This window comes from Streptomyces sp. NPDC059866, from assembly GCF_042731325.1.
Lineage (GTDB): Bacteria > Actinomycetota > Actinomycetes > Streptomycetales > Streptomycetaceae > Streptomyces > Streptomyces flavusporus.
Genome location: NZ_JBHWJT010000001.1, coordinates 263500 through 378842 on the forward strand (window position 1 = coordinate 263500; position 115343 = coordinate 378842).

The 115343-nt window shown below is 70.4% G+C and carries 102 protein-coding genes and 1 tRNA gene (2 of these 103 only partly in view); 37 read left to right on the forward strand and 66 right to left on the reverse strand.

The features are described 5' to 3' along the window. The 3 genes from ACFV7R_RS01245 to ACFV7R_RS01255 form a co-directional block, all read right to left on the reverse strand. Window positions 1–3: the start of a DUF3068 domain-containing protein gene (locus ACFV7R_RS01245; RefSeq protein ID WP_385258462.1), read on the reverse strand. The gene continues 990 nt to the left of window position 1, outside the view; the window shows 3 of its 993 coding nt (coding positions 1–3); its start codon is at window positions 1–3; the stop codon falls past the left edge of the window. A gap of 21 nt (window positions 4–24) precedes the next feature. Continuing rightward, window positions 25–159 (reverse strand): SPW_0924 family protein, encoded by a 135-nt coding sequence (locus ACFV7R_RS01250; protein WP_129797531.1) that lies wholly within the window; start codon window positions 157–159, stop codon window positions 25–27. Between the two features lie 149 nt (window positions 160–308). Continuing rightward, window positions 309–2036: a lytic transglycosylase domain-containing protein gene (locus tag ACFV7R_RS01255; protein WP_385258466.1), complete on the reverse strand. Its 1728-nt coding sequence runs from the start codon at window positions 2034–2036 to the stop codon at window positions 309–311. A gap of 277 nt (window positions 2037–2313) precedes the next feature. On the opposite strand from ACFV7R_RS01255, the gene ACFV7R_RS01260 reads away from it, so the two are divergent. After that, a complete protein-coding gene (locus ACFV7R_RS01260; protein WP_385258467.1) occupies window positions 2314–3174 on the forward strand; it encodes a DUF4184 family protein in 861 nt (286 codons plus the stop codon). Here ACFV7R_RS01260 and ACFV7R_RS01265 read toward each other — a convergent pair. Continuing rightward, complete coding sequence (locus ACFV7R_RS01265; RefSeq protein WP_385258470.1) at window positions 3119–3490, reverse strand: hypothetical protein; 372 nt, start codon at window positions 3488–3490, stop codon at window positions 3119–3121. The two genes, ACFV7R_RS01260 and ACFV7R_RS01265, sit on opposite strands and share 56 nt — an antisense overlap. Before the next feature lie 314 nt (window positions 3491–3804). Continuing rightward, a complete protein-coding gene (polA, locus tag ACFV7R_RS01270; protein WP_385258472.1) occupies window positions 3805–6531 on the reverse strand; it encodes a DNA polymerase I in 2727 nt (908 codons plus the stop codon). Window positions 6532–6698: 167 nt separating this feature from the next. Here polA and ACFV7R_RS01275 point away from each other — a divergent pair, with 167 nt between their 5' ends. The 7 genes from ACFV7R_RS01275 (at window position 6699) to ACFV7R_RS01305 (ending at window position 15763) form a co-directional block, all read left to right on the forward strand. Then, window positions 6699–8978, forward strand: coding sequence for an FdhF/YdeP family oxidoreductase (locus ACFV7R_RS01275; RefSeq protein WP_385258475.1), 2280 nt, complete (start codon window positions 6699–6701; stop codon window positions 8976–8978). Window positions 8979–9046: 68 nt separating this feature from the next. Next, the gene (locus ACFV7R_RS01280) at window positions 9047–9535 is read left to right on the forward strand and encodes a hotdog fold thioesterase (RefSeq protein WP_224738105.1); all 489 of its coding nucleotides are present in this window, start codon (window positions 9047–9049) and stop codon (window positions 9533–9535) included. 556 nt (window positions 9536–10091) lie between these two features. After that, on the forward strand, window positions 10092–11318 hold the full coding sequence (locus tag ACFV7R_RS01285; protein WP_385258889.1) for a branched-chain amino acid ABC transporter substrate-binding protein: 1227 nt from the start codon (window positions 10092–10094) through the stop codon (window positions 11316–11318). Window positions 11319–11450: 132 nt separating this feature from the next. Next, window positions 11451–12380, forward strand: a complete 930-nt coding sequence (locus ACFV7R_RS01290; RefSeq protein WP_129797339.1) for a branched-chain amino acid ABC transporter permease — start codon at window positions 11451–11453, stop codon at window positions 12378–12380. Between the two features lie 4 nt (window positions 12381–12384). Then, the gene (locus ACFV7R_RS01295; protein WP_385258480.1) at window positions 12385–14193 is read left to right on the forward strand and encodes a branched-chain amino acid ABC transporter permease; all 1809 of its coding nucleotides are present in this window, start codon (window positions 12385–12387) and stop codon (window positions 14191–14193) included. 5 nt (window positions 14194–14198) lie between these two features. Beyond that, a complete protein-coding gene (locus tag ACFV7R_RS01300) occupies window positions 14199–15050 on the forward strand; it encodes an ABC transporter ATP-binding protein (protein ID WP_385258482.1) in 852 nt (283 codons plus the stop codon). Beyond that, window positions 15047–15763, forward strand: a complete 717-nt coding sequence (locus tag ACFV7R_RS01305; protein WP_385258485.1) for an ABC transporter ATP-binding protein — start codon at window positions 15047–15049, stop codon at window positions 15761–15763. The genes ACFV7R_RS01300 and ACFV7R_RS01305 overlap by 4 nt, the downstream gene beginning before the upstream one ends. Window positions 15764–15841: 78 nt before the next feature. On the opposite strand, the gene ACFV7R_RS01310 is transcribed toward ACFV7R_RS01305, so the two are convergent. Then, a complete protein-coding gene (locus ACFV7R_RS01310; RefSeq protein WP_385258488.1) occupies window positions 15842–16510 on the reverse strand; it encodes an ANTAR domain-containing response regulator in 669 nt (222 codons plus the stop codon). A gap of 104 nt (window positions 16511–16614) precedes the next feature. Here ACFV7R_RS01310 and ACFV7R_RS01315 point away from each other — a divergent pair. Both ACFV7R_RS01315 and ACFV7R_RS01320 read left to right on the forward strand, forming a co-directional pair. Further along, a tRNA-Leu gene (locus tag ACFV7R_RS01315) sits at window positions 16615–16698 on the forward strand. Between the two features lie 88 nt (window positions 16699–16786). Further along, a complete protein-coding gene (locus tag ACFV7R_RS01320; RefSeq protein WP_385258491.1) occupies window positions 16787–17575 on the forward strand; it encodes a helix-turn-helix domain-containing protein in 789 nt (262 codons plus the stop codon). Window positions 17576–17586: 11 nt separating this feature from the next. Here the strand turns inward: ACFV7R_RS01320 and pyk are convergent, their stop codons facing one another. Together pyk and ACFV7R_RS01330 are read right to left on the reverse strand one after the other, a co-directional pair. Continuing rightward, window positions 17587–19017, reverse strand: coding sequence for a pyruvate kinase (gene pyk, locus ACFV7R_RS01325; RefSeq protein ID WP_385258493.1), 1431 nt, complete (start codon window positions 19015–19017; stop codon window positions 17587–17589). Window positions 19018–19198: 181 nt separating this feature from the next. Beyond that, window positions 19199–19915: an SIMPL domain-containing protein gene (locus tag ACFV7R_RS01330; protein ID WP_385258495.1), complete on the reverse strand. Its 717-nt coding sequence runs from the start codon at window positions 19913–19915 to the stop codon at window positions 19199–19201. Between the two features lie 163 nt (window positions 19916–20078). Between ACFV7R_RS01330 and ACFV7R_RS01335 the strand changes: the two genes are divergently transcribed. After that, on the forward strand, window positions 20079–21884 hold the full coding sequence (locus ACFV7R_RS01335; protein ID WP_385258892.1) for a bifunctional metallophosphatase/5'-nucleotidase: 1806 nt from the start codon (window positions 20079–20081) through the stop codon (window positions 21882–21884). Window positions 21885–21903: 19 nt separating this feature from the next. Here the strand turns inward: ACFV7R_RS01335 and ACFV7R_RS01340 are convergent, their stop codons facing one another. From ACFV7R_RS01340 to ACFV7R_RS01360, 5 genes are all read right to left on the reverse strand, one after another. Next, on the reverse strand, window positions 21904–23331 hold the full coding sequence (locus tag ACFV7R_RS01340) for a lysine N(6)-hydroxylase/L-ornithine N(5)-oxygenase family protein (RefSeq protein WP_385258498.1): 1428 nt from the start codon (window positions 23329–23331) through the stop codon (window positions 21904–21906). Further along, complete coding sequence (locus ACFV7R_RS01345; protein ID WP_385258501.1) at window positions 23328–24686, reverse strand: pyridoxal phosphate-dependent decarboxylase family protein; 1359 nt, start codon at window positions 24684–24686, stop codon at window positions 23328–23330. Before ACFV7R_RS01345 ends, ACFV7R_RS01340 begins: the two co-directional genes overlap by 4 nt. 242 nt (window positions 24687–24928) lie before the next feature. Next, window positions 24929–27415 carry an aminopeptidase N gene (pepN, locus tag ACFV7R_RS01350; protein WP_385258504.1) on the reverse strand — a complete coding sequence of 829 codons (2487 nt, stop codon included), beginning with the start codon at window positions 27413–27415 and terminating at the stop codon, window positions 24929–24931. 218 nt (window positions 27416–27633) lie between these two features. After that, window positions 27634–27984, reverse strand: a complete 351-nt coding sequence (locus ACFV7R_RS01355) for a chorismate mutase (protein WP_385258507.1) — start codon at window positions 27982–27984, stop codon at window positions 27634–27636. A 175-nt stretch (window positions 27985–28159) separates the two neighbouring features. Next, complete coding sequence (locus tag ACFV7R_RS01360) at window positions 28160–28945, reverse strand: S1 family peptidase (RefSeq protein ID WP_385258895.1); 786 nt, start codon at window positions 28943–28945, stop codon at window positions 28160–28162. Between the two features lie 173 nt (window positions 28946–29118). Here ACFV7R_RS01360 and ACFV7R_RS01365 point away from each other — a divergent pair, with 173 nt between their 5' ends. Further along, window positions 29119–30015 (forward strand): hypothetical protein, encoded by an 897-nt coding sequence (locus tag ACFV7R_RS01365; protein ID WP_129797347.1) that lies wholly within the window; start codon window positions 29119–29121, stop codon window positions 30013–30015. Window positions 30016–30046: 31 nt separating this feature from the next. On the opposite strand, the gene ACFV7R_RS01370 is transcribed toward ACFV7R_RS01365, so the two are convergent. Further along, window positions 30047–30961, reverse strand: coding sequence for an SDR family oxidoreductase (locus ACFV7R_RS01370; protein ID WP_385258510.1), 915 nt, complete (start codon window positions 30959–30961; stop codon window positions 30047–30049). A gap of 1 nt (window position 30962) precedes the next feature. After that, window positions 30963–31721: an SDR family oxidoreductase gene (locus ACFV7R_RS01375; protein ID WP_385258513.1), complete on the reverse strand. Its 759-nt coding sequence runs from the start codon at window positions 31719–31721 to the stop codon at window positions 30963–30965. Between the two features lie 103 nt (window positions 31722–31824). On the opposite strand from ACFV7R_RS01375, the gene ACFV7R_RS01380 reads away from it, so the two are divergent. The 4 genes from ACFV7R_RS01380 to ACFV7R_RS01395 are packed head-to-tail and all read left to right on the forward strand — an operon-like array spanning window position 31825 to window position 35229. Further along, window positions 31825–32586 carry an enoyl-CoA hydratase family protein gene (locus tag ACFV7R_RS01380; protein ID WP_385258516.1) on the forward strand — a complete coding sequence of 254 codons (762 nt, stop codon included), beginning with the start codon at window positions 31825–31827 and terminating at the stop codon, window positions 32584–32586. Continuing rightward, window positions 32583–33431 carry a CoA transferase subunit A gene (locus tag ACFV7R_RS01385; RefSeq protein ID WP_385258518.1) on the forward strand — a complete coding sequence of 283 codons (849 nt, stop codon included), beginning with the start codon at window positions 32583–32585 and terminating at the stop codon, window positions 33429–33431. Before ACFV7R_RS01380 ends, ACFV7R_RS01385 begins: the two co-directional genes overlap by 4 nt. Next, the gene (locus ACFV7R_RS01390; protein WP_385258520.1) at window positions 33428–34171 is read left to right on the forward strand and encodes a CoA-transferase subunit beta; all 744 of its coding nucleotides are present in this window, start codon (window positions 33428–33430) and stop codon (window positions 34169–34171) included. Before ACFV7R_RS01385 ends, ACFV7R_RS01390 begins: the two co-directional genes overlap by 4 nt. Continuing rightward, complete coding sequence (locus tag ACFV7R_RS01395; RefSeq protein WP_385258523.1) at window positions 34171–35229, forward strand: NAD(P)H-dependent flavin oxidoreductase; 1059 nt, start codon at window positions 34171–34173, stop codon at window positions 35227–35229. The genes ACFV7R_RS01390 and ACFV7R_RS01395 overlap by 1 nt, the downstream gene beginning before the upstream one ends. Here the strand turns inward: ACFV7R_RS01395 and ACFV7R_RS01400 are convergent. Genes ACFV7R_RS01400 through ACFV7R_RS01410 form a run of 3 tightly spaced genes read right to left on the reverse strand, consistent with a single transcriptional unit; the run spans window position 35213 to window position 37820 of the window. After that, window positions 35213–36370 carry an acetyl-CoA C-acetyltransferase gene (locus ACFV7R_RS01400; protein ID WP_385258526.1) on the reverse strand — a complete coding sequence of 386 codons (1158 nt, stop codon included), beginning with the start codon at window positions 36368–36370 and terminating at the stop codon, window positions 35213–35215. The two genes, ACFV7R_RS01395 and ACFV7R_RS01400, sit on opposite strands and share 17 nt — an antisense overlap. Before the next feature lie 22 nt (window positions 36371–36392). Continuing rightward, a complete protein-coding gene (locus tag ACFV7R_RS01405) occupies window positions 36393–37007 on the reverse strand; it encodes a TetR/AcrR family transcriptional regulator (RefSeq protein WP_224740052.1) in 615 nt (204 codons plus the stop codon). Between the two features lie 27 nt (window positions 37008–37034). Then, the gene (locus tag ACFV7R_RS01410) at window positions 37035–37820 is read right to left on the reverse strand and encodes an SDR family oxidoreductase (protein ID WP_385258529.1); all 786 of its coding nucleotides are present in this window, start codon (window positions 37818–37820) and stop codon (window positions 37035–37037) included. Between the two features lie 50 nt (window positions 37821–37870). Between ACFV7R_RS01410 and ACFV7R_RS01415 the strand changes: the two genes are divergently transcribed. Continuing rightward, the gene (locus tag ACFV7R_RS01415; protein WP_385258531.1) at window positions 37871–39010 is read left to right on the forward strand and encodes an acyl-CoA dehydrogenase family protein; all 1140 of its coding nucleotides are present in this window, start codon (window positions 37871–37873) and stop codon (window positions 39008–39010) included. Next, the gene (locus ACFV7R_RS01420; RefSeq protein WP_385258534.1) at window positions 39010–39975 is read left to right on the forward strand and encodes an acyl-CoA dehydrogenase family protein; all 966 of its coding nucleotides are present in this window, start codon (window positions 39010–39012) and stop codon (window positions 39973–39975) included. The genes ACFV7R_RS01415 and ACFV7R_RS01420 overlap by 1 nt, the downstream gene beginning before the upstream one ends. Here ACFV7R_RS01420 and ACFV7R_RS01425 read toward each other — a convergent pair. Both ACFV7R_RS01425 and ACFV7R_RS01430 read right to left on the reverse strand, forming a co-directional pair. Next, window positions 39947–41578, reverse strand: coding sequence for a cytochrome bc complex cytochrome b subunit (locus tag ACFV7R_RS01425; protein ID WP_385258537.1), 1632 nt, complete (start codon window positions 41576–41578; stop codon window positions 39947–39949). The two genes, ACFV7R_RS01420 and ACFV7R_RS01425, sit on opposite strands and share 29 nt — an antisense overlap. Before the next feature lie 77 nt (window positions 41579–41655). Beyond that, window positions 41656–42378 carry a vWA domain-containing protein gene (locus tag ACFV7R_RS01430; protein ID WP_385258539.1) on the reverse strand — a complete coding sequence of 241 codons (723 nt, stop codon included), beginning with the start codon at window positions 42376–42378 and terminating at the stop codon, window positions 41656–41658. A gap of 144 nt (window positions 42379–42522) precedes the next feature. Between ACFV7R_RS01430 and ACFV7R_RS01435 the strand changes: the two genes are divergently transcribed. Then, window positions 42523–43428 carry a rhomboid family intramembrane serine protease gene (locus ACFV7R_RS01435; protein WP_385258542.1) on the forward strand — a complete coding sequence of 302 codons (906 nt, stop codon included), beginning with the start codon at window positions 42523–42525 and terminating at the stop codon, window positions 43426–43428. A gap of 115 nt (window positions 43429–43543) precedes the next feature. On the opposite strand, the gene ACFV7R_RS01440 is transcribed toward ACFV7R_RS01435, so the two are convergent. The 3 genes from ACFV7R_RS01440 to ACFV7R_RS01450 form a co-directional block, all read right to left on the reverse strand. Further along, window positions 43544–45007, reverse strand: coding sequence for a glutamate synthase subunit beta (locus ACFV7R_RS01440; RefSeq protein ID WP_385258544.1), 1464 nt, complete (start codon window positions 45005–45007; stop codon window positions 43544–43546). Continuing rightward, on the reverse strand, window positions 45000–49595 hold the full coding sequence (gene gltB, locus ACFV7R_RS01445; protein WP_385258897.1) for a glutamate synthase large subunit: 4596 nt from the start codon (window positions 49593–49595) through the stop codon (window positions 45000–45002). Before gltB ends, ACFV7R_RS01440 begins: the two co-directional genes overlap by 8 nt. Before the next feature lie 405 nt (window positions 49596–50000). Continuing rightward, window positions 50001–50732, reverse strand: coding sequence for a VIT1/CCC1 transporter family protein (locus ACFV7R_RS01450; protein WP_385258547.1), 732 nt, complete (start codon window positions 50730–50732; stop codon window positions 50001–50003). 232 nt (window positions 50733–50964) lie between these two features. Here ACFV7R_RS01450 and ACFV7R_RS01455 point away from each other — a divergent pair, with 232 nt between their 5' ends. From ACFV7R_RS01455 to ACFV7R_RS01480, 6 genes are read left to right on the forward strand one after another with little or no spacing between them, the layout of a single operon-like run. Next, window positions 50965–52119 carry an ADP-ribosylglycohydrolase family protein gene (locus tag ACFV7R_RS01455; protein ID WP_385258549.1) on the forward strand — a complete coding sequence of 385 codons (1155 nt, stop codon included), beginning with the start codon at window positions 50965–50967 and terminating at the stop codon, window positions 52117–52119. A gap of 17 nt (window positions 52120–52136) precedes the next feature. Then, window positions 52137–53231, forward strand: coding sequence for an ADP-ribosylglycohydrolase family protein (locus ACFV7R_RS01460; RefSeq protein ID WP_385258899.1), 1095 nt, complete (start codon window positions 52137–52139; stop codon window positions 53229–53231). 8 nt (window positions 53232–53239) lie between these two features. Continuing rightward, on the forward strand, window positions 53240–54424 hold the full coding sequence (locus ACFV7R_RS01465; protein ID WP_385258552.1) for an ADP-ribosylglycohydrolase family protein: 1185 nt from the start codon (window positions 53240–53242) through the stop codon (window positions 54422–54424). Further along, window positions 54412–55872 (forward strand): ADP-ribosylglycohydrolase family protein, encoded by a 1461-nt coding sequence (locus ACFV7R_RS01470; protein WP_385258554.1) that lies wholly within the window; start codon window positions 54412–54414, stop codon window positions 55870–55872. The genes ACFV7R_RS01465 and ACFV7R_RS01470 overlap by 13 nt, the downstream gene beginning before the upstream one ends. A 5-nt stretch (window positions 55873–55877) precedes the next feature. Continuing rightward, window positions 55878–57068 (forward strand): CaiB/BaiF CoA transferase family protein, encoded by a 1191-nt coding sequence (locus ACFV7R_RS01475; protein ID WP_385258556.1) that lies wholly within the window; start codon window positions 55878–55880, stop codon window positions 57066–57068. Further along, on the forward strand, window positions 57065–57883 hold the full coding sequence (locus ACFV7R_RS01480) for an HpcH/HpaI aldolase/citrate lyase family protein (protein WP_385258559.1): 819 nt from the start codon (window positions 57065–57067) through the stop codon (window positions 57881–57883). Before ACFV7R_RS01475 ends, ACFV7R_RS01480 begins: the two co-directional genes overlap by 4 nt. Window positions 57884–57962: 79 nt before the next feature. Here the strand turns inward: ACFV7R_RS01480 and lgt are convergent, their stop codons facing one another. The 11 genes from lgt to hisI all read right to left on the reverse strand — a co-directional run bounded on the left by lgt (window position 57963) and on the right by hisI (window position 66860). Further along, complete coding sequence (lgt, locus tag ACFV7R_RS01485; RefSeq protein ID WP_385258561.1) at window positions 57963–58916, reverse strand: prolipoprotein diacylglyceryl transferase; 954 nt, start codon at window positions 58914–58916, stop codon at window positions 57963–57965. 82 nt (window positions 58917–58998) lie between these two features. Beyond that, window positions 58999–59775 (reverse strand): thioredoxin domain-containing protein, encoded by a 777-nt coding sequence (locus ACFV7R_RS01490; protein ID WP_385258563.1) that lies wholly within the window; start codon window positions 59773–59775, stop codon window positions 58999–59001. Between the two features lie 86 nt (window positions 59776–59861). After that, on the reverse strand, window positions 59862–60689 hold the full coding sequence (gene trpA / locus ACFV7R_RS01495; protein WP_385258565.1) for a tryptophan synthase subunit alpha: 828 nt from the start codon (window positions 60687–60689) through the stop codon (window positions 59862–59864). Next, on the reverse strand, window positions 60686–61972 hold the full coding sequence (gene trpB, locus ACFV7R_RS01500; RefSeq protein WP_385258567.1) for a tryptophan synthase subunit beta: 1287 nt from the start codon (window positions 61970–61972) through the stop codon (window positions 60686–60688). Before trpB ends, trpA begins: the two co-directional genes overlap by 4 nt. Window positions 61973–62079: 107 nt before the next feature. Further along, on the reverse strand, window positions 62080–62253 hold the full coding sequence (gene trpM, locus ACFV7R_RS01505; protein ID WP_385258570.1) for a tryptophan biosynthesis modulator TrpM: 174 nt from the start codon (window positions 62251–62253) through the stop codon (window positions 62080–62082). A gap of 22 nt (window positions 62254–62275) precedes the next feature. Continuing rightward, the gene (gene trpC / locus ACFV7R_RS01510; RefSeq protein ID WP_224739499.1) at window positions 62276–63085 is read right to left on the reverse strand and encodes an indole-3-glycerol phosphate synthase TrpC; all 810 of its coding nucleotides are present in this window, start codon (window positions 63083–63085) and stop codon (window positions 62276–62278) included. A gap of 187 nt (window positions 63086–63272) precedes the next feature. Then, window positions 63273–63716, reverse strand: coding sequence for a DUF2752 domain-containing protein (locus ACFV7R_RS01515; RefSeq protein WP_385258574.1), 444 nt, complete (start codon window positions 63714–63716; stop codon window positions 63273–63275). A gap of 95 nt (window positions 63717–63811) precedes the next feature. Beyond that, window positions 63812–64096, reverse strand: a complete 285-nt coding sequence (locus tag ACFV7R_RS01520) for an HGxxPAAW family protein (RefSeq protein WP_385258578.1) — start codon at window positions 64094–64096, stop codon at window positions 63812–63814. A gap of 143 nt (window positions 64097–64239) precedes the next feature. Continuing rightward, a complete protein-coding gene (locus ACFV7R_RS01525; RefSeq protein ID WP_385258580.1) occupies window positions 64240–64881 on the reverse strand; it encodes a TIGR02234 family membrane protein in 642 nt (213 codons plus the stop codon). A 45-nt stretch (window positions 64882–64926) separates the two neighbouring features. After that, entirely contained in the window at window positions 64927–66444 is a 1518-nt protein-coding gene (locus ACFV7R_RS01530) for an anthranilate synthase component I (RefSeq protein ID WP_385258583.1), read from the reverse strand. 11 nt (window positions 66445–66455) lie between these two features. Continuing rightward, on the reverse strand, window positions 66456–66860 hold the full coding sequence (gene hisI, locus ACFV7R_RS01535; protein ID WP_385258586.1) for a phosphoribosyl-AMP cyclohydrolase: 405 nt from the start codon (window positions 66858–66860) through the stop codon (window positions 66456–66458). Window positions 66861–66941: 81 nt separating this feature from the next. On the opposite strand from hisI, the gene ACFV7R_RS01540 reads away from it, so the two are divergent. Continuing rightward, window positions 66942–67577 (forward strand): TIGR03085 family metal-binding protein, encoded by a 636-nt coding sequence (locus tag ACFV7R_RS01540; protein ID WP_385258588.1) that lies wholly within the window; start codon window positions 66942–66944, stop codon window positions 67575–67577. 10 nt (window positions 67578–67587) lie between these two features. Here ACFV7R_RS01540 and ACFV7R_RS01545 read toward each other — a convergent pair whose 3' ends face one another. The 10 genes from ACFV7R_RS01545 to hisD form a co-directional block, all read right to left on the reverse strand. Further along, a complete protein-coding gene (locus ACFV7R_RS01545) occupies window positions 67588–68862 on the reverse strand; it encodes an MFS transporter (RefSeq protein ID WP_385258591.1) in 1275 nt (424 codons plus the stop codon). Between the two features lie 14 nt (window positions 68863–68876). Continuing rightward, window positions 68877–69464 carry an ArsR/SmtB family transcription factor gene (locus ACFV7R_RS01550; RefSeq protein WP_385258594.1) on the reverse strand — a complete coding sequence of 196 codons (588 nt, stop codon included), beginning with the start codon at window positions 69462–69464 and terminating at the stop codon, window positions 68877–68879. 108 nt (window positions 69465–69572) lie between these two features. Further along, the gene (hisF, locus tag ACFV7R_RS01555; RefSeq protein WP_385258596.1) at window positions 69573–70328 is read right to left on the reverse strand and encodes an imidazole glycerol phosphate synthase subunit HisF; all 756 of its coding nucleotides are present in this window, start codon (window positions 70326–70328) and stop codon (window positions 69573–69575) included. After that, a complete protein-coding gene (locus ACFV7R_RS01560; RefSeq protein ID WP_385258599.1) occupies window positions 70325–70729 on the reverse strand; it encodes a RidA family protein in 405 nt (134 codons plus the stop codon). The genes hisF and ACFV7R_RS01560 overlap by 4 nt, the downstream gene beginning before the upstream one ends. After that, window positions 70726–71451, reverse strand: a complete 726-nt coding sequence (gene priA / locus ACFV7R_RS01565; protein ID WP_385258602.1) for a bifunctional 1-(5-phosphoribosyl)-5-((5-phosphoribosylamino)methylideneamino)imidazole-4-carboxamide isomerase/phosphoribosylanthranilate isomerase PriA — start codon at window positions 71449–71451, stop codon at window positions 70726–70728. The genes ACFV7R_RS01560 and priA overlap by 4 nt, the downstream gene beginning before the upstream one ends. A 4-nt stretch (window positions 71452–71455) precedes the next feature. Continuing rightward, window positions 71456–72109, reverse strand: coding sequence for an imidazole glycerol phosphate synthase subunit HisH (gene hisH, locus ACFV7R_RS01570; RefSeq protein ID WP_129797383.1), 654 nt, complete (start codon window positions 72107–72109; stop codon window positions 71456–71458). Next, window positions 72100–72264 (reverse strand): hypothetical protein, encoded by a 165-nt coding sequence (locus tag ACFV7R_RS01575; protein WP_165396167.1) that lies wholly within the window; start codon window positions 72262–72264, stop codon window positions 72100–72102. Before ACFV7R_RS01575 ends, hisH begins: the two co-directional genes overlap by 10 nt. Continuing rightward, complete coding sequence (hisB, locus tag ACFV7R_RS01580) at window positions 72261–72854, reverse strand: imidazoleglycerol-phosphate dehydratase HisB (RefSeq protein ID WP_030932889.1); 594 nt, start codon at window positions 72852–72854, stop codon at window positions 72261–72263. Before hisB ends, ACFV7R_RS01575 begins: the two co-directional genes overlap by 4 nt. Next, window positions 72851–73987: a histidinol-phosphate transaminase gene (locus ACFV7R_RS01585; protein ID WP_385258605.1), complete on the reverse strand. Its 1137-nt coding sequence runs from the start codon at window positions 73985–73987 to the stop codon at window positions 72851–72853. The genes hisB and ACFV7R_RS01585 overlap by 4 nt, the downstream gene beginning before the upstream one ends. Next, the gene (hisD, locus tag ACFV7R_RS01590) at window positions 73984–75309 is read right to left on the reverse strand and encodes a histidinol dehydrogenase (protein WP_385258607.1); all 1326 of its coding nucleotides are present in this window, start codon (window positions 75307–75309) and stop codon (window positions 73984–73986) included. Before hisD ends, ACFV7R_RS01585 begins: the two co-directional genes overlap by 4 nt. A 169-nt stretch (window positions 75310–75478) precedes the next feature. On the opposite strand from hisD, the gene ACFV7R_RS01595 reads away from it, so the two are divergent. From ACFV7R_RS01595 to ybaK, 3 genes are all read left to right on the forward strand, one after another. Then, complete coding sequence (locus tag ACFV7R_RS01595; RefSeq protein ID WP_129797386.1) at window positions 75479–77059, forward strand: oxidoreductase; 1581 nt, start codon at window positions 75479–75481, stop codon at window positions 77057–77059. Window positions 77060–77129: 70 nt separating this feature from the next. Beyond that, a complete protein-coding gene (locus ACFV7R_RS01600) occupies window positions 77130–77870 on the forward strand; it encodes an LON peptidase substrate-binding domain-containing protein (RefSeq protein ID WP_385258610.1) in 741 nt (246 codons plus the stop codon). Between the two features lie 17 nt (window positions 77871–77887). Next, window positions 77888–78394, forward strand: coding sequence for a Cys-tRNA(Pro) deacylase (gene ybaK / locus ACFV7R_RS01605; protein WP_385258612.1), 507 nt, complete (start codon window positions 77888–77890; stop codon window positions 78392–78394). A 273-nt stretch (window positions 78395–78667) separates the two neighbouring features. Here ybaK and ACFV7R_RS01610 read toward each other — a convergent pair whose 3' ends face one another. From ACFV7R_RS01610 to ACFV7R_RS01625, 4 genes are all read right to left on the reverse strand, one after another. Then, complete coding sequence (locus tag ACFV7R_RS01610; RefSeq protein WP_385258614.1) at window positions 78668–79348, reverse strand: AAA family ATPase; 681 nt, start codon at window positions 79346–79348, stop codon at window positions 78668–78670. 34 nt (window positions 79349–79382) lie between these two features. Further along, a complete protein-coding gene (locus ACFV7R_RS01615; protein ID WP_385258616.1) occupies window positions 79383–80204 on the reverse strand; it encodes an ABC transporter permease in 822 nt (273 codons plus the stop codon). 103 nt (window positions 80205–80307) lie between these two features. Beyond that, window positions 80308–81282, reverse strand: a complete 975-nt coding sequence (locus ACFV7R_RS01620; protein ID WP_129797540.1) for an ABC transporter ATP-binding protein — start codon at window positions 81280–81282, stop codon at window positions 80308–80310. A 176-nt stretch (window positions 81283–81458) separates the two neighbouring features. After that, the gene (locus ACFV7R_RS01625) at window positions 81459–82676 is read right to left on the reverse strand and encodes an NYN domain-containing protein (protein ID WP_385258619.1); all 1218 of its coding nucleotides are present in this window, start codon (window positions 82674–82676) and stop codon (window positions 81459–81461) included. Window positions 82677–82898: 222 nt separating this feature from the next. On the opposite strand from ACFV7R_RS01625, the gene ACFV7R_RS01630 reads away from it, so the two are divergent. Beyond that, window positions 82899–83063 carry a hypothetical protein gene (locus tag ACFV7R_RS01630; RefSeq protein WP_385258620.1) on the forward strand — a complete coding sequence of 55 codons (165 nt, stop codon included), beginning with the start codon at window positions 82899–82901 and terminating at the stop codon, window positions 83061–83063. Between the two features lie 100 nt (window positions 83064–83163). Here ACFV7R_RS01630 and dnaE read toward each other — a convergent pair whose 3' ends face one another. Beyond that, the gene (gene dnaE, locus ACFV7R_RS01635; RefSeq protein WP_129797391.1) at window positions 83164–86703 is read right to left on the reverse strand and encodes a DNA polymerase III subunit alpha; all 3540 of its coding nucleotides are present in this window, start codon (window positions 86701–86703) and stop codon (window positions 83164–83166) included. Window positions 86704–86918: 215 nt separating this feature from the next. Here dnaE and ACFV7R_RS01640 point away from each other — a divergent pair, with 215 nt between their 5' ends. The 5 genes from ACFV7R_RS01640 (at window position 86919) to ACFV7R_RS01660 (ending at window position 92288) form a co-directional block, all read left to right on the forward strand. Further along, window positions 86919–88247: a DUF2252 domain-containing protein gene (locus ACFV7R_RS01640; protein ID WP_385258622.1), complete on the forward strand. Its 1329-nt coding sequence runs from the start codon at window positions 86919–86921 to the stop codon at window positions 88245–88247. Window positions 88248–88326: 79 nt separating this feature from the next. Next, the gene (locus tag ACFV7R_RS01645) at window positions 88327–89016 is read left to right on the forward strand and encodes a hypothetical protein (protein WP_385258625.1); all 690 of its coding nucleotides are present in this window, start codon (window positions 88327–88329) and stop codon (window positions 89014–89016) included. A 129-nt stretch (window positions 89017–89145) separates the two neighbouring features. Next, window positions 89146–89994, forward strand: a complete 849-nt coding sequence (locus ACFV7R_RS01650; RefSeq protein WP_385258628.1) for a thioredoxin domain-containing protein — start codon at window positions 89146–89148, stop codon at window positions 89992–89994. A 140-nt stretch (window positions 89995–90134) separates the two neighbouring features. Next, window positions 90135–90527, forward strand: coding sequence for a hypothetical protein (locus ACFV7R_RS01655; protein ID WP_385258630.1), 393 nt, complete (start codon window positions 90135–90137; stop codon window positions 90525–90527). A gap of 99 nt (window positions 90528–90626) precedes the next feature. Then, complete coding sequence (locus tag ACFV7R_RS01660; RefSeq protein WP_385258633.1) at window positions 90627–92288, forward strand: alkaline phosphatase D family protein; 1662 nt, start codon at window positions 90627–90629, stop codon at window positions 92286–92288. A gap of 7 nt (window positions 92289–92295) precedes the next feature. Here ACFV7R_RS01660 and ACFV7R_RS01665 read toward each other — a convergent pair whose 3' ends face one another. Beyond that, a complete protein-coding gene (locus ACFV7R_RS01665) occupies window positions 92296–92865 on the reverse strand; it encodes a dienelactone hydrolase family protein (RefSeq protein ID WP_385258635.1) in 570 nt (189 codons plus the stop codon). A gap of 106 nt (window positions 92866–92971) precedes the next feature. On the opposite strand from ACFV7R_RS01665, the gene ACFV7R_RS01670 reads away from it, so the two are divergent. Continuing rightward, a complete protein-coding gene (locus tag ACFV7R_RS01670; RefSeq protein ID WP_385258637.1) occupies window positions 92972–94093 on the forward strand; it encodes a mechanosensitive ion channel family protein in 1122 nt (373 codons plus the stop codon). Window positions 94094–94147: 54 nt separating this feature from the next. Here the strand turns inward: ACFV7R_RS01670 and ACFV7R_RS01675 are convergent, their stop codons facing one another. The 3 genes from ACFV7R_RS01675 to ACFV7R_RS01685 all read right to left on the reverse strand — a co-directional run bounded on the left by ACFV7R_RS01675 (window position 94148) and on the right by ACFV7R_RS01685 (window position 98013). Next, window positions 94148–95092: an RluA family pseudouridine synthase gene (locus ACFV7R_RS01675; RefSeq protein ID WP_385258638.1), complete on the reverse strand. Its 945-nt coding sequence runs from the start codon at window positions 95090–95092 to the stop codon at window positions 94148–94150. Window positions 95093–95156: 64 nt separating this feature from the next. Further along, window positions 95157–95819 (reverse strand): signal peptidase II, encoded by a 663-nt coding sequence (lspA, locus tag ACFV7R_RS01680; RefSeq protein WP_385258641.1) that lies wholly within the window; start codon window positions 95817–95819, stop codon window positions 95157–95159. Between the two features lie 100 nt (window positions 95820–95919). Beyond that, complete coding sequence (locus ACFV7R_RS01685; protein ID WP_385258643.1) at window positions 95920–98013, reverse strand: histone H1-like repetitive region-containing protein; 2094 nt, start codon at window positions 98011–98013, stop codon at window positions 95920–95922. Between the two features lie 604 nt (window positions 98014–98617). Here ACFV7R_RS01685 and ileS point away from each other — a divergent pair. Next, window positions 98618–101767: an isoleucine--tRNA ligase gene (gene ileS / locus ACFV7R_RS01690; protein WP_385258646.1), complete on the forward strand. Its 3150-nt coding sequence runs from the start codon at window positions 98618–98620 to the stop codon at window positions 101765–101767. 254 nt (window positions 101768–102021) lie between these two features. Here ileS and ACFV7R_RS01695 read toward each other — a convergent pair whose 3' ends face one another. From ACFV7R_RS01695 to ACFV7R_RS01755, 13 genes are all read right to left on the reverse strand, one after another. Continuing rightward, the gene (locus tag ACFV7R_RS01695) at window positions 102022–103185 is read right to left on the reverse strand and encodes a DivIVA domain-containing protein (protein WP_385258648.1); all 1164 of its coding nucleotides are present in this window, start codon (window positions 103183–103185) and stop codon (window positions 102022–102024) included. 55 nt (window positions 103186–103240) lie between these two features. Further along, entirely contained in the window at window positions 103241–103528 is a 288-nt protein-coding gene (locus tag ACFV7R_RS01700) for a YggT family protein (protein ID WP_385258651.1), read from the reverse strand. 51 nt (window positions 103529–103579) lie between these two features. Continuing rightward, complete coding sequence (locus tag ACFV7R_RS01705; RefSeq protein WP_129797403.1) at window positions 103580–104221, reverse strand: cell division protein SepF; 642 nt, start codon at window positions 104219–104221, stop codon at window positions 103580–103582. A 128-nt stretch (window positions 104222–104349) separates the two neighbouring features. Beyond that, window positions 104350–105069 carry a YggS family pyridoxal phosphate-dependent enzyme gene (locus ACFV7R_RS01710; protein ID WP_385258654.1) on the reverse strand — a complete coding sequence of 240 codons (720 nt, stop codon included), beginning with the start codon at window positions 105067–105069 and terminating at the stop codon, window positions 104350–104352. Window positions 105070–105075: 6 nt separating this feature from the next. After that, window positions 105076–105807 (reverse strand): peptidoglycan editing factor PgeF, encoded by a 732-nt coding sequence (pgeF, locus tag ACFV7R_RS01715; RefSeq protein ID WP_385258656.1) that lies wholly within the window; start codon window positions 105805–105807, stop codon window positions 105076–105078. Beyond that, window positions 105804–106994 carry a cell division protein FtsZ gene (gene ftsZ / locus ACFV7R_RS01720; protein ID WP_129797406.1) on the reverse strand — a complete coding sequence of 397 codons (1191 nt, stop codon included), beginning with the start codon at window positions 106992–106994 and terminating at the stop codon, window positions 105804–105806. Before ftsZ ends, pgeF begins: the two co-directional genes overlap by 4 nt. A 279-nt stretch (window positions 106995–107273) precedes the next feature. Beyond that, entirely contained in the window at window positions 107274–108068 is a 795-nt protein-coding gene (locus ACFV7R_RS01725) for a cell division protein FtsQ/DivIB (RefSeq protein WP_385258659.1), read from the reverse strand. A 26-nt stretch (window positions 108069–108094) separates the two neighbouring features. Then, window positions 108095–109192, reverse strand: coding sequence for an undecaprenyldiphospho-muramoylpentapeptide beta-N-acetylglucosaminyltransferase (murG, locus tag ACFV7R_RS01730; RefSeq protein ID WP_129797408.1), 1098 nt, complete (start codon window positions 109190–109192; stop codon window positions 108095–108097). A 6-nt stretch (window positions 109193–109198) separates the two neighbouring features. Then, window positions 109199–110551 carry a putative lipid II flippase FtsW gene (ftsW, locus tag ACFV7R_RS01735; protein ID WP_385258662.1) on the reverse strand — a complete coding sequence of 451 codons (1353 nt, stop codon included), beginning with the start codon at window positions 110549–110551 and terminating at the stop codon, window positions 109199–109201. A gap of 104 nt (window positions 110552–110655) precedes the next feature. Beyond that, on the reverse strand, window positions 110656–112080 hold the full coding sequence (gene murD / locus ACFV7R_RS01740; protein WP_385258665.1) for a UDP-N-acetylmuramoyl-L-alanine--D-glutamate ligase: 1425 nt from the start codon (window positions 112078–112080) through the stop codon (window positions 110656–110658). Beyond that, complete coding sequence (mraY, locus tag ACFV7R_RS01745; RefSeq protein WP_129797541.1) at window positions 112062–113153, reverse strand: phospho-N-acetylmuramoyl-pentapeptide-transferase; 1092 nt, start codon at window positions 113151–113153, stop codon at window positions 112062–112064. The genes murD and mraY overlap by 19 nt, the downstream gene beginning before the upstream one ends. Further along, complete coding sequence (murF, locus tag ACFV7R_RS01750; RefSeq protein WP_385258667.1) at window positions 113153–114559, reverse strand: UDP-N-acetylmuramoyl-tripeptide--D-alanyl-D-alanine ligase; 1407 nt, start codon at window positions 114557–114559, stop codon at window positions 113153–113155. Before murF ends, mraY begins: the two co-directional genes overlap by 1 nt. Before the next feature lie 4 nt (window positions 114560–114563). Then, on the reverse strand, window positions 114564–115343 hold the 3' portion of the coding sequence (locus ACFV7R_RS01755) for a UDP-N-acetylmuramoyl-L-alanyl-D-glutamate--2,6-diaminopimelate ligase (protein WP_385258669.1). 744 nt of this gene lie beyond the right edge of the window; the window shows 780 of its 1524 coding nt (coding positions 745–1524); its start codon lies off the right edge, out of view — the gene reads right to left on this strand; the stop codon is at window positions 114564–114566.

A 115343-nucleotide genomic window follows, 5' to 3' on the forward strand; every position in this document is an offset into this window, starting at 1 on the left:
CATCTCGGCCTCCCTCCCGGGCGGTTACGGGTGCGACGGCACCGTCGTCAGCAGCGGCTTGGGTGATGTCTTGCCCGTCGGGGAGCCGAGCGCCGTGATCGTGAGGACCAGGGCGAACGCGAGGGCGAGACCGGCCGCGGCGGCGATCAGGGCGCGCATACGGGCCTCCCGGGGCGTCGGTACGGACGGGGCCTGATACTTCGTCAGGTCCGGCACCGTAGCAACGCACGCGCGAGATGAGAACACGTTGCACACATGACGAGGGCGCCCCGCCGCCGAAGCCGAGGGGCGCCCTGGTTGCCGTGTGCCTACGCCGAGGGCGAGGGCGAGGCGTCGGCGGATGTGCTTGCCGTCGGGCTCGGGGAGGGCGCCGCCGTCACGGTCAGCTCGACCGTCAGCACCGCGCCGCCCGTGGTGGTGATACGCAGCAGATACGTGCCTGCGGTGTCGTCCGCGTACAGCTTGGGCAGCGTCAGCAGGCCGTCCGCGTCCGTCTCGAGACCTGTCAGGGTCCGTACGGCGGTGCCGTCGGCGTCCTTGAAGTAGGGGCCCTTGTCGTTCGTGGTCGGGTCGTCCGCCGACTTGATCAGTGTCGCGGTGGCCGCGACACCGTCCGCGGCGGCGCCCTTGTACGTCGCCTTCACCTGGACCTGGTTCGCGAACTCGCCGCCCGCCACGCAGGTCAGCGCCTCGTCGCCGGTGCGGGCCAGGCTGTCGGCGGCGCGGGCGGTGACGGTGGCGGTGTAGCCGACGCCGGGAATCGAGCGGCCCACGACGGAGGCCCGGACGGTGAAGTCGCCGGTCTTCTCGCCCGCCTGCAGTGCCGGAGCGAGGGCCACACCGGACGTGCCGGTGACCATCGTGGCCACCTTCTCACCGCCGGTGAAGGTGGTGTCGGTGTCGCCGACGATCGAGAACCGGATCCGCACCTTGGCGACGCCCTTGCCGGCCTCGGTCTCGGCGCGGGCGCTGATCCGCTCGCCGAAGGTGTCGCCCGCCATGGCGGTCAGCTGCGCCGTGCCCGCGTCCTCGAGGTGGTCCACCGTGTCGGTGGGGGTCGGCGGGGTGCTGGGTGGGGTGCTCGGCGGGGTCGAAGGGGGAGGCGTCGGGCTGGTGGAACCGCCGCCGGAGGGCGGCTCCGGCGTCGGCGACTGGGTCCCCGGCTTCTTGGTCGGCGGCTTCGGCGAGGGGCTCGACCCGGCGGGCTCGTCGCTGCGGTCGGAGGGGAGCTGGCCGGTGCCGTCCGGGACCTCATGGGTGCCCTTGCGGTAGTACTCCAGCCACGACAGGACGGTGTTGAGGTAGTCCGTCGAGTTGTTGTAGCTGAGGATCGCGCTGTTGAGGTCGGAGTCGGTCGACAGGTCCCAGCCGAAGCGGCACAGGTAGTGGCCGGCCGCGAGGGCGGCGTCGTAGATGTTGTTGGGGTCCTTCAGGCCGTCGTCGTTGCCGTCGCGGCCGGCCCACGCCCAGGTCGACGGGATGAACTGCATGGGGCCCACGGCCCGGTCGTACGCCGAGTCGCCGTCGTAGCGGCCGTTGTCGGTGTCGCTGATGTTCGCGAAGCCGTTGCCGTTCAGCTGGGGGCCGAGGATGGCGGTGATCGTGGTGCCGTTCGCGTCGACGTTGCCGCCGCGCGCCTGGCCCGACTCGACCTTGCCGATGGCGGCGAGGAGCTCCCAGGGCAGGTTGCAGCCGGGCTTCGACGCGCGCAGCTCGTCCGCGGCCTTCTTGTAGGCGTCCAGGACGGTCGCCGGTATGCCGGCGGCCGCGTCGCCCGTGATCGGATCCGCCGTGGCGCTGGGTGAGGGGGTGGGGCTGTCCAGCGGCGGCAGGTCCGTGTAGTACGGCGAGTTGCCGGTCGCGCTGTCCCCGGCAGGCGCGTCGGGTGAGGGCTGGGTGCCGGTGGCGGACTGTCTGCCGGAGTCGTCGGTCACCAGTCCCGGGCCCTGGGACGCGGCCAGCGCCGCGACCGCCACCGCGGCCACGGTGGTGTTCATCGCCCCCTTGCGCAGCCTCCTGCCGAATTGCGCCGCCATGAAGTGAACCCCTCCCATGGGCGTCCGGGCGCCCGCCGCTGTCTGCCCTGTCGCGATGTCCTGTTCGCGACGTTCCGTATCAGGTGTCCTGTGGCATTGTTCTGTTGGCGGTACGACGTGCTCCCCGGCACGTCAACCCAGGCGACCCTACGACAACTTCCTGCGCACGGGCACCCGTTCGTGCCCGATTTTCACCGCTTGGCCATACGCTGTTGGGCCGTCGGCCGCGCCTGGGGTCCCGCATACTGGACGTCAGCGTCCGTCATGGGGAGCACTGTTGCCGTTCACTCTGAGTCATGCGGCAGCCGTACTGCCCGCGGTACGCACCGATGGCACCGGCCGTGGCCCGCTGGTGCCGTCCGTCCTTGTGGCAGGCTCCTTTGCGCCCGACATGACCTATTACGCGGCGAGTGTGCTGTCCGGTGCCATGGAGTTCGGCGAGGTGACGCACTCCTTCCCGGGCGTGTTGACGGTCGATGTGCTGGTCGCCTGGGTGCTGGTGGGGCTGTGGCTGCTGGTCCGCGAACCGCTGGTGGCTCTGCTGCCGCGGGGGTGGCAGCCACGGGTGGCCACGCTCCTGCGTTGCGGGGCGCCACGCGCGCGCGTGCGGCCGGTTTCGGTGATGTGGTGGTACGTGTCCGCGGCGCTCGGAGCGCTCACGCATGTCGTGTGGGACGCGTTCACCCATCTCGACCGGTGGGGGATGCGGCTGTTTCCCGTCCTGGGGCAGGAGGTGGGGGGGTCACCGCTGTACTGGTACCTGCAGTACGGGGGTTCGGCTGTGGCCGCGGCCGTCATCGCCGTGTTCGTGGCCGGCGCGCTGCGGCGCGTGTCCGCGGCCGAGCCGGTGGGCGTGCCCTCGCTGTCGGTACGGGACCGCTGGTGGGCCGGTGCCGTGATCGGCGGCTGCGCGCTGGTCGCGGCAGTGCACCGGGCGGCACGGTGGTGGCAGTACTGGGGATCCGTCGCCAAGCCGTGGGAACTGATTCCGACGCTGTGCTTCGGAGCCGGGGCGGGACTCGTCCTGGGGGTGCTGCTGTACGCCGTGGGGGTGCGGCTCCGGCGGCCGGCTCGGGTCGCCCCTAGTGATTCCAGAGGGGCCGGCAGGGAGCGGGACCGGAGCCGTCAGGAGGCTTGATGGCTGGGACGGTGGGGAGGGCCGCGGTGAACACGGTGAGTGTGTGCGCCGGGCGCGGCGACCGGGGCAGCCGGGCGAGGAGCAGGGCCAGGTAGCCGCGGGCCAGGTCGGCCCACAGGCGCCAGACGGCGGTGTCCCGGACGCGCACGACGGCGGGTTTCCGGAATTCCCGGTGAGCGAGGCGGCGGCGTAGCTCCGCGGCGGCGTGTCTCAGAGCCGTCACCGGGTCGGTGGGGATGCGGGCGGTGCTTGCGCCGACCGCGTGGGGCGGAGCCGGCGGGATCGCCGTCCGGCGGTTGAGCATGCGTATACCCATGGCCGCATCTTGACGGGCGGGGGCGGCCGGGGGCTTTTCCGCGGGGGCCACGCGGGTGACGGGTCCCTCCGGGGGTGGGGCCGGGGGCCTCGCGTTTGCCTGGTTGCGGTGGGTCTTGGGGCTGCGGGTGGTCCGTGGCTGGTCGCTCCCCCACTCTCGGCTTCGCTCGCGGGGGCCCCATCGCGGCGGAGCCGCATATCGACGCAGCCCCGCGCCCCTGAGGGCGCTGCAGTCCCGCCCCGCAAAGCGCCACGGGATGCCGGGCCGGGTTGGGAACCTGACCCGGCATCGAGACGTGGCCCGCCCTGCGGCGGCTAGTGCGCTGCCGACTCCCAGTCGGGGCCCACGCCCACCGAGACGTCCAGGGGGGCCCTGAGGTGGACGGCGTCGGCCATTTCGCGGCGGACGATCTCCTCGGCCGCCGTTCGCTCGCCGGGGGCGATCTCCAGGACGATTTCGTCGTGGACCTGGAGGAGCATGCGGGACTTGAGGTCCGCCTCCCGCAGGGCCCGGTCCACGTTCAGCATGGCGATCTTGACGATGTCCGCCGCCGTGCCCTGGATGGGTGCGTTGAGGGCCATGCGCTCGGCCGCCTCGCGGCGCTGGCGGTTGTCGCTGTTGAGGTCGGGGAGGTAGCGGCGGCGCCCGAAGAGCGTCGCCGTGTAGCCCGTCGCCCGTGCCTCGTCGACCGCCCGGCGCAGATAGTCCCGTACGCCGCCGAAGCGCTCGAAGTACGCGTCCATCAGGGTGCGGGCCTCGGCCGCCTCGATGTTCAGCTGCTGGGACAGGCCGAACGCCGACAGCCCGTACGCCAGGCCGTACGACATCGCCTTGATCTTGCGGCGCATCTCGGCGTCCACCGCGGAGGGGGCGACGGCGAACACCTGCGCGGCAGCCGTGGTGTGCAGGTCCTCGCCGGACGTGAACGCCTCGATCAGACCCGCGTCTTCGGAGAGGTGGGCCATGACGCGCAGCTCGATCTGGCTGTAGTCCGCCGTCATCAGCGACTCGAAGCCCTCGCCGACCACGAAGCCACGGCGGATCGCCCGGCCCTCGTCGGTGCGGACCGGGATGTTCTGCAGGTTCGGGTCCGTGGAGGACAGGCGGCCGGTGGCGGCGACGGTCTGGTTGAAGGTGGTGTGGATACGGCCGTCCGTCGCGACGGTCTTGATCAGGCCCTCGACGGTGACCCGCAGCTTCGCCTGCTCGCGGTGGCGGAGCATGATCACGGGCAGTTCGTTGTCGGTCTGGGTGGCCAGCCACGCCAGGGCGTCGGCGTCGGTGGTGTAGCCGGTCTTGGTCTTCTTGGTCTTCGGCAGGGCCAGCTCGCCGAAGAGGACTTCCTGCAGCTGCTTGGGCGAGCCCAGGTTGAACTCGTGCCCGGCGGCCGCATGGGCCTCCTTCACGGCCTGCTGCACGGCACCGGCGAACATCTGCTCCATGGCTTCCAGGTGGGCGCGGTCCGCCGCGATGCCGTGCCGCTCCATCCGGGCCAGCAGCGCCGACGTGGGCAGCTCCACATCCCGCAGCAGATCTGCTGCGCCCACCTCCTGCAGCCGGCCCTCGAAGGCCTGGCCCAGGTCGAGGACGGCGCGGGCCTGGACCATCAGTGCCTCGGCCTCGGCGCCGTCGTCCGCGCCGAAGGCCAGCTGTCCGTCGGCCGCGGCGGCGGGCGCAAGCTCCCGGTGCAGGTACTCCAGGGACAGCGCGTCCAGGTCGAAGGAACGGCGGCCGGGCTTGACCAGATAGGCGGCGAGCGCGGTGTCCATGGTGACGCCGGCGACGGTCCAGCCGTGCTCGGCGAAGACCCGCATCGCGCCCTTGGCGTTGTGGAAGACCTTGGGCCGGGCGGCGTCGGCCAGCCAGGCCGCGAACGCCTTCTCGTCGGCCTCGTCCAGCTGGGACGGGTCGAACCAGGCGGCCGGTTCCGACAGTGTGGCGAGCGCGACCTCGGCGACCGAGCCCGTGCCGAGCGCCCACGTGTCCACCGTGGCGACGCCCAGGGGGCCTGCGCCGTGCTCGGCGAGCCAGGGCGCCAGCTCGCCCGTGCCCAGCACCGTGCCGTCCAGTTCCACGCCGTCGGCCACGACGGGGGTGACCTCGGCCTCCTCGGCGCCCGGGTCGACGCCGAAGAGCCGTTCGCGCAGCGAGGGGTTCCTGATCTCCAGGGTGTCCAGCACCATGGAGACAGCCTTGCGGTCGTACGGCGCGCGGGCCAGGTCGGCGACCGTCCTGGGCAGTTCCACCTGGCGCTCCAGCTCGGTGAGTCGGCGGTTCAGCTTCACCGCCTCCAGGTGGTCGCGAAGGTTCTGCCCGGCCTTGCCCTTGACCTCGTCGACGCGCTCCACCAGGTCGGCGAACGAGCCGAACTGGTTGATCCACTTCGCGGCCGTCTTCTCGCCGACCCCCGGGATGCCCGGCAGGTTGTCCGACGGGTCGCCGCGCAGGGCAGCGAAGTCGGGGTACTGCGCGGGCGTCAGTCCGTACTTCTCGAAGACCTTCTCCGGCGTGAACCGGGTCAGCTCCGAGACGCCCTTCGTGGGGTAGAGCACCGTGGTGTGCTCGGAGACCAGCTGGAAGGAGTCACGGTCGCCGGTGACGATCAGCACCTCGAAGCCCTCGGCCTCGGCCTGCGTGGCGAGCGTGGCGATCACGTCGTCCGCCTCGTACCCCTCGACCGCGAAACGCTGGGCGTGCATCGCGTCGAGCAGCTCGCCGATCAGCTCCACCTGGCCCTTGAACTCGTCCGGCGTCTTGGAGCGGTTCGCCTTGTACTCCGTGAACTCCTGGGAGCGCCAGGTCTTGCGGGAGACGTCGAAGGCCACCGCGAAGTGCGTGGGCGCCTCGTCGCGGAGCGTGTTGGCCAGCATCGACGCGAAGCCGTAGATCGCGTTCGTCGGCTGGCCCGTCGCGGTCGTGAAGTTCTCCGCGGGCAGCGCGAAGAACGCGCGGTAGGCCAGCGAGTGCCCGTCCATGAGCATCAGGCGCGGACGGGTACCGCCGGGGCTGTTGTCGGTCTTCTTCGATGCTGTCTCTGCCACGCCCCTGATCCTGCCACGACCCACTGACAGTCAGCCCCGGGCGCCGTCCACGCTCCTCGGCGCAGGCATTGCTCACGCCCTCCGCACGACCGCACCGTCAACGTTGTCACCAGCGCGTGCGAGGATCGGAGACGTATCTCACACACGCACTCGAAGGAGAGCGGTCGATGGCAACGAAGCCGCCCAACGCCGACCCGGTTCAGGACGCGCCCGACGTCGCCGAGCCGCAGCACGCGGCGGCCGGGCTGCCGGCCATCGGGCACACCCTGCGCGTCGCCCAGAAGCAGATGGGCGTGAAGCGCACCGCGCTGACGCTGCTGCGGGTGAACCAGAAGGACGGCTTCGACTGCCCCGGCTGCGCCTGGCCGGAGCCCGATCACCGGCACAAGGCGGAGTTCTGTGAGAACGGCGCGAAGGCGGTCGCAGAGGAGGCCACCCTGCGCCGGGTCACCCCGGAGTTCTTCGCCGCGCACCCGGTCGCCGACCTCGCCAGCCGCAGCGGCTACTGGCTCGGCCAGCAGGGGCGGCTCACGCACCCCATGTATCTGCCCGAGGGCGGCGAGCGCTACGAGCCGGTCACCTGGGAGCGCGCCTTCGATCTCATCGCCGAGGAGATCACCGCGCTCGGCTCCCCCGACGAGGCCGTCTTCTACACCTCGGGGCGTACGAGCAACGAGGCAGCGTTCCTCTACCAGCTCTTCGCGCGCGAGCTCGGCACGAACAACCTGCCCGACTGCTCGAACATGTGCCACGAGTCGTCCGGCTCCGCGCTGTCCGAGACGATCGGCATCGGCAAGGGCAGTGTCCTGCTGGAGGACCTCCACAAGGCCGACCTGATCATCGTCGCCGGCCAGAACCCCGGCACGAACCACCCGCGGATGCTGTCCGCGCTGGAGAAGGCCAAGGCGGGCGGCGCGAAGATCATCAGCGTCAATCCGCTGCCCGAGGCCGGCCTGGAGCGCTTCAAGAACCCGCAGACCCCGAAGGGGCTGACCGCCGGGGCCTCGCTCACCGATCTGTTCCTGCAGATCCGCATCGGCGGCGACCAGTCCCTCTTCCGTCTCCTCAACAAGCTCGTCCTCGAGACCGAGGGCGCCGTCGACGAGGACTTCGTGCGCGAGCACACGCACGGCTACGAGGAGTTCGCGGCGGCCGCCCGCGCGGCCGACTGGGACGAGACGCTCACCGCGACGGGCCTCACGCGCGCGGAGATCGAACAGGCCCTGCGGATGGTCCTCGCCTCCGAGCGCACCATCGTCTGCTGGGCGATGGGCCTCACCCAGCACAAGCACTCCGTGCCGACCATCCGCGAGGTGGTCAACTTCCTCCTCCTGCGCGGCAACATCGGCCGGCCCGGCGCGGGCGTGTGCCCGGTGCGCGGCCACTCGAACGTGCAGGGCGACCGCACCATGGGCATCTTCGAACGGCCGGCAACCGCCTTCCTGGACGCCCTGGAGAAGGAGTTCGGCTTCGCGCCCCCGCGGGAGCACGGCTACGACGTCGTACGCGCCATCCGCGCCCTGCGGGACGGCGAGGCGAAGGTCTTCTTCGCGATGGGCGGCAACTTCGTCTCCGCGTCTCCCGACACGGAGGTCACCGAGGCGGCGATGCGACGCGCCCGGCTCACCGTGCACGTGTCGACGAAGCTCAACCGCAGCCACGTCATCACCGGCGCACGAGCACTCATCCTGCCCACCCTGGGCCGCACCGAGCGCGATCTTCAGGGCAGCGGCGAGCAGTTCGTGACCGTCGAGGATTCCATGGGCATGGTGCACGCCTCCCGCGGCCGGCTGCAGCCCGCGAGCCCGCACCTGCTGTCCGAGCCGGCGATCGTCTGCCGTATGGCACGCCGCGTGCTCGGCGAGAACAGCACGGTGCCGTGGGAGGAGTTCGAGAAGGACTACGCCACCGTCCGTGACCGCATCGCGCGTGTGATCCCCGGCTTCGAGGACTTCAACGCGCGCGTGGCCCGGCCCGGCGGCTTCACGCTCCCCCACGCCCCGCGCGACGAGCGCCGCTTCCCCACGGCCACCGGCAAGGCCAACTTCACCGCGGCGCCCGTGGAGTACCCGAGGCTGCCCCAGGGCCGGCTGCTGCTGCAGACGCTGCGTTCGCACGACCAGTACAACACCACGATCTACGGCCTCGACGACCGCTACCGGGGCATCAGGAACGGCCGCCGGATCGTCCTCGTCAACCCCGAGGACGCGCGGGAGCTCAAGGTCGCGGACGGGTCGTACGTCGACCTGGTCAGCGAGTGGACGGACGGCGTCGAGCGGCGCGCGCCCGGCTTCCGGGTCGTGCACTACCCCACGGCACGGGGCTGTGCGGCCGCCTACTACCCGGAGACCAACGTCCTCGTCCCGCTGGACGCCACCGCCGACGTCAGCAACACCCCGGCCAGCAAGTCCGTCGTCGTCCGTCTGGAACAATCTGCGACCGACTGAGCGTTTGCTCAGCCGGATGCGTTCCCAGACGCGTTCGACGAGAAGACGACGAAACGGAGCCCGGCCCCATGGGTGAGCAGCAGACCGTGAAGTTCCCGCAACAGGTCATCGACGAGTACGCGGCGCTCGGCGTCGACCTGCCCGCCCTGTTCTCCGCCGGACACCTCGGCACCCGCATGGGCGTGCAGATCGTGGAGGCCTCCGCGGACCGCGTCGTCGGCACGATGCCGGTCGAGGGCAACACCCAGCCGTACGGGCTGCTGCACGGCGGCGCGTCCGCGGTGCTCGCCGAGACCCTCGGCTCGGTCGGCTCCATGCTGCACGGCGGCACCTCCAAGATCGCCGTGGGCGTCGACCTGAACTGCACCCACCACCGCGGGGTGCGCTCCGGCCTGGTCACCGGCGTGGCCACGCCCGTGCACCGCGGCCGGTCCACGGCGACGTACGAGATCGTGATCAGCGACGAGCAGGACCGACGCGTGTGCACCGCCCGCCTGACCTGCCTGCTGCGGGACGTGAACCCGGGCGACGGGGAGCACGTGCGCGCGGCGGGGTGATCCGGACACCGGGCCGGGCTCGCAGGGTGGTTGACCCGCATCAGTCGCACCGCACCTCAGCCAGGACGGCGGGGCCCCGCGGTCCGGCCCCGCACGTCGCTTTTGCGGAAAAGTGCCGCGGAACGACGCGTTCTTTTTCCCATCTGTAACTCTACGTAATACGCGCGCAATTGAGGGCTGCACTTTCAGCCGGGATCCAGCGCAGGGGCGACGCCCCACAAGCAACACCAGGTAGCCTGCAGCAACCACTCCCCGCCATTACCAAAACCAAAAACACTGCTGATCACAGCAGGCGAATCCTGCGAGTCTCAACATGCGGACAGGGCGAATCGGTTGGAATTCCGCGCTTCCACCCGCCTAGTACCGCTCTGCATTACGTCGTGTCATAACAAGAGCGTCACAGCCTTGGCCAGACACTCCTCCATGGTTCCCGCACACGCTTAGAGTCACGGCCAGTCACCGCTCCAACGGGAGTTCGGTACCAGCGCAGCACCCGCTATCCCCCCGCAGGGGGTGGCCGAGCCTGCCGAAAGGACTGATTGTGCGACAGCGTTCTTTGGTGATCCTTACCTCCGTCCTCACGACCGGAGCTCTGACGCTCACCGCCTGCGGCTCCCGAGACGACAACGGCGGCGGCGACAGCGGCGGCGGGGACACCACCACCCTGACCATCGGCGTGGACGCCCCGCTGTCCGGCGAGAACTCCCAGACCGGCCTCGGTATCCAGTACGGCGCCCAGATCGCCGTCGACGACGCCAACGAGAAGAACCTGGTCCCCGGCGTCAAGTTCAAGATCAAGGCCCTGGACGACAAGGCGCAGCCCGCCACCGGCCAGTCCAACGCCACCGACCTGACCGGTGACCAGAGCGTCGTCGGCGCCGTCGGCCCGCTGAACTCCGGTGTCGCCCAGTCGATGCTGCAGGTGTTCTCCGCGGCCAACATGGTCCAGATCTCCCCGGCCAACACCAACCCGGAGCTGACCCAGGGCAAGAACTGGCAGACGGACAAGAAGCGGCCGTACAAGACCTACTTCCGCACCTCCACCACCGACGAACTGCAGGGCAGCTTCGCCGCCGACTACGCCTTCAACGGCCTCAAGAAGAAGGACGCCTTCGTCGTCGACGACAAGCAGACGTACGGCGCCGGCCTGGCGAAGATCTTCAACGAGCAGTACGAGAATCTCGGCGGCAAGGTGGTCGGCACCGACCACGTCAACACCGGTGACAAGGACTTCGGTTCGCTCGTCACCAAGATCAAGAACTCCAAGGCCGACCTGCTCTACTACGGCGGCCAGTACGACGAGGCCCAGCTGATCACCAAGCAGCTCAAGGACGCCGGGGTCAAGATCCCGCTGTTCGCCGGTGACGGCACGTTCTCCACCACCTACATCGAGACCGCCGGCGCGGCCGCCGAGGGCGACCTCGTCACCGCCATCGGCGTCCCCGCGGACACCCTGCCCGCCGCCAAGGACTTCATCGCCGAGTACAAGGCAAAGGGCTACAAGGGCGACTACGGCGCCTACGGCACCTACGCCTACGACGCCACCACCGCCATCATCAACGCCGTCAAGGCCGCCGTGGACGCCAACGACGGCAAGCTGCCCGAGATGAACGAGCTGCGTCCGAAGGTCGTCGACGAGGTCCAGAAGTCCGACTTCGAAGGCCTCACTGGCAAGGTCTCCTTCGACGAGTACGGCGACACCACCAACAAGCAGCTGACGGTCTACCAGGTCGAAAAGGGCGAGTGGAAGGCCGTCAAGACCGGCACCGCCGACCTCGGCTGACCCAGGCCCCCCAAGCACGCCACACGGGCCGCGCGGAAGGAGGACCCCGACCGCGCGGCCCGTTTCCACACCCAGACCACCCCCCGGCACGCAACCAGTGCACACGACCACCAGCGACATGGAGGCCACGCGGTGAACACCCTGCCGCAGCAGCTGGCCAACGGGCTGCTCCTAGGCTCGATGTACGGGCTGATCGCCATCGGCTACACGATGGTGTACGGCATCGTCCAGCTCATCAACTTCGCGCACGGCGAGATCTTCATGACCGGGGCCTTCGGCGCCCTCACGGTCTACTTCTACATCCTGCCCGACGGCACCTCGATGGCGATCGCCGTCCCCCTGATGCTGCTCGGCGGCGCCATCGTCGCCATCCTCATCGCGGTCGGAGCGGAACGATTCGCCTACCGACCACTGCGCGGAGCACCACGCCTGGCACCGCTCATCACCGCCATCGGCCTCTCCCTGGCCCTCCAGGAAGTCGTCCGCAACTTCTACCCCGAGGCCGACGGCGCCCGCCCCTTCCCCGGCCTCGACACCACCCACGACATCGGCTCCATCACCATCAAGGACGCCGACATCTTCCTGATCGTCGCCGCGATCCTCTGCATGTCCGCCCTCGCCTGGTTCGTCCGCAAGTCCCGCACCGGCCGCGCCATGCAGGCCACCGCCCAGGACCCCGACACCGCGCAGCTCATGGGCATCGACACCAACCGCATCATCGTCATCGCCTTCGCCATCGGCGGCTTCTTCGCCGCCGTCGCCGCCGTCGCCTACGGCCTCAAGTACGGCAACGTCGACTACCGCATGGGCTTCCTCATGGGCCTGAAGGCCTTCACCGCAGCCGTCCTCGGCGGCATCGGCAACATCTACGGCGCCATGCTCGGCGGCATCGTCCTCGGCATCGCCGAAACGCTCGCCTCCGCCTACATCGACGAAATCCCCGGCATGCAGCAGCTCGGCGGCCAGAGCTGGGCCAACGTCTGGGCCTTCTGCCTCCTCATCCTCGTACTCCTCGTCCGGCCACAAGGCCTGCTCGGCGAGCGTGTAGCGGACAGGGCGTGATCACATGACCGACATCGACAAGACCACGCCAGCCACCCCGGCCACCACCGCCCCCGCGGCACACGGCCTGCTGCCGCTGCCCGTCCCGGCCGCCCGCGCCCTCCTCCTCGCCGGCGGCACAGCCACCGCCGCCTCCGCCTTCCTCGCCTGGACCTGGACCGCCGAATTCCCCGGCGACCTCACCATCACCGGCTACCCCGGCGGCCTGCAGTGGCTGACCTTCACCGCCGGCATCATCACCACGCTGTTCGCCCTCGCCTCGTACGGCATCCGCGGCCTCGGCTGGCTGCTGCCCGCCGGCAACAACGCACCCCTCGTGCTGAGCGCCCTCAGCGGCTTCGCCACCACCTGGTTCACCATCATCGCGATCAGCGTCGAACTCGGCGGACTCGCCAACCTCGAACCCGGAGGCTGGATCGCGGCCGTCGCCGCCCTCCTCCCCCTCCTCGGCGCCCTCGCCCTCCCCGAGAAGAACACCGGCGACGCCAGGGACACCCTCAAGGCCTACGTCACAAAGGCCGACAAAATCCCCGCACCGACCCCCGTCGCACCCTGGGTCGAGCGGCTCCTCCTCACCGTCATCACGATGATCGGCCTCGGTGTCTTCACCTACGGCATCGACACCGAGTACGGCGAACTCTTCGTCGGCTACCTCATCGTGGTCGCCTTCACCGCCTGGGCCCTGCACACCGCCGGCCTCCTCGACCGGCTCTCCCGGCTCGTCGCCCACAACCGCAGCTTCACGCTCGCCATGGGCTTCATCGCCGCCATCGCATTCCCCTTCACCCAGACCAACGACCACTACGCCAACATCGGCGTCAACATCCTCATCTTCGGAACCGTCGCCCTCGGCCTCAACATCGTCGTCGGCCTCGCCGGACTCCTCGACCTCGGATACGTCGCCTTCCTCGGCGTCGGCGCCTACACCGCCGCCCTGGTCTCCGGCTCCGAGTTCTCCCGGTTCTCCGGCGTCCAGTTCCCCTTCTGGGCCTCCGCCCTGACCGGTGCCGCCGCATCGCTCGTCTTCGGCGTCCTCATCGGCGCCCCCACCCTGCGCCTGCGCGGCGACTACCTCGCCATCGTCACCCTGGGCTTCGGTGAAATCTTCCGCATCGCCATCAACAACATGGACGGCGACTCCGGACCCGACATCACCAACGGCCCCAACGGCATCGCAGCCATCCCCGACCTGAAGATCTTCGGGTTCAACCTCGGCGAGTCCCACGACATCGCCGGATTCACCCTCGGCCGCTTCGCCAACTACTACCTGCTGATGGTCCTCATCATGGCCATCGTCGTCCTCGTCTACACCCGCGCCGCCGACTCCCGCATCGGCCGCTCCTGGATCGCCATCCGCGAGGACGAGACCGCCGCCACCGCCATGGGCATCAACGGCTTCCGCGTCAAACTCATCGCCTTCGCCCTCGGCGCCGCCCTCGCCGGCCTCGCCGGCACCGTCAGCGCACACGTCACCTACAGCGTCGTACCGACGCCGTACCAGTTCGCCGGATCCACCGCACCCAACTCGGCCTTCCTGCTGGCCGCCGTCGTCCTCGGCGGCATGGGCACGGTCGCCGGCCCACTCCTCGGCGCGGCACTGCTCTACCTCATCCCGGAGAAACTCGTCTTCCTCCAGGAGAAGCAGCTCCTCGCCTTCGGCATCGCGCTCGTGCTGCTGATGCGCTTCCGCCCCGAAGGCATCATCGCCAACCGCCGCCGCCAGCTCGAGTTCCACGAGACCGGCCAGACCGACGTACCAGAACAAGCAACGCTGACCGACGAACCGGCGGCCGTCACCAAGGCGGGTGCGTGACCACCATGACGACACCAGTACTCGAAGCCCGCGACGTCACCATGCGCTTCGGCGGCCTCACCGCCGTCCGCTCGGTGGACTTCACCGTCAACGAAGGCGAGATCGTCGGCCTCATCGGCCCCAACGGCGCCGGCAAGACGACCTTCTTCAACTGCCTGACGGGCCTGTACATCCCCACCGAGGGCACAGTCTCGTACAAGGGCACCGTCCTGCCACCCAAGCCACACCTGGTGACCAAGGCAGGTATCGCCCGCACATTCCAGAACATCCGGCTCTTCGCCAACATGACGGTCCTCGAGAACGTCCTCGTCGGCCGCCACACCCGCACCAAGGAAGGCCTCTGGTCAGCCCTCCTGCGCGGCCCCGGCTTCAAGAAGGCCGAAAAGGCAAGCGAAGAACGAGCCATGGAACTCCTGGAGTTCATCGGCCTCGCCCACAAACGCGACCACCTCGCCCGCAACCTGCCCTACGGCGAACAGCGCAAGCTCGAGATCGCACGGGCACTGGCAAGCGAACCGGGTCTCCTCCTCCTGGACGAGCCCACAGCCGGTATGAACCCCCAGGAGACGCGAGCCACCGAAGAGTTGGTCTTCGCCATCCGCGACAAGGGCATCGCCGTGCTCGTCATCGAGCACGACATGCGCTTCATCTTCAACCTGTGCGACCGCGTCGCCGTCCTGGTCCAGGGCGAGAAGCTCGTCGAAGGCACCTCCGAGGTCGTCCAGGCCGACGAACGCGTCATCGCGGCCTACCTCGGCGAACCCTTCGAGGGCGACCCCGGCCAGGCCGAGGTCGCGGAGGTGGAGGCAGCCGAGGCCGCACAGAGCACCACCAGCACCAAGGGAGACGCCCAGTGACCGCACTGCTCGAGGTCGAGGACCTCCGAGTCGCCTACGGCAAGATCGAAGCCGTCAAAGGCATCTCCTTCAGCGTCGAAGCCGGCCAGGTCGTCACCCTCATCGGCACCAACGGCGCCGGCAAGACGACCACCCTGCGCACCCTCTCAGGCCTCCTGAAGCCGACCTCCGGGAAAATCGTCTTCGACGGCAAGCCGCTCACCGGCGTCGCCGCCCACAAGATCGTCGCCCTGGGCCTGGCCCACTCCCCCGAAGGCCGGCACATCTTCCCGCGCCTGAGCATCTTCGAGAACCTCCAACTCGGCGCCTTCCTCAGGAACGACAAGGCAGGCATCGAGAAGGACATCCAGCGAGCCTACGACCTGTTCCCCATCCTCGGAGAGCGCCGCAACCAGGCCGCAGGCACCCTCTCCGGCGGAGAGCAGCAGATGCTCGCCATGGGCCGGGCGCTGATGTCCCAGCCCAAACTGCTGATGCTGGACGAACCCTCCATGGGCCTGTCCCCCATCATGATGCAGAAGATCATGGCGACCATCGCCGAACTGAAATCCCAGGGCACCACGATCCTGCTCGTCGAGCAGAACGCCCAGGCGGCACTCTCACTCGCCGACCACGGCCACGTCATGGAGGTCGGCAACATCGTCCTCTCCGGCACCGGCCAGGACCTGCTCCACGACGAGTCCGTCCGCAAGGCCTACCTCGGCGAGGACTGAGCACCTTCCCAACCACGACGAGGCCCGCGCCCCCTGCTCACCAGGGGACGCGGGCCTCGTGTGCTGCTGTCCGAGGGCTCAGCCCTTGTCCGCGGCCCTGCCCGCCTTCTTCTCAGCGGCATCCTCAATGACAGCCTCGGCCACCTGCTGCATCGACAGCCGCCGATCCATCGACGTCTTCTGAATCCACCGGAACGCGGCCGGCTCCGTCAGCCCGTACTCCGTCTGCAGGATGGACTTCGCCCGGTCGACGAGCTTCCGAGTCTCAAGACGCTGGCTGAGGTCCGCGACCTCCTTCTCCAACTCCTTGAGCTGCGTGTACCGCGAGACGGCCATCTCGATCGCCGGGACGACGTCACTCTTGCTGAACGGCTTGACCAGGTAGGCCATCGCACCGGCGTCCCGCGCCCGCTCGACAAGGTCGCGCTGCGAGAACGCGGTCAGCATCAGCACCGGCGCGATCGACTCCTCGGTGATCTTCTCCGCCGCGGAGATGCCGTCCAGCTTGGGCATCTTCACATCGAGGATCACTAGGTCGGGCTTGTGCTCACGGGCCAGCTCGACGGCCTGCTCACCGTCACCGGCCTCGCCGACGACCGTGTACCCCTCTTCCTCCAGCATCTCCTTGAGGTCGAGCCGGATCAGTGCCTCGTCCTCGGCGATGACGACACGGGTCGTCAGCGGAGGCACGTGCGACTTGTCGTCGTCGGGCGCGTCTACGGGCTGGGGCGACTCGGGGGAGGTCACGGGGGCTCCTTGGTACGGGCCGGGCAGGTGCTGCTGCCTATGCAGCCTACCTAGAGGCGGGGAGCTGCGGTGAGCCGGTATGCTTCTCAGCGGTCCCCTGGCCTGCCCGGTTGGAGGAACTGGTCAGACTCGCGGCACTCAAAATGCCGTGCCCTTTGGGCATGTGGGTTCGAATCCCACACCGGGCACTTCGAGACAGGAAGCGGAGGATCACGTTCGCGTGGTTCTCCGCTTTTTGCTGCACTGAGCGAGTGAACCGTAACGCAAAGTGTTCGCATGAATTTTCACAGCACTCAAGTGCGACAGACCGCCCTCACCCTGCTACGCAGCGGCGTGAAGAACGCCGATGTCGCCCGGAAGCTCGACGTCCCGCTCGGAACGGTTGGCTACTGGAAGCACATGGACCGAGCGAAACGCGGCGAATGTCCCGGCCCGCATGAAGCGCCGTGCCCCCGATGCGACGGGCGGGAACTCGACAGTTCCGCGTACAGCTACTTACTTGGCCTCTATCTCGGCGACGGCCACATCAGCCACTACTCCGGACATCGCGTACCCAACCTCATGATCGCCTGTACCGAGTCATGGCCCGGCCTCATGGATGACTGCGAGAAAGCCATGAGTACCGTCTTCCCTCACAACTCCGTCTGCCGCGTTCGCAAGACCGGCTGCCGGAACGTGAAGGTCTATTCGAAGCACCTGCCCTGTCTGTTCCCCCAGCACGGCCCTGGCAAGAAGCACGAGCGCCGCATCCTCCTCGAACCCTGGCAACAGGAAATCGTCGACGCCCACCCCTGGGATTTCATCCGCGGCCTCATCCACTCCGACGGCTGCCGCATCACCAACTGGACGACCCGCATGGTCGGCGGTGAGCGCAAGCGCTATGAGTACCCCCGGTACTTCTTCTCCAACAAGTCGGACGACATCAGGCGGCTCTTCACAGACGCCCTCGACAAGGTCGGCGTCGAGTGGACCACGCTGGCCCGCGGAAGCGACCCGTTCAACATCTCCATCGCCCGCAAAGCCTCCGTCGCCCTCATGGACGCCCACGTAGGCCCCAAACACTGAAAAACCGCTTCCTACCTGGTGCTCTCCCCAATGTGGTGCACCCGCACCAGGTTCGTCGTCCCCGGCACCCCAGGCGGCGAACCGGCGGTGATGATCACCGTGTCGCCCTTCTCGCAGCGGCCGTACCTCGTGAGGAGTTCGTCGACCTGGCCGACCATGGCGTCGGTGGACTCCACGTGCGGCCCCAGGAACGTCTCCACGCCCCACGTCGCGCTGAGCTGGGAGCGTGTCGCCGGCTCCGGGGTGAAGGCCAGCAGGGGGATCGGCGAGCGGTAGCGGGAGAGGCGGCGGGCCGTGTCGCCGGACTGGGTGAAGGCGACCAGGAACTTGGCGCCGAGGAAGTCGCCCATCTCTGCGGCCGCGCGGGCGACGGCGCCGCCCTGGGTGCGGGGCTTGTTGCGTTCGGTCAGGGGCGGGAGACCCTTGGCCAGAATGTCCTCCTCCGCCGCTTCGACGATCTTCGCCATCGTTCTGACCGTCTCGACGGGGTACTTGCCGACGCTGGTCTCGCCGGAGAGCATCACCGCGTCGGTGCCGTCGATGACGGCGTTGGCGACGTCGCTGGCCTCGGCACGGGTCGGGCGGGAGTTCTCGATCATCGAGTCCAGCATCTGCGTCGCCACGATCACCGGCTTGGCGTTGCGCTTCGCGAGCTTGATCGCGCGCTTCTGGACGATGGGGACCTGTTCCAGCGGCATTTCGACGCCCAGGTCTCCGCGGGCCACCATGATGCCGTCGAATGCCGCCACGATGTCGTCGATGGCGTCGACGGCCTGTGGTTTCTCGATCTTGGCGATGACCGGGAGGCGGCGGCCTTCCTCGTCCATGATGCGGTGGACGTCCTTGATGTCGCGTCCGCTGCGGACGAAGGAGAGGGCGATGATGTCGAAGCCGGTGCGCAGGGCCCAGCGGAGGTCGGCTTCGTCCTTGTCGGAGAGGGCGGGGACGGAGACGGCGACGCCGGGGAGGTTGAGGCCTTTGTTGTCGGAGATGACGCCGCCTTCGATGACGGTCGTGTGGACGCGGGGGCCGTCGACCTTGGTGACTTCGAGGCATACCTTGCCGTCGTCGACGAGGATGCGTTCGCCGGTGGTGACGTCGGCTGCGAGTCCGGCGTAGGTGGTGCCGCAGGTTTCGCGGTCGCCGGGGGTGCCTTCTTCGACGGTGATGGTGAAGGTGTCGCCGCGTTCAAGGAGTACGGGGCCTTCGGTGAAGCGGCCGAGTCGGATCTTCGGGCCTTGAAGGTCGGCGAGGAGTCCGACGCTGCGGCCGGTTTCGTCGGAGGCCTTGCGTACGCGTTGGTAGCGCTCCTCGTGCTCGGCGTAGCCGCCGTGGCTGAGGTTGAATCGGGCGACGTCCATTCCGGCGTCGACCAGTGCCTTGATCTGGTCGTATGAGTCGGTGGCGGGGCCCAGTGTGCAGACGATCTTTGCTCGGCGCATGGTTTGAGCCTAGGCCTTACCGGCCGGTAGAGAATTGGTCGGGCGTGACTACTCAACAACCGTTGGGTGAAGCGGTGTTGACAACTGTTGAATTGTGCGGATGGCTGCTCTGATGAGCAATAGGACTCCTGTCACGCATTTGGAGTCGTGCATTCGCGCTGTCGGGTTTTTGAATGTGTGGTCAAAGGCGGGGTGGTGCCATGGTGAATCGGGCGTCGACCTGGGCGTGGACGTGTTGCCGCTGGGGTTCGAGGTCGAGGGGTGCGGCGGTGGTTTCCTCGGCGGAGGCTGCGTAGGCGGCTGAGCGCATGCGGCCTCCGGGTGCTTGGGGGTAGGGCGGGGGGTTCTCGGCACCGATGTCGGCGAGTTCGACGAGGGCGGCGAGGGTGGTGCCGAGGGCGTCGGCGTATTCGCGGGCGCGTTGGACGGCTTCGTGGACGGCTTGTTGGCGGGCTTGGCGGTGGGCGGGTGAGTCGGGGCGTAGGGCCCACCAGGGGCCGTCGACGCGGGTGAGGTCGAGGTCGGCCAGTCGGGTGGTGAGTTCGCCGAGGGCGGTGAAGTCGGTGAGTTCGGCGGTGATGTGGACGCGGCCGTGGTAGGTGCGGATGCGTTCGGCGCGGCCGTGTTTGGTGAGTTCGGGGGTGATGGAGAAGGCGCCGGTTTCGAGGCGTTCGACGGCGTCGCCGTAGGTTTTGATGAGGTCGAGGGCGGTGGTGTTGCGGCGGGTGAGGTCGTCGAGGGCGGTGCGGCGGTCGCGGCCGCGGGCGGTGACGGTGATGCCGATGCGGGCGATTTCGGGGTCGACTTCGAGGTGGGCTTGGCCGCGGACGGCGATACGGGGGGCGTCGGGGGTGCCGTAGGGGAGGGCGGGTGGCTGGGGTTCGTGGGCGGTGGTCATATGGCCCACTGTGTCAGCTCGGTGTGCTGTCACTGGTTTGGTTGGGGGGTTGGGTCATCGGATCGATACCTGGTGGGTCTGTTGCGGCCGGTCATGTCCGGGTCAGAATCTACGCGCGTTATCTACGCGCGTCGTCGAAGTCCGTGTGGCTGGAGGAGAGCACATGCCGTTGAACCGCCGGAAGTTTCTGAAGAAGTCCGCCGTGACCGGGGCGGGGGTGGCGCTGGCCGGTGCGGCGGCGGCTCCGGCGGCTCAGGCCGCGGAGGTGAGGAAGGGCCCGAAGCCGGCGAAGCGGTACTCGCTGACGGTGATGGGCACGACGGACCTGCACGGGCACATCTTCAACTGGGACTATTTCAAGAACGCGGAGTACACGGACGCCAAGGGCAACGCGCAGGGTCTGGCCCGTATCTCGACGCTGGTCGAGCAGGTCCGTGCGGAGAAGGGCCGCCGCAACACGCTGCTGCTGGATGCGGGCGACACGATTCAGGGCACCCCGTTGACGTACTACTACGCGAAGGTCGACCCGATCACGGCCGAGGGCGGGCCGGTGCACCCGATGGCGCAGGCGATGAACGAGATCGGGTACGACGCGGTGGCGCTGGGCAACCACGAGTTCAACTACGGCATCGAGACGCTGCGGAAGTTCGAGGAGCAGTGCGACTTCCCGCTGCTGGGTGCGAACGCGCTGGACGCGAAGACGCTGAAGCCCGCGTTCCCGCCGTACTTCTTCAAGAAGTTCCATGTGAAGGGTGCCCCGCCGGTCAAGGTTGCGGTTCTGGGGCTGACGAATCCCGGCATCGCGATCTGGGACAAGGCGTATGTGCAGGGGAAGATGACGTTCCCGGGTCTGGAGGAGCAGGCGGCGAAGTGGGTGCCCAGGCTGCGTTCGATGGGTGCGGACGTGGTGGTGGTGTCGGCGCACTCCGGGTCGTCCGGCACTTCCTCGTACGGTGACCAGCTGCCGTATGTCGAGAACTCGGCGGCGCTGGTGGCGCAGCAGGTGCCGGGGATCGACGCGATTCTGGTGGGTCATGCGCACACGGAGATCGCCGAGTTGAAGGTGACGAACGAGAAGACCGGTAGGACGGTGGTGCTGTCGGAGCCGTTGGCCTATGCGGAGCGGCTGTCGCTGTTCGACTTCGAGTTGGTTTTCGCGAAGGGCCGGTGGACGGTGGAGTCGGTCGCGGCGACGGTGCGCGACTCGAAGACGGTCGCCGACGATCCGAAGATCACCAAGCTGCTGCAGGACGAGCACGACGTCGTCGTGGCGTATGTCAACCAGGTCGTCGGCACTGCGACGGAGACCCTGACGACCGTCGAGGCGCGTTACAAGGACGCTCCGATCATCGACCTGATCACCACGGTGCAGGAGGATGTGGTCAGGGCGGCGCTGGTGGGCACGGAGTACGCGTCGTTGCCGGTGATCTCGCAGGCCTCGCCGTTCTCGCGGACCTCGGAGATCCCGGCGGGCGATGTGACCATCCGGGATCTGTCGAGTCTGTACGTGTACGACAACACGCTGGTCGCGAAGCTGATGACGGGCGCGCAGGTCAAGGCGTACCTGGAGTATTCGGCGGAGTATTTCGTGCAGACGGCGGCGGGTGCGGCGGTCGATGTGGAGAAGTTGACCAATGCGGGTGGTCGCCCGGATTACAACTACGACTATGTGTCGGGGTTGTCGTACGAGATCGACATTGCGCAGGCGGCGGGTTCGCGGATCAGGAACCTGACCTACAACGGGGCCGCGTTGGATGATGCGCAGCAGTTCGTGTTCGCGGTGAACAACTACCGGGCGAACGGTGGTGGCGCGTTTCCGCATGTGGCGTCGGCGCAGGAGTTGTGGTCGGAGTCGACTGAGATCCGGACCCGGATCGCGGAGTGGGTGACGGCGAAGGGTGTGCTGGATCCGAAGGATTTCGCGTCGGTGGGCTGGAAGCTGACGCGGGAGGGCACGCCCGTCTTCTGACCGTCTGGTCCGGGGGTCTTCAGTTCCCGTCCGTGAGGGGTGTGAGTGTCTTCGGGTGGCGCGCGGGCGGGAGCTGGGACTGGTGGGGTTGCAGGCCGAAGGTGGTGAATGCGGTGCGGTGGGGCAGGGGGTAGGGCTCCTTGCCGGTCAGGGAGTTGAGGATGGTGGCGCTGCGCCAGGCGGCGAGGCCGAGGTCGGGGGTGCCGACGCCGTGGGCGTGGGGTGCGGCGTTCTGGATGTGGATCGCTCCGGTGATGGCGGGGTCGAGGAGGAGGCGGTATTCGTCGTCGATGCGGGGGCGGTTCTGGCTGTCGCGGCGTAGGTGGGGGTCGAGGCCGGCGAGGAGGCGGGTGAGGGGGCGTTCGCGGTAGCCGGTGGCGAGGACGACGGCGTCGGTGGTGAGCCGGGTTCGGGTGTTCTGTTGGGTGTGTTCGAGGTGGAGTTCGATTCTGCTGGTGGCGATACGGCCGGCGGTGCGGACGTGGACGCCGGGGGTGAGGACGGCGTCGGGCCAGCCGCCGTGCAGGGTGCGGCGGTAGAGCTCGTCGTGGATGGCGGCGATGGTGTGGGTGTCGATGCCTTTGTGGAGTTGCCACTGTGCGGCGATGAGGTTGTCGCGGACGGGTTCGGGCAGGGCGTGGAAGTAGCGGGTGTAGTCGGGGGTGAAGTGTTCCAGGCCGAGCTTGGAGTACTCCATGGGGGCGAAGGCTTCGGTGCGGCCGATCCAGTGCAGTTTTTCGCGGCCGGCGGGGCGGTGGCGCAGTAGGTCGAGGAAGACTTCGGCGCCGGACTGTCCGGAGCCGACGACGGTGATGTGGTCGGCGGCGATGAGGGTGTCGCGGTGGTCGAGGTAGTCGGCGGCGTGGATGACGGGTACGCCGGGTGTGTCGACGAGGGGGCGGAGCGGGTCGGGGATGTGGGGTTCGGTGCCGATGCCGAGGACGATGTTCCTGGTGTAGGTGCGGCCGAGGGATTGGGCTTGTGAGTCGGTGTCGAGCTGGGTGAAGTCGACTTCGAAGAGGTCGTGTTCGGGGTTCCAGCGGACGGCGTCGACCTGGTGGCGGAAGTGGAGTCCGGGGAGGTTGTCGGCGACCCAGCGGCAGTAGGCGTCGTATTCGGCGCGTTGGATGTGGAAGTGCTCGGCGAAGTAGAAGGGGAAGAGCCGGTCGCGGGTTTTGAGGTAGTTGAGGAAGGTCCAGGGACTGGTGGGGTCGGCGAGGGTGACCAGGTCGGCGAGGAACGGTACTTGGATGGTGGCGCCGTCGATGAGCAGGCCGGGGTGCCAGTCGAAGGTGGGGCGTTGTTCGTAGAAGACGGCGTCGAATTCGGCGAGGGGGTGGGCGAGGGCGGCGAGGGAGAGGTTGAAGGGGCCGATGCCGATGCCGACCAGGTCGCGGGGGGCTTGGGCTGTATGGGGCGGGGTGTGGGGGTTGGTGGGGCGGGTCATCGGGGGGTGTTTCCTTCCACCAGTGTGAGGAGGGCGGCCAGGTCCTGGGGGGTGGTGTGGGGGTTGAGGAGGGTGGCTTTGAGCCAGAGGCGGTCGTTCATCCGGGCTCGGCCGAGGACGGCGCGGCCGTCGGTGAGGAGTTGTCTGCGTACGGCGGCCACGGTGTCGTCGGTGGCGTGGGTGGGCCGGAACAGGACGGTGCTGATGGTGGGCCGGTCGTGGAGTTCGAGGGCGGGGTGGGTGTCGATGAGGTCGGCGAGGTCGTGGGCGTGGGCGCATACCTGGTCGATGAGTGCGCCGAGCCCGCTGCGGCCGAGGGTTCTGAGGGTGACGGCGATCTTGAGGATGTCGGGTCTGCGGGTGGTGCGCAGGGAGCGGCCGAGGAGGTCGGGGAGGCCGGCTTCGGTGTCGTCGTCGGCGTTGAGGTAGTCGGCGCGCTGGTGGAGGGCGGCGAGGTCGCGGGGGTCGGTGACGGTGAGGAGGCCGGCGGCGATGGGCTGCCAGCCGAGTTTGTGCAGGTCGAGGGTGATGGTGTCGGCGGCTTCGAGGCCGGCGAGTTTGGTGCGGTGGCGTTCGCTGAACAGGAGTGCGCCGCCGTATGCGGCGTCGATGTGCAGGCGGGCGCCGTGGGCGCGGCAGTGGGCGGCGATGTCGGGCAGCGGGTCGATGAGTCCGGCGTCGGTGGTGCCGGCGGTGGCTGCGACGAGGAGGGGGCCGCGCAGGTCGGTGAGGGCTTTGTCGAGGGTGGCGGGGTCGAGGGTGCCGGTGGGGGCGGGCAGGACGACGGGGTCGGGCAGGCCCAGCAGCCAGGCGGCGCGGCCGAGGGAGTGGTGGGCGTTCGTGGCGTGGACGAGCTGGAGGCGGGGGCCGTGGGTCTCGCGGGCGAGCAGCAGGGCGAGGTGGTTGGATTCGGTGCCGCCGGTGGTGACGAGGGCGTCGGCGGCGCCGACTTCGTGGGCGAGCGCCTGTGTCACGAGGGTTTCGAGGGTGGAGGCGGCCGGGGCCTGGTCCCAGGAGTCGAGGGATGGGTTGAGGGCGCTGGCGGCGAGGTCGGCGGCGGTGGCGACGGCGAGGGGTGGGCAGTGCAGGTGGGCGGCGCACAGGGGGTGCGCCGGGTCGGCGGAGCCTGCGGCGAGGGTGTGTACGAGGACGTGCAGGGCGTCCGGGTGGCCTTCGTCGGGCAGTACGTCGCCCACTGCGGCCCGGACCTGCGCGGCGACGGCGTCCGGGCCGCCGGCGGGCAGTGGCCCGCCGCGCGCTCGGGTGCCGTCCTGGAGGGCGTGGAGCACGGTGTCGAGCAACGGCCGTAGCGCGCCCGGGCCTTGGGGGCCTGAGGCTAGGGGCGGCGTGGGCATGCTTCCAGCTTGTACGCGGATGGGGCTACACGCCTGAAACGCCCGGGGATCGGTACCCGAAAGGGGTACGGGTTGGCGGGCGCGGGCCCGTCAACCCGGTGCCGCGTTGCGGGCCCGTCAACCCGGTGCCGCGTTGCGGGCCCGCCACCCTATGCCGCGTTGCGGGAGCGTGCCGGGCCCCGCGTCTGCGGCGTGATCCGCCGGACGGGCTCTACACCTTCCGCGTGATCCGCCGGACGGCTCTACGCCTGCCGTACTCGCAAGGCGCGGGCCAGATCGTCCAGTTGGTCGGCCAGCTTGCGGCGCAGGGCCGGGATGGGGTCGGCGTCGCGCAGGCACTCCTCGCCGAGGCGCAGGGTGTCGGTGTCGACGGCGTGGGTGGGGAAGGCCCAGCGGCCGGCGGCATCGGCGATGGCGGGGCCGCGGCGGGCGGCTACGGCGACGGCGTCCTCGTAGTAGCGCGGCACGTACTCCCGTACGAGGTCGGCCTGTTCGGGCTGCCAGAAGCCCTGGGCGGTGGCGGTGAACAGGTAGTTGGACAGGTCGTCCGTGGCGAACATGGCCTCCCAGGCGGTGTGCTTGGCCGCCGGGTCGGGCAGGGCGGCGCGGCAGCGGGCGGCGCCCTCCTGGCCGGTGGCGCTGGGGTCGCGGTTCAGCTCGGCCGCTATGGCCGTCTCGTCGGTGGCGCCGAGGACGGCGAGGCGGGCGAGGACGCGCCAGCGCAGCTCGGGGTCGAGTTCCGGTCCGCCGGGGACGGTGCCCTCGGTCAGCCAGGCGGCGATGGTGTCGGGCTGGGCGGCGACGTCGATGAAGTGGCGTACGGCGAGCAGGCGCAGGCCGGGGTTGTCGCCGTCCTCGGTGCGGCGCAGCAGGTCGCGGCAGAGGGAGGAGATGGTGGTCAGGGCGGCGGGGCGGTCCTCGGGGGCGAGGTAGCGGTCGGTGATCTGGGTGGTGGCGAAGCCGAGGACGCCTTGGACGAGGGCGAGGTCGGTCTCGCGCGGGAGGTGGGCGCGGGCGGTGTCCAGGTAGGTGGTGGGCGGGAGTTCGCCGTCGCGGACGGCGTCCCTGAGGGCGTTCCACACCACCGCGCGGGTGAGGGGTTCGGGCAGGCCGGACAGTCCGTCGCGCACGGCCCGGAAGGACTCCGGGTCGAAGCGGACCTTCGCGTAGGTGAGGTCGCTGTCGTTGAGCAGCAGCAGCGCGGGGCGCTTGCCGATGGGCCGGCCGTGGGTCTGCGGGATGTCGAGGTCGAGGCGTTCGCGCAGGGTGAGGCGGCCTTCGTCGGTGAGGTCGGGGTCGTAGAGGCCGACGGCGATGCGGTGCGGGCGGCTGCCGGTGCGTTCGACGGTGAGGGTGTAGGTGCCGTTGTCGCCGGTGACGCGTGGGGTGAGGGTGTCGACGCCGGTGGTGCGCAGCCAGGCGTCGGCCCAGGCGTGGACGTCGCGTTCGGTGGCGGCGGCGAGGGAGTCGATGAAGTCGGCGAGGGTGGCGTTGCCGAACCGGTGCCGGGTGAAGTGGGTGTTGATGCCGGCGAGGAAGTCCTTCTCGCCGAGCCAGGCCACCAACTGGCGGAGCGCGGAGGCGCCCTTGGCGTAGGAGATGCCGTCGAAGTTCAAGAGGGCGGAGGCGGTGTCGTTGACGGCTTCGGGGGCGACGGGGTGGGTGGAGGGGCGCTGGTCGGCGTCGTAGCCCCAGCCCTTGCGGACGACGCCGAAGTCGGTCCAGGTGTCGGTGAAGCGGGTGGCCTCGGTGAGGGTCTGGTAGCCCATGTACTCGGCGAAGGACTCGTTGAGCCAGATGTCGTCCCACCACTTGAGGGTGACGAGGTCGCCGAACCACATGTGGGCCATCTCGTGGGCGATGACCATGGCGCGGGTCTGCCGCTCGGTGTCGGTGACGGCGGAGCGGTAGACGAACTCGTCGCGGAAGGTGACCAGTCCGGGGTTCTCCATGGCGCCGGCGTTGAACTCGGGGACGAACGCCTGGTCGTAGGAGTCGAAGGGGTACGGTTCCTCGAACTTCTCGTGGTAGCGGTCGTAGCACGCGCGCGTGACGTCGAGGATTTCGTCGGCGTCGGCGTCCAGGTAGGGCGCGAGGGAGCGGCGGCAGTGGATGCCGAAGGGCAGGCCGCGGTGTTCGGTGCGCACGGAGTGCCAGGGGCCGGCGGCGACGGCGACGAGGTAGGTGGAGATCAGCGGGGTGGGCGCGGCCTTCCATACGCCGTCGGTGTGCTCGGTGATGCCGTTGGCGAGGACGGTCCAGCCGTCGGGTGCCTTCACCGACAGTTCGAAGACGGCCTTGAGGTCGGGCTGGTCGAAGGCGGCGAAGACCCGCTGGACGTCGTCCATGAACAGCTGGGTGTAGACGTAGGTCTCGCCGTCGGTGGGGTCGGTGAAGCGGTGCATGCCCTCGCCGGTGTGCGAGTAGCGCATGGCGGCGTCGACGCGCAGTTCGTGGTCGCCGGGGGTGAGGTTCTTCAGGGGCAGGCGGTTCTCGTCCAGGGTTTCCGGGTCGAGGGGCTGTCCGTCGAGGGTGACCGAGCGCAGCTCGGCGGGCCTGAGCTCGACGAAGGTGTCCGTGACGTCCTGGTCCGCGCGGACGGTGAACCTGATCACGGTACGGGAGTCGAAGGTCTCGTCCCCGGTGGTCAGATCGAGGTCGATCGTGTAGTGGCGGACGTCGAGGAGCTGGGCACGGGTCTGCGCTTCGTCGCGCGTGAGTACGGACATGGAGGACATGCTGCCTGATGGCACTGACAGGGGGACAGGGGCGGAGGGGTATACGGGCCTGCGTGGGGTCCCGCGCCGGTGGCGCGGCCCAGCCGGTGGCCTGGACGACCGGACCGCGCCCGGGCCGCTGACGGGGAGTGCTCGCCGGCTGACGAGGAGTGCACGGCGCGCGATGCCCGCGTGGGTCCCTGTCCCGTCCTGGGTGAGGTCGGCCGGGGTCAGTCGGCCGGGGACGCGGTGGCGTTCTCGGTGTCCTCGGCGATTCTCTCGTGGTGCCGGATGACCTCGGCGATGATGAAGTTGAGGAATTTCTCAGCAAACCCCGGGTCCAGCTTGGCGCTCTCCGCGAGGGCGCGCAGCCGGGCGATCTGCCGTCCCTCGCGGTCCGGGTCGGCGGGCGGCAGCCGGTGCACGGCCTTGAGGTGTCCGACCTGCTGGGTGCACTTGAAGCGCTCGGCGAGCATGTGGACGACGGCCGCGTCGATGTTGTCGATGCTGTCGCGCAGCCGGGCGAGCTCCTCGCGGACGGCCGGATCGACGTCACCGGTGGTGGTGTTGCTGGTGGTCATGGGCTCCCACCCTACGGGGCGGCGTCGCGGGCCGCGCCGATCACCTGGTGGAAGGCCCCGTCCTCATGCCCGCCGGGCACGCGTTCCGTCTCACGGAAGCCGAGCCCGAGGGGGAAACCGGTTTTCCGGCGGAGCCGCACCCGGGGCGGGCGGCTCCGCCGTACGGTGGCTCGCCCTACAGCGCGGACGCCGCCCGGGCTATGTCCTTCGCGAAGTGGCTGACCTCGGTGTAGACACCGGGAACGCCGGTGCGGGCGCAGCCGTCACCCCAGCTGACGATGCCGACCTGGATCCACTTGCCCGCGTCGTCCTTGCGGAACATGGGGCCGCCGGAGTCGCCCTGGCAGGTGTCGACGCTGCCGCTCTGGTAGCCGGCGCACAGTTCCTCCGCGGACACCAGGCGGTTGCCGTAGTGCCACTTGCACGCGCGGTCGCTGACGAACGGCACGGTGGCCTTCTGGAGCTTGGTCGTGCCGGTCCCCGCGCCCTCCTTCGTGTCGCCCCAGCCGGCGATGGTGAACATGCCGCGGTCGTAGCGGTTGGTGGTGGCGATCTTCAGCGTGGGCTTGTCGATGGGCCGGGCCAGCTTGATCAGCGCCCAGTCCTTGCCCGTGCCGTCATAGCCCGGTGCCACCTTGACCTTGGTCGACTTGACCTTGATCGCGGCGGAGGAGTTGAGGTCGGCGACACCCGCGGTGACGGTGATGCGGGTGTTGTTGCCGGAGCCCTCCATGCAGTGGGCGGCGGTCAGGACGATGTCCTTCTTGTACAGCGCCCCGCCACAGCCCATGGAGAGGTGGACCATGAAGGGGAACTCGTTCTGTGCGGCGGGCTTTCCGCCGATGACGCGCGTGTCCGCGGCGTGCGCGCTGACCGGCTGGAGGCTGGCGACCGCGAGGGCGACGGCACCGGCTGCCGCGGCTCTCTTCGCCAGGGTCAGGCCCGTTCTTCTCGTCGCGATATGGGTCAACGTACTTCCCTTCGTGGGGGATTGGGCGGCTCGCAAGTATGAAGATCGGATGGCGTGCATGACAAGGACAGATCTCACGCCCCGGCGGAGGAACCCGGCCGGCGAAAATCAGCTCTCACCCCCGTAGAGTGGAATCGGGTTCAAGGCGTCTTGGGGGTACGGGCGTGGCGAACGACGGACCGGTCGAGCACGGCTACCCACACCTTCAGACGGTGCGGGCCGCCATCACCGCGCTGTACAGGCGGCTGTCGTACGACACCGTCCAGACGTTCGCGACCAGCGTGGCCCCGGCCGACGTGGCCTTCTGCGACACCGACGACCTGTATCTGGGCGCCCAGCGGGTGGCCCGCGAGCTGGTGCGGCACTACCGGCTGCCGGACGCCCGCCTGATCGTCAGCTTCCGGGAGATGCAGCACGCGGCGAACGTCGAACTCGCCGCGGGCCCCGAGTACTTCGTGGAGTTGAACGACCGCTTCCGCACCCACCGCCGGGACATCGGCGCGGCGCTGGCGCACGAGGTGATGCATGTGTATCTGCACCGCCTGGGCCTGTCCTTCGACGGCACGCGGGACAACGAGATCCTCACGGACACGGCGACGACGTATCTGGGCGCCGGCTGGCTGCTGCTGGACGCGTACCGGGAGGACTCGGCGTCCAGTCAGAAGCTCGGCTATCTGACCCCGGAGGAGTTCGGGTACGTCCTCGCCAAACGCGCCATGGTGTTCGGGGAGGATCCGTCGACGTGGTTCACCAGCCCGCAGGCGTACACGGCGTTCGTGGAGGGCAGGTCCCTGGCCCGCCGGGACGAGCAGCAGCCCCCGCTCACGGCGGCGGGCTGGGCGGGCCGCCGGCGCTACGCCCGCGACCGGCGGCACGCTCAGGACCGGCACGCCCTGGTCGCGGCGCCGGGCGCGCCGTACGCCTTCACGCCGGACGCGCGCGGGCCGCTGCGGGTGTCGTTTCCCTGCCCGACGTGTCACCAGCGGATCCGGGTGCCGGTGCGGGGGCGTGTGCGGGCGCGCTGTGCGCTGTGCAGGACGGTGCTGGAGTGCGATACGTAGGTGTGGTGGTGGTCGGGTGTTGGTGCCGAGGTCAGTCCACCTGGCTCCCGTACACCGCCCCCGGAGCCTCCGCGGCGTCCAGCAGCCCGCGTACCGCCCCCTCTACTTCGGTCACGTCCCACCGCGCGCCCTTGTCGGTCTCGGGTCCCGCCCGCCACCCCTCCATCACGGCGATCCGGCCCCCTTCCGCCTCGAAGACCCGCCCGGTGATCCCCGCGCTCGCGGCCGAGCCGAGCCAGACGACGAGCGGGGAGACGTTCTCCGGGGCCATGGCGTCGAATCCGCTGTCCGGCGCCGCCATGGCCGTCGCGAACGTGCGGTCCGTCATCCGTGTGCGCGCTGCCGGGGCAATCGCGTTGACCTGTACGCCGTACCGCCCGAGCTCTGCCGCCGCGACCAGGGTCAGGCCGACGATCCCGGCCTTCGCGGCGCTGTAGTTTCCCTGTCCGACGGAGCCCAACAGACCTGCTCCGCTGCTGGTGTTGACGATCCGGGCCACCGGTGTGCGGCCGGCCTTGGCCTCGGCCCGCCAGTGCGCTGCGGCATGTTTCAGCGGCAGGAAGTGGCCCTTGAGGTGGACGCGTACGACGGCGTCCCAGTCGTCCTCCTCGAGGTTGACCAGCATCCGGTCGCGCAGGAAGCCGGCGTTGTTGACGAGCGTGTCGAGCCGGCCGTACGTCCCCAGCGCGAGCTGGATCAGGGATGCCGCGCCGTCGGTCGTGGCGACGTCCCCGCCGTGCGCGACCGCTTCACCACCTCGTGCCCGGATCTCCGCGACCACCCGTGCGGCCGGACTGTCGGCCGCGGGTGCCCCGTCCAGCCCGACCCCGAGGTCATTGACGACGACGCGTGCGCCCTCGGCGGCGAAGGCGAGCGCGTGGGCCCTGCCGAGCCCTCGCCCGGCCCCGGTGACGACGACGACCCGCCCGTCGCAGATTCGGCTCATCTCACCCCTCCTTGTGGGCGGTCGCGGCATCCAGGAACGCGGGCCGCTCCCCGCCTCCGTGCACGAGCAGGCTCGCCCCGCTGATGTACGAGGCGGCGTCGGAGGCGAGGAACACGGCGGCCGCACCGACGTCGGACGGTTCCGCGAGCCGTCCGAGCGGAACCGTGCGCGACACCGCCGCGATCCCGTCCTTGCCCCCGTAGTGCAGGTGGGACAGCTCCGTTCGCACCATCCCGGCCACCAGCGTGTTGACCCGCACATCCGGCGCCCACTCGACGGCCATGGAGCGGGCGAGGCTCTCCAGTCCCGCCTTGGCGGCGCCGTATGCGGCCGAGCCGGGGGACGGGCGGCTGCCGCTGACGCTGCCGATCATCACCACACACCCCTTGGCCCGTGCGAGGTGCTCGTAGGCGGCGAGCGAGGCGGTCAGCGGGGCGACGAGGTTCAGTTCGACGACACGGGCATGCCGCTCGGCGTCGACGTCGGTGAGCAGCCGGTACGGAGTACCGCCCGCGTTGTTGACGAGGACGTCGAGCCGGGGCAGCGCGGCGAAGAAGTCCCGTACGGCCCTCTGGTCGCGCAGGTCGACGGACACGAACCGGCAGCCCTCGAGCGGAGTGTCGGCCGGTCTGCGCGCACAGGTGACGACGTCGGCGCCCGCGTCGACGAAGGCCCGCGCGATCCCGGCGCCGACTCCTCGGGTGCCACCGGTGACGACGACGGTCCGGCCGGCCAGGCTCGGGCGCCGTGAGTTTTCCACAAGGGGTGCTTTGTCCACAGGGGCTCCCACTGCCGAACGGCGGCTGCTAGCTTCAAAGCCTCATACCTAACAAATGTTTGGTGGAAAGGTAGCTGATGTGCTCATGGGTGTCTCCACCTCGTCCCCGGGAAAGGGGCCCGGAAAAAATGGAATCGCCGTCGTCACGGTCGACCATCCGCCGGTGAACGCCCTGCCGGTGGCCGGCTGGTACGCCCTCGCGGACGCGGTGCGCGCGGCCGGCCGGGACACCGAGGTCCGCTGTGTCGTCCTGGCCGCCGAGGGGCGGGGCTTCAACGCGGGTGTGGACATCAAGGAGATACAGGCGCGGGGCGACAGCGCCCTGCTCGGCGCCAACTCCGGCTGCGCCGAGGCGTTCGCGGCGGTGTACGAGTGCGAGGTTCCCGTCGTGGCGGCGGTGCAGGGCTTCTGCCTGGGCGGCGGCATCGGCCTGGTGGGGAACGCGGACGCGATCGTGGCGAGCGAGGACGCCGTCTTCGGCCTGCCCGAGCTGGACCGGGGCGCCCTCGGCGCGGCCACGCACCTGGCCCGCCTGGTCCCCCAGCACCTCATGCGCACGCTGTACTACACCTCGCGCACGGTGAGCGCGGCCGAGCTGCAGGCGCACGGCTCGGTGTGGCGGGTGGTGCGACGCGGGGAACTGCGGGCGGCGGCTCTGGAGTTGGCCCGCGAGATCGCCGCCAAGGACGGCCGGCTGCTGCGCCTGGCCAAGGCCGCCATCAACGGTATCGACCCGGTCGACGTGCGCCGCAGCTACCGCTTCGAGCAGGGCTTCACCTTCGAGGCGGGCCTGAGCGGGGTGGCCGGCCGCGTCCGCAGCGGCTTCGGAAAGGACGTGCCCGAGTGACCGACAAGACGATGACCGCCGACGAGGCCGTCTCCCGGCTGCGGAGCGGTATGACCCTCGGCATCGGCGGCTGGGGCTCGCGCCGCAAACCGATGACCCTGGTGAGAGCACTGCTCCGCACCGGGATCACCGATCTCACCGTCGTCTCGTACGGCGGTCCGGACGTCGGCATGCTGGCCGCCGCCGGCCGGATCCGGAAGCTGGTCGCCGCCTTCGCCACCCTCGACTCGATCCCGCTCGAACCGCACTACCGGGCGGCGCGCGAACGCGGGGCGTTCGAGCTGATGGAGATCGACGAGGCGATGTTCCTGTGGGGGCTGCAGGCCGCCGCGAACAGACTGCCGTTTCTCCCGGTCCGGGCCGGCCTCGGTTCGGACGTGATGCGGGTGAACCCCGCGCTGCGCACGGTGACGTCCCCCTACGAGGACGGCGAGACGTTGGTGGCCATGCCGGCCCTGCGCCTGGACGCGGCGCTGGTCCATGTGAACCGCGCGGACCGGCGGGGCAACGGGCAGTATCTGGGCCCCGACCCGTACTTCGACGACCTGTTCTGCGCGGCGGCCGAGCGGGCGTACGTCTCCTGCGAGCGGATCGTGGACACGGCCGAGCTGACGAAGGAGGCCGCACCGCAGACGCTCCTCGTCCAGCGGCACACGGTGGCCGGCGTCGTCGAGGCGCCGAACGGCGCCCACTTCACCTCCTGCGCACCCGACTACGCCCGGGACGAGGCCTTCCAGAAGCACTACGCCGGCACGCCCTGGCCACAGTTCGCCGAGCAGTTCCTCGGCGGCGACGAGCCCGCATACCGGTCCGCCGTCCAGGCCTGGCACAAGGAGCGGCCATGAGCACCAAGGCGTCCGCACCCACCCGTGCCGAGTACTGCGTGATCGGCTGCGCCGAGGCCTGGCGCGGGGCCGGCGAGATCCTGGCGAGCCCCATGGGGCTGATCCCCTCCATCGGCGCCCGGCTCGCCCGCCGCACCTTCGCCCCCGACCTGCTGCTGACCGACGGCGAGGCGACGCTGGTGGACGTCGACGGCACACCTGAGGGCTGGCTGCCGTACCGCCGGCACCTCACCCTGGTCACCGGTGGCCGACGGCACGTGATGATGGGCGCGAGCCAGATCGACCGCTACGGCAACCAGAACATCTCCTGCATCGGCGACTGGACGAAACCCGCCCGGCAACTGCTCGGCGTACGCGGAGCGCCGGTCAACACGCTGAACAATCCGACGAGTTACTGGATCCCCCGGCATTCCCGGCGGGTGTTCGTCGAACGCGTCGACATGGTGTGCGGGGTCGGGTACGACCGCGCCGCCGCGCACCCGGAGACGGCACGCTTCCACCATCTGGCCCGGGTCGTCTCCGACCTCGGCGTCTTCGACTTCGCCACGCGGGACCACACGATGCGGGTGGCGTCACTGCACCCGGGGGTGAGCGTCGAGGAGGTGCGGGAAGCGACGGGCTTCGCGCTGACGGTCTCGCCCGAGGTGCCGCCGACCCGCGCGCCCACGACCGAGGAACTGCGCCTGATCCGTGAGGTGATCGACCCGGCGAACACCCGGGACCGGGAGGTGCGGACCTGATGGAGACGGCGCTCACCAGACTGCTCGGCGTACGGCACCCCGTCGTGCAGACCGCGATGGGCTGGGTGGCGGGCCCCCGCCTGGTCTCGGCGACGGCGAACGCGGGGGCGCTCGGCATCCTGGCGTCGGCGACGATGACGCTCGACCAGCTGCGCGAGGCGATACGCGAGGTCGCATCGCGGACGACCGCACCCTTCGGCGTCAATCTGCGGGCCGACGCGGGCGACGCGGCCGACCGGGTCCAGATCATGATCGACGAGGGTGTCCGGGTCGCCTCGTTCGCCCTCGCCCCCACCCCCGAACTGATCGGCGCCCTCAAGGAGTCGGGCACGGTGGTCATCCCGTCCGTCGGGGCGCGGCGCCATGCCGAGAAGGTCGCGGGGTGGGGCGCGGACGCGGTGATCGTGCAGGGCGGCGAGGGCGGCGGCCACACCGGCGAGGTGGCGACGACGGTGCTGCTGCCCCAGGTCGTGGACGCCGTGGACATCCCGGTCGTGGCGGCGGGCGGTTTCTTCGACGGGCGGGGTCTGGTCGCGGCGCTGGCGTACGGGGCGGCGGGCGTCGCCATGGGCACGCGGTTCCTGCTGACGTCGGACTCTGCGGTGCCGGACGCGGTGAAGGCGAGGTATCTGGCGGCGACGGTCAGGGACGTCACGGTCACGACGGCGATCGACGGCCTGCCGCACCGCATGCTGCGCACGGAACTGGTCGACGCGCTGGAGAGATCCGGCCGTACGACGACCCTGCTGCGGGCCATACGCAGGGCGGCCGGGTTCCGGAAGCTGTCCGGCCGCACCTGGCGCGGCATGATCCAGGACGGCTTCGCGATGAAGCACGGCAAGGACCTGACCTTCAGCCAGGTCCTGCTGGCCGCCAACACGCCGATGCTGCTGAAGGCGTCGATGGTGGACGGTCGTACGGACGTCGGGGTGATGGCGTCCGGGCAGGCCGCCGGGGTCATCGAGGACCTGCCGTCGTGCGCGGAGCTGGTGGAGCGGGTGATGGCGCAGGCCGAGGAGACGCTGAAGTCCTTGGAGCTGCTCAGATCCTCTCGATGATCGTCACGTTCGCCTGTCCCCCGCCCTCGCACATCGTCTGCAGTCCGAACCGCCCGCCGGTGCGCTCCAGTTCGTGCAGCAGGGTCGTCATCAGCTTCGCGCCGGTCGCGCCGAGCGGGTGGCCCAGGGCTATCGCGCCGCCGTTGACGTTGACCTTCCCGGGGTCGGCGCCGGTCTCCTTCAGCCAGGCCAGGACGACCGGCGCGAAGGCCTCGTTGATCTCGACGAGGTCGATGTCGTCGATGGTCAGGCCGGTCTTCTTCAGGGCGTGGGCAGTGGCGGGTATCGGGGCTGTGAGCATGCGGATCGGGTCCTCGCCGCGCACCGAGAGGTGGTGGACGCGGGCGCGCGGCGTCAGCCCGTGCTCGCGCACCGCCCGCTCGGAGGCCAGCAGCAGGGCCGCCGCGCCGTCGGAGACCTGCGAGGAGCAGGCGGCCGTGATCGTGCCGCCGTCGATGACCGGCTTCAGCGCGGCCATCTTCTCCAGGGAGGTGTCCCGCCGTGGCCCCTCGTCGGCGGCGACGTCCCCGTACGGCACGGTCTCCCGCGCGAACCGCCCCTCGTCGATCGCCTGCACCGCCCGCCGGTGCGAGCCGAGCGCGAACTCCTCCTGTTCCGGCCGGCCGATCCCCCACTTAGCGGCGATCATCTCGGCGCCGGCGAACTGGTTGACCGCCCGGTCCCCGTACCGCGCCCGCCATCCCTCGCTCCCGGCGAAGGGCCCCTGGGTGAAGCCCAGCGGTTCGGCGGCCTGCCGGGTCGCGTAGGCGATGGGGATCTGCGACATGTTCTGCACGCCCCCGGCGACCACCAGGTCCTGTGTCCCGGACAGCACGCCCTGCGCCGCGAAGTGCACGGCCTGCTGCGAGGACCCGCACTGGCGGTCCACGGTCACCCCGGGCACCTCCTCGGGCAGCCCGGCCGCCAGCCAGCAGGTCCGCGCGATGTCCCCGGCCTGCGGCCCGACGGTGTCCAGGCATCCGAAGACGACGTCCTCGACGGCGGCCGGATCGACCCCGGCCCGCTGGATCAGCGCCTTGAGCACATGCGCACCCAGGTCGGCCGGGTGGACCCCGCTCAGTCCTCCCCCGCGCCGCCCCACGGGCGTGCGGACCGCTTCGACGATGTAGGCCTCGGCCATGTCAACTCCTCACGGAAAAGGGCTATTCACGTACGGCGATCCCGTCCAGCACCATCGACAGGTACTGCCGGGCGATCTCCTCCGGACTGTGCTGCCCGCCGGGCCGGTACCAGGACGCGGCGACCCACACCGTGTCCCGCACGAACCGGTAGGTGAGCCGGACGTCGAGGTCGTCCCGGAAGACCCGGTCCGCGACGCCGCGCTCCAGCGTGGTCAGCCACGCCTTCTCGAACTTGCTCTGGGACTCGGCGAGGAAGGCGAACCGCTCCTGCGCCGCCAGCTGCCGGGACTCCTTCTGGTAGATCGCGACGGCGGCGCGGTGCCGGTCGATCTCCTTGAACGACTCGGTGACCAGCGCCTGGAGCGTCTCGCGCGGCCCGAGCCCGGCCTCCAGGACGGCGTCGTAGCCGTCCCAGAGCTCGTCCAGGAAGGTGTGCAGGATCTCCTCCAGCATCGACTCCTTGGAGTCGAAGTGGTAGTAGAGACTGCCCGCGAGCATGCCCGCCTGGTCGGCGATGGTCCGTACGGTTGTTGCGTTGTAGCCCTGCTCGGCGAAGACCTCCGCGGCGGTGCGCAGGAGTTCGCGGCGGCGCGCCGGCGCGGCGCCGGTCACCTGGGGCTTCTTCTTGGTCGGCACGTGACCCATTGTGGTCTGCACCCGCGCTCAGGGATGCCGGCTGCTGACGGACACGACCTCTCCGGTCATGTACGAGGAGTAGCCGGACGCCAGGAACACGATCACGTTGGCCACCTCCCAGGGTTCGGCGTACCGCCCGAAGGCCTCGCGGGCGGTGAGCTCGGCGAGCAGTTCGGGTGTCGTCACCTTCACCAGGTGCGGATGCATGGCGAGGCTCGGCGCGACGGCGTTGACCCGCACTCCGTACGCGGCGGCTTCCAGCGCCGCGCACCGGGTCAGCGCCATCACGCCCGCCTTCGCCGCGGCGTAGTGCGCCTGGCCGGCCTGGGCGCGCCAGCCGACGACGGAGGCGTTGTTGACGATCACTCCGCCGCCGGTCTCGCGCATCGCCCGCAGGGCCGCCCGGGTGCACCGGAAGGTGCCGTTCAGCGTCACGTCCAGCACGCGGGACCACTGCTCGTCGCTCATGTCGACCAGGTCGGCCGTCCCGCCGAGGCCCGCGTTGTTGACGACGATGTCCAGCCGCCCGTGCTCCCGTACGGCCGCCGCGAAGAGCGCCCGCACCTGGGCCTCGTCGGTGACGTCACAGGGGGCCGCCGACACCGCGCCCGCGAACTGGCGCCCCAGCTCTGCCTCGTACTCCTTCAGCCGCCGCACATGCGCGTCACTGATCAGCACGCGCGCGCCCTCCTCCAGGAACCGGCGGGCGGTGGCGCCGCCGATCCCCGCCCCGGCCGCCGCGGTGATGACGGCGGTGCGCCCGGCGAGCAGTCCGTGCCCGCGGACGTACGACGGAGCCTCGACGTCTGTCATGGCGCCACGCTAACCTACCAAACACTTGTTAGGGAAGGGAGCGGGCACCCGTGGACCTGGACGAGTCGGCCGAGGAGCAGGCGTTCCGTGCACAGGCCCGGCAGTGGCTGCGGGCCCATGTGCCCGCCGAGCCGCCGGCCTCGCTGGAGACGGAGGAGGGCTTCGCCGAGCACCGGGCCTGGGAGGCACGGCTGTATGCGGACCGCTGGTCGGTGGTCTCCTGGCCCGAGGAGTACGGCGGCCGGGGCGTGGACCTCGTCAAGTGGCTGATCTTCGAGGAGGAGTACTACGCGGCGGGCGCTCCGGCCCGGGTCTCGCAGAACGGCATCAGTCTGCTGGCCCCCACCCTCTTCGACCACGGCAGCAGGGAGCAGCAGGCCCGGATCCTGCCGCCGACGGCGAGCGGCGAGGTGATCTGGGCGCAGGCGTGGTCGGAGCCGGAGGCGGGCTCGGACCTGGCGTCCCTGACCTCCCGGGCCGTTCGCACCGACGGTGGCTGGCTGCTGTCGGGCCAGAAGACCTGGTCCTCCCGCGCGGCCTTCGCCGACCGCGCCTTCGGCCTGTTCCGCAGCGAGCCGGGCACCCCGAAACCCCACCAGGGCCTGACGTACGTGATGTTCGACCTGCACGCCCCCGGCGTCACGGTCCGGCCCATCGCACGGCTGGACGGCAAGCCCGCCTTCGCCGAACTGTTCCTGGACGACGTCTTCGTCCCGGACGAGGACGTCATCGGCGAGCCCGGCCGGGGCTGGCGGATCGCGATGTCGACGGCCGCCAACGAGCGCGGTCTGACGCTGCGCTCCCCCGGCCGCTTCCTCGCCGCCGCCAGCCGGCTGCACGAACTCTGGCAGGCACAGGGAAGCCCGGAATCCGCACGGCGGAGAGTGGCCGATGCCCTCATCGGCTCCCGCGCCTACCAGCTCTTCACCTACGCGGCCGCCGCCCGCTTCCTCGACGGCGAACCGCTCGGCGCTCAGTCCAGCCTGAACAAGGTCTTCTGGTCCGAGTACGACATCGCGCTGCACGAGACCGCCCTCGACGTCCTCGGGCCGGAGGGCGAGTGCGCGGACACGGAGTGGTCCGAGCCCTACGTCTTCTCCCTCGCCGGCCCCATCTACGCCGGCACGAACGAGATCCAGCGCGACCTCGTCGCCGAACACCTGCTGGGCCTGCCGAAGGGACGCCGCTGATGCGCTTCCTCCTCGACTCCGATCAGCGTGCCTTCGCCGCCTCCCTGGACGCGATGCTGAGGTCCGCCGAGACGCCTGCCGTCATACGGGACTGGAGCCGCGGCGAGCACACGAGCGGCCGCAAGCTGTGGTCCCGTATCGCCGAGGCGGGGGTGTTCGCGCTGGCGGTACCCGAGGCATACGACGGAGTGGGCCCGCGCCCCGTCGAAGTCGCCGTCGCCTTCGTGGAGTTGGGGCGGTATGCGGTGCCGGGGCCGTTGGCGGAGACGGTCGCGGCGGCCGTACTGCTCACCGAGCCGGACGCTCTCGCCGAGCGCTTCCTCCCCCGGCTGGCAGCAGGCGAGTCGATGGTGACGCTGGCGCCCGAAGGGTCGTACGCCCTCGACGGCGACGCGGCGACCATCCGTCTCTCCCTCGCACCCGACGGCCTGCGTCTGGCCCCCGGCCACGCGCCCGCGCGCCCCTCCCTCGACCCCGCCCGCCGCCTCACCCCCCTCCTGACCGGCGGTGAACTCCTCTCCCCCGCCCCGCCGGCCGACCGCGCCCTCACCTGGGCCCGGCTCGCCACCGCCGCCCAGGCCCTCGGTGTGGGGATCGCGCTGCTGGACCGGACGGTCGCCTACGTCAGGCAGCGCACGCAGTTCGGGGCCCCCGTCGGCTCGTTCCAGGCGGTCAAGCACCGGCTGGCCGACGCGAAGATCGCCCTGGAGTTCGCGCGGCCGCTGGTCTTCGGCGCCGCGGTGACGATGAGGCCGGCCGACGTGGCCGCCGCGAAGACGGCGGCCTGCGAGGCGGCGTACACCACGGCCCGGACGGCCCTCCAGCTGCACGGCGCGATCGGCTACACCGCGGAGTACGACCTGTCCCTCTGGCTCACCAAGGCCCGCGCCCTGCGCACCGCGTGGGGAAGCCCCGACGAGTGCCGGACCGTCGTCCTCAATGATCGTGCCCGCCCCCGCGGGTGATCTCCCGGTACTCCTCCCGGGTCGGCTTCGGTATGTGGCTGTCGGGCCCGAACATGGCCCGGGCCAGCCGGGCCCGCACCCGCTGGGAGACCGTGACGGGACGGGGCACGCCGTTTGCGTCGACGCGCGGTCCGATCTCGTACGGCTCCGGCTGCTCGTGCTGGGTGAGGGTGAACCGCTGGTCCTGGGCGAGGGGTTCGTGGACCTCGATGTACTCGCCGTGCGGCAGCCGCTTGATGGTGCCGGTCTCCCGGCCGTGCAGCACCTTCTCCCGGTCGCGGCGTTGCAGGCCCAGACAGATCCGCTTGGTGACGTAGAACGCCAGCACCGGGGCGACGAAGAACGCGATCCGTACGAACCAGGTGATGGCGTTGATCGACAGATGCAGATGCGTCGCGATGATGTCGTTGCCGCCGCCGATCAGGCACACCACGTACAGCGTGAGCCAGGCGACGCCGAGTCCCGTGCGGACGGGGGCGTTGCGCGGCCGGTCCAGGATGTGGTGCTCGCGTTTGTCGCCGGTGATCCACGCCTCGATGAAGGGGTAGATCCCGATGGCGGCCAGGATCAGCGGGAACAGCGCGAACGGGATGAAGACGCCCAGCACCAGCGTGTGGCCGAAGGCGCTGATCTCCCATCCCGGCATCACCCGGATCAGGCCCTCGGAGAAGCCGAGATACCAGTCGGGCTGGGCGCCGGTGGTGACGAGGTCGGGGCGGTAGGGGCCGAAGGCCCACACGGGGTTGATCTGCGCGAGGCCGCCCATGACCGTGAGCACGCCGAAGACCAGGAAGAAGAAGCCGCCTGCCTTGGCCATGTAGACCGGCATGAAGGGCATGCCGACGACGGACTTCTGGTCGCGGCCGGGGCCGGGGTACTGGGTGTGCTTGTGGTAGAAGACCAGGATCAGATGGGCCACGACCAGGCCCAGCATGATCCCGGGCAGCAGCAGGATGTGGATCGGGTACAGCCGCGCGATGATGTCGTGCCCCGGGAACTCCCCGCCGAACAGGAAGAACGACAGATACGTCCCCACGATCGGGATCGACAGGATCGCGCCCTGGGCGAAGCGGATGCCGGTGCCGGAGAGCAGGTCGTCGGGGAGCGAGTAGCCGGTGAGGCCGGTGATGATGCCGAGCATCAGCAGGGTCCAGCCGAACACCCAGTTGATCTCGCGCGGTTTGCGGTAGGCGCCGGTGAAGAACACCCGCATCATGTGCACGAGCATGCCGGTGACGAAGACCAGCGCCGCCCAGTGGTGGATCTGCCGGATCAGCAGCCCGCCGCGCACATCGAAGCTGATGTCGAGGGTGGACTCGAACGCCTTGGTCATCACGACACCGTTGAGCGGTGTGTAGGACCCTTCGTAGACCACCTCGGCGCTGCTCGGCTCGAAGAACAGCGTGAGGTAGACGCCGGTCAGGATCAGTACGAGGAAGCTGTAGAGACAGACCTCGCCCAGCATGAACGACCAGTGGTCCGGAAAGACCTTGCGCATATTGGCCTTGGCCAGCGCGTACAGGCCGAGTCGTCCGTCGGCCCAGTCGGCCACCCGCTCGCCGCGCGCGGCCCGTGCGTTCCCCGATCGTGCGCCGTCACCCATGAGCTGCGTCGCCTCCCCGTCGGATCAACCTCAGGGTGACACGGCGTCCCGTTCCAGCCAACAGTGCGGCAGGCGGCTCAGGTTCGTACGATCCCCTGTGCCCGCGCGGCCGCCAGCCACTGCGGGAAGTCGCCCACCAGCCGGTCGTACAGCTCGGCGTCGGACAGCGCCCGCGGATCCGCACCGGCGTGGAAGAACCCCGCGTTGTCGACGACCCGCTTGTCCGGCACCGGCAGCTCGTCGAGCCTGCGCAGGAACTCGAACTGCCGGCTGTTCGGATCACCGAAGCCGATGAACTGCCAGAACAGCGGCAGCCGAGCCGCCTTGCACAGATAGCGCTCCGCGGCGAGCTTGTTGACCGGCCCGCCGTCGGTCTGGAAGACGACCAGGGCGGGATCCGTGGAGCCGCTGTCGAGATAGTGGTCGATGACGGCGTCCATCGCCAGGTGGTAGCTGGTCTTGCCCATGTGCCCGAGTCCGGCCACGATCCGCTCGATGCGCCCGCGATGGCCGGCGAGCGCGATGTCGGTCTCCGCGTCGACGTCCGTGGAGAAGAACACCACCGGCACCCGGCCGTCGTCGTCGAGGTGCGCGGACAGCCCCAGCACCCGGTCGGCCAGCGCCTGCACGCTGCCGTCCTTGTAATACGGCTTCATCGAGCCGGAGTAGTCGACCACCAGGTAGACGGCGGCCCGCTGCCCGTCCAGCCCGTGCCTGGCGAGCGACACCCCGGCGCTCTTGTAGAGACTGACCAGTGCGGGTGCGGTTTCCTCGACCTTGCTGAGACTGATCGCCGCCATGCGGGCTCCCCCTTCGCTCACCTGGATCGACGCCGAGGCTACGGCACCGCGGCCCCACCTCTCCCCCTGTCCACAGGCGTTCGCTATTTTGATCGCCGCCGCCCCGCCGGCTCGCCGTCCGTTCACCCCCAAGAGGAGCCGGCTGTGGAACCCGAGTCCGCCGTCACCACCTGCTATCGCCATCCCGAGGTCGAGTGCCACGTCCGCTGCACCCGCTGCGACCGGTACATCTGTCCCGACTGCATGCGGGAGGCGGCCGTCGGCTTCCACTGCCCGGAGTGTGTGAAGGAGGGGACGCGCTCGGTACGTCAGGCGCGCACGGCCTTCGGCGGCCGGATCACGGCCGTGCCAGTGGTGACGTACGTCCTGATCGCACTCAACGTCCTCGCCTACCTGGGCGAGTTGGTGCGCCCGGAGATCGTGGACCGGTTCGGGATGCTGGGTGCCGGGCTGGCCGGGCCGGACGGTGGGCACTACGTGTGGCAGGAGGTGTACCCGCCGGGCTTCGCGGCCGAGGGCCTCGTCGACGGGGAGTGGTGGCGCCTGCTGACCGGCGCGTTCCTGCATCTGCCGCCCACCGAGGGCACGTTCGGGATCCTGCACATCGTGATGAACATGGCGGTGCTGTGGAACCTCGGCCGGACGGTGGAGCATCAGCTCGGCCGGGTCCGCTACCTCGCCCTCTACCTGCTGTCGGCGCTCGGCGGCTCGGTCCTCGTCCTGCTGCTCGCCCCCCAGGCCCCCACCGTCGGCGCGTCCGGCGCGATCTTCGGCCTGGGCGCCGCGTACTACGTGATGTCCCGCCGCCTCGGCTACGACATGAACGCCGTCAACCGTTTCATGGCGGGCCTGCTGCTGTGGCTGGTGATCTCCGCGGCCTTCACCTCCTGGGAGGCGCACCTGGGCGGGCTGCTGGCGGGGGCGCTGGTGACGCTCGCCTATGCGTACGCGCCGCGGGAACGGCGGTCGCTGGTGCAGGCGGGGGCGTGTGTGGCGCTGCTGGTGCTGCTGGCGGTCCTGGCGGTCGGGAAGGCCACCGCCCTGACGTGAGAAAAAGGCGACGGCGCCTGCCCAGTCGTCCGGTCGGGGACAAGAGGCAGGCGCCGTCTGTGTTCCGTACGCCTTTGTACGGGACGTCTTTTTGAGGTGTCGTTCTCCGGAACCGTCAGACCATCAGCGCACGGTCCGTCGGACGGATCGGCGCCGGCAGGTCGCTGGCGCCGGTCAGGAAACGGTCGCAGCCACGGGCGGCCGAGCGGCCCTCCGCGATCGCCCACACGATGAGCGACTGGCCGCGGCCGGCGTCACCGGCGACGAACACGCCCGGCACGTTCGTCTGGAAGTCGGCGTCGCGGGCGATGTTGCCGCGCGCGTCGAGCTCCAGGCCGAACTGGTCGACCAGCCCGTTCTCCCGGTCGGTGCCGGTGAAGCCCATGGCGAGTGTGACCAGCTGGGCGGGGATCTTGCGCTCCGTGCCCGGCTTCGAGGTCAGCTTGCCGTCGATGAACTCCACCTCGGTGAGGTGCAGCCACTGGACGTTGCCGTCCTCGTCGCCCTCGAAGTGGGTGGTGGAGACGGAGTAGACCCGCTCACCGCCCTCCTCGTGCGCCGAGGTGACCTTGTAGAGCATCGGGAAGGTCGGCCACGGCTGGGCGACCGGGTTCCGCTCCTCGTTCGGACGCGGCATGATCTCCAGCTGCGTCACGGAGGCCGCGCCCTGACGGTGGGCGGTGCCCACGCAGTCGGCGCCCGTGTCGCCGCCGCCGATGACGACGACGTGCTTGCCCTCGGCCGAGATCGGCGGGGCGACGTAGTCGCCCTCCTGGACCTTGTTGGCCAGGGGCAGGTACTCCATCGCCTGGTAGATGCCCTTGAGCTCGCGGCCGGGGACCGGGAGGTCACGCGCCGTGGTGGCACCGGCGGCGATGACGACCGCGTCGTAGCGCTTCCTCAGGTCCGTGGCCTTCAGGTCGCGGCCGATCTCGATGCCGGTGCGGAAGCGGGTGCCCTCCGCGCGCATCTGCTCGATACGGCGGTTGATGTGCCGCTTCTCCATCTTGAACTCGGGGATGCCGTACCGGAGGAGGCCTCCGATGCGGTCCGCGCGCTCGTAGACGGCGACCGTGTGGCCGGCCCGGGTGAGCTGCTGGGCGGCGGCCAGGCCCGCCGGGCCCGAGCCGATGACCGCGACCGTCTTGCCGGACAGGCGCTCGGGGATCTGCGGCGCGACGTCACCGGTCTCCCACGCCTTGTCGATGATCGAGACCTCGACGTTCTTGATGGTGACGGCCGGCTGGTTGATGCCGAGCACACACGCCGACTCGCAGGGAGCCGGGCACAGGCGGCCCGTGAACTCCGGGAAGTTGTTCGTGGCGTGCAGGCGCTCGGAGGCGGCCGCCCAGTCCTCGCGGTAGGCGTAGTCGTTCCACTCGGGGATCAGGTTCCCCAGCGGACAGCCGTTGTGGCAGAACGGGATGCCGCAGTCCATGCACCGGCTGGCCTGCTTGCTGATGATCGGCAGCAGCGAGCCGGGGACGTAGACCTCGTTCCAGTCCCTGACGCGCTCCTCGACGGGGCGGGACCTGGCGACCTCACGGCCGTGGTTCAGAAAGCCCTTCGGGTCAGCCATTGATCGCCGCCTCCATCATCTTCTCGGTGATCTCGGACTCGGAGAGACCGGCTCGCTCGGCGGCGTCCTTGGCGGCGAGCACTGCCTTGTACGTGCTGGGGATGATCTTGCTGAAGCGCTCCACGGACACGGACCACTCCGCGAGCAGCTTCTCGGCGACCGTGGAACCGGTCTCCTCCGCGTGCCGGCGCACCACGTCGTGCAGCCACTGCTTGTCGGTGTCGTCGAGCGCCTCGACCGACTCCACGTTGCCGACGTTGACGTTGTCGCGGTCGAGGTCGATGACGTACGCGATACCGCCGGACATACCGGCCGCGAAGTTGCGGCCCGTCTCGCCGAGCACCACCGCGTGACCGCCGGTCATGTACTCGCAGCCGTGGTCGCCCACGCCCTCGGAGACGACCAGCGCGCCGGAGTTGCGGACGCAGAAGCGCTCGCCGACCTTGCCGCGCAGGAACATCTCGCCGCCGGTCGCGCCGTACGCGAGGGTGTTGCCCGCGATGACGCTGTACTCGGCGAGATGGTCGGCGCCCCGGTCCGGGCGGACGATGATCCGGCCACCGGACAGGCCCTTGCCGACGTAGTCGTTGGCGTCGCCCTCCAGGCGCAGTGTGACACCGCGCGGGACGAAGGCGCCGAACGACTGGCCCGCGGACCCGGTGAAGGTGATGTCGATGGTGTCGTCGGGCAGACCTGCGCCGCCGAACTTCTTCGTCACCTCGTGGCCGAGCATGGTGCCGACCGTGCGGTTGATGTTGCGGATGGCGACCTGGGCGCGGACCGGCTGGGCGTCGTTCACCGAGTCCACGGCGAGCGCGTCGGCGGCGAGCTTGATCAGCTCGTTGTCGAGCGCCTTCTCCAGGCCGTGGTCCTGCTCGATCAGCTGGTGGCGCACCGCACCCTCGGGCAGCTCGGGCACGTGGAACAGCGGAGCCAGGTCCAGGCCCTGCGCCTTCCAGTGGTCGACGGCCCGCGTGACGTCGAGGGCCTCGGCGTGGCCGACGGCCTCCTCGATGGAGCGGAAGCCCAGCTCGGCGAGGATCTCGCGGACCTCTTCGGCGATGTACTGGAAGAAGTTCACGACGTACTCGGCCTTGCCGGCGAAGCGCTCGCGCAGGGTCGGGTTCTGGGTGGCGATGCCGACCGGGCAGGTGTCCAGGTGGCAGACGCGCATCATGACGCAGCCGGAGACGACGAGCGGCGCGGTCGCGAAACCGAACTCCTCGGCGCCGAGCAGCGCGGCGATGACGACGTCACGGCCGGTCTTCAGCTGGCCGTCGGTCTGGACGACGATGCGGTCGCGCAGACCGTTGAGCAGCAGCGTCTGCTGGGTCTCGGCGAGGCCGAGCTCCCAGGGGCCGCCCGCGTGCTTCAGCGACGTCAGCGGCGAGGCACCCGTACCACCGTCGTGACCGGAGATGAGCACCACGTCCGCGTGCGCCTTGGACACACCGGCGGCGACCGTGCCGACGCCGACCTCCGAGACCAGCTTCACGTGAATCCGCGCCTGCGGGTTCGCGTTCTTCAGGTCGTGGATCAGCTGGGCCAGGTCCTCGATGGAGTAGATGTCGTGGTGCGGCGGCGGGGAGATGAGCCCCACACCCGGCGTCGAGTGCCGGGTCTTCGCCACCCACGGGTACACCTTGTGGCCGGGCAGCTGGCCGCCCTCGCCGGGCTTGGCGCCCTGGGCCATCTTGATCTGGATGTCGTCGGAGTTGACCAGGTACTCGGAGGTCACACCGAAACGGCCCGACGCCACCTGCTTGATCGACGACCGGCGAGCGGGGTCGTACAGCCGCTCCGGGTCCTCGCCGCCCTCACCGGTGTTGGACTTGCCGCCCAGCTGGTTCATGGCGATGGCGAGGGTCTCGTGCGCCTCCTTGGAGATGGAGCCGTACGACATGGCGCCCGTCGAGAACCGCTTGACGATCTCGGAGACCGGCTCGACCTCGTCGATGGAGATCGGCTGCCGGTCCGACTTGAAACCGAACAGACCGCGCAGCGTCATCAGCCGCTCGGACTGCTCGTTCACGCGCTCCGTGTACTTCTTGAAGATGTCGTAGCGGCCCGTACGGGTCGAGTGCTGGAGGCGGAAGACCGTCTCCGGGTCGAACAGGTGCGGCTCGCCCTCGCGGCGCCACTGGTACTCGCCGCCGATCTCCAGCGCGCGGTGCGCCGGGGCGATGCCCGAGGCGGGGTACGCCTTGGCGTGGCGAGCGGCGACCTCCTTGGCGATGACGTCGATGCCGACGCCGCCGATCTTGGTGGCGGTGCCGTTGAAGTACTTCTCCACGAAGGCCTCGTCGAGACCGACGGCCTCGAAGACCTGGGCGCCGCGGTAGGAGGCGACGGTGGAGATGCCCATCTTGGACATGACCTTCAGCACGCCCTTGCCGAGGGCGTAGATCAGGTTGCGGATGGCCTTCTCGGGGTCGGTGCCGGGCAGGAAGGTGCCCGCGCGGACCAGGTCCTCCACGGACTCCATGGCCAGGTACGGGTTGACCGCGGCGGCGCCGTAGCCGATGAGCAGGGCGACGTGGTGGACCTCGCGGACGTCACCGGCCTCGACCAGCAGGCCCACCTGGGTGCGCTGCTTGGTGCGGATGAGGTGGTGGTGGACGGCCGCGGTGAGCAGCAGCGACGGGATCGGCGCGTGCTCGGCGTCCGAGTGCCGGTCGGAGAGGACGATCAGGCGGGCGCCGTTCTCTATCGCGGCGTCGGCCTCGGCGCAGATCTCCTCGATACGCGCGGCGAGGGCGTCGCCGCCGCCGCTGACCCGGTACAGGCCGGACAGGGTCGCGGCCTTCATGCCGGGCATGTCGCCGTCGGCGTTGATGTGGATGAGCTTGGCCAGCTCGTCGTTGTCGATCACCGGGAAGGGCAGCACGACGCTACGGCAGGAGGCGGCCGTCGGCTCCAGCAGGTTGCCCTGCGGGCCCAGCGACGAGCGCAGGGAGGTGACCAGCTCCTCGCGGATCGCGTCCAGCGGCGGGTTGGTGACCTGCGCGAACAGCTGGGTGAAGTAGTCGAACAGCAGCCGCGGGCGGTCGGAGAGCGCCGCGATCGGCGAGTCCGTACCCATCGAACCGATCGGCTCGGCGCCGGCCTTGGCCATCGGGGCGAGGATGACGCGCAGCTCCTCCTCGGTGTAGCCGAAGGTCTGCTGGCGGCGGGTGACCGAGGCGTGGGTGTGCACGATGTGCTCACGCTCGGGCAGGTCGGAGAGCTCGATCCCGCCGGCTTCCAGCCACTCGGCGTACGGGTGCTCCGCCGCGAGCTGGGCCTTGATCTCGTCGTCCTCGATGATGCGGTGCTCGGCGGTGTCGACGAGGAACATGCGGCCCGGCTGCAGGCGGCCCTTGCGGACGACCTTGGCGGGGTCGATGTCGAGGACGCCGACCTCGGAGCCGAGGACGACGAGGCCGTCGTCGGTGACCCAGTAGCGGCCCGGGCGCAGACCGTTGCGGTCGAGAACCGCGCCGACCTGGGTGCCGTCGGTGAAGGTGACGCAGGCCGGGCCGTCCCAGGGCTCCATCATCGTGGAGTGGTACTCGTAGAAGGCGCGCCGGGCCAGGTCCATGGAGTCGTGGTTCTCCCACGCCTCCGGGATCATCATCAGCACCGAGTGCGGAAGCGAACGTCCGCCGAGGTGCAGCAGTTCGAGGACCTCGTCGAAGGACGCCGAGTCGGAGGCGTCGGGCGTGCAGATCGGGAAGACCCGCTCCAGCTTCTCCGGGGAGCCGAACAGCTCGGAGTACAGCTGGGACTCGCGGGCCCGCATCCAGTTGCGGTTGCCCTTGACGGTGTTGATCTCACCGTTGTGCGCGACGAAGCGGTACGGGTGGGCCAGCGGCCACGACGGGAACGTGTTCGTCGAGAACCGGGAGTGCACGAGCGCGATCGCGGAGGCGAACCGGCGGTCGGACAGGTCCGGGAAGAAGGGCTCCAGCTGGCCGGTGGTCAGCATGCCCTTGTAGACGATGGTCCGCGCCGACAGCGACGGGAAGTAGACGCCGGCCTCGCGCTCGGCGCGCTTGCGCAGCACGAAGGCCTTGCGGTCGAGCGCGATGCCCTCCGAGACGCCGTCGCTGACGAAGATCTGCCGGAAGGCGGGCATCGTCGAACGGGCGGTGGCACCGAGCAGTTCGGGGGCGACGGGGACCTCGCGCCAGCCGAGGACGGTCAGGCCCTCGTCGGCGGCGATCGTCTCGATCTGTGAGACGGCGTCGTCGGTCCCGTCCTCCGGCAGGAAGGCGATGCCTACGGCGTAGGCGCCGGCCTCGGGCAGCTGGAAGCCGGCCACCTCGCGGAGGAAGCCGTCGGGCACCTGCGCGAGGATGCCGGCGCCGTCTCCGGAGTCCGGCTCGGAGCCGGTGGCCCCGCGGTGCTCGAGGTTGCGCAGAACCGTGAGCGCCTGCTCGACCAGCGCATGGCTCGCCTCGCCGGTGAGGGTGGCCACAAAGCCGACGCCACAGGCGTCGTGCTCGTTGCGGGGGTCGTACATACCCTGCGCAGCAGGGCGAGCATCCATGAACGACCACTTCTGGCCATTCGTGGACTGCTGGGACGGCTGGCGCGGCGTACGCATCGGCTCTCCCGTCGTCGTCATGTGGCTTGAGGTCCTCCCAGGCCTTCGGCTCTGGGGGAAAGGTGCCGAGGGACGACGCTGGCCCTCTGCGTGAGATCTGCGATGAGATCAAAATTTCGTGCAGGTTACATGATGGAGCGGTTCCCGGGAACCGGATACACCGTTCCAACATGCGGACGCCGCGGTGGCGGCGGGGTACCGCGCACAGGCGGCGGAGGTATGGGGACCGAAGCGGACAGATCGGTGTCCGACGGCCCGGAAGATCAGGGAAGCAGCGTCGCCACCCCGAGGGTGCGCCGCAGGCCTCATTGCCCACAGCGCTTACGGCTCATGCCCCGCGGTTAAGCGTTCGAAACCAGCGAGTAACGGCTACTTATGCGGCCCAACGCATAAGTCCGAGCCGCCTTATCCTACGGCCGTTCCGAACAAGCTGCCCAGGGCGTACGTCACACCGGCCGCCGCGCCCCCCAGGGCGAGCTGCCTGAGCCCGCTGTACCACCAGGTCCGCGCGGTCACCTTGGCCACTACGGCACCGCACCCGAAGAGCCCGAACAGCGCGAGCAGCACGGCGGGCCACAGCGCGGTCGCTCCCAGCAGATACGGCAGTACGGGGAGCAGGGCGCCCAGCGCGAAGGAGCCGAAGCTCGACACGGCGGCGACCAGCGGCGACGGCAGGTCGCCGGGATCGATGCCGAGCTCCTCGCGGGCGTGGATCTCCAGCGCCTGCTCAGGATCCTTCGACAACTGCCGGGCGACCTCCCGGGCCAGCCCCGGCTGGACACCTCTCGCCTCGTAGAGCGCCGCGAGCTCGGCCTCCTCGTCCTTCGGGTGCTTGCGCAGCTCGCGCCGCTCCACGTCCAGTTCGGCCTCGACGAGCTCGCGCTGCGAGGCGACGGAGGTGTACTCACCGGCGGCCATCGAGAAGGCGCCGGCAGCGAGGCCCGCGAGTCCGGTCAGGACGATGGTCTGCTGACTCACCGCGCCGCCCGCGACGCCGGTCATCAGGGCGAGGTTGGAGACCAGGCCGTCCATCGCGCCGAAGACGGCGGGGCGCAGCCAGCCGCCGTTGACGTCCCGGTGCGTGTGGTTGTCGCGGTGCGCCTCGTGCAGCGCCGCCTCTGTCTCGATGATGGCCATACCAGTTCCCCCTGGAAAGTCAGCTTGGACGAGATCTACTTTTCGACAACGCCCAGGCTACGTCGCGAATTTCCCGCCTGCCAGCAAGGAAAGGCTGGGCTAACCTGCGGTTTTACCGTTTCTTGCTCATCCGTTCGAAGTCCCGCTCAGATGTCGACCGGGTGACGCTGAGGCCCATGAGGCTGCGCCGCACACCGCACCGGGGACAGATCCGCAAAGAGAGGAGGCCGCGATGGCATCGATCGCCTGCATTCCCTCGGTCCCGGCCCGCGAGGACACCGCCGGACTCCGCGACCGGGCCCGCGGCGCCCTGCTCGGCCTCGCCGTCGGCGACGCCCTCGGCGCACCCGCGGAGAACCTGAAGCCCTCCGAGATCTGCGCCCGCTGGGGCCGCATCACCGGTTACGTCGCCGACCAGCCGTCGGGCACGGACGACACCGAGTACGCGATCTTCTCCGGCCTGCTGCTCGCCCGGCACGGCTCCGCCCTCACCCCCGCCCATGCCGAGGCGGCCTGGCACGCCTGGATCGCCGACCGCGCCGAGGGGCCCTTCCGCGGCGCTGGCTTCAGCGAACGCGGCACACTGGAGAACCTCCGCCGCGGCCTCGCCGCGCCCATCTCCGCCCAGCACCGGCACGCCTGGAGCGACGGCCTCGCCATGCGGGCGGCACCCTTCGGGGTGTTCGCCGCGGGCCGCCCCGCCGAGGCGGCCCGGCTGGTCGCGATCGACGGCTCGGTCAGCCATGACGGCGAGGGCATCTACGGCGGGCAGGCGGTCGCGGCCGGGGTCGCGGCGGCGATGGCGGGCGCCCCGACGGTCGCCGTCGTGGCCGCGGCCCTGGCCGTCGTCCCGGACGACTCCTGGACGGCCCGCTCACTGCGCCGGGCCGTGGCCGTCGCCCACCGCGGCGAACGTGCGGTCCGCTCCGCCGTCGTGATCGGCGGCTACCCCTGGACCGACCTCGCGCCCGAGGCGGTCGCCCTGGCCTTCGGCGCGTACGCGGCGGCCGACGGCGACTTCAAGGGGGCCGTCCTCACCGCCGTCAACATGGGGCGCGACGCCGACACCACCGCCGCGGTCGCCGGCGCCCTGGCCGGTGCGACGCAGGGCGCCGGCGCCGTCCCGGCCGAGTGGGCGGCGGCCATCGGCCCGGCCCGGGGCACCTGTCTGCCGTCGATGGCGGGCCACCACGTGCTGGACGTGGCGGATCTGCTGACGCCTCCAGAGGCGGACGTCGGGGGGAACGGGGACCCCGTACCGCACGGCGATCCCGCGAAAGACCCCGATCCCGTACGGGACACCGCCCCCCTGCGCGCCGACGCCGCCCCGCCCTCCGACCCCGCCACCTACGTCCTCGCCGCCGACAAGGACGAGGTGCGGCCGTGAGCCGCCGGGTCGAGGGGATGCTGCTGGGCCTCGCCGCCGGTGACGCCGCCGGCTGGCCGGCCGCCCGGCACCGGGCCGCCCGGATGCCCGAGTGGACCCGGCGCCTCACCCGCGAGCTGGACACCTTCGCCGAGCACAATGCGACCACCACCCTCCCCGTCCCCATCGCCCTCAACCAGCCCCCGGAGCCCCTCCGCCTCGGCCCCTCCGACGACGCGGAGTGGGCGGTGTTCGCGGCGGAGGCGGTACTGCGGGCCGGCGACGACAGCACCCTCGGTGATCTCAGCCGGGACCGCCGGATACGCGCCGCCATCGACCTGACCTGGAGCGCCGTCGCGAGCGAAGTGGCGGCGGCCGCCGAACGCGCCCCCGAGATCGAGTCCGCCGTACTGCCGCTGCGCGCCCGTATCTCCGTCCGGGCCGGCCTCGGCAACCTCGCCGCCGGCCTGCGCCCGCCCGCCACCGGCCACGACAACCCGCACTACTTCGACGACGCGGCCTGCGTCCGGGCCTGCGTCCTCGCCGTGGCCCACCCCGGCGACCCCGTACTCGCCGCCTCCCTCGCCGAGTTCGACGCCCGCTACACCCAGGACGGCGACGGTGTGCACGGTGCCCGCGCGATGGCCGCCGCGGTGGCACTCGCCCTGGCCGGTGCGGACCCGGCCGCGTGCGTGAGCGCCGCGCTCGCCGAACTGCCCGAGGAGACGGAGATCGGCCGCAACACCCGCCACGCGCTGAAGCTGGCGGCGGACGCCGAGAGCGCCTTCGCCCTGGTCCCCCTCCTGGAACACCAGATCGTCGACCACGTCTACAGCTACGGCATCGCCGCCGCCGAGACGGTCCCGGTCGCCCTCGCCCTCGCCACCGCCTCCGCCGGCCGCATCCGGGATGCGGTGCCCGCGGCGGCCTGTCTGTCCCGGGTCGCGGACTCGGCCCCGGCCCTGGCGGGCGCCCTGACCGGCGCGCTGGGCGGCGGCGCGGCGATCCCGGCGTCCTGGCGCGACACCTGCCGCACCCTGCCCGGCTGTGTCCTCCCCCGCCTCAACGGCACCGACCTGGTGGAACTCGCCGAACTCCTGGAAGCCGCACAACCGGCCCCACCGGGAGGATGATTCGGGGCATGACGCCCAAAGGAGAAGAAAGCCGAGCGCACAGTCCGCATTCTCTCGACGACCGGATCGCCGGCGCCCTGGTCGGCGCGGCCGTCGGCGACGCCCTCGGCGGCCCCGTCGAGGGCTACTCCCCCGACCGGATCGTCGAACGCCACGGCGGCCGCGTGCACGGCATCGTCGGCCCCTGGAACGGCGCCGACTGGCGCATCGCCCGCCCCATCGCCCCGTACCACAAGGGCGACGGCCACGTCACCGACGACACCCTGCTGACGCACGCGCTGGTACGGGTCTACGCGCAGGTCCGCGACCACCTCGACGCCTACGCGATCGCCGACCACCTGGTCCCCGACCTGATGACGACCCCGCGCTGGATCCCGGAGCTGGAGGCGGAGGCACTCCCCCTGCACCGGATCTTCCTGGCGGAGAAGTGGCTGGTGGCGAGGCTCCACTACGGCCATGTGGACCCGCGGGAGGCGGGCGTCGGCAACATCGTCAACTGCGGTGCCGCGATGTACATGGCCCCGGTCGGCCTGGTCAACGCGGCCGACCCGGCGGGCGCCTACGCCGAAGCGCTGGACGTCGCGGGCGCCCACCAGTCGTCGTACGGCCGCGAGGCGGCGGGCGTCTTCGCGGCGGCGGTGGCCGCGGCGTGCGCACCGGGGGCGACGCCGGACTCGGTGGTGACCACGTGCCTGGAGCTGGCGAAGGACGGCACACGGGCGGCGATCGAGCAGGTCTGCGAAGTGGCGTCCCATCACAGGGACTTCGAGTCGGCCCTGACACCGCTGCGCGATGCGGTGGCCCCGTACGACACCGTGGGCCCCGACTACCGCGCCCCGTCCCTGGGCGCCCGCCGCCCCTCGCGCCTCCACGCGATCGAGGAACTGCCCGTCGCCCTGGGCATGTTGGTCGTGTCGGGCGGCGACTACCGGCAGGCGGTCCTGGGTTCGGTGAACTACGGCCGCGACTGCGACTCGATCGCCACGATGGCCGGCGCGCTGGCCGGCGCCCTGGGCTCACCGGTCCCGGAGGACTGGTCGAAGACGGTCGCCGAGGCCAGCCGCCTCGACCTCTGGGAACCGGCCCGCACTCTGACCGAAGTCACCCGGGAGATCTTCAAACGGGACGTACGCCGGCGCCGTACCCACGAGCAGATGTTCACTGCGCTGGGAGGCACCACATGCTCCGACTGACCTGGGTCCAACCGGAGGACCTGATCGGCCACGAGATCCGCCAGGCACACCAGGACGGCCGCGAACCGACGACGATCGCGAAGCGCTGGGAGGCGGCAGGCGGCCCGAAGGCCCCCCTCCGAGCGGGCGCCTCCCCACAACCGGCATCACGCTACCTGCGCCAGCTGGCAGAGGACCTCCTGGACGAACTGGCGGACCTGCCGAGCAGCCTGACAGAAACCGAACCAACGGACCTGCCAAAGATCAAGGCCCTGTGCCCGAACTGGCCCGCACATGCCGTCCAGCCGCGGGCATTCGTGCCGCCTGGGGCGGCACGGGTGGGCGCTGGGGGTCCCCCCTCTGGGGGAGGCACCCCGCTAACGCCGGGCTGCGCAACCCCCCCGACCTCAGCCCCCACCCAGGTCGCCCTGGAAGCCGCCTGGCTCGGCAGAGCCACCGGCTGCCTCCTCGGCAAACCGGTAGAAAAACTCCCCCTCACCGCCATCCGCCAACTGGCCCAGGCAACCGGCAACTGGCCCCTCACCACCTACTTCACCGCCCAGGGAGCCCCCTCCGAGCTCCTGTCGACCTACCCCTGGAACCGCCGCTCGGCCCACACCTCCCTCGCCGAGAACATCGACGGCATGCCCGAGGACGACGACCTCAACTACCCCCTCCTCAACCTCCTCCTGCTCCAACGCCACGGCAGAAACTTCACCACCACGGACGTGGCCGCCCTCTGGCTCGACGAACTCCCCGCCGGCCGCACCTTCACCGCCGAACGCATCGCCTACCGCAACCTCCTCACCGGCATCGAACCCCCGCACACCGCCCGCCACCGCAACCCCTTCCGCGAATGGATCGGCGCCCTGATCCGCGCCGACATCCACGGCTGGACCAACCCCGGCGACCCGGCCGCCGCTGCCGAACAGGCCCACCGGGACGCCACCCTCACCCACACCGCCAACGGCGTCTACGCGGCGATGTTCACCGCCGCCACCATCGCCACCGCGGTCACCGGCACCACGGACATCCACACCAGCCTGCGCACCGGCCTCTCCGTCGTCCCCCCGCACTCCCGCCTGGCCGACGCCGTCCACCACGCCATCCACCTGGCCGAATCCCACGAGGACTTCGACACGGTCGTGGACGAACTCCACGCCCGCCACGCCGACCACCACTGGGTTCACGCCATCCCCAACACCGCCCTGATCGCCGCCGCCCTCACCCACGCGGACGGCGACTTCACGGGCTCCATCTGCCGTGCGGTGTCCGGTGGTTGGGACACCGACTCGAACGGCGCGACGGCCGGCAGCATCGCCGCACTCCTCGCCGGCACCCCCACCGCCCTCCCCGACCGCTGGACCAGCCCGCTGAAGAACCGCCTGTCCACCTCCGTCGGCGACTTCAACGGCACCGGCTTCGACACCCTGGCCCACCTGACCCACCTGGAGGCCCTCCGCCCATGACCCCCATGAGCACCCCACCCCTGACCGGTCTCCGCGTCCTCGACATGGCCACCCTCTTCGCCGGTCCCCTCGCCGCCACCATGCTCGGCGACTTCGGCGCGGAGGTCGTCAAGATCGAGCACCCCACCAGGCCCGACCCCTCCCGAGGCCACGGCCCGGCCAAGGACGACATCGGACTGTGGTGGAAAATCCTCGGCCGCAACAAGCGCACCATCACCCTCGACCTCTCCAAGTCCGGCGGCCGCGCCACCCTTCTCCGCCTCGCCGCCACCGCGGACGTCGTCATCGAGAACTTCCGCCCCGGCACCCTGGAGAAGTGGGACCTGGGCTGGCCGGAACTGTCGGACGCCAACCCCCGCCTGGTACTCACCCGCGTCACCGGCTTCGGCCAGTTCGGCCCGTACGCGCACCGCCCCGGCTTCGGCACCCTCGCCGAGGCGATGAGCGGCTTCGCCGCGATCACCGGCGAACCGGACGCGCCGCCGACCCTCCCGCCCTTCGGCCTGGCCGACTCGATCGCGGGCCTGGCGACGGCGTACGCGGTGCTGACCGCCCTCGCCGCCCGCGACCGCACCGGCGAGGGCCAGGTCGTCGACATGGCGATCATCGAACCGATCCTGACGGTGCTGGGCCCCCAGCCGACCTGGTACGACCAGCTCGGCCATGTCCAGCCCCGCACCGGCAACCGCTCCCAGAACAACGCTCCGCGCAACACCTACCGCACCGCCGACGGCACCTGGGTCGCCGTCTCGACCTCGGCCCAGTCGGTGGCGGAGCGCGTGATGCGCCTGGTCGGCCGCCCCGACCTGATCGACGAACCATGGTTCGCCACGGGCGACGGACGGGCCCACCACTGCGACGTCCTCGACAAGGCGGTGGGCGACTGGATCGCACAGCGCACCCGGACCGAGGTCCTGGCCGCCTTCGAGAAGGCGGAAGCGGCGGTGGCACCGGTCCAGGACGTACGCGACGTGATGACGGACCCGCAGTACGCGGCCCTCGGCACGATCACCACGGTCGACGACCCCGATCTGGGCCCGCTGCGCATGCAGAACGTCCTCTTCCGTCTCTCCGCCACCCCCGGCGCGATCCACTGGGCGGGCCGCCCGCACGGCGCGGACACGGACGCGGTCCTCACCGAACTGGGCCTGACCCCGGCCGAGTTGACGGCGCTGCGCACGGAGGGCGCGCTGTGATCCCGCTGACCTGGCTGTACGTCCCCGGTGACCGCCCGCGCATCGTCACGAAGGCCCTCGCCTGTGGCGCCGATGTCGTCGTGATCGACCTGGAGGACGCGGTCGCCCCGGACCGCAAGGACTACGCCCGCGCGGCCACCGCGGAGCTTCTCTCCGAGGCCCAGCCGGTGCCGGTGCACGTCCGTGTGAACGCCGTGGGCACTCCTCTGGCGGCGGCCGACCTGAAAACGGTGGCCGCGCTCCCGGGGTTGTCGGGCCTGCGCCTGCCGAAGGTGACGTCGGCCCGGCAGGTCGTGCAGGTGGCCGACTCCACGGCCGCCGACGCGGCACCGCCCCTGTACGCCCTCCTGGAAACGGCGCTGGGCATCGAGCACGCCCACGCCGTCGCCCGCGCGCACCCGTCCCTGCGCGGTATCGCCCTGGGCGAGGCGGACCTCAAAGCCGACCTGGGCGTACGCGCCGACAGCGGCCTGGACTGGTCCCGCTCCCGCGTCGTCGTCGCCGCACGCGCGGCGGGCCTGCCGCCCCCGTCCCAGTCCGTCCACCCCGACATCCGCGACCTCGACGGCCTGGCGGCGAGCTGCGCCCACGGCCGGGCCCTGGGCTTCCTGGGCCGCGCCGCCATCCACCCGCGCCAGCTTCCGGTCATCGAGCGGGCCTACCTCCCGACACAGGAGGAGATCGAGAAAGCCGAAACCATCGTCAAAGCAGCGGCCACCAACCGGGGCGCGCAGGCCCTGCCCGACGGAACGTTCATCGACGCGGCGGTCGTCACAGCGGCGAACCGAACCCTGTCCCTGGCCCATCGCCACTGAGTTCCGGTCCTCGGCACGAACGAGGGCGCCCGGAAAACTCCGAGCGCCCTCATCGACGTATGAGACGTACGACCGGTCGTCACGTCTTCTTCATGGACCCGGTCCCGTTCTCGACCTCGGACTTCGCATCGGCCCCGGACTCCGCGTCAGTCTCGGACTTCGCGTCAGTCTCGGACTTGGCGTCCGCCTGGGCCCCGTCCTCGGGCTCATCGCCGGCGGCAGCCGGCTCCACCACGGCCTCCCGGCCCGGCCGCTTCCTGGCCGACAGCACGATGTAGACCACGGCGAGCAGGAACACCAGCAGCGCGGTCCAGTTGTTCAGCCGCAGGCCCAGGATGTGGTGGGCGTCGTCGACGCGCATGTACTCGATCCAGAAGCGGCCGGCGCAGTACGAGGCGACGTACAGGGCGAACGCGCGGCCGTGGCCCAGCTTGAAGCGGCGGTCGGCCCAGATCACCAGCACCGTGACGCCGATGCACCACAGGGACTCGTACAGGAACGTCGGGTGGTAGTAGCCCGGCACCCGGCCGTCCGCCGTGGACGTGATGTGCACCGCCCAGGGGAGGTCGGTCTCCCGCCCGTACAGCTCCTGGTTGAACCAGTTGCCCCAGCGCCCGATCGCCTGCGCGAGGGCGATACCGGGGGCGACGGCGTCGGCGTACGCGGGCAGCGGGATACCGCGACGGCGGCAGCCGATCCATGCGCCCAGCGCACCGAATGCGATCGCACCCCAGATGCCCAGGCCGCCCTCCCAGATCTTGAAGGCGTCCACCCAGTCACGGCCCTCGCTGAAGTACAGCTGGTAGTCCGTGACCACGTGGTAGAGCCGGCCGCCGATCAGGCCGAACGGAACGGCCCAGACCGCGATGTCGGCAACCGTTCCGGGCCGTCCGCCGCGGGCGATCCAGCGCCTGTTGCCGAGCCACACGGCCACGAAGACACCGATGATGATGCAGAACGCGTAGCCGCGCAGCGGAATGGGGCCGAGGTACAGCACTCCGCGCGACGGGCTGGGAATGTAGGCAAGTTCCATGGCAGGGTCGACGCTACCCTGCCGGACACGCCCGACGGCGGGCGGCCCGGCTACGGCTCCATAACGAGCAGCGGCCCGCGTCTCACCCCTGCGCGGCCTCCTGCACCTGCTGCTTCAGCTTCGCGGGCGTCATCGACTGGTCCTCGAAGATGTTCTTGCCGTTGAGCAGCACGGTCGGTGTGCCCGAGAAGCCGCCCTTGCCGAAGGCCTCGGCGGACTTGTCGACCCAGCTGTTGTGGGTGCCGTTCTCGACACACCTGCGGAAGGCGGGGGTGTTCAGGCCCTGCACCTTGCCGGCCAGCTCGATGAGCCTGGCGTTGTCCCCGAAGGCGTCGTCGGTCTCCGGCGGCTGGTTGTCGTACAGCACGTCGTGGTACGCGACGAACTTGCCGACGTCCTGGGCGCAGGCCGCGGCGTTGGCCGCGTTGCGGGAGCCGCTGCCGCCCATGTTGCCGTCGATGATCGTGGCCAGCCGGTACTCCGCTCTCAGCTGTCCGGCATCCGTCAGTTCGTGGATCGTCGAGCGGTACGTCGTCTCGAAGGACTTGCAGGCCGGGCAGCGGAAGTCCTCCCAGATCGTGAGCGTCGACTTCGCGTCCTCCCGGCCGACCGGGATGACGAGATTGTCGTCGCCGTTCGCCCCCGAGGGGGCCACGACCGGGCCCGCGCTGTCGTCGCCTTCGTCCTTGCCGGCGTTCGCGGCGACCACGCCGATCACCGCCGCAAGGCCCAGGACGCAGACGACTGCCGCGCCCACGATCAGCGTCCGCCTTCGCTTCTCCGCGGCCTTCTGCTTCTCACGCTCGACCGCCAGCCGCTCCCGGGCGGCGCGCTTTCCGTCACGGTTCTTCTCGCTCACACCCCGCAGAACGAACCGGGGAGGCGCACCGCGCCTCCCCGGCCCCAGGTCCACTCGTTCGAGTGACCGATTTTCTGTTACGCCTGTCAGCTTTCCGTAAGCACCTGTCCGCGTACGCCCTTGGCCAGCTCACCCGCGAGCGCGCGGACGGCCTCGATGGCGGCCGCGTGGTCCGGGGCGTCCAGCATCCGCTTGACGAAGGCGGAGCCGACGATCACGCCGTCGGCGAAGCCGGCGACCTCGGCGGCCTGGGCGGCGTTGGAGACGCCGAGGCCGACGCAGACGGGCAGGTCGGTGGTGGCGCGGGTGCGCTGCACCAGGTCCTGGGCCTGCGCGCCCACGGTCTCCCGGGTGCCGGTGACGCCCATCAGGGAGGCGGCGTAGACGAAGCCGCTGCCCGCCCTGGTGATCTCGGCGAGCCGCTTGTCCTTGCTGCTGGGCGCCACGACGAAGACCGTCGCGAGGCCGTGCTTCTCGGCGTGCTCCCGCCACAGCGCCGACTCCTGCACGGGCAGGTCGGGCAGGATGCATCCGGCCCCGCCCGCCTCGGCGAGCTCGGCGGTGAAGCGCTCGACGCCGTAGCGGTCGATGGGGTTCCAGTACGTCATGACGAGGATCGGCTTGCCGGTGGCCTCGTAGGCCTCGCGGACCGTCCGCATCACGTCGGCGATTCTGACCCCGCCGCGCAGGGCGATGTCGTCGGCGGTCTGGATGACGGGGCCGTCGAGGACGGGGTCGCTGTGCGGCAGACCGACCTCCACGATGTCGGCGCCGCCGTCGAGGACGGCCCTGACCGCCTCGATGCCGCCGTCCACGGTCGGGAAGCCGGCCGGGAGGTAGGCGATGAGGGCGGAGCGGCCCTCGGCCCTGACGGCGGCGAGGGTGTCCGTCAACAGCTGGATGTTGCCGCTCACTTGGCGTCCCCCTGGATCTCGGCGGCACCACCGTTGGCATCGGCGGCGACCTCGGCGTCGGTGTCGTACAGGCCGAAGTAACGGGCGGCCGTGTCCATGTCCTTGTCGCCGCGCCCGGACAGGTTGACCACGATCAGCCCGTCCTTGCCCAGCTCCCTGCCGACCTCCAGGGCACCGGCCAGCGCGTGGGCGCTCTCGATCGCCGGGATGATCCCCTCGGTCTGCGACAGCAGGCGCAGCGCCTGCATCGCCGCGTCGTCGGTGACGGCGCGGTACTCGGCGCGGCCGGTGTCCTTGAGGTAGGAGTGCTCGGGGCCGATACCGGGGTAGTCCAGTCCGGCCGAGATCGAGTACGGCTCGGTGATCTGGCCCTCGTCGTCCTGGAGGACGTACGACCGTGAACCGTGCAGGATGCCGGGCTCTCCCGCGGTCAGGGTGGCCGCGTGTTCGCCGGTCTCGACGCCGTGTCCGGCGGGCTCGCAGCCGATGAGGCGGACGTCGGTGTCCGGGATGAAGGCGTGGAAGAGGCCGATGGCGTTGGATCCGCCGCCGACGCAGGCGATGGCGGCGTCGGGGAGCCGGCCGGCCCGCTCCAGGAGCTGGCGTCGGGCCTCCACACCGATGACGCGGTGGAAGTCGCGGACCATGGCCGGGAAGGGGTGGGGCCCGGCGACGGTGCCGAACAGGTAGTGGGTGTGGTCGACGTTGGCGACCCAGTCGCGGAACGCCTCGTTGATGGCGTCCTTGAGCGTCCGGCTGCCGGACTTCACGGCGATGACCTCGGCGCCGAGCATGCGCATCCGGGCCACGTTGAGGGCCTGGCGGCGGGTGTCGATCTCACCCATGTAGATGGTGCACTCGAGCCCGAACAGCGCGCAGGCCGTCGCCGTCGCCACGCCGTGCTGGCCGGCGCCGGTCTCGGCGATGACGCGGGTCTTGCCCATGCGCTTGGTCAGCAGGGCCTGCCCGAGCACGTTGTTGATCTTGTGGGAGCCGGTGTGGTTGAGGTCCTCGCGCTTGAGGAACACCCGGGCACCACCCGCTTCCGCGGCAAAACGAGGGACCTCGGTGAGCGCCGACGGGCGGCCCGTGTAGTTGACGAGCAGGTCGTCGAGCTCGCGGGCGAACTCGGGGTCGGCCTTCGCCTTGTCGTACTCGACGGCCACCTCGTCCACGGCGGCGACGAGGGCCTCCGGGATGAACTTGCCGCCGAACGCGCCGAAGTAGCCTTCGGCGCTGGGGGTTTGACCCTCCGGGTCGGGGATGAAGAAGTCGCTGGGCATGCGGAAACCTCACGGTGAGTGTGTTGTGTGCACTGATCGCCGTGGGGGCAGGGATTGTCAGTTGGCTGCGGGCCCGTTGTGGCTGGTCGCGCAGTTCCCCGCGCCCCTCAGGTCGGCTGCTGCCATCGCATGCCGTTGACTTGCCCCGGCTCGTCACCGATCACGTAACGCACCCGGCGTCCGTGCACCCTGCGCGCGGGCGCGCGGCAGCCACGGGGACGGCAGCCGCGCGCAAGGCGGGCGTACGGGTCCCTCGTCGCCAGGGTGATCGGGAGAGTCATCGGGCCCAAGTTTAGCGGGAGATCAGCCTCGGCCGTGCCGCAGTGCGGGGTGCTCGCCGGCCGCCACCAGGTCGGAGACGGCCGTCTTGGGGTCGCGGCCGGTGACCAGGGACTCGCCGACCAGGACCGCGTCGGCGCCGGCGTTGGCGTAGGCGATGAGGTCGTGCGGGCCGCGGACGCCGGACTCGGCCACCTTGACGATGCCGGCCGGGATGTCCGGGGCGAGCCGCTCGAACGTGCCGCGGTCGACCTCCAGCGTCTTCAGGTTGCGCGCGTTGACGCCGATGAGCTTGGCGCCGGCGTCCACCGCGCGGTCGACCTCGTCCTCGTCGTGCACCTCGACGAGCGGCGTGAGCCCGATGGACACCGCCCGCTCGATGAGGGACTCCAGCGCGGGCTGGTCGAGGGCCGCGACGATCAGCAGCGCGAGGTCGGCGCCGTAGGCCCGGGCCTCCCACAGCTGGTAGGAGGTGACGATGAAGTCCTTGCGCAGGACGGGGATGTCCACGCGCGCGCGGACCGCCTCCAGGTCCGCCAGGGAGCCGCCGAAGCGGCGCTGTTCGGTGAGGACGGAGATGACGGCCGCGCCGCCCGCCTCGTAGTCCGCCGCGAGGCCGGCCGGGTCGGCGATCGCCGCCAGCGCACCCTTGGAGGGGCTGGAGCGCTTGACCTCGCAGATCACCTTGACGCCGTCGCCGCGCAGGGCGGCCAGACCGTCCTTGGCGGCGGGCGCCTTCGCCGCGCGCTCCTTGAGCTCGTCGAGGCTCACGCGCGCCTGCCGTTCCGCGAGGTCGGCCCGCACTCCGTCGATGATCTCGTCGAGCACACTCACGCGAGCGGCCCCCTTCCAGACGGTTGACTGATAAAGCGCTTGGGCCTCTGCCCGCGGCTGCCTCATCAGCCGAGCCGGAGGCGGTACCGAAGGCGAAACCGGTGGTCACTGCGATGGTATCCGGAGGAAGGCGTAGTCCTCGCATCCGGTTGACGGCGGTCCCACTACCTGGACGTTTACCCGTCGATCAAGGGTGCAGCCAGCCGCCGAAGGGCAGGTTCCGGACAACCGTGAAGACCAGCAGCAGGGCTCCCGCGGTCCACGCCTGCGCCGGTCGGAGATCGATCCGCAGGGGACGGCCCCGCGCCGCCCGGACCGTCCAGAGGGTCCACACCAGGGCGAAGAGCAGACAGCCGGCCACGGCCAGGGCGTTGGCCTGGAGCGCCGCCGCGATGTCCCCGTGCACGACGGCGTGCGCGCTGCGCAGGCCCCCGCAGCCGGGGCAGTAGAGGCCGGTGTACTGCAGGAGCGGGCAGACGGGGTAGTGACCGGGCTCGTTGGGGTCCACGGCCCCCACGTACGCGAACGCCCCGGCGACGGCCGCCAGGACTCCTGCGGGCGCGGCGAGGCGCCCGAATACGGGTGCGGAGGGCGTCGGCATGCGCCGGCTGTCGGCGTTCACGCCTCGCATTGTGCCCCGCGCGGGCCCCGAACACGCGTCAGGGGCGGCCCGGCGGGAATGCCGGGCCGCCCCTCGACGAGGTCGCACGGGACAGCCGTACGGGCTCAGCTCTCGGCGGCCACCGGCTCGCGCGTCGCCCTGGGCGCCGCCGTCGCCGTCGTCGCGGACTGGACCATCCTGAGGGGCTTCGCCTTCGGCTGGCCGAGGCCCATCGCACTCATGATCGCGCCGATGACACCGCCCAGCGCCACGATCGCCATGCCGCCCCAGAAGCCGAGCGGGTTGTCCCCCACCATGAAGACGCCCGCGACGCAGAAACCGATGACGATGATGATGGAACCGGTCCAGGCGGCCGGGGTGTGTCCGTGACCGTGGCTGCTGCCCGCCATTACTTGCTCCTCGTTGCGGTGTGGGTGTGTGAGCCTGATGTCTGTCGCCCATTGTCCCGTACGCGCGCGGGTGACGTGCGCGGGGGTCGCCCCGCCGGGACGTCTGTTTCGCCACATCGGGACCGGTGGCCGGGGCCCGCCCGCTACGCCGGTTCGGTGCCGGTCGGGTCCTCGCCCCGGTCGAGCGCCTTCCACACGTCCTCGGGCCGGTCGGGGTCGACGACGGGGGCCGTACGGCGTGGACGGGGGGCGCCGCTGCGCTCGTAGCGGCCGGACATCGCGGGCCACAGCCGGCCGTAGCGCAGGGCGAGCAGCCCGGCGAGGAGGATCAGGGCGCCGCCCACGGCCGCGGCGTACGGCCACGCGGTGTGGGTGAGCGCTTCCACGGTGGCGGCCGTGTCGCCGGAGGCCTGCGCGGCCTTCTCGTCCAGTGCGGAGCTGTCGGAGGCGCCGGACAGGGCCGCGGCGACGGTGCCGACGCCGCACAGCGTGAGGAGCGCGGACACGGCGAGGCGACCGGCGCGGCGGACGGCGAAGACGGCGACGAGCGCGGCGAGGCCCACTATGGCGAGGGCCGCGGGGACGCCCGTGACCTCGCTGCCCTTGGCGGTCAGCGGGAAGGGGCCGCCGGCCACCGTGGCGGTGCCCTCCGACCATTGCTGCCGGGTCGCCAGCAACGCCACGGCCGCGCCGAGCGCACCGGCCAGCAGTGCCACGGCGAGACTCATACGGCCGGCCCGGGCGGAACCCGCGGCTTCGGAACGGGGGTGAGGAACAGCAGTCACGTACCCAACTATCGCCTGAACCGCGGGCGAACCGTCACCCGGGGTTCAGTGAGAAGCGCCCCATTGCGCCGGAGTGTTCGCGTCCTGCCGGCCCAGCCGGTTCGCCGTGTGCACCGCGCGCAGTACCGCCGCCGCCTTGTTGCGGCACTCGGTGTCCTCGGCGACCGGGTCGGAGTCGGCGACGATGCCCGCGCCGGCCTGGACGTAGGCCGTGCCGTCGCGCAGCAGGGCCGTACGGATGGCGATGGCGGTGTCGGAGTCGCCGGCGAAGTCGAGGTAGCCGACACAGCCGCCGTACAGGCCCCGGCGGGACGGCTCGAGTTCGTCGATGATCTGCATGGCGCGCGGCTTGGGCGCCCCGGAGAGGGTGCCGGCCGGGAAGCAGGCCGTGAGCACGTCGAAGGCGGTGCGGTCGGCCGTGACGCGTCCGGTCACCGTCGAGACGATGTGCATGACGTGCGAGTACCGCTCGATGGACATGAAGTCGACGACCTCCACCGAGCCGGGCTCGCAGACCCGCCCGAGGTCGTTGCGGCCGAGGTCGACGAGCATCAGGTGCTCGGCGCGCTCCTTGGGGTCGGCGAGCAGTTCGTCGGCGAGGGCCTGGTCCTCCTGCGGGGTGGCGCCGCGGTGCCGGGTGCCGGCGATGGGGTGGACCATGGCCTGCCCGTCCTCGACCTTGACCAGCGCCTCGGGGGACGAGCCGACGACGTCGAAGCCCTCGAAGCGGAGCAGGTACATGTACGGCGACGGGTTGGTCGCCCTCAGTACCCGGTACACGTCCAGCGCGCTCGCCGTGCACGGTGTCTCGAACCGCTGTGAGGGGACGACCTGGAACGCCTCGCCGGCCCGGATGCGCTCCTTGATGTCCTCGACGGCCTCCTGGAAGTCGGGGCCGCCCCACAGCGCGCTGTACTCGGGCAGTTCGGAGGGCGGGAGCGCGGCCGGGGGCTGGGCGACCGCGCGTGACAGGTCCGCCTCCATGGCGTCCAGGCGGGCCACGGCGTCCTCGTACGCCTCGTCCACGCCCGTGTCGAGGGCGTTGTGGTTGATCGCGTTGGCGATCAGCAGGACCGAGCCCTCCCAGTGGTCCATCACCGCGAGGTCGCTGGTCAGGAGCATGGTCAGCTCGGGCAGTTTCAGGTCGTCCCGCTCGCCGGGGCCGATCTTCTCCAGGCGGCGCACGATGTCGTACCCGAGGTAGCCGACCATGCCTCCGGTGAAGGGCGGCATGCCGTCCTGGTGCGGGGTGTGCAGGGCCTCGATCGTGGCGCGCAGGGTGGCGAGCGGATCGCCCTCGGCCGGGACGCCGACCGGCGGGGTGCCGAGCCAGTGGGTCTGACCGTCGCGCTCGGTGAGGGTGGCGGCGGAACGCACGCCGATGAAGGAATAGCGGGACCAGGCGCGGCCGTTCTCCGCGGACTCCAGGAGAAAGGTGCCGGGGCGCTCGGCGGCGAGCTTGCGGTAGAGCGCGACCGGGGTGTCGCCGTCGGCGAGGAGTTTGCGGGTGACGGGGATGACGCGGCGGTCGGTGGCCAGCTTGCGGAAGGTCTCGAGATCCATGGCGGCCGACCCTACTGATCCTGGAGTTCCGAGCGCGCCGGTACGCCGAGTTCCGCTTCCTTCAGCAGCACGTCGGCGTCGAAGCAGGTGCGGGCCCCGGTGTGGCAGGCGGCGCCGACCTGGTCGACCTTGACCAGCAGGGTGTCGGCGTCGCAGTCGAGGGCGACGGACTTCACCCACTGGACGTGGCCGGAGGTGTCGCCCTTGACCCAGTACTCCCGGCGGCTGCGTGACCAGTAGGTGCAGCGGCCGGTCGTGAGCGTGCGGTGCAGTGCCTCGTCGTCCATCCAGCCGAGCATCAGTACCTCTCCGGTGTCGTACTGCTGGGCGATGGCGGGCAGGAGCCCGTCGGCGCTGCGCTTGAGGCGCGCGGCGATCTCGGGGGCGAGGCTGCTGGGCGGAGGCGAGCTGGTCATGGGGCCATTGTGCCGCGCGGCACCGACAAGTCCGGGCGGCGTCCACTGTCCGGACCCGCTACCCGGTCGTAGGCTGACTGCATGTCGACCTTTGCCAAGCGTGAACGGCTCCTTCTCGCCGACCTCTTGGAGACCGCAGGTCCGGATGCCCCCACCCTGTGCGAGGGCTGGCAGACCCGCGATCTGGCCGCGCACGTGGTCGTGCGCGAGCGCCGCCCCGACGCCGCCGGGGGCATGCTGATCAAGCAGCTCGCGCCCCGCTTGGAGAAGGCGATGGAGGAGTTCACGGCGAAGCCGTACGAGGAGCTGATCCAGCTCATCCGCACCGGCCCGCCGCGCTTCTCCCCCTTCCAGCTCAAGCAGATCGACGAGATGTCGAACACGGTCGAGTTCTACGTCCACACCGAGGACGTCCGCCGCGCCCAGCCGGACTGGACGGGCCGCGAGCTCGACCCGGTCTTCCAGGACGCCCTGTGGTCCCGTCTGGAACGCACCGCCCGCCTGATGGGCCGCAAGGCTCCCACGGGCCTGGTGCTGCGCCGCCCCGACGGCCAGACCGCCGTCGCCCACCGCGGCACGCCGGTCGTCACGGTGACCGGCGAGCCGTCGGAACTGCTGCTGTTCGTCTACGGCCGCCAGAGCGCCGCCGACGTGGACGTGGACGGCGACCAGGACGCGATCACCAAGCTGCAGGAGTCGAAGCAACTCGGCATCTGAGGGCCGCCGCTCAGCCGGGCAGCTCGGCCCGGCGCAGATCCCGGACGCACAGGACGACGACCCCACCGAGCCCGCAGACCGCCGCGCTGACGACGAACACCGGCCCGGTGCCCCAGACTCCGATGGCGGCCGCCGACAGCGGCATGCTCAACGGGGCGAAGCCGAGGCTGACCAGGCCGGCGACGGCGGTGACCCGGCCCAGGTAGGCGGGGTCGGCCTGGGTCTGCAGCAGGGCGCCGCACACCACCCCGCTGAGCCCCGTCAGCAGCCCGATGAGCAGGGCCGTGCCGGTGGCCGCGACGACACCCGGGGCGTAGGCGAGGGTGCCGATCGCGACGGATCCCGCGAGGATCGCGTACGCGGCGACCTGTCCGGCGTGCGGCAGGCGCCCCCGCACGGTCAGCAGCAGCGACGCGGCGCCCGCGCCGCCGCCGAACCCGGCGAGCACCCAGCCCATCCCGGTGGCGCCCCAGCCGCGTTCGTCGGCCAGCAGGGTCAGGCCGACGTTGAGGGGGCCGACAAAGCCGAGGTCGCCGAGGGCGATGGCCAGCATCAGCGGGGCGAGGACGCGGTGGCGGCGGATGTAGCGCAGTCCGGCGACCAGGTCGCTCCCCCACTCTCGGCTTCGCTCGGGCGGGGCGGTGACCTTGTCGGCCGCGTTGTCGTCAGGGGGGAGCTCCCGGACGCGCACGGAGACCAGCAGCGGCACCGACACGGCGATCAGCAGTCCGGCGAGCGCGAACGCGGCCGCCGCGCCGCCCACCGCCACACCGAGACCGCCGAGCGGGGCACCGACGACGCTCGCGAACCTGATCGCGAGGCTTCGCATGCCCTGCACGCGCGCGAGCTGACCTCGACCGGTCACGCGCGCGGGGAGGGCGCCCACGGCGGGCATGAACACGGCGTCGACGGTGCCGAAGACGAGCGCGAGCAGGGCCAGGGGCCACAGGCCCGGGCTGGTGAGGAACAGCAGCCCGGCCACCGCGAGCACGGCCACGCAGCGCACCGCGTCGCTGCCTATGGCGACCCTGCGCGGCCCGAGCCGGTCGGCGATCACTCCGCCGCCCAGCATCAGCACGGCTCGCGGCAGCGCGCTGACCGACATCACGACACCGGCCTGCGCGGGCGTACCGGCCTGGACGGCGGCCCAGGACAGGGCGATGTAGTAGACGCTGTCGCCGACCATCGAGGAGGTGTAGGCGGCGAGCCAGCGCAGAACGTTGCCGTCGCGGTGGGCGGGGCGTTCGGCGTGCTGCTCGGGTATGACGGGCGCGGTGACGGTCACGGAGGCGGCCTCTCTCAGACGCGGAACGGAAACCCGTACACATGCAGCGCGACACTCTCGCGCCCTTCGGTGTCGCCGGCGGCTTCGGCGGCCCGGCCCTTCGCCTCGTACTTCCTGGCGAGCGCCTCCAGCTCCTGACGGAGCCCGTCCAGCTCGGCGGGGGTCAGCCGCAGCAGGGACTCGCTGTCGGGGGCTGCGGAGTTCCACTCGGGGCCCCAGGTCGGCCGCTCGTCGAGATAGCGGCGGTACATGTCGGCGCGCTGCTCGTGGAAGAGCCGGGTGGCCGCCAGGTGCGCGGCCGCCCGCTCGGGTGCGTCCCGGAAGTCCTTGTCCCGGATGCTCACGCCCTCCGAGGAGGGCTGCCACCAGCGCTCCCGGCCGTCGGCGCGCTGCGGTTCGGCCTCTTCGATGAGTCCGTGCTCGGCGAGTTTCCGCAGGTGATAGCTGACCAGCGAGACAGCCTCGCCGACCTGGTCGGCAAGTTGCGAGGCGGTCGCCGTGCGGGCCACGCACAGCCCCCGGTACAGCTGCATCCGCAGCGGGTGGGCCAGGGCCTTGAGCGTGCCCAGGTCGGTGATGGGGCGGTTCTCCTCGCGTGCCATGACGCCACCGTAGATACGAAAGAAAAGTTGCACAATATATTTTGCGCAATTTTCCTTGTGCACCTGCCCATGGGAAAGCCCCGGCCGACGGCCGGGGCTCAGCTCCGCCTACCTGACGGGATGCCCCGCCCCCCGCAGCGTCGCCTTCACCTCGCCGATGCGCAGATCGCCGAAGTGGAAGACCGACGCCGCCAGTACGGCGTCCGCCCCCGCGGCGATCGCCGGCGGGAAGTCGGCCAGTTTGCCCGCGCCGCCGGAGGCGATCACCGGTACCGTCACGTGCTTGCGTACCGCGGCGATCATCTCGAGGTCGTAGCCGTCCTTCGTGCCGTCCGCGTCCATCGAGTTGAGCAGGATCTCCCCCGCACCCAGCTCGGCGGCCCGGTGCGCCCACTCGACGGCGTCGAGACCGGTGCCGCGGCGGCCGCCGTGGGTCGTGACCTCGAAGGAGCCCGACTCGGTGCGCCGGGCGTCCACGGAAAGAACCAGGACCTGGCGGCCGAAGCGCTCTGCGATCTCGCGGATGAGGTCGGGGCGGGCGATCGCGGCCGTGTTCACGCCCACCTTGTCGGCGCCCGCCCGCAGCAGCTTGTCCACGTCCTCGGCCGTGCGCACGCCACCGCCGACGGTGAGCGGGATGAACACCTGCTCGGCGGTGCGGCGCACCACGTCGTACGTCGTCTCGCGGTTGCCCGACGACGCCGTGATGTCCAGGAACGTCAGCTCGTCGGCGCCTTCGGCGTCGTACACCTTCGCCATCTCGACGGGGTCGCCCGCGTCGCGCAGGTTCTGGAAATTGACACCCTTGACGACCCGGCCGTTGTCGACGTCCAGGCAGGGGATGACTCGGACCGCCAGGGTCATGACTGCTCGGCTCCTCTGAATGCTTCTATTTCCACTTCGACCAGGATGCGCGGGTCGACGAAGCCCTCCACGACCAGGAGGGTCGAGACCGGCCGTACTGCGTCGAAGAGATCCTTGTGGGCCCGGCCCACCTCGTCCACGTCACGCGCGTGGGTCAGGTACATCCTCGTACGGACCACGGACTCGATGCCGAGCCCGAACTCGCCGATCGCCTCGATCGCGCTGGTGAAGGCGACCTTGGCCTGCTCGTACGGGTCGCCCTCCCCGTACAGCACATGGCCCTTGAAGGACGTGGTGCCCGCCACCAGGACGCGGTCTCCCGCCGCGACGGCACGCGCGAAACCGAAGGACTCCTCCCAGGGGCTTCCGCTCTGCACGCGCCGCACGGCATCGGACGTCATGACGACACAGCCTCCAGGGCTTCTTCCAGGGTGAACGCCTTCGCGTACAGCGCCTTCCCTACGATCGAGCCCTCCACGCCCAGCGGCACCAGCTCGGCGATGGCCCGCAGGTCGTCGAGCGAGGACACGCCGCCGGAGGCCACGACCGGGCGGTCGGTCGCGGCGCAGACGTTGCGCAGCAGCTCCAGGTTCGGGCCCTGCAGCGTGCCGTCCTTGGCGATGTCGGTGACCACGTACCGCGCGCAGCCCTCCTGGTTGAGGCGCTCCAGCGTCTCGTAGAGGTCACCGCCGTCGCGGGTCCAGCCGCGGCCGCGCAGAGTCGTGCCGCGTACGTCGAGACCGACCGCGATCTTGTCACCGTGCTCGGCGATGACCTTGGCGACCCAGTCGGGGGTCTCCAGGGCGGCCGTACCGAGGTTCACGCGCGTGCAGCCGGTCGCGAGGGCGGCCGCGAGGGAGGCGTCGTCGCGGATGCCGCCGGACAGCTCCACCTTGATGTCCATCGCCTTGGCCACCTCGGCGATCAGCTCCCGGTTGTCGCCGGTGCCGAAGGCGGCGTCCAGGTCGACCAGGTGCAGCCACTCGGCGCCCGCCCGCTGCCAGGCGAGGGCGGCCTCCAGGGGAGAGCCGTACGAGGTCTCCGTGCCGGACTCGCCGTGCACCAGGCGGACGGCCTGACCGTCGCGGACGTCGACGGCGGGGAGGAGTTCGAGCTTGGCCATGTCTCTACAGGGTTCCGATCCAGTTGGTGAGCAGCTGCGCTCCGGCGTCGCCGGACTTCTCGGGGTGGAACTGCGTGGCCCACAGGGCACCGTTCTCGACGGCGGCCACGAACGGCTTGCCGTGCGTCGACCAGGTCACCTTGGGGGCGGTCAGCGTCGGGTTGTACGTCTCCAGGGTCCAGTCGTGGACGGCGTAGGAGTGCACGAAGTAGAAGCGCGCGTCCGCGTCCAGGCCGGCGAACAGCTCGGAGTCGGCCGGCGCCTCGACGGTGTTCCAGCCCATGTGCGGCACGATGTCGGCCTGGAGCGGCTCGACCGCGCCGGGCCACTCGTCGAGGCCCTCGGTCTCCACGCCGTGCTCGATGCCGCGCGCGAAGAGGATCTGCATACCGACGCAGATGCCCATCACGGGGCGCCCGCCGGCCAGCCGCCGGTCGACGATCCAGTCGCCGCGCGCCTCCTTCAGGCCCGTCATGCAGGCGGCGAAGGCACCGACGCCGGGCACCAGGAGGCCGTCCGCGTTCATGGCCCTGTCGAAGTCGCGGGTTATCTCGACATCGGCTCCCACGCGCGCGAGGGCGCGTTCGGCGGACCTCACATTGCCGAAGCCGTAGTCGAACACCACGACGTTCTTGGCGTTCTTGGTGCTCAATTCCACACCTCCAGCCGCAGGACGCCCGCGACCAGACACATCGCGGCGCCGATGGAGAGCAGCACGATCAGCCCCTTCGGCATCTGCTGCTTCACGAAGGAGACGATGCCGCCGACGAGGAAGAGGCCGACGACGATCAGGACGGTCGAGGTGCCGTTCACAGCGCGCCCTTCGTGGAAGGCAGGATGCCGGCCGCGCGCGGGTCACGCTCGCTGGCGTAGCGCAGCGCCCGCGCCAGCGCCTTGAACTGGCACTCCACGATGTGGTGTGCGTTGCGGCCGTACGGCACGTGCACGTGCAGCGCGATCTGCGCCTGCGCGACGAAGGACTCCAGGATGTGCCGGGTCATCGTGGTGTCGTACTCGCCGATCATCGGCGCCATGTTCTCGGGCTCGGTGTGCACGAGGTACGGGCGGCCGGAGAGGTCGACGGTGACCTGGGCGAGGGACTCGTCCAGCGGGACCGTGCAGTTGCCGAAGCGGTAGATCCCCACCTTGTCGCCGAGCGCCTGCTTGAAGGCGGCGCCCAGCGCGAGGGCGGTGTCCTCGATGGTGTGGTGCGAGTCGATGTGCAGGTCGCCCTCGGTCTTCACGGTCAGGTCGAACAGACCGTGTCGGCCGAGCTGGTCGAGCATGTGGTCGTAGAAGCCGACTCCTGTCGACACATCGACCTTCCCGGACCCGTCGAGGTCGATCTCGACGAGGACCGAGGTCTCCTTCGTGACTCGTTCCACGCGTCCTACGCGGCTCATGCGTTCTGCTCCTTCGGGGGTGTGGGGGTGTCCCCCACAAAGCTCACCAGTTCACGGACCGCGTCGAGGAACGCGTCGTTCTCTTCGGGGGTTCCGGCGGTGACCCGCAGCCACCCCGGTACGCCGTTGTCCCGGACCAGGACGCCCCGGTCGAGGATCTTCCGCCAGGCCTCATGGGCGTCCGGGAACCGCCCGAACTGTACGAAGTTCGCGTCGGACTCCGTCACCTCGTAGCCGATCGCGCGCAGTTCGGTGACCAGCCGGTCCCGCTCGGCCTTCAGCTGCTCGACATAGCCGAGCAGGGTGTCGGTGTGCTCCAGTGCGGCCAGCGCGGTCGCCTGGGTGACGGCCGACAGGTGGTACGGCAGCCGTACGAGCTGCACCGCGTCCACGACGGCCGGGTGCGCGGCGAGATAGCCGAGGCGCAGGCCGGCCGCCCCGAACGCCTTCGACATGGTCCGCGAGATGACGAGGTGCGGGCGGCCCTGAAGCAGCGGCAGCAGCGAGGTGCCGTGGCTGAACTCGATGTACGCCTCGTCGACCACCACCATCGACGGCTTCGCCGCCTGCGCGGCCTCGTACAGCGCGAGGACCGTCTCGGGCGGAACCGCGTTGCCCGTGGGGTTGTTGGGGGTGGTGATGAAGACGACGTCGGGCTGGTTCTCGACGATGGCCTTCTCGGCCGCCGCGAGATCGATGGTGAAGTCGTCGTTCCGGGGGCCGGAGATCCAGCCGGTGCCCGTGCCGCGCGCGATCAGGCCGTGCATCGAGTACGACGGTTCGAAGCCGATCGCCGTGCGGCCCGGCCCGCCGAAGGTCTGCAGCAGCTGCTGGATGACCTCGTTGGAGCCGTTGGCGGCCCAGACGTTCGCCGGGCCGATCTCGTAGCCGGACGTGTTCGTCAGGTACTCGGCGAGCTTCGTGCGCAGCTCGACCGCGTCCCGGTCCGGGTAGCGGTTGAGGTTCCGGGCCGCCTCGCGCACCCGCTCGGCGATCCGTTCGACCAGCGGCTCGGGCAGCGGGTAGGGGTTCTCGTTGGTGTTGAGCCGTACGGGGACGTCCAACTGGGGCGCGCCGTAGGGGGACTTGCCGCGCAGCTCGTCCCGTACGGGGAGATCGTCGATGCCTGTCACTTGCCCTCGGGTACCTTCCAGCCGAACCTCGCCTTGATCGCCGCGCCGTGCGCCGGCAGGTCCTCCGCCTCCGCCAGCGTCACCACGTGGTGCGCGACCTCGGCCAGTGCGTCCCGCGTGTAGTCGACGATGTGGATGCCACGCAGGAAGGACTGCACGGACAGGCCCGAGGAGTGGCAGGCACAGCCGCCGGTGGGCAGGACGTGGTTGGAGCCGGCCGCGTAGTCGCCGAGCGAGACGGGCGCCCAGGGGCCGATGAAGACCGCACCCGCGTTGCGGACCCGGTCGGCGACCTCGGAGGCCTGGCGGGTCTGGATCTCCAGGTGCTCGGCGCCGTACGCGTCGACAACGCGCAGCCCCTCCTTGATCCCGTCCACCAGCACGACCGCGGACTGCTTGCCGCTGAGCGCCGGGCGGATCCGGTCCTCGATGTGCCTGGTGGCCGCGACCTGCGGCTCCAGCTCCTTCTCCACCGCGTCCGCCAGCTCGAGGGAGTCGGTGACGAGGACGGCGGCGGCGAGCGGGTCGTGCTCGGCCTGGCTGATCAGGTCGGAGGCGACGTGCACCGGATCGGCCGTCTCGTCCGCGAGGATCGCGATCTCGGTCGGGCCGGCTTCGGCGTCGATGCCGATCCTGCCGGTGAAGTAGCGCTTGGCGGCGGCGACCCAGATGTTGCCGGGGCCGGTCACCATGTTGGCGGGCGGGCAGGACTCGGTCCCGTACGCGAACATCGCGACGGCCGTGGCACCGCCGGCGGCGTACACCTCGTCGACGCCCAGCAGCGCGCACGCGGCGAGGATCGTCGGGTGCGGCAGGCCGTTGAACTCGGCCTGGGCGGGCGAGGCGAGCGCGATCGACTCGACGCCGGCCTCCTGGGCGGGCACGACGTTCATGATCACGGAGGACGGGTAGACGGACCGGCCGCCGGGGGCGTACAGCCCCACGCGGTCCACCGGCACCCACTTCTCGGTCACCGAGCCGCCGGGCACGACCTGGGTGGTGTGGGACGTGCGGCGCTGCTCGCGGTGGACGAGGCGGGCGCGACGGACGGACTCCTCCAGGGCCGCGCGCACGGCCGGGTCGAGTTCCTCCAGGGCACGGGTCAGCGCCGCGGCCGGCACCCGCACCTGGTCGAGCTTCACACCGTCGAACTTCTCGGCGAAGTCGATCAGCGCCGCGTCGCCCCGATGATGCACGGCCTCGCAGATCGGACGCACCTTCTCCAGGGCGGCCGAGACGTCGAAGTCGGCTCGGGGCAGCAGGTCGCGCAAGGCGGGGCCCTCCGGGAGGGCGTCGCCGCGCAGATCGATTCGGGAGATCACGTGCTCAATTCTCGCAGACCCGGATGGGACGCCGTTCGCGCGTATCAATGGTTGATACAGCACACGGAAGATCCTCTTCACGGTTTGCGTTCGGATCGTCACTCAGCGGGCATGAACGATTGTACGAAACCCATGAGTAACCCATGAGTATTCAGGAGGAAGAAGCACCGTGAGCGAGGGGGCCGGCACCCGGGACGGGGACCTGCCGGACGATCTGACCGCCGCCGAGGCCGGCATGTGGCAGGCCTTCCGCAACGGCACCGCATACGACCTGAGCAGCGGGGACACCGTCGTCGACGATCCGCACGGCGGGCATCCGTGGGGCCCCGAGCGGACCGTGCGGGCCCGCATGGTGTGCTGGCTGCTCCTCGACGGACCGCCCGCCCTCGCCGGCCGCGTCTCCTCGCTGAAGCTGACCGGCGTGCGGATCAGCGGCAGCCTGGACCTCGCGGGCGGCTCGGTGACGCCCTACGTCGAGCTGCGGGACTGCCGCTTCGAGCAGGAGGTCCTGCTCCCGGAGGCCCGGTTCAAGACCGTACGGCTGGTGAACTGCTCGGTGCCGCGGCTGGAGGCGGCCCGGGTGCACACCGAGGGCGACCTGCACCTTCCGCGCTGCCGCTTCCTGGGCGGGGTCCGGCTGACCGACGCGCAGATCGGCACCGACCTGCTGCTCAACCAGGCCGTCGTCCACCGGGACCGCACCGGCCGCTCGATCGTCGCGGACGGCATGACCGTCGGCCAGGACCTGCAGGCCGAGATGCTGGAGTCGTACGGCGAGCTGAGTCTGCGCGGCGCGCAGGTCGGCGTCTCGCTCAGCCTGCGCGGGGCCCGGCTGCGCAACCCGTACACCCGCCTCGCCCTGAACGCGCCCCAGCTGACCGTCGAACGCACCCTGTACCTCAGCCCGGCGGCCGTCGGCAGCATCCAGCTGAGCGGCACGACGCCCGCGCGCGGGACCCGGATCCAGCGGTTCGAGTGCCAGGGCGGGGTGCGGCTGGACGACGGCCGGTTCGGCGACGCGGTCGACCTCGAACGCGCCCGCTTCACCTTCACCGACGAGCAGGAGTTGTCGCTGCGCCGCGTCCAGGTGCCCGAGCTGCGCTTCCTCGGGGAGCAGCCGCAGCACGGCAAGGTCGTGCTGTCCGGGGCGCGGATCGTCAACCTCGTCGACCGGGCGGGTAGCTGGCCGGGTCCGGGCAATCTGCACATGCCGGGTTTCGCTTACGAGAACCTGGTGCCGCAGGGCCCGTTCCCGCTGTCCGAGCGCCTCGACTGGGTGGCCGCCGCCACCGCCGAGTACCACCCGGAGCCGTACGAGCGCCTGGCCGCCGTACTGCGCAACGGCGGTGAGGACGAGGACGCCCGCGAGGTGCTGCTCGCCAAACAGCGCCGCCGCCGCGAGACCCTGCCGCCGGCCGCCAAGCTCTGGGGGTACGCGCAGGACCTGACGGTGGCCTACGGATACCGGCCGGGGCGGGCCGCGGTGTGGATGGCGGTGCTGTGGGCGGCGGGCTCGCTCGCCTTCTGGTACGCCGGGCGGCCCCGGACCGGCGCCAATGCCGGGGACCCGCCCTGGAACCCGGCCCTCTTCGCGCTCGACCTGCTGCTTCCGGTCATCGAGCTGGGCCAGGTGGGCTACTGGCAGCTGCACGGCGGCTGGCAGTGGCTGGCGGCCGCACTGATCCTGCTGGGCTGGGTCCTCGCGACGACGGTGGCGGCGGGGGCGACCCGGCTGCTGCGGCGCAACTGAGCGGGCTCACCGGCCCACGGAACGTGCGCGGCGGACGCGCGCCCTCCGGCGACCATTAGGCTCTTGCGTCGTGACCACCGTCCGACTGCCGCTCTTCCCCCTGAACTCGGTGCTGTTCCCGGGGCTCGTGCTCCCCCTGAACATCTTCGAGGAGCGCTATCGCGCCATGATGCGCGCGCTCCTGAAGACCCCCGAGGACGAACCGCGCCGCTTCGCCGTCGTGGCGATCCGCGACGGCCATGAGGTGGCACCGAGCGCGCCCGGCATGCCCGACCCGACGGCCCTGCCCGAGCGGGGACCCGCGGCCGGCTTCGGCAGCGACCCGGCCAAGGCCTTCCACGGCGTGGGCTGCGTGGCCGACGCCGCGACGATCCGGGAGCGTCCCGACGGCACGTTCGAGGTACTGGCGACCGGGACGACCCGGGTGCGGCTGCGGTCGGTGGACGCGTCGGGGCCGTATCTGACGGCCGAGCTGGAGGAGCTGCCGGAGGAGCCGGGGGACGAGGCGGGGGCGCTGGCCGAGGGCGTGCTGCGCGCGTTCCGCCAGTACCAGAAGCGGCTGGCGGGAGCGCGGGAGCGGTCGCTGACCACCGACGGGGACCTGCCGGACGAACCGTCCGTGGTGTCGTACCTGGTGGCGGCGGCGATGATGCACGACATCCCGACCAAGCAACGGCTCCTGCAGGCGCCGGACACCGCGTCCCGCCTGCGCGACGAACTGAAACTCCTTCGCTCCGAGACGGCCGTCATCCGTAGCCTGCCGTCACTGCCCGCGTCGGACCTGACGCGCGGCCCGACGAGTCTGAACTGAACAGGGAAACACCCCGGATGGCGAAGAAAGCAGCGAAGAAACAGCAGCAGTCCGGCGGCACGCCCGCGACGGTGGCGCTGACGGCCGCGGGCGTGGACCACACGATCCACTCCTACGACCACGACCCCGCCCACCCGTCCTACGGCGAGGAGGCGGCCGAGGCGATGGGCGTCTCACCGGACCGGGTCTTCAAGACGCTGGTCGCGGACGTCGACGGCACCCTGACCGTGGCCGTGGTCCCGGTGGCCGGCTCCCTGGACCTGAAGGCCCTGGCCTCGGCGGTGGGCGGCAAACGGGCCACGATGGCCGACCCGACCCTCGCGGAACGCACGACGGGCTACGTCCGGGGTGGCATCTCCCCCCTGGGCCAGCGCAAGAAACTCCCCACGGTCCTGGACGCCTCGGCCACCACCCACCCCACGATCTGCATCTCGGCCGGCCGCCGCGGCCTGGAGGCCGAACTCTCCCCCCACGACCTGGCCAACCTCACCAACGCCACCCTGGCCCGGATCGGCCGCGCGTAACCTCTCGACGACATGCCCTTCCTCGGCTAATCAGAAAGGGCATGTCGAAGAAAACACGCAAGCGGAAGTGGCGCATCAAAAAACGCCGCTCAAACCACGGCCACCGCCCAGCCTGACGACGTAGCTGCGGAACCCCGTCAAACCGCGGGCATTCGTGCCTCCCCCAGTGCCTTAAGGGCCTGGGGGGACCCCAGGGCGGCACGGGTGGGCGCGGGCGGCACCTCGTCAGCGCCGGGCTGCGCGACCCCGGCTCCAGCACCGACGCCGACCCCTCTACGGGCGCTCATACCCCGTCGCCCCATACCCCACCGGCTCCGGATCCCGAGGCCCGAACAACGCCGTCAACCCCAGATGCACCAGCAACCCGGCCAGGGACCACGCCAGCAACGCCCCCTTCGCCCCCAACCTCAACGGCGCCGAGAACGTCACCCCCTTGCCCACACTCTTGGCCTGCGCCAACACATCCTGCGCGGGCCCGAGCCACACCCCCACCCGCCAGGCGAGCAACGACCCGAGCAACCCCCCGACCCCCAGCGCCACCACCACCGGCACGCCCCCACGCCGCCGCAGCACGAACACCACGACCGCACTGACGAACCCGAACGCCATCGCCAGCAGAGTGAACGTTCCGTCGACCCCGATCGACTGCTCCCCCTCGGTGTCCTTGAGGTACACGACCCACGAGTCGTCCACCACCTCGCCGACCAGCGGCACCCGCGGCGCCAGCCAGCACCACAGCACGCCGAGCAGTGCCCCACCGAGCGCCACCGCCACCGTGATCACGGCGGCCTCCCGCACTTCGGTCTTCATCCCGGGACCGTCCTGATCCTTGGTTCCGTGAGCGACGTGATCAGGCGCGCCGACCACATGTCCGGACCCGCCGGGGGCAGGCGGCCACGCACCGTGCGAGGACTGTTCATGCGGCGGCGGAGGCGGTGTCAACGGAGCTGTCACCCTGACATCGTGCCAGGCCTGCCCGGGCGGCGCGTCACCGGACGGCAGCCCGGCGGTACGCCCAGGTGGCGGCGGCCAGCGAGATCACCCCGACCCCCGCACAGACCGCGAGGTCACCGGCGACCATGACCCACTCGGGGCTGGCCGAGAAGGTCCGCGCGTACGCCTCCACCCCGTACGTCGACGGCAGCAGATCCCGTGCGAACCGCACGATCTCCGGCATCCGCTCCGGCGGCAGCACGCCGAGGAGCAGCGCCGCCGACATCCCCAGCTGCCCCAGCAGCGTGGCCAGCTCCGGCCGCGGCGCCAGCAGCCCGAAGGCCGCGCCGAGCCCGGAGAGCGCCGCGCCGGCCAGCGGGATCACCGCGAGCAGGATCCACAGGTTGGTCAGCGGCAGCCCGAACAGCACGCACCCGAAGACGGCCGTCACCAGCGTCCCCGGCACGGTGAAGGACGCGTACGCCCCCGCCGCCCCCAGCACCACCGCCGCGGGCGGCACCGGCAGCGTGGCGTAGTGGTCGAGCCCGCCGGTGGCACGGAGCTGTCCGAAGTACTGCGCGAGGAGGTTCAGCGCGACGAAGGCGACGACCACGACCGACGAGCCGGCCACCACCGCCTGGGCCTCGCCCCCGCCGTCCACGACCCCGCGCATCATGATCATGATGCCGACGGACTGGAAGGTCGCCACGAACAGCAGCGGAATCCGGGCCACCCGGGCCCGGGACAGCTGTGCCCGGTACACGGCCGCGAGGGACGGCCACAGCCGCGCGGGCGGCGCGAGTTCGGCCGGGCCCACGACCGGACCGTCCAGGGCCCGGGCACTGCCCGGCAGAACCTCTGTGGGTACGGCACTCACGTCGCGCTGCTCCCCTTTCTGGGGTTCACTTCGGCGGTCGCCCTGTTCCGTACGGATACGACGGCCCCTCCATTCAAGACCGACGCGCTCACGGCCCGCTCGCTCACGCCTTCACCAGTCCCTGCTCGGCGGCGCCGCCCAGCGCCATGTACACGTCCTCCAGGCTCGGCGTGGCCAGCGTGAAGTCGTCGAGGGCGGCGAAGGCGGCCCCGCCGGTGACCGTGGACACGACCGCGCGGGCCTCGTCGGGGGCCAGCCGCAGCGTCCAGCGGCGCCCGGACTCCACGGCCCGGTCCCGCAGCGCGGCCACCTCGGGCACGTCGAGCGGCGCCCGCTCCCGCCACACCAGCTCGACCCGCACCTCGCCGGCGACCCGCTCCTTCAGCCCGGAGGGCGAGTCGCAGGCGATCACGCGTCCCCTGTCCAGGACGGCGACCCGGTCGAGCACGGTCTCGGCCTCGATGACGTTGTGGGTGACCAGCACCACGGTCGTCCCGCGTTCGCCGCGCCGCCGGTCGACGGCGGACCACACCGCCCGGCGGGCCACCGGGTCCATGGCGGCGGTCGGCTCGTCGAGGACGAGCAGCGGCCGCTCCCCCACCAGCGCCGCCGCGACACAGGCCAGCCGCCGCTGCCCGCCGGACAGCTTCTTCAGCGGCCGCCCGGCGATCTCGGTCAGCCCCAGTTCGTCGAGTACGGCGTCCCGCTCGGCCCGCGCCCGCCGCACGTCCAGGCCGCGCAGCCGCCCGGTGGTCTCGGCGGCAAGGGACACCGTGAGTTCGTCGAGGGCGGTGGACTCCTGCCCGAGGTAGGCGAGAAGGCGCGAGGCACGCTCCGGATGGCGCACGATGTCGTGCCCGAGGATCTCGACACTGCCGCGGTCGGGCCGCATCAGCCCGGTGAGCTGTCGTACGAGGGTGGACTTGCCGGCTCCGTTCGGCCCGAGCAGCCCGAAGATCTCACCCCGCCGCACTTCCAGCCGTACGTCGTCGGTGGCCCGCACCTCGGGCGTTCCCGGTGCCCCGCGCCGCGCGCGGACCGCGGGGTAGGTCTTGGTCAGTCCGCGTACCGCGCACACGACCTCGCCACTGTCCCGGAAGGCCTGTGCCGCACGCGTACTCACAAGGGACGAGACTACGGGGTCCGCGCCCTGTGCCCACGCTCGGGGCGGCCTCTTGACCCAGAACGCCCGGAATCAGTCATTCCGGCCAGACCGGAATCAGCCACGCCGACCAGATCCCCGCTCGCAGGCCGCTACTCCCCCGCAGGGGCGTGCTCCGCGGCCGTGCGCACATCCACCTCGCGCCAGAAACCCGCCCGGATCGCATACCGGTCGTGCTCGTCGATCTGGTCGTCCTTGTGCGCCAGCAGCCCGAACCGGGCGGCGTACCGCAGCAGCTCCCCGTCGATCCGGTGCGGGATCCGCGGATACATCCCGGACAGCTTCTGCAGATGCCCCTGGTCGCCGAGCCGGGACATCCACCGCCGGGCGAACACCTGCCCCACCTCGTAGGGGTCCCCGCCGACCGTCGTGATGTCCTCCTCACGGTCGGCCCAGCGCTGCTCCGCGGTGGTGAGCTGCGCGAGTGTCGGCATCGTCGCGACCTCGGGCGGTTCGGCGGCCGCCCCGGGCCGGTCCACCCACCCCTTGTCGGAGGACCAGCGCAGGGTCGCGGTGGCGGGATGCTGGGCGGCCTGGGCACCAGGAGCCCGCAGCGCGGCCAGGTCCTTCGGCGTCGGTACACCCTTGGGCGCCGGCACCCGCTCCTCGCCGCCGTTCTGCGCCGCGGCCGGCGCGGGGTGCGGCGGCTCCTGGACGGTCCGCTCGGCGGCCGGGGCGAGCGAGGCGTCGGGCAGCGGAGCGGAGAGGATCGCGGCGATCTCGGGCCGCGGCGCGGGCGGCGGGGCGCACACCCCGCCCAGGTCCCTGGCCCGTACGGCCTTGATGATCCACGCCCGGTCGAGCACCCGCCGCTCGTCGGCCTCGGCGACCAAATCCTCGGACTGGTTGTAGTCACCGTCGGCGGCCTGCACGGCCCACAGGTGTACGGCGACCCCGTGCTCCTTGGCCGCCATCATGCCCGGCAGCAGATCGCCGTCGCCGGTGACCAGGACGACGTCGGAGCAGGCGCGGTTGCGGGCCAGCTCGGTGAGCTCGGCGTGCATGGCGGCGTCGACGCCCTTCTGGTTCCAGCGGCCGTCACTGCGGGTCAGCGCGCCGAGCCGGACCGTGACCCGGGGCATCACGCGCAGCCTGCGGTGTTCGGGCTGGGGGACGCGGTCGGGGGCACCGTCGAACCAGTAGATGCGCAGCAGCGGCCGTTCCGTGTCGGACTCGGCGCGTTCACGCAGGCCGTGGATGAGGGCGGTGTGGTCGACGGTGATGCGGGACCGCGAGGGCTCTCCGGCAAGGAGACTTGCGGCGGCCCCCAGCAGATACCCGGCGTCCACCAGGACGATGCAGCGGTCCACACGACTCACCCTCTTCCCGGGAGGTTTGCTTCGGGCTTGCTTCGAGTCTGCCCGACCACGCGTGGGTTAACGGCCCGAACTCGATCTTCGGCGTGGCGTTTCCGGGATTCCCTCGACGACAAGGCCTGTTACATACGGTAATTATCCGAAATGCATTCGTTGTCAGCCTATGTGAATCTGGTCCCGGCCCTGGCCCCTAGATCCCCCACAGGAGGCATCACCATGGCCAAGAACAAGAACCGTGACCGAAAGCAGCCCCGGTCCGAGCGCGGCCAGCACGAGGGACGGCAGTCCTCGCTGGAGCCGGATGCCGAGGAGGGCGCCGCGCAGGTGACGCCCGGCGACATGGCCCGCAAGGGGCGGCACAAGCGCTTCGGCCACAACTGACAGCTGCATGACGGGCTGTTGCAGCCCAGGCACATGACAAGGGGCGCATCCGGCATCGGATGCGCCCCTCGCGTACGCCGATTGCTCAGCCTGCGCCTGCTCAGCCTGCGAGGCAGGACGGACCCAGCAGCACCTTCAGATCGCCGAACAGTGCCGGATCCGGCTTCACCCGGTGCCGGTCCAGCCGCAGCACGGTCGTCCTGGTCGGCCCCTGGAGCTTGATGCGCACCTCGCTGTCGCCCTTGTGGTGACTGAGGATCTCGCCGAGCCGGCTGACCATGGGCGGGGTGACCCTCGTCGCCGGGATGGTGAGCACCACGGGCGCGTTGGTGCCCGCGTTCGACAGGTCGGGAATCATCAGCTCCATCGCGACCAGGCGCGGCACGTCCTCCCGCTTGTCGAGGCGGCCCTTGACGAACACCACGGCGTCCTCGACGAGTTGGGTCGACACCAGCTGGTAGGTCGCCGGGAAGAACATGCACTCGATGGAGCCCGCGAGGTCCTCGACGGTGGCGATCGCCCAGGCGTTGCCCTGCTTGGTCATCTTGCGCTGGAGGCCCGAGATGATGCCGCCGATGGTGACGACCGCGCCGTCCGCGTGCTCACCGCCGGTGAGCTGGGCGATGCCCGCGTCGGCCTTGTCCGACAGCACGTGCTCCAGACCGAAGAGCGGGTGGTCGGAGACGTACAGGCCGAGCATCTCCCGCTCCTGGGCGAGGAGATAGGTCTTGTCCCACTCCTCGGTGGAGAACTCCACGTCGAGCCCGAACCCGGGCTCGCTGGTGTCGTCCTCGCCCATGCCGCCGAAGAGGTCGAACTGGCCCTCGGCCTCCTTGCGCTTGACCGCGACCACGTTGTCGATCATCGGCTCGTACTGCGCCGTCAGTCCCTTGCGGGTGTGGCCCATCGAGTCGAAGGCGCCGGCCTTGATCAGCGATTCCGTGGTGCGCTTGTTGCAGACGACCGCCTCGACCTTGTCGAGGTAGTCGGGGAAGGAGGCGTACTTCCCCTTGGCCTTGCGGCACTTGATGATCGACTCGACGACGTTGGTGCCGACGTTGCGCACGGCGGACAGGCCGAAGAGGATCACGTCGTCGCCCTGCGCGGCGAAGTTGGACTCGGACTCGTTGACGTTCGGCGGGAGCACCTTGATGCCCATGCGGCGGCACTCGTTGAGGTAGACCGCCGACTTGTCCTTGTCGTCCTTGACCGAGGTGAGCAGGGCGGCCATGTACTCGGCGGGGTGGTTCGCCTTCAGGTACGCGGTCCAGTACGAGACCAGTCCGTACGCCGCGGAGTGCGCCTTGTTGAACGCGTAGCCGGCGAACGGGACCAGCACGTCCCACAGCGCCTGGATCGCTTCGTCGCTGTAGCCGTTCTTGCGGGCGCCGCCCTGGAAGATGACGAAGTTCTTCTCCAGCTCCTCGGGCTTCTTCTTGCCCATCACACGGCGGAGGATGTCGGCCTCGCCGAGCGAGTAGCCCGCGATGATCTGGGCGGCCTTCTGCACCTGCTCCTGGTAGACGATCAGGCCGTAGGTGACGTCCAGGACCTCCTTGAGCGGCTCCTCCAGCTCGGGGTGGATCGGCGTGATCTCCTGCTGGCCGTTCTTGCGCAGCGCGTAGTTCGTGTGGGAGTTCATGCCCATCGGGCCCGGCCGGTACAGGGCCGACACGGCGGAGATGTCCTCGAAGTTGTCCGGCTTCATCAGCCGCAGCAGCGAGCGCATCGGACCGCCGTCGAACTGGAAGACGCCGAGGGTGTCGCCGCGCTGGAGCAGGTCGAAGGTCGTGGGGTCGTCCAGCGGCAGCGACAGCAGGTCGATGTCGATGCCCTTGTTGGCCTTCACCATCTTGACGGCGTCGTCCATGATGGTCAGGTTGCGCAGGCCCAGGAAGTCCATCTTCAGCAGGCCGAGCGACTCACAGCTCGGGTAGTCCCACTGCGTGATGGTCACGCCGTCGGTGTGCCTGACCCAGACGGGGACGTGATCGGTGATGGTCTCGCTGGACATGATCACGCCGGCCGCGTGCACACCCATCTGCCGGACCAGGCCCTCGACGCCCTTGGCGGTGTCGATGACCTTCTTGACGTCGGGCTCGTTCTCGTACATCGCCCGGATCTCGCCCGCCTCCGAGTAGCGCGGGTGCTGCGGGTCGGTGATGCCGGACAGCGGGATGCCCTTGCCGAGGACGTCGGCGGGCATGGCCTTGGTGAGGCGGTCGCCCATCGCGTACGGGTAGCCCAGCACGCGCGCGGAGTCCTTGATCGCGTTCTTGGCCTTGATGGTGCCGTAGGTGCCGATCATGGCGACCTTGTCGGCGCCGTACTTCTCGGTCACGTACCTGATCACCTCGACGCGCCGACGCTCGTCGAAGTCGATGTCGACATCGGGCATCGAGATGCGCTCGGGGTTGAGGAACCGCTCGAAGATCAGGCCGTGCGGGATCGGGTCGAGGTCGGTGATGCCCATGGCGTAGGCGACGATCGAGCCGGCCGCGGAGCCCCGGCCGGGGCCGACCGCGATGCCCTGCTTCTTGGCCCACATGATGAAGTCGGCGACCACGAGGAAGTAGCCCGGGAAGCCCATCGAGATGATGACGTCCATCTCGTACTCGGCCTGCTTCTGGCGGTCCTCGGGGACGCCGCCCGGGAAGCGGCGCTCCATGCCGCGGCGGACTTCCTCCTGGAACCAGGTGACCTCGGTGTAGCCCTCGGGGATGTCGAACTTGGGCATGAGGTCGCGCTTCTCGAACATGCCGGTGGTGTCGACCATCTCGGCGACGAGGAGCGTGTTGGCGCAGCCCTCCTGCCAGGCGTCCGAGGAGTCGATGGCGTACATCTCGTCCGTGGACTTCAGGTAGTAGCCGGTGCCGTCGAACTTGAAGCGGTCGGGGTCGGAGAGGTTCTTGCCGGTCTGGATGCACAGCAGGGCGTCGTGCGCCCCCGCCTCGTGGGCGTACGTGTAGTGCGAGTCGTTGGTGACCAGCGGCGGGATGCCGAGCTTCCTGCCGATCTCCAGCAGGCCGTCGCGGACCCGGCGCTCGATCTCGATGCCGTGGTCCATCAGCTCCAGGAAGTAACGGTCCTTGCCGAAGATGTCCTGGTAGTCGGCGGCCGCCTTCAGGGCCTCGTCGAAGTGACCGAGGCGCAGCCGGGTCTGGACCTCGCCGGAGGGGCAGCCGGTGGAGGCGACGATCCCCTCGGACCACTGGGAGATGGTCTCCTTGTCCATCCGGGGCCACTTCTGCAGCCAGCCCTCGGCGTACGCGTCGGAGGAGAGCCGGAAGAGGTTGTGCAGGCCCGTCTTGTTCACGGCCCACATCGTCTTGTGGGTGTAACCACCCGAACCGGAGACGTCGTCCCGCTTCTGGTGCGGCTGGCCCCACTGGATCTTGCGCTTGTTGCGCCGGGACTCGGGGGCGACATAGGCCTCGATCCCGATGATCGGAGTGATTCCGGCCTTCTTTGCGGAATGGAAGAAGTCGTACGCCCCGTGGAGGTTGCCGTGGTCGGACATGGCGATGTGTGTCATGCCCATTTCGGTACAGGCGTTGAACATGTCCTTCAGCCGCGCGGCACCGTCCAGCAGCGAGTACTGGGTGTGGACGTGCAGGTGCGTGAACGGCGGCTTTGACACGGCTGCGGCCTCCAAGGAAAACATACGTCGACGGGGGTCCGACAGGCTGCGGACAGTCTGGGGGACAGCGTCGAAGTCTATGCCTCGGCACTGACATTCCGCGGGCACTCCCGCGTACCTTCGAACGTTGGAAGATGGCGGGTGATCCGTGCCCCGGGCATGGACCATCCGTCTCACAGGTCACGTACCACCCCCGCACCAGGAGGCACCCAGCGATGTCGTTTCCGCAGCTCAATGACGAGCAACGCGGTGAGGAGATCCTCGCCGTCTTCGACACCGCGTTCGGCGAGCTGCTCGCCGCCGACCCGGCCGCGTTCCGCGTGAAGTTCCGGAAGATGGCGGCCTCGGCCTTCGCCTTCTACCGGGGCACGGCGTGCCTCTTCTACCACGACCTCGACGCGGAGAAGCGCGGCGGTCCGTACCTGGACGAGCGCACCTCGCGCGTGTGGATCCACGGCGACCTGCACGCGGAGAACTTCGGCACGTACATGGACTCGACCGGTCGTCTGATCTTCAACGTCAACGACTTCGACGAGGCATACGTCGGCCCCTTCACCTGGGACCTGAAGCGCTTCGCCGCCTCCATCGCCCTCGTCGGGTACGCGAAGGCACTCAGCGACGAGCAGATCACCGAGCTGGTGACGATCTACGCGGCCGCCTACCGTGAGCGCATCCACGCCCTGGCCACAGGCGCCAAGAGCGACGAGGTGCCGCCCTTCACCCTGGACACCGCCGAGGGCCCGCTGCTCGACGCCCTGCGCGACGCCCGCTCGCTGACCCGGTTCGGGCTGCTGGAGTCGATGACCGAGATCCGCGACTTCGAACGCAGGTTCGCTCCCGGCGGCGGCACCATCGAGCTCGACGCGGCCACCCGCTACAAGGTGCTGGCCGCCTTCGACGGCTACCTGGAGACGCTGCCGGAGTCCTCGCTGGCCCGCCCGGACTCGTACCGGGTGAAGGACGTCGTCGGCCGCCGCGGCATCGGCATCGGCTCGGCCGGCCTGCCGTCGTACAACATCCTGCTGGAGGGCAACAGCGACGCCCTGGAGAACGACGTCGTGATCTACGTCAAGCAGGCCCAGACCCCGGCCGTCTCCCGGCACATCACCGACCCTGCGATCGGGGAGTACTTCCAGCACGAGGGCCACCGCACGGTCATCTCCCAGCGCGCGCTCCAGGCGCACGCCGACCCGTGGCTGGGCTGGACCGAGCTGGACGGCGCGGGCCAGCTGGTCGCCGAGGTGTCGCCGTACGCCGTCGATCTCGACTGGGGCGACATCGACGACCCGGAGGAGATCGCCGCGGTCGTCGCCGACCTGGGCCGGGCGACGGCCACGATGCACTCCGCCGCGGACGACGAAAGCGGCCATTCGGATCTGGTGCCGTTCTCCACGGAGCGGGCCATCGACGCGGCCATCGCCTCCGACGAGGAGGGCCTCGCGCCGCTTCTGGTCGACTTCGCGCACAGCTACGGCGCACGCGCGCGTGCCGACCACCAGATCTTCGTGGACCTGTTCCGCAACGGCCGGATCCCCGGCCTGTGACCGAACACCGATCCCCCACCCGTTTCACAGGGACCCTTTAGGAGTCCCTTACAGGAGTCCGTGACACACTCTCCCCGCTATGGACATATCCGGGACGCACCTCAGAGCCGTACGCGCGGCGCTGTTCACGGCCGTGGTCGTGACCCTCAGCACCACGTCGCACGTGCTGCTGTCCCGGGCCCCGCTACCGGCGGGCACGGTGGCGGCGATCGCCGCCACCGTGTTCGTGATCGCGTACGTCCTGGCCGGCCGTGAACGCGGTTTCGGGCGGATCGCCGCCCTGCTGATCCCGCTGGAACTGGCCGCCGACACGGTGTTCACCGCCGGCCAGCACGCCTGCTACGGCCGGGCGGGCGGCCCCGTCGCGGGCCCGCTGCGCTCGGTCGGCCTGGACGTGCTGTGCGGCGGCGAGGTGGGCGCCCCGCTGGCCCGCATGGCCGGCACCACCGGCACGGACCGGGTCGCCGCCCTGCTCGCGGACGCCCACCCGGAGACGGCCTGGCTGCTGCTCGGCGCGCACGTCGGCGTGGGGCTGCTGGCGGCGGCCTGGCTGAGCCGCGGCGAGCGTGCGCTGGCCCAGCTGCTGTGCGCCACGGCCGCGACCACCTTCCGCCCGCTGCTGCTGGCGGTCGCCGCGGTGACGGTACGGCGCGCCTCGGCGGCGCCCCGGCTGCCCCGCCCCACCCGCCGTACGGCCACCGCCCGCGACCTGCTTCTCGCCCACTCCCTGGGACGGCGTGGACCGCCGTGCTCGGCCGCCCTCGCCTGAGCGGCACCACGGTTGCCGCCGACTGAGCGCACCATGGTCGCTCTCGTCCGAGCGGCGCCCCGAGCACGACCACCCCCTCACACGTATCCCGCGTACGACATGTGCGCGTCCCACACGGAGATCACCACCATGAGCAAGCGGAACAGCCAGGCGGCGAAGACGGCGGCCCGGGAGCGGCTGCGTATCGAGCGTGAGCGCGAGGCCAAGCGGGCCAAGGTCAGGCGGCAGATCATCGTCGCCTGCTCGGTCGTCGGCGTCCTCGCGGTGGCCGGCGGCATCGGCTACGCCGTCGTCCAGGCCAACAAGCCCAGCCAGTGGGAGGCCGCGCTGGACGAGAAGATCGTCGCTCCGGCCAACACGACCGGCAAGAACGGCACGACCGTCGTCATCGGCAAGGACAGTGCGAAGAAGACCCTGAAGCTGTACGAGGACCCGCGCTGCCCGGTCTGCGCCGCGTTCGAGCAGGCCGTCGGCTCGACGGTCAAGAAGGATTACGACGAAGGAAAGTACAAGCTCCAGTTCGTCGGTGGCACGTTCCTGGACGGCGACACCGAAGAGGACGGAAAGCTGGAGGTCGGTTCTCGGGGCGAGGGCTCCAAGAATGCGATGAGCGCCCTCGGCGCGGCGCTGAACGTCAGCCCCGAGGCCTTCCTGGAGTACAAGGAGGCGCTCTACTCGGCGAAGTACCACCCCGAGGAGTCCGACGACAAGTTCAAGAGCGACGACTACCTGATCGAGGTGGCGGACTCGGTCGACGCCCTGAAGGACAACACGAAGTTCCAGAATGCCGTCAAGAACGGCACGTACGACGCCTGGGCCCTGGCCATGTCGCAGACGTTCAACACGAACAAGGACGGCGTCAGCGGCACGCCGAGCCTCGTCATGGACGGCAAGAAGCTCACCGGCTCGGACGGACAGAACGCCCCGATGACGGCCGACGAGTTCAACTCCGCGATAGAGGCCGCCCTCAAGGCATAGCCGGCACTCGACCAGGCCACCTCCAGCATGGAGGTGGCCTGATCGCATTCAACTCGATTGACACTTCCCGTTCACGTGACATACGCATGCCACTCAAGTGATCTTCTGACCAGAGATCACCTGACATGGGGGGAACCAACTTGAAGTTCCGCACCAAGACCCTGAGCGGCAGCTTCCTTGCAGGGGCTGCCGCCGTCCTCCTCGCCGGCAGCCCGGCCTCCGCCGGCACTGACGTGTACGTCGACACCAGCGACCCGTGGAACTCGGCTGCCGCCGGCTTCGCGGCCGAGGGCGAGATATTCACCGTCTGCGACAACCGGGCCGACGGCAAGCGAGCGAGCGGGCGCATCATCTGGGTCGGCTCCGACGCTTCCTACAACATCCCGCTGGAAGACACCAACGGTTCCGGCAACTCCTGCGCGCGCAAGGACCTGTCGATCGCCGAGGGCATCAAGGTGACGGTCGAGATCTGCGTCAGGGACGGCGCGAACGGGGACAGGGACTACTGCGCCTCCAAGCACGGCAAGTCGTAAGGCCGATCAGCTCGACCATCGGGGCTGACAGCTGAAGAGCGGGCGAACTTTTGCCAGTTCGCCCGCTCTTGTTCATACCGATCAGTAACCTGATCGGCTGTGACCAGTCGATACAGATCATCCGAACAGCTCAATTCCCTTGCGCCGCGCCGCCGTACGGTCGTCAAGGCCGCCGCGACCGGAGCCGTCCTCGCCGCTCCGCTGGCCGGTGCCCTGCCCGCCCGCGCGGCCACCGAGGCCCCCGCCTTCCTGCACGGCGTCGCCTCCGGCGACCCCCTCCCCGACGGCATCCTGCTGTGGACCCGCGTGACCCCCACCGCGGAGGCGATACCCGGCTCCGGACTCGGCCCGGACGTCCGGGTGAGCTGGGTCGTGGCCAGGGACAAGTCGTTCACCAACGTCGTCGCCAAGGGCTCCACCACCGCAACCGCCGCCACCGACCACACCGTCAAGGCGGACATCCGCGGCCTCGCCCCCGCCACCGACTACTGGTTCCGCTTCTCGGCGGGCGGCACCGACTCCCCGGCCGGCCGCGCCCGCACCGCGCCCGCCAACGATGCGGCCGTCGCGGGCCTCCGCTTCGGCGTGGTCTCCTGCGCCAACTGGGAGGCCGGCTACTTCGCCGCGTACCGCCACCTCGCGGCCCGCGGTGACCTGGACGCCTGGCTGCACCTCGGCGACTACATCTACGAGTACGGCACCGGCGAGTACGGCACGCGCGGCACCGTCGTACGACCGCACGCCCCCGCCCACGAGATCCTCACCCTCGCCGACTACCGCACCCGGCACGGCCGTTACAAGACCGACCCCGACCTCCAGGCGCTGCACGCCGCGGCCCCGGTCGTCGCGATCTGGGACGACCACGAGATCGCCAACGACACCTGGTCGGGCGGTGCCGAGAACCACACCGAGGGCGCCGAGGGCGCCTGGGCCGGACGCCAGGCGGCCGCCAAGCAGGCCTACTTCGAGTGGATGCCGGTGCGCCCGGCCGTCGCCGGCACGACCTACCGCCGGCTGCGCTTCGGCAAGCTCGCCGACCTCTCCCTGCTCGACCTGCGCTCCTTCCGCTCGCAGCAGGCCTCCGTCGGCAACGGCGACGTGGACGACCCGGACCGTACGCTCACCGGGCGGGCCCAACTCGACTGGCTGAAGGCCGGGTTGTCGTCCTCCGACACCACCTGGCGGCTGGTCGGCAACTCGGTGATGATCTCACCGTTCGCCATCGGCTCGCTCTCCGCAGAGCTGCTGAAGCCGCTCGCCAAACTGCTGGGCCTGCCCCAGGAGGGCCTCGCCCTCAACACCGACCAGTGGGACGGCTACACCGACGACCGCCGTGAACTCCTCGCGCACCTGCGCGCGAACGCCATCCGCAACACCGTCTTCCTCACCGGCGACATCCACATGGCGTGGGCCAACGACGTGCCGGTGAACGCGGGTACGTACCCGCTGTCGGCGTCCGCCGCCACGGAGTTCGTGGTCACCTCGGTCACGTCCGACAACCTCGACGACCTCGTGAAGGTCCCCCAGGGCACCGTCTCCGCCGTCGCCTCGCCGGTCATCCGGGCGGCCAACCGGCATGTCCACTGGGTCGACACCGACCGCCACGGCTACGGCGTCCTGGACATCACCGCGGACCGCGCGCAGATGGACTACTACGTCCTCTCGGACCGCACGAAGGCCGACGCGACCTCGTCCTGGAGCCGCTCGTACCGCACGCTCAGCGGCACACAGAAGGTCGAGCGGACGTACGACCCGGTGTAACCGCCGGTCAGAGACTGTCGAGGAAGCCGAGCGCCACCCGCCAGGTGGCCTCGGCGGCCTCCTCGTCGTAGTCGGGCAGTTCAGGGTCGGTGTACAGGTGCCCGGCCCCGGCGTATCTGTAGACCTCCACATCGGCCCCCGCCCTGCCCATCTGCAGATACCAGGCGCTCAACCAGTCGTCCGTCTCGAACGGATCCGGCTCGGCGACATGCAGCTGGACCGGGAGGTCGTCCACGGACGTGTTCGGCGCGAGGTCCGACGTGCCGTGCAGGAGCAGCAGGCCACGCGCCTTCTCGTCGCCCAGCGCAAGCGTCTGCGCGATGGAGGCGCCCAGCGAGAACCCGGCGTACACCAGCCCCCGTTCGGAATAGGGCGCGGCGGCCAGCACGGCACGTCTGAGCAGTTCGTCCTTGCCGATCTCCTCCTTGAACGCCATGCCGTCCTCGACCGTCTCGAACGTCCGCCCGTCGAAGAGGTCCGGCGTCCACACCTCGTGACCGGCCGAACGCAGCCGGTCCGCCGCGGCGCGCACCGCGGGTCTGAGGCCGTAGGTCGAGTGAAACAGCATGATGTTCATGAGGCCATGGTGCCAGCCGGGTACGACAACGCAGGTCCGGGCGGTACCCAGAACGGAGTTGAAATCACATGTTCAGTGCCCGCCCCGGCCGGTTACGTTCGTGGGCATGGAGAACATACTCCGCCCGCTGATCGTGGTCGGCGGCTCGGTTCTGCTCACCCTGCTGATCGGCTGGGCCACCGACCGGCTGCTGCGCAAGGCCGACGAACGGCACCCCGAGACCCAGCTGTGGGGCTTGCTGCGGCGCGGCCGCATCCCGTACCAGCTCGTGCTGTGCGCGGCGCTGCTGAGAGCGTCGTACGACTCGGCGCAGCTGCTCCAGGACCACCGGGTCGGCATCGGCCGCGCCCTGACACTGGTCCTGATCGGGTCGGCGGCATGGCTGGTGATCCGGATCGCGGCGGCGGTCGTCGAGACGTCGTACACGCGCTACGCCAACTCCCGCGCCCAGCGCGATCCGGCCCGGGTCCGCCGGGTGCGCACCCAGGTGACGCTGATCATGCGGGTGGTCGCGGCGATCGTGGGTGTGGTGGCCATCGCCGCGATGCTGCTGACGTTCCCCGCGTTCCGCGCGGCGGGCGCCTCGCTGCTGGCCTCGGCGGGCATCCTCGGCATCGTCGCCGGTGTGGCGGCGCAGTCCACGCTGAGCAACCTGTTCGCGGGGCTGCAGATCGCGTTCGGCGACATGGTGCGCCTCGGCGACACGGTCGTGGTGGACGGTGAGTGGGGCACGGTCGAGGAGATCACCCTGACGTACCTCACGGTCCGTACCTGGGACGAACGCCGCATCACCATGCCGGTCTCCTACTTCACGTCGAAGCCCTTCGAGAACTGGTCCCGCGGCACCCCCCAGATGACCGGCATCGTCTACTGGCACCTCGACCACACGGCTCCGGTCGACGCGATGCGCGAGAAGCTCCGCGACATCCTGCGCGAGTGCCCGGCCTGGGACGGCCGCCACTACGGACTGGACGTCACGGACACCACTCCCAACACCATGGAGGTACGGGCCCTGGTGACCGCGAAGGACGCGGACGACGTCTGGACGGTACGGGTCACGGTCCGCGAACAGATGATCGGCTGGCTGGTCCGCCACCACCCGTACGCCCTGCCCCGCGTCAACACGGCGGACGCGATCCTGCCCCCCGGCTCGAACGGCAACCGCCGCTCCCCCGACGGCGCGGCGCCACGCCGAGCGGTGGACACCCCGAGGCCGGAACGAGGCTGACGAAGGGCTACAACCGCAGGGAAGCCGCCGACGGCGAGCCCCACCCACGCGGGGTCATCCGTACGTCTCCTCGCGGACCTGGTCCAGGGCCTTCTGCAGGTCGGCGGGGTAGTCGCAGGCGAACTCGACCCACCGGCCGTCCCCCGGGTGCTCGAAACCGAGGCGTACGGCGTGCAGCCACTGGCGGGTCAGGTGCAGCCGCTTGGCGAGCGTCGGGTCGGCGCCGTACGTCAGGTCGCCGACGCAGGGGTGGCGGTGCGCGGCCATGTGGACGCGGATCTGGTGCGTGCGGCCGGTCTCCAGCTTCACGTCGAGCAGGGAGGCCGCGCGGAACGCCTCGATCAGGTCGTAGTGCGTGACGGACGGCTTGCCGTCGGCCGTGACCGCCCACTTGTAGTCGTGATTCGGATGGCGGCCGATGGGCGCGTCGATGGTGCCGCTGGTCGGATCGGGATGGCCCTGCACCAGGGTGTGGTAGCGCTTGTCGACCGTGCGCTCCTTGAACTGGCGCTTGAGCGAGGTGTACGCGCGCTCGGACTTGGCGACCACCATCAGTCCCGACGTACCGACGTCGAGCCGGTGCACGATGCCCTGCCGCTCCGCGGCACCCGACGTGGAGATCCGGTAGCCGGCCGCCGCCAGCCCGCCGATGACCGTCGGCCCGGACCAGCCCGGACTCGGATGCGCCGCCACGCCCACCGGCTTCACGATCACGACCACGTCATCGTCGTCGTGCACGATCTCCATGCCCTCGACCGGCTCGGCCACCACCTGCACCGGCGCGGGCGCCTGCGGCATCTCGACCTCGAGCCAGGCACCGCCTCGCACCCGCTCGGACTTGCCCACCACCGAGCCGTCGACCGTGACCTTCCCCGCCGCTGCCAGCTCGGCGGCCTTGGTACGGGAGAAACCGAACATGCGGGAGATGGCGGCGTCGACGCGCTCGCCCTCCAGGCCGTCCGGCACGGGCAGGGTACGGATCTCGGGAATCGTGCTCACCCGTCGAGTATGCCGGACGGGTCCGACACCGCCGGACGTCAGCCTGTCGGCCGGCCCTCGGCCCTCAGTCCTTGTGGACGGTCCCGTCCGGGTCCAGACCCTTGAAGGACAGCAGCACGATCAGGATGCCGCCGCACACGATCGCCGAGTCGGCGAGGTTGAAGACGGCGAAGTGCTTGGGCGCGATGAAGTCGACGACCGCGCCCTGAAAGACTCCCGGCGAGCGGAAGATCCGGTCGGTGAGGTTGCCGAGCGCACCGCCGAGCAGCAGACCGAGCGCGATCGCCCACGGCAGGCTGTACAGCTTGCGGGCGAGCCGGACGATCACGACGATCACGGCTGCCGCGATCACCGTGAAGATGATCGTGAACGCCTGGCCGAAGCCGAACGCCGCGCCCGGGTTGCGGATGGCGTCCAGCCTCAGCCAGTCCCCGAAGATCTCGATCGCGTCGTGGTGCTCCAGCTCGGCCACCACGATGATCTTGCTGATCAGGTCGAGGGCGTACGCGAACACGGCGACCCCGAACAGCACGGCGATCCGCCGCTTGCCCCGGGGCCGTTCGGCCGGAGCCGACTGCTCATCCGCCCCGGAACCGCCGGCCGGGGTCTGTGCCGGCTCGGAGCCCGACCGCTCACCCTGCGCCGCGTCGTCGCCGGGCCGGTCCTGCTCGGCCCGCGCCGCGTCCGGGGTGTCCGGCGTACCGATGATGCGCTCCGCCTCTGCCACGTGAGTCCTTCAACCTAGGTGCCTGACTGAGCACGAGGGTACGGCACGCCTCCCGTGCCGCATGTGCCCAGGAGGCGTACAACGGTTCGGCCGGTGCCGGTCAGTACCGGCGCTCCTGCTTCTGCTTGCACTCGACGCAGAGCGTGGCCCGTGGGAAGGCCTGCATCCTGGCCTTGCCGATGGGGTTGCCGCAGTTCTCGCACAGGCCGTACGTGCCGGTGTCGAGGCGCTGCAGGGCGCGCTCGGTCTGGGTGAGCATCTCGCGCGCATTGGCTGCGAGCGCCAGTTCGTGCTCGCGCGTGATGTTCTTGGTGCCGGTGTCCGCCTGGTCGTCGCCGGCGCCGTCACCGGAGTCCCGCATCAGACCGGCGAGGGACACCTCGGAGGAGGAGATCTCGGCGCGCAGCCGCTCCGCCTCGGACATCAGCTCCGCGCGGGCCTCCGCGACCTCTTCCGGGGTCCAGGGGTCCTCACCGGGGCGCACCGCCAGATCGCCCGGCTCCGCCGCGGCGATCCGTGCCTTGGGGACGGCGGTCTTCGCCGCCGTGGCCTGGCCAGGAGTCTTCTTCGCAACCACCGTCGTGGCTCCCGTCTGCTTCGCGGCCTGCGCCGCGCCCACCTTTTTGGCCGTGCTCTTCTTGCCCGCACGCTCAGCCCCCGCGGCCCCCTCCCCCACCACCGCCTCCTTCTCGCCCCCCACGACCTCGCCGGTCCCCTTCTCGGCGACCGCTTTCCCGGCGGCCTCCTTCTGCCCGGCCGCCTTGTGGAGGGTCCCCCTCTGGACGGTCTCCTTCCTCGCGGCCGCCTCCCTGGCATCCTTCTTCTCGCCGGCCACCTTCCGGGCAGTCGCCTCCTCCGCGGCCATCTTCTGGGCGGTGGCCCTCTGAGCCGTCTCCTTTGGAGCAGCCACCTTCCGGGCAGTCGCCTCCTCCGCAGCCGCCTTCTGGGCCGTGGCCCTCTGAGCCGTCTCCTTTGGAGCGGTCTCCTTCCTCGCGGCCACCTCCCTGGCGTCCTTCTTCTCGCCGGCCGCCTTCCGGGCCGTGGCCCTCTGTGCCGTCTCCTTCTTCGCGGTGGCCTTCTTCGCGGGCGCCTTCTTCGCAGCCACCTCCCCGGCAGGTTTCCTCTTCACAGCCGTCTTCCTGGCAGTCGCCTCCGCCTCGGCCGACTTCTGCCCGGCGCCCTTCTCCGCAGCCGCCCTCCGGACCGTCTTTTTCTCCGCGGCCCGCTTCTCAGCGACCCCCTCCTTGGCCACGGCCTCGCTCTTGGCAGCCGTCTTCTTCGCCGGGGCCCTGCTGGCGGCTGCCTTCTTGGCGGCCGTCTTCGTCGCGGCGCCCGTCTGCTTGGCCGGAGGGCTCTCGCCGGCCCTCCCCTTAACGGGGGCCTCCTTGGCCGAGGTCTCCTCGGCGGCCCTCTTCTTGCCGACCCGCTTACCAGCCACCGCCTCCTTGGCCGCCGCATTCGCAGCCTTCGTTTCCTTCGCCGCCGACTTCGCGCCCGGCCGCTTCCCAGCCCCCGTTTCCTTCGCCCCCGACTTCGCGCCCGACCGCTTCCCAGCCGCCGATCCCTTCGCCGCCGCCTCCCTGACCGGCCGCTTCCCAGCCCCCGCCCTCCCAGCCGCCGCCTCCCCAGTCGCCGTTTCAGTCGTCGCCGTCTCAGCCACCCTCCCGGCCGGCGTCTGCTTCGTCTCCCCCTTCTCGGGCGGCCGCTTCGCAACTGTCGGCTTCTTGGCAGGGGTTTCCCCGCCGGCCCTCTTGGGAGCACGGGCCGACGTATCAGCCGCCCCGCTTCCGGCCGCCTTCTTCCCACCCGCCCCCGTCCCGACCCCCCTCTTCGACGCCATCCCCGACTCCGCGGCCGCCTTCTTCCCGGCCGCGCCCGTCGCACCCCCCGTCCTGCCCTTCCCCGCCGCCCCCCTTTCCTTCACACCGCCCCTCTCCGCAACCGTCTTCCCATCGGCCACGGTCCCCGGCCCGGCTCCGCCCCCCGCAGCACCCGTCGCCCCCGCCCCCGTGCTCCCCCTGCCTACAGCCCCCCGCACCGTCTTCACCGCCTTGGCCACCGTCCGCCTCACGGTCGCCGCCCTTTGCGTGCTCTTCTTCCCGTCCACGTCCTTGGCCGCGCCGCCGGAGGCACCCGTGGCGCGCGCGGTCCTCTCGGACCCCGACTGCTGTACGGCCGTCTTTTTCGCCACCATGGCCGCGGCCCCTTCACATATTGTGATTTTGCACGCGAATCGTGCTGGGACGATAAATCGACTTGAGTCCCGCGGCAACGGGGCATGCCACCCGATTCGCCCACCCCGCGACCGCCACGCGGCCGGCATGCATGCGTTGTGCCCAGCTCCCCGCCGGGTAATCCGCCGAGTCGGGACATCCCCGGATCGAAAGCCGCGTACCTCACCATTCGGGTCATCTCACACATGCCCACGCCCCACCCCCCGGCGCCGGAAATCCGGTCGGCCGCTGTCCCCCCGGAGCCGTACACTGGGCGGAGCGAGAAGCGTGGATGGGGACGAGTAGCGGCGTACGCAGCCCAGAGCGACCCGGGGACGGTGGAAGCCCGGGGGCGAGCGCGACGTGAAGATCACCCCGGAGCCGCCGGAAGAAAGCCGCAGAAAACCCACCGCGGCGAGTAGAACCGGCATCGCGACCCCAATGAGGGGGCTCACCGAGGCACACCGTGCGTCGGCGGGCCAAGGAGGGTGGTACCGCGGGAGCACGCCGAAAGCGGCGTAAGGAAAGACATGGCTCTCGTCCCTCCGGACGGAAGGCAGCAAGTCCGCCGGAGGAAGCTCGCAGATGACAACGCCGACGTACCGCCAGGTGCCCGCCCAGGTCGACCTGCCCACCCTTGAGCACACCGTGCTCGACTTCTGGCGCGAGCAGAAGATCTTTGCCAAGAGCCTGGAGCAGTCCGAGGGCCGCCCCGAATGGGTGTTCTACGAAGGCCCGCCCACCGCCAACGGCATGCCGGGCGCCCACCACATCGAGGCGCGCGTCTTCAAGGACGTCTTCCCCCGCTTCCGCACCATGCGCGGCTACCACGTGGCCCGCAAGGCCGGCTGGGACTGCCACGGCCTTCCGGTGGAGCTCGCGGTGGAGAAGGAGCTCGGCTTCAGCGGCAAGCAGGACATCGAGGCGTACGGCATCGCCGAGTTCAACGCCAAGTGCCGCGAGTCGGTGACCCGCCACACCGACGCCTTCGAAGCGCTCACGACCCGCATGGGTTACTGGACCGACCTCAACGACCCGTACCGCACGATGGACCCCGAGTACATCGAGTCGGTCTGGTGGTCGCTCAAGGAGATCTTCAACAAGGGCCTGCTCGTCCAGGACCACCGCGTCGCCCCCTGGTGCCCCCGCTGCGGCACCGGCCTGTCCGACCACGAGCTGGCGCAGGGCTACGAGACGGTCGTCGACCCGTCCGTCTACGTCCGCTTCCCGCTCACCTCCGGCCCGCTGGCCGGCGAGGCCGCGCTCCTGGTGTGGACGACGACCCCCTGGACCCTGGTCTCCAACACGGCCGTCGCCGCCCACCCCGAGGTCACCTACGTCGTCGCGACGAACGGCGAGGAGAAGCTCGTCGTCGCCGAACCGCTCGTCGCCAAGGCGCTCGGCGAGGGCTGGGAGGCCACCGGCCAGACCTTCACCGGCGCCGAGATGGAGCGCTGGTCGTATCAGCGCCCCTTCGAGCTGGTCGAGTTCCCGGCGGACGTGGACACCCACTTCGTGGTCAACGCCGACTACGTCACCACCGAGGACGGCACCGGCCTGGTCCACCAGTCCCCCGCCTTCGGTGAGGACGACCTCCGGGTCTGCCGCTCCTACGGCCTGCCCGTCGTGAACCCCGTCCGCCCGGACGGCACCTTCGAGGAGGACGTCCCCCTGGTCGGCGGCGTCTTCTTCAAGAAGGCCGACGAAAAGCTCACCGAGGACCTCGGCAACCGCGGCCTGCTCTTCAAGCACCTGCCGTACGAGCACAGCTACCCGCACTGCTGGCGCTGTCACACCGCGCTCCTCTACTACGCACAGCCGTCCTGGTACATCCGCACCACGGCGATCAAGGACCGCCTCCTGGCGGAGAACGAGCGGACCAACTGGTACCCGGACACGGTCAAGCACGGCCGCTACGGCGACTGGCTGAACAACAACATCGACTGGGCCCTGTCCCGCAACCGCTACTGGGGCACCCCGCTGCCGATCTGGCGCTGCGAGGACGACCACCTCACGGTCGTCGGCTCCCGCGCCGAGCTCACCGAGCTCACCGGCACCGACCAGTCCGGCCTCGACCCGCACCGCCCGTTCATCGACGAGGTCACCTTCGCCTGCCCGGCCGAGAGCTGCGGCAAGACGGCCACGCGCGTGCCCGAGGTCATCGACGCCTGGTACGACTCCGGTTCGATGCCGTTCGCGCAGTGGGGCTACCCGTACAAGAACAAGGACCTCTTCGAGTCCCGCTACCCGGCGCAGTTCATCAGCGAGGCCATCGACCAGACCCGCGGCTGGTTCTACACACTGATGGCGGTCGGCACGCTGGTCTTCGACAAGTCCAGTTACGAGAACGTCGTCTGTCTCGGCCACATCCTCGCCGAGGACGGCCGGAAGATGTCCAAGCACCTGGGCAACATCCTCCAGCCGATCCCGCTGATGGACCAGCACGGCGCGGACGCGGTCCGCTGGTTCATGGCGGCCGGCGGCTCCCCGTGGGCGGCCCGCCGGGTCGGCCACGGCACCATCCAGGAGGTCGTCCGCAAGACGCTCCTGACGTACTGGAACACGGTCGCCTTCCAGGCCCTGTACGCCCGTACGTCGAACTGGGCCCCGTCCGAGGCCGACCCGGCCCCGGCCGACCGCCCACTCCTGGACCGCTGGCTGCTGTCCGAACTGCACGCGCTGACCGACCAGGTGACCCAGTCCCTGGAGGCGTACGACACCCAGCGCGCCGGCAAGCTGCTGTCGGCGTTCGTCGACGATCTGTCGAACTGGTACGTACGCCGCTCCCGGCGCCGCTTCTGGCAGGGCGACAAGGCGGCGCTGCGCACCCTGCACGAGGTCGTCGAGACGGTCACCAAGCTGATGGCACCGCTGACCCCGTTCATCACCGAGCGGGTCTGGCAGGACCTGGTCGTGCCGGTCACGCCGGGCGCCCCGGAGTCGGTGCACCTGGCGGCGTGGCCGGAGGCGGACCTCACCGCCATCGACCCGGAGCTGTCGAAGCAGATGGTGCTGGTGCGCCGCCTGGTGGAGCTGGGCCGCGCCACGCGCGCGGAGTCGGGCGTCAAGACCCGCCAGCCGCTGAAGCGCGCGCTGATCGCGGCAACCGGCTTCGAGTCCCTGGACCGTGAACTGCACACACAGATCACGGAGGAGCTGAACGTCGAGTCGCTCGCGTCACTGAGCGAGGTCGGCGGCAGCCTGGTCGACACGACCGCGAAGGCCAACTTCCGCGCCCTGGGCAAGCGGTTCGGCAAGCGTGTCCAGGACGTGGCGAAGGCCGTCGCGAACGCGGACGCGGCCGCGCTGTCCCTCGCCCTGCGCGAGGGCACGGCCTCGGTGGAGGTCGACGGCGAGACGATCACCCTGGCTCCCGACGAGGTGATCATCACGGAGACCCCGCGCGAGGGTTGGTCGGTGGCGTCCGACTCGGGCGCGACGGTCGCCCTGGACCTGGAGATCACGGAGGAACTCCGCCGCGCGGGCCTGGCCCGTGACGCGATCCGCCTGATCCAGGAGGCCCGCAAGAACAGCGGCCTCGACGTCGCCGACCGGATCACCCTGCGCTGGACGGCGACGGATCCGGCGGTCGTCGCGGCCCTGACCGAGCACGCGGAGCTGATCGCCGACGAGGTCCTCGCCCCGGACTTCGCCCAGGGCGAGGCGGACGACAGCTACGGCGACCCGTTCACGGACGAGTCCCTGACCCTGACGTTCCGCCTGCGCAAGGCGTAGCCACACGCAAGCCCGCAGCCTGCGGGCAGCCGGCGCAGCCCACCTCAGCCCCAGCCCCACGCACATCGAAGGCCCGGGCCGCCAAGAAATCTTGGTCGGCCCGGGCCTTCGGTGTTGCGTACGTAGGACACCACACCCACGCCCGAACAAACACCGCAAACCCCGTGAACTCGCGTAGCAAAAGGGCGGGGCCCCGGATCAAAATCCGGGGCCCGCCCTGAACGCTGCCGACGCCTACGCCGTACTACGAACCGTCAGTTGTCGTCCTCGTCGATGAGGAACCCACGCATCGGCGACGGAGCCTGGCCCATGGGCGACGGCCCCTGCGGCCGGACCGGAGCCATCGGCTGGGTCATCGCCGGGGACATCTGCTGCTGACCGCCACCGTAGGAGGGCGCAGACGGAGCGGGCGCGCCGCCCATCGTCTGGTTGCCGCCGTACGACGGGGCGCTCGCACCGGCCGGGGCCATGGAAGGCGCCGGGGACGGCGGGAGCGACGCGGTCGCCGGGGTCCGCGGCGGGGCGAGCGAGTCGTCCGCCTGGGTCTCCAGCTGACGCAGCTGCGACTCCAGGTAGGACTTCAGTCGCGTGCGGTACTCGCGCTCGAAGCCGCGCAGGTCCTCGACCTTGCGCTCCAGCGTCGCGCGGGCGGACTCCAGGGAGCCCATCGCGACACGGTGCTTCTCCTGCGCGTCCCGCTCCAGCGCGTCGGCCTTGGCGCGCGCGTCGCGCTCCAGACCCTCGGCACGCGAACGCGCCTCACCGACGATCTTGTTGGCCTCGGAGCGGGCCTCGGCGATCGCCTGGTCGGCGGTCTGCTGGGCCAGCGAGAGGACACGGGCGGCGCTGTCGCCGCCGGGGCCGCCCTGACCGGGCATGCCGGGGCCGCCCATCGGACCGCCCATGGGGCCCGGGCCCATCTGGCCCTGCATCGGACCCTGGCCCATCGGCCCCTGGCCCATCGGACCCTGACCCATCGGGCCGGGACCCTGCGGACCCTGACCGCCGGGACCGGCGGGCAGCTGCGGTGCACCGCTCGGCAGCTGGGGCGGGCCACCCATGGGGCCACCCATCTGCTGCTGCGGCGGGCCCGATATGCCGGCGGGTACCGGAGCGCCCGGACCGCGCATGCCCTGCTGCGGCATACCGCCCTGCTGCGGCATGCCACCCTGCTGGGGCATGCCACCCTGCTGCTGGTCCTGCGGCTCCGGGGGCTTGCGCATGTTCTGCTGGTTCTGGGCAGCAGCACGCGTGGCCGCGGCCAGCTTGGCGCGCAGGTCCTCGTTCTCGCGGAGCAGGCGGGTCAGTTCGGCTTCGACCTCGTCGAGGAAGGCATCGACCTCGTCCTCGTCATAGCCTTCTCGGAGGCGGACGGTCGTGAACTGCTTGTTCCGCACGTCCTCGGGGGTCAACGGCATCTCTTCACCTCAACGTTGTCGTCGGCAGTCGGCAAGACCGTATCTGTCACATCGCTCACATCGCGCCCCGCACGAGCCTGATCAGGATGTAGACGATGATCATCAGTACGAAGAAGGACAGGTCGAGCGCCACGCCCCCGAGACGCAGCGGCGGAATGACCCGCCGCAGAAGCTTGAGCGGTGGATCAGTGACAGTGTAGGTGGCCTCCAGAACGACCACCATCGCCTTGCCGGGTTGCCATGAGCGGGCGAACTGGAAGACGTAGTCCATGACCAACCGGAAGATGAGCACGATGAGGAAGACCATCAGCGCGATGTAGAGAACCTGCAAGACCACGCTCATGACTGGTGCTTCCCTCTCCCCTGTTCCGTGCGTTCATTCCGGTGGTGCGTCTCAGCTCTGGTTGAAGAACCCGCCCTCTGCGATGCGAGCCTTGTCCTCCGCCGTGACATCGACGTTAGCAGGCGACAACAGGAACACCTTCTGCGTCACCCGCTCAATGCTGCCGTGAAGACCAAACACCAAACCGGCCGCAAAGTCGACAAGTCGCTTGGCGTCTGTGTCATCCATCTCAGTCAAGTTCATGATCACCGGGGTGCCTTCACGGAAGTGTTCCCCGATGGTACGGGCCTCGTTGTAGGTCCGCGGGTGAAGCGTGGTGATCCGGTAAGGCTCTCGTTCCGACACGACCTTGGGCATGATCACCGGTGCGTTCTTCTCCAGGCTTGCGCGTTCTTGTGTGATGGATGCCACGGGCGCGATGCGCGCCGGACGTCCCGATTCCGCGGGTAGCGAAGCGGAATGTGCGACCGGCTCGCGAGGCGCCGGAGGCTGCACCACCCGTACCGATTCTTCCCTTTGGGACTGATGTGCACCATGAGGCTGGTGCGACGGCTCGTGCCGCCGGTGGTCCCGCTCGGGCTCCGGGTCCAGTTCGGGTTCGAAGTCGTCGTCGGGGTCGAAACCCCGGCCGTCGTACCCATCGTCCTCCACGAGGCCGAGGTAGACCGCCATCTTGCGCATCGCGCCGGCCATGCTCTGAGTCCTCCGCTCTGTGGTGGATCGGCTGACGACTGCCAAGTGCCCGCGATCCACGAGGTCGTTACGCCCGCCCTTCGACGGTAATGACCATATTTTCTGCTGTGGTCCGACTCTTGGCGACGTTACCGGAGCCTGGGGCGGACTCCGAGTACCGCAGTGCCGACGCGCACATGTGTCGCTCCGGCAGCCACGGCCTGTTCGAGGTCCGCACTCATGCCTGCCGAGACCATGGTGGCAGCCGGATGGGCCCTGCGCAGGTCAGTCGACAAATCCATCATCCGCTCGAATGCCGCCAGTTCGCGTCCGGCGTACTCTCCGGTGAGCGGTGCGACGGTCATCAGTCCGTCGAGCCTCAGCCCCTCGGCGGCCGCCACGCGGTCCGCCAACTCCCCGATTCCACCGGGCGCCACGCCACCCCGCTCACCTCTCCCGCCCTCGCCCGCGTCGAGCGCGACCTGGATCAGACAGCCCACCTCACGCCCGGCGCGCACGGCCTCCTTGGACAGGGCTGTGACGAGCTTGGAACGATCGACGGACTGCACGAGATCCGCGTAACCGACCACGGAACGAACCTTGTTGGTCTGCAACTGACCCACAAAATGCCAAATAAGGGGCAGATCCGAGCATTCCGCTGCCTTGGGTGCCGCGTCCTGGTCGCGGTTCTCGGCGACATGACGCACACCGAGTTCCGACAGGACCCGCACATCGCTCGCGGGATAGGTCTTGGTGACCACGATCAGGGTCACCTCCTCGCGCGCTCGCCCGGCGGCCGCACAGGCCGCGGCGATACGCTCCTCCACTTTCGCCAGATTTGCGGCGAGTTCGTCCTTACGATCCGTCATGCCCCATCAGTCCAGCCAGACATAGCCCGCGAGCCGACCCGTGGTCCGGTCGCGGCGGTACGAGAAGTGGTCGTCCGACTCCAGCGTGCACACCGGTGACTGCGCCCGGTCACCCACTCCGAAGCGTTCGAGCTGGGCGTGCACACCGGCGGCCACGTCGACCGCGGGCGTGCCCCAGCTCGTCTCGGCGTATGCCGCCGGCTCCACGGCGGCCACCTCGGCGCGCATCGGCTCGGGCACCTCGTAGCACCGGCCGCAGACGGCGGGTCCGGTGCGGGCGACGATGCGGTGCGGCTCGGCACCCAGTTCCATCATCGCGCGTAGCGCGGCGGGGACGACTCCGGCGATCATGCCGGGCCGACCCGCGTGAGCCGCGGCGGCGATCCCGGCGACGGGGTCGGCGAGCAGTACGGGCACGCAGTCGGCGGTCAGGACCGCGAGGGCGCGGCCGTGGCCCACGGTGACGATCGCGTCGACCGGCGGAATCCCGGCCGTGGAGTCCCAGGGCCCGTCGACGACGGCCACGTCGTTGCCGTGCACCTGGTTCATCCAGACGACCTCGCCGGGATCCAGTCCCAGCGACTTGGCCGCGAGCTCGCGGTTGGTGCGGACGGCCTGGGGGTCGTCGCCGACGGCCCCGCCGAGGTTGAGCTCCTCGTACGGAACGGCGCTCACCCCGCCCCACCTGTCGGTGAAGGCGAAGTGCGCGCCGTTCACGGTGTCGCGCTGTCCTATCACTTCAGGAAGTCCGGTACGTCCAGCTCCTCGGCCGCACTGTCCGCGTAGTTCCGCGACGTCGGGACCGGCGGGGGGGCCTGGAGGTCGCTCACCGGCTCCGGTGCGGGCTCCGGCTCCTCCTTCGGCTTCACGCTGCCGAGCGAGCCGAAGGACGGGCGGCTCTCGGGCTGCCGTACCGGAGTGGGCTCCTCACGCTTGGGGGAGGAGGCGCCGAGCACGTTGTCCCGACGGGCCGGCGGCTGGCCCCCGTCGAAGCCGGCCGCGATCACGGTGACCCGGACCTCGTCACCGAGGGCGTCGTCGATGACCGCACCGAAGATGATGTTGGCCTCGGGGTGGGCGGCCTCGCTGACCAGCTGGGCGGCCTCGTTGATCTCGAACAGACCGAGGTCGGATCCGCCGGAGATGGAGAGCAGCACGCCCCGGGCGCCGTCGATGGATGCCTCGAGCAGCGGCGAGGAGATCGCCATCTCGGCCGCGGCCACCGCGCGGTCGTCGCCGCGGGCCGAGCCGATGCCCATGAGGGCCGAACCGGCCTCGGACATGACCGACTTGACGTCGGCGAAGTCGAGGTTGATGAGGCCAGGGGTGGTGATGAGGTCGGTGATGCCCTGGACACCGGAGAGCAGGACCTGGTCCGCCGACTTGAAGGCGTCCAGGACCGAGACCTGGCGGTCCGAGATGGACAGCAGGCGGTCGTTCGGGATGACGATGAGGGTGTCGACCTCTTCGCGGAGCTCGGCGATGCCGTCCTCGGCCTGGTTGGCGCGGCGCCGTCCCTCGAAGGTGAACGGGCGGGTGACCACGCCGATGGTGAGGGCGCCCAGCGACCGGGCGATGTTGGCCACGACGGGCGCGCCGCCGGTGCCGGTGCCGCCGCCTTCACCGGCCGTCACGAAGACCATGTCGGCCCCCTTGAGGACCTCCTCGATCTCCTCGCGGTGGTCCTCGGCGGCCTTGCGGCCGACGGCCGGGTTGGCTCCGGCGCCGAGTCCGCGGGTGAGTTCGCGGCCGACGTCGAGCTTGACGTCGGCGTCGCTCATCAACAGCGCCTGTGCGTCGGTGTTGATGGCGATGAACTCGACGCCCTTGAGACCGACCTCGATCATCCGGTTGATGGCATTGACACCACCGCCGCCGACACCGATGACTTTGATGACTGCGAGGTAGTTCTGCGGTGCTGCCACGTCGAAGGCCTCTCGCCTCGAGTTACGTGTCGCCGCCTCGCGGCCTTGCCACGATCCGACGACTGATGCCGATGGGGACGGTCCGTATCGCCGACCCGAACCCTAACGTTGAAGTTTAGGGTTACCAGTGCGTCTGTTCCCTGGAGTCTTCTGAACAGGACACTAAGTCGACAAGTGGCGCACGTTCAACGAACACGCCGAACCTCCCGTTTTTCTTTTCACCCTATGTGATCAGGCGTAGCGCTGCCCAACCAGGGTGCTGGCCTGCGCCGATGTCCGTCAACTCCCTGATGACGCAGGGGCGGTGGGAACGCTGACGTCGAAGTACCGGGCGGCGGGGGCGGCTTTCATGAGAGCGGCGAGCGTACGGGCCTTCGCGCGCCCCTTCTCGCCGCTTCCCCACGCGACGGTCCGATCGCCGCTCAACTCCAGCGAGATGTCGTCGTAGGAACGGACCTTGACGACCCGGGTGTCGCGTGCGATCGCGGCCGGAAGGGCACCGGCGACGCGCACCGCCTCCCGCACCAGTCGGTGCTCGCCGAAGCGCCGGTGGCTGGCCGCGGCCGAACCCGACCGGGACATCGTCAATTCAAGAAGCGGGACGCCTTTCGGAGCCTCAGAAACCGTGGCGAACCGGACACCCTCGTCGTCCACTTCCACGAACTTCGCACCCTTTTCGACGAGCAGAACCGGAGTCCGCTCGGTCACTTTCAGACCGATTCCATGGGGCCAGGAACGGACCACATCAACTGCGTCAATTCGGGGCAATTTCTGACGAAGTCGCGCCTCAATCCCATCGGTGTCGACGGAAATCAGCGGCGATCCGAGCGGAACATCGGCGGCTTCGCGCACCTGCGCCGACGTCAGGACCCGGGTTCCGGAGACGGTCACGCGCTCCACGCGCAGCATCTGCGAGCCGTACAACAGCCAACCCCCGCCCGCGCCGAGGAGGACCAGCGCGATCGCGAGGATGATGATCGTACGAAGCCGGGGCGGTCTCAGCCGCCGGGCAGGGAGCGGACCGGACGACTCCTGCCGGCGCGCACCGCGTTCGGCGGTGGTGGGTCCGACCACGCTCCCCTGCCTTCCGTCACACGTGCCTAGCGATGTGCACGATTCGCGGCGATCGCCTCGTACACCATGCGGACGAGGAGTTCGTCGGCGTCCCGGCGGCCGAACTCGGCGGCGGCGCGGGACATCTCGTACAGCCGGTGCGGGTCGGCGAGCACGGGCAGGACGTTCTGCTGCACCCACTGAGGGGTGAGTTCCGCGTCGTCGACCAGCAGTCCGCCGCCGGCCTTGACCACCGGCTGGGCGTTCAGCCGCTGTTCGCCGTTGCCGATGGGCAGCGGGACGTAGGCGGCCGGGAGTCCGACGGCGGAGAGTTCGGCGACGGTCATCGCGCCGGCGCGGCAGAGCATCATGTCGGCCGCGGCGTACGCGAGGTCCATCCGGTCCAGGTAACTTACCGGGATGTAGGGGGGCATTCCCGGCATCTGGTGCACCTGCGGCAGTTCGTTCTTCGGGCCGACCGCGTGCAGGATCTGGATCCCGGCCTGCTGGAGCCACGGAGCGACCTGCTGGACCACCTCGTTGAGGCGGCGGGCGCCCTGCGAACCGCCGGAGACGAGCAGGGTCGGCAGGTTCGGGTCGAGGCCGAACATCGCGCGGGCCTCGGGGCGCACGGCGGCCCGGTCGAGGGTGGCGATGGAGCGGCGCAGCGGGATGCCGATGTAGCGGGCGTCACGCAGCTTGCTGTCCGGCGTGGAGACGGCGACCTTGGCGGCGTACCGCGAGCCGATCTTGTTGGCGAGGCCGGGGCGGGCGTTGGCCTCGTGGATGACGATCGGCACACCGAGGCGCTTGGCGGCCAGGTAGCCGGGCAGGGCGACATAGCCGCCGAAACCGACCACCGCGTCCGCCTTGGTGCGCTCCAGGATCTGCTCGGCCGCCTTGATCGTGCCACGCAGCCGGCCCGGGACGGTGATCAGCTCGGGGGTGGGCTTGCGTGGCAGGGGTACGGCAGGGATCAGCGCGAGTTCGTACCCCCGCTCGGGTACGAGTCGGGTCTCCAGGCCGCGCTCCGTGCCCAGGGCCGTGATTCCCACGGTCGGGTCCTGCCTGCGCAGGGCGTCCGCGAGGGCGAGCGCGGGCTCGATGTGGCCGGCGGTCCCTCCGCCGGCGAGTACGACATGCACCGAAATTCACCGCTCTCCGGACGTACGCGCCGCCGAGGCGCGCCGTCGCATCGTGTTCCATCTCCGAGGCCCCTGAGAGCCCCCAGCCCCCCGTTTTCTACCAAAGCGGGGTTGCCGCATCGCAAGCGCCGCCCGCGCAGCGGGCTCGTCGCGCGCGAAGGCGATCAGCAGCCCGATGGCGAACATGGTCGGCAGCAGGGCGGATCCCCCGTAGGAGAACAGCGGGAGGGGGACGCCGGCGATCGGCAGCAGACCGAGCACCGCACCGATGTTGATCACGGCCTGGGCTGTGATCCAGGTGGTCACGCCTCCCGCGGCATACCTCACGAAGGGGTCCTCCGTGCGTCCGGCCACGCGGATGCCTGCATAGCCTAGAGCGGCGAAGAGGGCGAGCACCGACAGCGTCCCCGCCAGGCCCAGTTCCTCACCGGTGACGGCGAAGATGAAGTCGGTGTGCGCTTCGGGGAGTTGGCCCCATTTTTCCACACTTGCGCCAAGTCCGGAACCGAAGAATCCACCGGAGGCGAGGGCGTAGATCCCGTGCACGGCCTGCCAGCAGGAGCCGTCGGGGCCCATCTCGGTGGCCCCGATGCAGCGGAACCGGTCCAGCCGGTTGGAACTGCTCTGGATGAGGACCGTGCCGATCACCGCGGCCACCGCCAGTACCCCGACGAACAGCCGGGTCGGTGCTCCCGCCAGCCACAACAACCCGAACAGGATCGCCGTGACGATGATCCCCGTGCCCATGTCGCCGCCGAGCATGATCAGCCCGAGCAGCATGAAGGCGGCCGGCACGAGCGGCACCAGCATGTGCTTCCACTGCGCCAGCAGCTTCTTGTCCTGTTTGCGGGCGAGCAGGTCGGCGCCCCACAGCACCAGCGCGAGCTTGCCGAACTCACTGGGCTGGATCTGGAAGGAACCGCCCAGGGCGATCCAGTTCTGGTTGCCGTTGACCGCCATCCCTATCCCCGGCACCTGCACCAGGGCCATCAGGAAGACGGCGCCCGCCAGGATCGGGTAGGCCAGCGCCCGGTGCAGCTTCACCGGCATCCGCGACGCGGCGAACAGCAGCCCGGCGCCGATGAGGGCGGCCAGCATCTGCTTGCGGAAGAAGTACGACCCCGGCAGGGACATCTGCAGGGCGGTGATCTGGGAGGCCGAGTAGACCATCACCAGGCCCAGCACGGTGATCAGCAGACTGCCGCCGAGGATCAGGTAGTACGCGGTCAGCGGCCGGTCCCACGCTCTGCGCGCACGCGTGGAGAGGCGTACGAAGGGGTTCTCGCGCGGCGGCCGGGGTGCGGCGGGCCTGCGGACGGCCCGCCGAACCGGAGGACGCCCCGTACGGCTGCCGGACATCACCGGCTGCCACCGGCGGGTACCCGCCGACCAAACCCGAGCCACATCCGAGTCACCCGTCCCTCCAAGGGTCCCGAAGCACCCGCCGTGGCCGAGACCCGCCGTCAGGCGCCCGCGCCGAGTTCGCGAACCGCCTCCGCGAACGCCTCTCCGCGCTTGTTGTAGTTGGCGAACATGTCCATGGAGGCACAGGCCGGTGCCAAGAGCACCGTGTCTCCGGCAACGGCGAGCCGCCGGGCCTCCCGGACCGCCGCGAGCATCGCCCCAGTGTCGGTCCGGTCGAGGTCGACGACGGGTACTTCCGGGGCGTGTCGCGCGAGGGCGTCACGGATCAGGGCACGATCGGCACCGATGAGGACGGCTCCGCGAAGTCGCTTGGCCGACTTGGCGACGAGTTCGTCGAAGGTGGCACCCTTCGCCAGTCCGCCGGCGATCCACACGATCGACTCGTAGGCCGCCAACGAGGCTTCCGTCGCATGGGTGTTGGTGGCCTTGGAGTCGTCGACGTATGCAACCCCGTCCACATCGGCGACGTGCGCGATGCGGTGGGCGTCCGGCGTGAAGGCCCGCAGCCCGTCCCGTACGGCCTCGGGCGGCACACCGTAGGCGCGCGCGAGGGCCGCTGCGGCAAGGGCGTTGGCGATGTTGTGCGGGGCGGGCGGGTTGACGTCGGAGACCTCGGCGAGCTCCTGGGCGTTCTTCTGCCGGTCCTCGACGAAGGCACGGTCCACCAGGATGCCCTCCACGACGCCGAGTTGGGACGGCGCGGGCGTGCCCAGCGTGAAGCCGACGGCCCGGCAGCCTTCTTCGACGTCGGCCTCGCGCACCAGGTCCTCGGTGGCCTTGTCGGCCGCGTTGTAGACGCAGGCGACGCGATTCCCTTCGTAGACACGGCCCTTGTCGGCGGCGTACGCCTCCATGGAGCCGTGCCAGTCGAGGTGGTCGGGGGCGAGGTTGAGGACGGCGGCGGAGTGGGCACGCAGCGAGGGCGCCCAGTGGAGCTGGTAGCTGGAGAGTTCGACCGCCAGGACGTCGTACTGCTCGTCGCCGAGCACCGCGTCCAGCAGCGAGACGCCGATGTTGCCGACGGCGGCCGTGCGCAGGCCGGCCGCCTTCAGGATCGAGGCGAGCATCTGGACGGTGGTGGTCTTGCCGTTGGTGCCGGTGACGGCGAGCCAGGGGGCGGCGTCGGGGCCACGCAGGCGCCAGGCCAGTTCGACGTCGCCCCAGATCTCGATGCCGGCTTCGTGCGCCGCCGCGAACAGCGGCTTGTCCGGCTTCCAGCCGGGCGCGGTGACGATCAGCTCGGTGCCCTCCGGCAGGGTGGCGCCGTCGCCGAGGCGGACCTTGACGCCCAGGGCCTCCAGTTCGGCCGCCTGCGCCCGCGCCCGGTCGTCGTCGCCGTCGTTGACGACGGTGACGAGCGCGCCCAGGCCGTGCAGGACCTTGGCCGCCGGGACGCCGGAGACGCCGAGCCCGGCGACGGTGACGTGCTTGCCCTGCCAGTTGGTCACTTTTCCGCTGCCCATCCCGCGTAGAAGAGGCCCAGTCCGACGATCACACAGATGCCCTGAATGATCCAGAAGCGGACCACGACGAGCACTTCGGACCAGCCCTTGAGTTCGAAGTGGTGCTGGAGTGGCGCCATCCGGAAGACCCGCTTCCCGGTGAGGCGGAAGGAACCGACCTGGATGACCACCGACATGGTGATGAGGACGAACAGGCCACCGAGGATGGCGAGCAGCAGCTCGGTGCGGGAGCAGATGGCCAGACCGGCGAGCACACCGCCGAGCGCCAGCGAACCGGTGTCGCCCATGAAGATCTTGGCGGGGGAGGTGTTCCACCACAGGAAGCCGAGGCAGGCTCCCATGAGGGCGGCGGAGACGACCGCGAGGTCGAGCGGGTCGCGCACCTCGTAACAGGCGTTGGGGTTGGTCAGGTCCAGCGCGTTGGCGCAGGACTCCTGGAACTGCCAGACGCCGATGAAGGTGTAGGCGCCGAAGACGAGGACGGAGGCGCCGGTGGCCAGACCGTCGAGCCCGTCGGTGAGGTTCACGCCGTTCGACATCGCGAGGATCATGAACAGCGCCCAGACCACGAACAGCACCGGGCCGATGGTCCAGCCGAAGTCCGTGATGAAGGACAGTTTCGTGGACGCCGGGGTGTTGCCGCGGGCATCCGCGAACTGCAGCGAGAGCACGGCGAAGGCAATACCGACGATCAGCTGGCCGGCCATCTTCGCCTTGGCCCGCAGACCCAGCGAACGCCGCTTGACGATCTTGATGTAGTCGTCCAGGAAGCCGACCAGACCCATCCCGACCATCAGGCCGAGCACCAGCAGACCCGAGAAGGTCGGCGCCGCGTCGGCCTCGGGGTCCAGATAGCTCGTGACCACCTTGGCCAGGAAGTACGCGGCGACCGTCGCCAGGATGAAGGCGATACCGCCCATGGTCGGCGTACCGCGCTTGCTGGCGTGCTCGCGCGGGCCGTCGTCACGGATGTACTGACCGTAGCCCTTGCGGGCGAGCAGCTTGATCAGCAGCGGGGTGCCGACCAGGGTCAGGAAGAGGCCAATGACTCCTGCGAACAGGATCTGCTTCATCATCGGGCGGCAACCTCACCCTCGGCACCGTTCTCGATGAGCGCCTGCGCCACGCTCTCGAGCCCGACCGACCGGGACGCCTTCACGAGTACGACGTCTCCCGGGCGCAACTCGCTGCGCAACAGGTCGACCGCCGCCTGTGCGTCGGACACGTGCACCGACTCCTCACCCCACGAACCCTCGTTATATGCGCCCAGTTGCAGCCAGGACGCTTCCCTGCCCCCGACCGCGACGAGCTTGCTGACGTTGAGCCGGACGGCGAGCCGTCCGACCGCGTCGTGCTCGGCGAGCGCCTCGTCCCCGAGCTCGGCCATCTTGCCGAGCACCGCCCACGTACGGCGCCCCTTGCCCATGGCCACAAGGGCGCGCAGGGCAGCCCGCATGGACTCGGGGTTCGCGTTGTAGGCGTCGTTGACGACCGTCACGCCGTCCGGGCGCTCGGTGACCTCCATACGCCAGCGGGAGAGGGAGCCTGCCTCGGAGAGCGCGGTGGCGATCTCTTCCGCGGACATGCCCAGCTCATGGGCGACGGCGGCCGCGGCGAGCGCGTTCGACACGTGGTGCTCACCGTACAGGCGCATGGTCACATCACTGCACCCGGAGGGTGTGCGAAGGGTGAAAGAGGGCTGCCCGGTGTCCGTCAGGTGCACGTTCTCGGCGCGTACGTCCGCTTCGTCGGCCTCTCCGAAGAGGATCACCTTCGCCTTCGTACGGGATGCCATGGCGCGTACGAGGGGGTCGTCGGCGTTGAGGATCGCGGCTCCCTCTTCGGGGAGCGCCTCGACCAACTCGCCCTTCGCCTGGGCGATCTGCTCGCGGCCGCCGAACTCGCCGATGTGCGCGGTGCCCACGTTCAGCACCAGGCCGATGTGCGGGGGCGTCAGGCCGGTGAGGTAGCGGATGTGGCCGATGCCGCGGGCACCCATCTCCAGGACGAGGAACTTCGTCTCCTCGGTGGCACTCAGTGCGGTCAGCGGCAGCCCGATCTCGTTGTTGAACGATCCCGGCGTCCACACCGTCGGTGCCTTGCGCTGGAGCACCTGGGCGATGAGGTCCTTGGTGCTGGTCTTGCCCGCGGAGCCGGTGAGCGCCACCAGGGTGGTGCCGAGCTTGCGTACGACGTGCCGGGCGAGGGCGCCGAGGGCCGTCTGGACGTCGTCGACGACGATCGCGGGCACACCGACGGGGCGGGAGCCCAGAATCGCGGCTGCGCCCGCCTCGATCACGGCCCCGGCGTAGTCGTGGCCGTCCACGCGCTCGCCGACGAAGGCGGCGAAGAGGCTGCCGGGCTCCACCTCGCGGGAGTCCCGGACGACCGGTCCGGTCACCTGCACCGACGGATCCGGTATGTCGTACGTCTGCCCGCCGACGACTTCTGCGATCTCGGCGAGAGAGAGGGCGATCACAAGTTCATCCCTGGGTCTTCTGGATAGCTTCGCGAAGCACCTGGCGGTCGTCGAAGGGACGGACCACCCCGGCGATGTCCTGGCCCTGCTCGTGGCCCTTGCCCGCGACCAGCACGGTGTCCCCGGGCTGTGCGCGGTCGACGGCGGCGGCGATCGCGGCGGCCCGGTCCTCGAAGAGGAGCACTTCGCCGCGTTCGTGCGCGGGCACCGAGGCCGCGCCCTCGAGCATGGTCGCGAGGATCGCGAGGGGGTCCTCGGAGCGGGGGTTGTCGGAGGTCAGTACGGCGATGTCGGCGAGCCGGGCCGCGGCGGCGCCCATGGGGCCCCGCTTGTTCCTGTCCCGGTCGCCGCCGCAGCCGAGGACGACGTGCAGCCGGCCCTTGGTGACCTTGCGCAGCGCCTTGAGCACGGATTCGACGGCGTCGGTCTTGTGGGCGTAGTCGACGACGGCGAGGTACGGCTGTCCGGCGTCCACGCGCTCCAGGCGGCCGGGCACGCCCGGCACGGCGGCGATGCCGTCGGCGGCGGTCTGCGGGTCGAGGCCGGCGGCGGCGAGGGCGACGATCGCGGCGAGGGTGTTGGCCACGTTGAAGGGGCCCGGCAGCGGCGACCTGGCGCCGATCCGCTCGCCGTTCGGGCCGATCACGGTGAACGGCGAGTCCAGCGGGCCGACCGTGACGTCCTCGGCGCGCCAGTCGGCGTCGGGGTGGCCCTCGGCGGAGTAGGTGACGACCGGGACGGTGGCCTCGCGGGCGAGCCTGCGGCCGTACTCGTCGTCGATGTT

Bases quoted from the DNA above. Each gene is read 5' to 3' on its own strand.
- ACFV7R_RS01250 (WP_129797531.1), bottom strand. From the start codon at position 159: ATGCGCGCCCTGATCGCCGCCGCGGCCGGTCTCGCCCTCGCGTTCGCC.
- ACFV7R_RS01255 (WP_385258466.1), bottom strand. From the start codon at position 2,036: ATGGCGGCGCAATTCGGCAGGAGGCTGCGCAAGGGGGCGATGAACACC.
- ACFV7R_RS01265 (WP_385258470.1), bottom strand. From the start codon at position 3,490: ATGGGTATACGCATGCTCAACCGCCGGACGGCGATCCCGCCGGCTCCG.
- ACFV7R_RS01275 (WP_385258475.1), top strand. From the start codon at position 6,699: ATGGCAACGAAGCCGCCCAACGCCGACCCGGTTCAGGACGCGCCCGAC.
- ACFV7R_RS01280 (WP_224738105.1), top strand. From the start codon at position 9,047: ATGGGTGAGCAGCAGACCGTGAAGTTCCCGCAACAGGTCATCGACGAG.
- ACFV7R_RS01295 (WP_385258480.1), top strand. From the start codon at position 12,385: ATGACCGACATCGACAAGACCACGCCAGCCACCCCGGCCACCACCGCC.
- ACFV7R_RS01300 (WP_385258482.1), top strand. From the start codon at position 14,199: ATGACGACACCAGTACTCGAAGCCCGCGACGTCACCATGCGCTTCGGC.
- ACFV7R_RS01320 (WP_385258491.1), top strand. From the start codon at position 16,787: ATGAATTTTCACAGCACTCAAGTGCGACAGACCGCCCTCACCCTGCTA.
- pyk (WP_385258493.1), bottom strand. From the start codon at position 19,017: ATGCGCCGAGCAAAGATCGTCTGCACACTGGGCCCCGCCACCGACTCA.
- ACFV7R_RS01330 (WP_385258495.1), bottom strand. From the start codon at position 19,915: ATGACCACCGCCCACGAACCCCAGCCACCCGCCCTCCCCTACGGCACC.
- ACFV7R_RS01335 (WP_385258892.1), top strand. From the start codon at position 20,079: ATGCCGTTGAACCGCCGGAAGTTTCTGAAGAAGTCCGCCGTGACCGGG.
- ACFV7R_RS01340 (WP_385258498.1), bottom strand. From the start codon at position 23,331: ATGACCCGCCCCACCAACCCCCACACCCCGCCCCATACAGCCCAAGCC.
- ACFV7R_RS01345 (WP_385258501.1), bottom strand. From the start codon at position 24,686: ATGCCCACGCCGCCCCTAGCCTCAGGCCCCCAAGGCCCGGGCGCGCTA.
- pepN (WP_385258504.1), bottom strand. From the start codon at position 27,415: ATGTCCGTACTCACGCGCGACGAAGCGCAGACCCGTGCCCAGCTCCTC.
- ACFV7R_RS01355 (WP_385258507.1), bottom strand. From the start codon at position 27,984: ATGACCACCAGCAACACCACCACCGGTGACGTCGATCCGGCCGTCCGC.
- ACFV7R_RS01370 (WP_385258510.1), bottom strand. From the start codon at position 30,961: ATGAGCCGAATCTGCGACGGGCGGGTCGTCGTCGTCACCGGGGCCGGG.
- ACFV7R_RS01380 (WP_385258516.1), top strand. From the start codon at position 31,825: ATGGGTGTCTCCACCTCGTCCCCGGGAAAGGGGCCCGGAAAAAATGGA.
- ACFV7R_RS01390 (WP_385258520.1), top strand. From the start codon at position 33,428: ATGAGCACCAAGGCGTCCGCACCCACCCGTGCCGAGTACTGCGTGATC.
- ACFV7R_RS01395 (WP_385258523.1), top strand. From the start codon at position 34,171: ATGGAGACGGCGCTCACCAGACTGCTCGGCGTACGGCACCCCGTCGTG.
- ACFV7R_RS01400 (WP_385258526.1), bottom strand. From the start codon at position 36,370: ATGGCCGAGGCCTACATCGTCGAAGCGGTCCGCACGCCCGTGGGGCGG.
- ACFV7R_RS01410 (WP_385258529.1), bottom strand. From the start codon at position 37,820: ATGACAGACGTCGAGGCTCCGTCGTACGTCCGCGGGCACGGACTGCTC.
- ACFV7R_RS01420 (WP_385258534.1), top strand. From the start codon at position 39,010: ATGCGCTTCCTCCTCGACTCCGATCAGCGTGCCTTCGCCGCCTCCCTG.
- ACFV7R_RS01425 (WP_385258537.1), bottom strand. From the start codon at position 41,578: ATGGGTGACGGCGCACGATCGGGGAACGCACGGGCCGCGCGCGGCGAG.
- ACFV7R_RS01430 (WP_385258539.1), bottom strand. From the start codon at position 42,378: ATGGCGGCGATCAGTCTCAGCAAGGTCGAGGAAACCGCACCCGCACTG.
- ACFV7R_RS01440 (WP_385258544.1), bottom strand. From the start codon at position 45,007: ATGGCTGACCCGAAGGGCTTTCTGAACCACGGCCGTGAGGTCGCCAGG.
- gltB (WP_385258897.1), bottom strand. From the start codon at position 49,595: ATGCGTACGCCGCGCCAGCCGTCCCAGCAGTCCACGAATGGCCAGAAG.
- ACFV7R_RS01450 (WP_385258547.1), bottom strand. From the start codon at position 50,732: ATGGCCATCATCGAGACAGAGGCGGCGCTGCACGAGGCGCACCGCGAC.
- ACFV7R_RS01455 (WP_385258549.1), top strand. From the start codon at position 50,965: ATGGCATCGATCGCCTGCATTCCCTCGGTCCCGGCCCGCGAGGACACC.
- ACFV7R_RS01460 (WP_385258899.1), top strand. From the start codon at position 52,137: ATGCTGCTGGGCCTCGCCGCCGGTGACGCCGCCGGCTGGCCGGCCGCC.
- ACFV7R_RS01465 (WP_385258552.1), top strand. From the start codon at position 53,240: ATGACGCCCAAAGGAGAAGAAAGCCGAGCGCACAGTCCGCATTCTCTC.
- ACFV7R_RS01470 (WP_385258554.1), top strand. From the start codon at position 54,412: ATGCTCCGACTGACCTGGGTCCAACCGGAGGACCTGATCGGCCACGAG.
- ACFV7R_RS01475 (WP_385258556.1), top strand. From the start codon at position 55,878: ATGAGCACCCCACCCCTGACCGGTCTCCGCGTCCTCGACATGGCCACC.
- lgt (WP_385258561.1), bottom strand. From the start codon at position 58,916: ATGGAACTTGCCTACATTCCCAGCCCGTCGCGCGGAGTGCTGTACCTC.
- trpB (WP_385258567.1), bottom strand. From the start codon at position 61,972: ATGCCCAGCGACTTCTTCATCCCCGACCCGGAGGGTCAAACCCCCAGC.
- trpM (WP_385258570.1), bottom strand. From the start codon at position 62,253: ATGACTCTCCCGATCACCCTGGCGACGAGGGACCCGTACGCCCGCCTT.
- ACFV7R_RS01515 (WP_385258574.1), bottom strand. From the start codon at position 63,716: ATGCGAGGCGTGAACGCCGACAGCCGGCGCATGCCGACGCCCTCCGCA.
- ACFV7R_RS01520 (WP_385258578.1), bottom strand. From the start codon at position 64,096: ATGGCGGGCAGCAGCCACGGTCACGGACACACCCCGGCCGCCTGGACC.
- ACFV7R_RS01530 (WP_385258583.1), bottom strand. From the start codon at position 66,444: ATGGATCTCGAGACCTTCCGCAAGCTGGCCACCGACCGCCGCGTCATC.
- hisI (WP_385258586.1), bottom strand. From the start codon at position 66,860: ATGACCAGCTCGCCTCCGCCCAGCAGCCTCGCCCCCGAGATCGCCGCG.
- ACFV7R_RS01540 (WP_385258588.1), top strand. From the start codon at position 66,942: ATGTCGACCTTTGCCAAGCGTGAACGGCTCCTTCTCGCCGACCTCTTG.
- ACFV7R_RS01550 (WP_385258594.1), bottom strand. From the start codon at position 69,464: ATGGCACGCGAGGAGAACCGCCCCATCACCGACCTGGGCACGCTCAAG.
- hisF (WP_385258596.1), bottom strand. From the start codon at position 70,328: ATGACCCTGGCGGTCCGAGTCATCCCCTGCCTGGACGTCGACAACGGC.
- ACFV7R_RS01560 (WP_385258599.1), bottom strand. From the start codon at position 70,729: ATGACGTCCGATGCCGTGCGGCGCGTGCAGAGCGGAAGCCCCTGGGAG.
- priA (WP_385258602.1), bottom strand. From the start codon at position 71,451: ATGGCCAAGCTCGAACTCCTCCCCGCCGTCGACGTCCGCGACGGTCAG.
- hisB (WP_030932889.1), bottom strand. From the start codon at position 72,854: ATGAGCCGCGTAGGACGCGTGGAACGAGTCACGAAGGAGACCTCGGTC.
- ybaK (WP_385258612.1), top strand. From the start codon at position 77,888: ATGGCGAAGAAAGCAGCGAAGAAACAGCAGCAGTCCGGCGGCACGCCC.
- ACFV7R_RS01630 (WP_385258620.1), top strand. From the start codon at position 82,899: ATGGCCAAGAACAAGAACCGTGACCGAAAGCAGCCCCGGTCCGAGCGC.
- ACFV7R_RS01640 (WP_385258622.1), top strand. From the start codon at position 86,919: ATGTCGTTTCCGCAGCTCAATGACGAGCAACGCGGTGAGGAGATCCTC.
- ACFV7R_RS01645 (WP_385258625.1), top strand. From the start codon at position 88,327: ATGGACATATCCGGGACGCACCTCAGAGCCGTACGCGCGGCGCTGTTC.
- ACFV7R_RS01650 (WP_385258628.1), top strand. From the start codon at position 89,146: ATGAGCAAGCGGAACAGCCAGGCGGCGAAGACGGCGGCCCGGGAGCGG.
- ACFV7R_RS01665 (WP_385258635.1), bottom strand. From the start codon at position 92,865: ATGAACATCATGCTGTTTCACTCGACCTACGGCCTCAGACCCGCGGTG.
- ACFV7R_RS01670 (WP_385258637.1), top strand. From the start codon at position 92,972: ATGGAGAACATACTCCGCCCGCTGATCGTGGTCGGCGGCTCGGTTCTG.
- ACFV7R_RS01685 (WP_385258643.1), bottom strand. From the start codon at position 98,013: ATGGTGGCGAAAAAGACGGCCGTACAGCAGTCGGGGTCCGAGAGGACC.
- ileS (WP_385258646.1), top strand. From the start codon at position 98,618: ATGACAACGCCGACGTACCGCCAGGTGCCCGCCCAGGTCGACCTGCCC.
- ACFV7R_RS01695 (WP_385258648.1), bottom strand. From the start codon at position 103,185: ATGCCGTTGACCCCCGAGGACGTGCGGAACAAGCAGTTCACGACCGTC.
- ACFV7R_RS01700 (WP_385258651.1), bottom strand. From the start codon at position 103,528: ATGAGCGTGGTCTTGCAGGTTCTCTACATCGCGCTGATGGTCTTCCTC.
- ACFV7R_RS01705 (WP_129797403.1), bottom strand. From the start codon at position 104,221: ATGGCCGGCGCGATGCGCAAGATGGCGGTCTACCTCGGCCTCGTGGAG.
- ACFV7R_RS01710 (WP_385258654.1), bottom strand. From the start codon at position 105,069: ATGACGGATCGTAAGGACGAACTCGCCGCAAATCTGGCGAAAGTGGAG.
- ftsW (WP_385258662.1), bottom strand. From the start codon at position 110,551: ATGTCCGGCAGCCGTACGGGGCGTCCTCCGGTTCGGCGGGCCGTCCGC.
- murD (WP_385258665.1), bottom strand. From the start codon at position 112,080: ATGGGCAGCGGAAAAGTGACCAACTGGCAGGGCAAGCACGTCACCGTC.
- mraY (WP_129797541.1), bottom strand. From the start codon at position 113,153: ATGAAGCAGATCCTGTTCGCAGGAGTCATTGGCCTCTTCCTGACCCTG.